Source organism: Anaerovirgula multivorans, from assembly GCF_900188145.1.
GTDB classification, from domain to species: Bacteria; Bacillota; Clostridia; order Peptostreptococcales; family Natronincolaceae; genus Anaerovirgula; species Anaerovirgula multivorans.
This window is the reverse complement of sequence record NZ_FZOJ01000002.1, coordinates 230,686-322,669: the sequence shown is the minus strand read 5'-3', so window position 1 is coordinate 322,669 and position 91,984 is coordinate 230,686. Positions and strand designations below refer to the sequence as shown.

90 protein-coding genes, 2 pseudogenes and 2 other annotated features (1 of these 94 cut by a window edge) are annotated in these 91,984 nt (G+C 35.8%); of the genes and pseudogenes, 82 read left to right on the top strand and 10 right to left on the bottom strand.

Going from position 1 to position 91,984, the window contains the following annotated elements; genetic code table 11:
* The 14 genes from CHB72_RS03640 to CHB72_RS03575 all read left to right on the top strand — a co-directional run.
* Positions 1 to 594 (top strand): transposase (locus CHB72_RS03640; protein ID WP_207652483.1); only part of this gene is annotated, 594 nt, incomplete at its 5' end.
* A 133-nt stretch (positions 595 to 727) separates the two neighbouring features.
* The gene (locus CHB72_RS03635) at positions 728 to 2,170 is read left to right on the top strand and encodes a sigma-54 interaction domain-containing protein (protein WP_089281505.1); all 1,443 of its coding nucleotides are present in this window, start codon (positions 728 to 730) and stop codon (positions 2,168 to 2,170) included.
* Between the two features lie 289 nt (positions 2,171 to 2,459).
* A complete protein-coding gene (locus CHB72_RS03630; RefSeq protein ID WP_089281504.1) occupies positions 2,460 to 3,944 on the top strand; it encodes a sodium-dependent transporter in 1,485 nt (494 codons plus the stop codon).
* A gap of 263 nt (positions 3,945 to 4,207) precedes the next feature.
* A complete protein-coding gene (locus tag CHB72_RS03625; protein WP_089281503.1) occupies positions 4,208 to 5,110 on the top strand; it encodes a glycyl-radical enzyme activating protein in 903 nt (300 codons plus the stop codon).
* A 6-nt stretch (positions 5,111 to 5,116) separates the two neighbouring features.
* Positions 5,117 to 7,498 carry a trans-4-hydroxy-L-proline dehydratase gene (hypD, locus tag CHB72_RS03620; protein WP_242975020.1) on the top strand — a complete coding sequence of 794 codons (2,382 nt, stop codon included), beginning with the start codon at positions 5,117 to 5,119 and terminating at the stop codon, positions 7,496 to 7,498.
* 526 nt (positions 7,499 to 8,024) lie between these two features.
* Entirely contained in the window at positions 8,025 to 8,840 is an 816-nt protein-coding gene (gene proC, locus CHB72_RS03615) for a pyrroline-5-carboxylate reductase (protein ID WP_408606537.1), read from the top strand.
* Between the two features lie 478 nt (positions 8,841 to 9,318).
* Positions 9,319 to 10,332: a sialidase family protein gene (locus tag CHB72_RS03610; RefSeq protein ID WP_089281502.1), complete on the top strand. Its 1,014-nt coding sequence runs from the start codon at positions 9,319 to 9,321 to the stop codon at positions 10,330 to 10,332.
* A 67-nt stretch (positions 10,333 to 10,399) separates the two neighbouring features.
* Positions 10,400 to 11,335 (top strand): dihydrodipicolinate synthase family protein, encoded by a 936-nt coding sequence (locus CHB72_RS03605; RefSeq protein ID WP_089281501.1) that lies wholly within the window; start codon positions 10,400 to 10,402, stop codon positions 11,333 to 11,335.
* A 50-nt stretch (positions 11,336 to 11,385) separates the two neighbouring features.
* The gene (locus CHB72_RS03600; protein WP_089281500.1) at positions 11,386 to 12,351 is read left to right on the top strand and encodes a tripartite tricarboxylate transporter substrate binding protein; all 966 of its coding nucleotides are present in this window, start codon (positions 11,386 to 11,388) and stop codon (positions 12,349 to 12,351) included.
* A gap of 88 nt (positions 12,352 to 12,439) precedes the next feature.
* Positions 12,440 to 12,898, top strand: coding sequence for a tripartite tricarboxylate transporter TctB family protein (locus tag CHB72_RS03595; protein WP_176431174.1), 459 nt, complete (start codon positions 12,440 to 12,442; stop codon positions 12,896 to 12,898).
* A 14-nt stretch (positions 12,899 to 12,912) separates the two neighbouring features.
* On the top strand, positions 12,913 to 14,421 hold the full coding sequence (locus CHB72_RS03590) for a tripartite tricarboxylate transporter permease (RefSeq protein WP_089281498.1): 1,509 nt from the start codon (positions 12,913 to 12,915) through the stop codon (positions 14,419 to 14,421).
* A gap of 49 nt (positions 14,422 to 14,470) precedes the next feature.
* Entirely contained in the window at positions 14,471 to 15,229 is a 759-nt protein-coding gene (locus CHB72_RS03585) for an IclR family transcriptional regulator (RefSeq protein ID WP_089281497.1), read from the top strand.
* A 57-nt stretch (positions 15,230 to 15,286) separates the two neighbouring features.
* Complete coding sequence (locus CHB72_RS03580) at positions 15,287 to 17,080, top strand: L-fucose isomerase (RefSeq protein WP_089281496.1); 1,794 nt, start codon at positions 15,287 to 15,289, stop codon at positions 17,078 to 17,080.
* Positions 17,081 to 17,094: 14 nt separating this feature from the next.
* The gene (locus CHB72_RS03575) at positions 17,095 to 18,765 is read left to right on the top strand and encodes a ribulokinase (RefSeq protein ID WP_089281495.1); all 1,671 of its coding nucleotides are present in this window, start codon (positions 17,095 to 17,097) and stop codon (positions 18,763 to 18,765) included.
* Between the two features lie 37 nt (positions 18,766 to 18,802).
* Here the strand turns inward: CHB72_RS03575 and CHB72_RS03570 are convergent, their stop codons facing one another.
* A complete protein-coding gene (locus CHB72_RS03570) occupies positions 18,803 to 19,231 on the bottom strand; it encodes an aspartate carbamoyltransferase regulatory subunit (protein ID WP_089281494.1) in 429 nt (142 codons plus the stop codon).
* A complete protein-coding gene (pyrB, locus tag CHB72_RS03565; RefSeq protein ID WP_089281493.1) occupies positions 19,225 to 20,160 on the bottom strand; it encodes an aspartate carbamoyltransferase in 936 nt (311 codons plus the stop codon). Before pyrB ends, CHB72_RS03570 begins: the two co-directional genes overlap by 7 nt.
* A gap of 309 nt (positions 20,161 to 20,469) precedes the next feature.
* Between pyrB and CHB72_RS03560 the strand changes: the two genes are divergently transcribed.
* Complete coding sequence (locus CHB72_RS03560) at positions 20,470 to 21,990, top strand: ADP-ribosylglycohydrolase family protein (RefSeq protein ID WP_089281492.1); 1,521 nt, start codon at positions 20,470 to 20,472, stop codon at positions 21,988 to 21,990.
* A 52-nt stretch (positions 21,991 to 22,042) separates the two neighbouring features.
* Here the strand turns inward: CHB72_RS03560 and CHB72_RS03555 are convergent, their stop codons facing one another.
* Together CHB72_RS03555 and CHB72_RS03550 are read right to left on the bottom strand one after the other, a co-directional pair.
* Positions 22,043 to 22,534, bottom strand: coding sequence for a chemotaxis protein CheW (locus CHB72_RS03555; RefSeq protein WP_089281491.1), 492 nt, complete (start codon positions 22,532 to 22,534; stop codon positions 22,043 to 22,045).
* 51 nt (positions 22,535 to 22,585) lie between these two features.
* Entirely contained in the window at positions 22,586 to 23,620 is a 1,035-nt protein-coding gene (locus tag CHB72_RS03550) for a PocR ligand-binding domain-containing protein (RefSeq protein WP_089281490.1), read from the bottom strand.
* Between the two features lie 293 nt (positions 23,621 to 23,913).
* Between CHB72_RS03550 and CHB72_RS03545 the strand changes: the two genes are divergently transcribed.
* The 6 genes from CHB72_RS03545 (at position 23,914) to CHB72_RS03520 (ending at position 30,417) form a co-directional block, all read left to right on the top strand.
* The gene (locus tag CHB72_RS03545) at positions 23,914 to 24,534 is read left to right on the top strand and encodes a PLP-dependent aminotransferase family protein (protein ID WP_207652481.1); all 621 of its coding nucleotides are present in this window, start codon (positions 23,914 to 23,916) and stop codon (positions 24,532 to 24,534) included.
* A gap of 52 nt (positions 24,535 to 24,586) precedes the next feature.
* Positions 24,587 to 25,051 (top strand): ATP-NAD kinase family protein, encoded by a 465-nt coding sequence (locus CHB72_RS03540; protein ID WP_089281489.1) that lies wholly within the window; start codon positions 24,587 to 24,589, stop codon positions 25,049 to 25,051.
* A 308-nt stretch (positions 25,052 to 25,359) separates the two neighbouring features.
* Positions 25,360 to 26,931: a histidine kinase gene (locus CHB72_RS03535; RefSeq protein ID WP_089281488.1), complete on the top strand. Its 1,572-nt coding sequence runs from the start codon at positions 25,360 to 25,362 to the stop codon at positions 26,929 to 26,931.
* 35 nt (positions 26,932 to 26,966) lie between these two features.
* Entirely contained in the window at positions 26,967 to 27,671 is a 705-nt protein-coding gene (locus CHB72_RS03530) for a response regulator transcription factor (protein WP_330396972.1), read from the top strand.
* 213 nt (positions 27,672 to 27,884) lie between these two features.
* A complete protein-coding gene (locus CHB72_RS03525; protein ID WP_089281486.1) occupies positions 27,885 to 29,135 on the top strand; it encodes a serine hydroxymethyltransferase in 1,251 nt (416 codons plus the stop codon).
* A gap of 85 nt (positions 29,136 to 29,220) precedes the next feature.
* Complete coding sequence (locus tag CHB72_RS03520) at positions 29,221 to 30,417, top strand: M20 metallopeptidase family protein (RefSeq protein WP_089281485.1); 1,197 nt, start codon at positions 29,221 to 29,223, stop codon at positions 30,415 to 30,417.
* 156 nt (positions 30,418 to 30,573) lie between these two features.
* Here the strand turns inward: CHB72_RS03520 and CHB72_RS03515 are convergent.
* Positions 30,574 to 30,801 (bottom strand): annotated as a pseudogene (locus tag CHB72_RS03515) (IS1634 family transposase); the annotation flags it as partial.
* Between the two features lie 156 nt (positions 30,802 to 30,957).
* Positions 30,958 to 31,209: a binding site (T-box leader), on the top strand.
* 59 nt (positions 31,210 to 31,268) lie between these two features.
* Between CHB72_RS03515 and ilvA the strand changes: the two are divergent.
* Positions 31,269 to 32,513 carry a threonine ammonia-lyase gene (gene ilvA / locus CHB72_RS03510; RefSeq protein WP_089281484.1) on the top strand — a complete coding sequence of 415 codons (1,245 nt, stop codon included), beginning with the start codon at positions 31,269 to 31,271 and terminating at the stop codon, positions 32,511 to 32,513.
* Positions 32,514 to 32,790: 277 nt separating this feature from the next.
* On the opposite strand, the gene CHB72_RS03505 is transcribed toward ilvA, so the two are convergent.
* On the bottom strand, positions 32,791 to 33,978 hold the full coding sequence (locus tag CHB72_RS03505) for an MFS transporter (RefSeq protein WP_089281483.1): 1,188 nt from the start codon (positions 33,976 to 33,978) through the stop codon (positions 32,791 to 32,793).
* Between the two features lie 141 nt (positions 33,979 to 34,119).
* Here CHB72_RS03505 and cls point away from each other — a divergent pair, with 141 nt between their 5' ends.
* The 9 genes from cls (at position 34,120) to CHB72_RS03465 (ending at position 42,919) form a co-directional block, all read left to right on the top strand.
* Positions 34,120 to 35,622 carry a cardiolipin synthase gene (gene cls / locus CHB72_RS03500; protein WP_176431172.1) on the top strand — a complete coding sequence of 501 codons (1,503 nt, stop codon included), beginning with the start codon at positions 34,120 to 34,122 and terminating at the stop codon, positions 35,620 to 35,622.
* Positions 35,623 to 35,681: 59 nt separating this feature from the next.
* Positions 35,682 to 36,662, top strand: a complete 981-nt coding sequence (locus tag CHB72_RS03495) for an acyl-CoA dehydratase activase-related protein (RefSeq protein ID WP_089281481.1) — start codon at positions 35,682 to 35,684, stop codon at positions 36,660 to 36,662.
* A complete protein-coding gene (locus tag CHB72_RS03490; protein WP_089281480.1) occupies positions 36,634 to 37,743 on the top strand; it encodes a 2-hydroxyacyl-CoA dehydratase in 1,110 nt (369 codons plus the stop codon). Before CHB72_RS03495 ends, CHB72_RS03490 begins: the two co-directional genes overlap by 29 nt.
* Positions 37,718 to 38,701, top strand: coding sequence for an acyl-CoA dehydratase activase (locus CHB72_RS03485; RefSeq protein WP_089281479.1), 984 nt, complete (start codon positions 37,718 to 37,720; stop codon positions 38,699 to 38,701). The genes CHB72_RS03490 and CHB72_RS03485 overlap by 26 nt, the downstream gene beginning before the upstream one ends.
* Before the next feature lie 466 nt (positions 38,702 to 39,167).
* On the top strand, positions 39,168 to 39,734 hold the full coding sequence (locus tag CHB72_RS03480) for a glycerol-3-phosphate responsive antiterminator (RefSeq protein WP_089281478.1): 567 nt from the start codon (positions 39,168 to 39,170) through the stop codon (positions 39,732 to 39,734).
* Between the two features lie 488 nt (positions 39,735 to 40,222).
* Positions 40,223 to 40,501: an NAD(P)/FAD-dependent oxidoreductase gene (locus CHB72_RS27945; RefSeq protein WP_330396969.1), complete on the top strand. Its 279-nt coding sequence runs from the start codon at positions 40,223 to 40,225 to the stop codon at positions 40,499 to 40,501.
* On the top strand, positions 40,498 to 41,040 hold the full coding sequence (locus CHB72_RS03475) for a (2Fe-2S)-binding protein (protein ID WP_330396968.1): 543 nt from the start codon (positions 40,498 to 40,500) through the stop codon (positions 41,038 to 41,040). The genes CHB72_RS27945 and CHB72_RS03475 overlap by 4 nt, the downstream gene beginning before the upstream one ends.
* A gap of 179 nt (positions 41,041 to 41,219) precedes the next feature.
* Positions 41,220 to 42,485, top strand: coding sequence for an NAD(P)/FAD-dependent oxidoreductase (locus CHB72_RS03470; protein ID WP_089281477.1), 1,266 nt, complete (start codon positions 41,220 to 41,222; stop codon positions 42,483 to 42,485).
* Positions 42,482 to 42,919 (top strand): DUF1667 domain-containing protein, encoded by a 438-nt coding sequence (locus CHB72_RS03465; RefSeq protein WP_089281476.1) that lies wholly within the window; start codon positions 42,482 to 42,484, stop codon positions 42,917 to 42,919. Before CHB72_RS03470 ends, CHB72_RS03465 begins: the two co-directional genes overlap by 4 nt.
* A gap of 434 nt (positions 42,920 to 43,353) precedes the next feature.
* Here the strand turns inward: CHB72_RS03465 and trpB are convergent, their stop codons facing one another.
* Positions 43,354 to 44,547 (bottom strand): tryptophan synthase subunit beta, encoded by a 1,194-nt coding sequence (trpB, locus tag CHB72_RS03460; RefSeq protein WP_089281475.1) that lies wholly within the window; start codon positions 44,545 to 44,547, stop codon positions 43,354 to 43,356.
* Between the two features lie 91 nt (positions 44,548 to 44,638).
* Positions 44,639 to 44,874 (bottom strand) — a binding site (T-box leader).
* Between the two features lie 295 nt (positions 44,875 to 45,169).
* Between trpB and CHB72_RS03455 the strand changes: the two genes are divergently transcribed.
* The 8 genes from CHB72_RS03455 (at position 45,170) to CHB72_RS03420 (ending at position 53,752) form a co-directional block, all read left to right on the top strand.
* Positions 45,170 to 45,736: a glycerol-3-phosphate responsive antiterminator gene (locus CHB72_RS03455; RefSeq protein ID WP_089281474.1), complete on the top strand. Its 567-nt coding sequence runs from the start codon at positions 45,170 to 45,172 to the stop codon at positions 45,734 to 45,736.
* Between the two features lie 138 nt (positions 45,737 to 45,874).
* Positions 45,875 to 46,696 (top strand): MIP/aquaporin family protein, encoded by an 822-nt coding sequence (locus CHB72_RS03450; RefSeq protein WP_089281473.1) that lies wholly within the window; start codon positions 45,875 to 45,877, stop codon positions 46,694 to 46,696.
* 92 nt (positions 46,697 to 46,788) lie between these two features.
* Complete coding sequence (gene glpK, locus CHB72_RS03445; RefSeq protein WP_089281472.1) at positions 46,789 to 48,312, top strand: glycerol kinase GlpK; 1,524 nt, start codon at positions 46,789 to 46,791, stop codon at positions 48,310 to 48,312.
* 404 nt (positions 48,313 to 48,716) lie between these two features.
* Complete coding sequence (locus tag CHB72_RS03440; RefSeq protein ID WP_089281471.1) at positions 48,717 to 50,174, top strand: NAD(P)/FAD-dependent oxidoreductase; 1,458 nt, start codon at positions 48,717 to 48,719, stop codon at positions 50,172 to 50,174.
* A 36-nt stretch (positions 50,175 to 50,210) separates the two neighbouring features.
* Entirely contained in the window at positions 50,211 to 51,491 is a 1,281-nt protein-coding gene (locus CHB72_RS03435; RefSeq protein WP_089281470.1) for an NAD(P)/FAD-dependent oxidoreductase, read from the top strand.
* A complete protein-coding gene (locus CHB72_RS03430; protein WP_089281469.1) occupies positions 51,481 to 51,843 on the top strand; it encodes a DUF1667 domain-containing protein in 363 nt (120 codons plus the stop codon). Before CHB72_RS03435 ends, CHB72_RS03430 begins: the two co-directional genes overlap by 11 nt.
* Positions 51,844 to 51,861: 18 nt before the next feature.
* Positions 51,862 to 53,274 carry a sigma-54 interaction domain-containing protein gene (locus tag CHB72_RS03425; protein ID WP_089281468.1) on the top strand — a complete coding sequence of 471 codons (1,413 nt, stop codon included), beginning with the start codon at positions 51,862 to 51,864 and terminating at the stop codon, positions 53,272 to 53,274.
* Between the two features lie 211 nt (positions 53,275 to 53,485).
* Positions 53,486 to 53,752 carry a hypothetical protein gene (locus tag CHB72_RS03420; RefSeq protein ID WP_089281467.1) on the top strand — a complete coding sequence of 89 codons (267 nt, stop codon included), beginning with the start codon at positions 53,486 to 53,488 and terminating at the stop codon, positions 53,750 to 53,752.
* Between the two features lie 33 nt (positions 53,753 to 53,785).
* Here the strand turns inward: CHB72_RS03420 and CHB72_RS03415 are convergent, their stop codons facing one another.
* Both CHB72_RS03415 and CHB72_RS03410 read right to left on the bottom strand, forming a co-directional pair.
* The gene (locus CHB72_RS03415; protein ID WP_242975018.1) at positions 53,786 to 55,519 is read right to left on the bottom strand and encodes an ABC transporter ATP-binding protein; all 1,734 of its coding nucleotides are present in this window, start codon (positions 55,517 to 55,519) and stop codon (positions 53,786 to 53,788) included.
* Positions 55,519 to 57,270: an ABC transporter ATP-binding protein gene (locus CHB72_RS03410; RefSeq protein ID WP_089281466.1), complete on the bottom strand. Its 1,752-nt coding sequence runs from the start codon at positions 57,268 to 57,270 to the stop codon at positions 55,519 to 55,521. Before CHB72_RS03410 ends, CHB72_RS03415 begins: the two co-directional genes overlap by 1 nt.
* A 203-nt stretch (positions 57,271 to 57,473) precedes the next feature.
* Between CHB72_RS03410 and CHB72_RS03405 the strand changes: the two genes are divergently transcribed.
* The 26 genes from CHB72_RS03405 (at position 57,474) to CHB72_RS03280 (ending at position 81,556) form a co-directional block, all read left to right on the top strand.
* Complete coding sequence (locus tag CHB72_RS03405; protein ID WP_176431170.1) at positions 57,474 to 58,097, top strand: TetR/AcrR family transcriptional regulator; 624 nt, start codon at positions 57,474 to 57,476, stop codon at positions 58,095 to 58,097.
* A gap of 413 nt (positions 58,098 to 58,510) precedes the next feature.
* Positions 58,511 to 59,134, top strand: a complete 624-nt coding sequence (locus CHB72_RS03400) for a hypothetical protein (RefSeq protein ID WP_242975017.1) — start codon at positions 58,511 to 58,513, stop codon at positions 59,132 to 59,134.
* A 13-nt stretch (positions 59,135 to 59,147) separates the two neighbouring features.
* A complete protein-coding gene (locus CHB72_RS03395; protein ID WP_089281464.1) occupies positions 59,148 to 60,617 on the top strand; it encodes a flotillin family protein in 1,470 nt (489 codons plus the stop codon).
* Between the two features lie 341 nt (positions 60,618 to 60,958).
* Positions 60,959 to 62,173, top strand: a complete 1,215-nt coding sequence (locus tag CHB72_RS03390) for a GGDEF domain-containing protein (protein ID WP_089281463.1) — start codon at positions 60,959 to 60,961, stop codon at positions 62,171 to 62,173.
* A gap of 152 nt (positions 62,174 to 62,325) precedes the next feature.
* Entirely contained in the window at positions 62,326 to 63,330 is a 1,005-nt protein-coding gene (locus tag CHB72_RS03385; RefSeq protein WP_089281462.1) for a metal ABC transporter solute-binding protein, Zn/Mn family, read from the top strand.
* A complete protein-coding gene (locus CHB72_RS03380) occupies positions 63,331 to 64,077 on the top strand; it encodes a metal ABC transporter ATP-binding protein (protein ID WP_089281461.1) in 747 nt (248 codons plus the stop codon).
* A 20-nt stretch (positions 64,078 to 64,097) separates the two neighbouring features.
* Positions 64,098 to 64,949, top strand: coding sequence for a metal ABC transporter permease (locus CHB72_RS03375; protein WP_089281460.1), 852 nt, complete (start codon positions 64,098 to 64,100; stop codon positions 64,947 to 64,949).
* Positions 64,950 to 65,096: 147 nt separating this feature from the next.
* The gene (locus CHB72_RS03370) at positions 65,097 to 65,459 is read left to right on the top strand and encodes an ArsR/SmtB family transcription factor (RefSeq protein ID WP_089281459.1); all 363 of its coding nucleotides are present in this window, start codon (positions 65,097 to 65,099) and stop codon (positions 65,457 to 65,459) included.
* Between the two features lie 133 nt (positions 65,460 to 65,592).
* Positions 65,593 to 65,895 carry an arsenite efflux transporter metallochaperone ArsD gene (arsD, locus tag CHB72_RS03365; RefSeq protein WP_089281458.1) on the top strand — a complete coding sequence of 101 codons (303 nt, stop codon included), beginning with the start codon at positions 65,593 to 65,595 and terminating at the stop codon, positions 65,893 to 65,895.
* A gap of 1 nt (position 65,896) precedes the next feature.
* Positions 65,897 to 66,784 carry an ArsA family ATPase gene (locus tag CHB72_RS03360; RefSeq protein WP_089281457.1) on the top strand — a complete coding sequence of 296 codons (888 nt, stop codon included), beginning with the start codon at positions 65,897 to 65,899 and terminating at the stop codon, positions 66,782 to 66,784.
* Positions 66,777 to 67,688: an ArsA family ATPase gene (locus CHB72_RS03355; protein ID WP_089281456.1), complete on the top strand. Its 912-nt coding sequence runs from the start codon at positions 66,777 to 66,779 to the stop codon at positions 67,686 to 67,688. Before CHB72_RS03360 ends, CHB72_RS03355 begins: the two co-directional genes overlap by 8 nt.
* Positions 67,689 to 67,788: 100 nt before the next feature.
* Complete coding sequence (locus CHB72_RS03350) at positions 67,789 to 68,022, top strand: hypothetical protein (protein ID WP_089281455.1); 234 nt, start codon at positions 67,789 to 67,791, stop codon at positions 68,020 to 68,022.
* A 262-nt stretch (positions 68,023 to 68,284) separates the two neighbouring features.
* A complete protein-coding gene (locus CHB72_RS03345; protein WP_089281454.1) occupies positions 68,285 to 69,004 on the top strand; it encodes a metallophosphoesterase family protein in 720 nt (239 codons plus the stop codon).
* Positions 69,005 to 69,143: 139 nt separating this feature from the next.
* Positions 69,144 to 69,545, top strand: a complete 402-nt coding sequence (locus CHB72_RS03340; RefSeq protein ID WP_089281518.1) for an arsenate reductase ArsC — start codon at positions 69,144 to 69,146, stop codon at positions 69,543 to 69,545.
* A 352-nt stretch (positions 69,546 to 69,897) separates the two neighbouring features.
* A complete protein-coding gene (locus tag CHB72_RS03335; RefSeq protein WP_089281453.1) occupies positions 69,898 to 70,233 on the top strand; it encodes an ArsR/SmtB family transcription factor in 336 nt (111 codons plus the stop codon).
* Between the two features lie 395 nt (positions 70,234 to 70,628).
* Entirely contained in the window at positions 70,629 to 71,651 is a 1,023-nt protein-coding gene (locus CHB72_RS03330) for a molybdopterin-binding protein (protein WP_089281452.1), read from the top strand.
* Positions 71,652 to 71,662: 11 nt separating this feature from the next.
* Positions 71,663 to 72,898 carry a molybdopterin molybdotransferase MoeA gene (locus CHB72_RS03325; protein ID WP_089281451.1) on the top strand — a complete coding sequence of 412 codons (1,236 nt, stop codon included), beginning with the start codon at positions 71,663 to 71,665 and terminating at the stop codon, positions 72,896 to 72,898.
* On the top strand, positions 72,895 to 73,383 hold the full coding sequence (gene mobB, locus CHB72_RS03320; protein ID WP_089281450.1) for a molybdopterin-guanine dinucleotide biosynthesis protein B: 489 nt from the start codon (positions 72,895 to 72,897) through the stop codon (positions 73,381 to 73,383). Before CHB72_RS03325 ends, mobB begins: the two co-directional genes overlap by 4 nt.
* A 47-nt stretch (positions 73,384 to 73,430) precedes the next feature.
* Positions 73,431 to 73,610, top strand: coding sequence for a twin-arginine translocase TatA/TatE family subunit (locus CHB72_RS03315; RefSeq protein WP_089281449.1), 180 nt, complete (start codon positions 73,431 to 73,433; stop codon positions 73,608 to 73,610).
* 33 nt (positions 73,611 to 73,643) lie between these two features.
* On the top strand, positions 73,644 to 74,372 hold the full coding sequence (gene tatC, locus CHB72_RS03310) for a twin-arginine translocase subunit TatC (RefSeq protein ID WP_242975016.1): 729 nt from the start codon (positions 73,644 to 73,646) through the stop codon (positions 74,370 to 74,372).
* Between the two features lie 54 nt (positions 74,373 to 74,426).
* Positions 74,427 to 76,994 (top strand): molybdopterin-dependent oxidoreductase, encoded by a 2,568-nt coding sequence (locus CHB72_RS03305; RefSeq protein WP_089281448.1) that lies wholly within the window; start codon positions 74,427 to 74,429, stop codon positions 76,992 to 76,994.
* Between the two features lie 31 nt (positions 76,995 to 77,025).
* Positions 77,026 to 77,712 carry a 4Fe-4S dicluster domain-containing protein gene (locus CHB72_RS03300; RefSeq protein ID WP_089281447.1) on the top strand — a complete coding sequence of 229 codons (687 nt, stop codon included), beginning with the start codon at positions 77,026 to 77,028 and terminating at the stop codon, positions 77,710 to 77,712.
* 92 nt (positions 77,713 to 77,804) lie between these two features.
* Positions 77,805 to 78,476, top strand: a complete 672-nt coding sequence (locus CHB72_RS03295) for a TorD/DmsD family molecular chaperone (protein WP_089281446.1) — start codon at positions 77,805 to 77,807, stop codon at positions 78,474 to 78,476.
* A 27-nt stretch (positions 78,477 to 78,503) separates the two neighbouring features.
* Positions 78,504 to 79,589, top strand: a complete 1,086-nt coding sequence (locus tag CHB72_RS03290) for a 4Fe-4S binding protein (RefSeq protein ID WP_141131307.1) — start codon at positions 78,504 to 78,506, stop codon at positions 79,587 to 79,589.
* Positions 79,590 to 79,857: 268 nt separating this feature from the next.
* Positions 79,858 to 81,000: a cysteine desulfurase gene (locus CHB72_RS03285; RefSeq protein ID WP_089281444.1), complete on the top strand. Its 1,143-nt coding sequence runs from the start codon at positions 79,858 to 79,860 to the stop codon at positions 80,998 to 81,000.
* A 28-nt stretch (positions 81,001 to 81,028) separates the two neighbouring features.
* Positions 81,029 to 81,556: a (Fe-S)-binding protein gene (locus CHB72_RS03280; protein ID WP_089281443.1), complete on the top strand. Its 528-nt coding sequence runs from the start codon at positions 81,029 to 81,031 to the stop codon at positions 81,554 to 81,556.
* Positions 81,557 to 81,729: 173 nt separating this feature from the next.
* Here the strand turns inward: CHB72_RS03280 and CHB72_RS03275 are convergent, their stop codons facing one another.
* Positions 81,730 to 81,915 carry a DUF1858 domain-containing protein gene (locus CHB72_RS03275; protein ID WP_089281442.1) on the bottom strand — a complete coding sequence of 62 codons (186 nt, stop codon included), beginning with the start codon at positions 81,913 to 81,915 and terminating at the stop codon, positions 81,730 to 81,732.
* A gap of 368 nt (positions 81,916 to 82,283) precedes the next feature.
* Here CHB72_RS03275 and CHB72_RS27205 point away from each other — a divergent pair, with 368 nt between their 5' ends.
* The 17 genes and pseudogenes from CHB72_RS27205 to CHB72_RS03195 form a co-directional block, all read left to right on the top strand.
* Positions 82,284 to 82,382, top strand: a complete 99-nt coding sequence (locus CHB72_RS27205) for a putative holin-like toxin (protein WP_278277806.1) — start codon at positions 82,284 to 82,286, stop codon at positions 82,380 to 82,382.
* Positions 82,383 to 82,566: 184 nt separating this feature from the next.
* Positions 82,567 to 82,860 carry a hypothetical protein gene (locus tag CHB72_RS03265; protein ID WP_089281440.1) on the top strand — a complete coding sequence of 98 codons (294 nt, stop codon included), beginning with the start codon at positions 82,567 to 82,569 and terminating at the stop codon, positions 82,858 to 82,860.
* Entirely contained in the window at positions 82,784 to 83,155 is a 372-nt protein-coding gene (locus CHB72_RS25825) for a hypothetical protein (RefSeq protein ID WP_176431168.1), read from the top strand. The genes CHB72_RS03265 and CHB72_RS25825 overlap by 77 nt, the downstream gene beginning before the upstream one ends.
* Positions 83,156 to 83,561: 406 nt before the next feature.
* Entirely contained in the window at positions 83,562 to 84,029 is a 468-nt protein-coding gene (locus CHB72_RS03255) for a hypothetical protein (RefSeq protein WP_089281439.1), read from the top strand.
* A gap of 494 nt (positions 84,030 to 84,523) precedes the next feature.
* Entirely contained in the window at positions 84,524 to 85,264 is a 741-nt protein-coding gene (locus tag CHB72_RS03250; RefSeq protein WP_089281438.1) for a class I SAM-dependent methyltransferase, read from the top strand.
* A 26-nt stretch (positions 85,265 to 85,290) separates the two neighbouring features.
* A complete protein-coding gene (locus CHB72_RS03245; protein ID WP_089281437.1) occupies positions 85,291 to 85,974 on the top strand; it encodes a Crp/Fnr family transcriptional regulator in 684 nt (227 codons plus the stop codon).
* Positions 85,975 to 86,058: 84 nt separating this feature from the next.
* Entirely contained in the window at positions 86,059 to 86,538 is a 480-nt protein-coding gene (locus CHB72_RS03240; protein ID WP_089281436.1) for a 4Fe-4S binding protein, read from the top strand.
* A 60-nt stretch (positions 86,539 to 86,598) separates the two neighbouring features.
* Entirely contained in the window at positions 86,599 to 86,859 is a 261-nt protein-coding gene (locus CHB72_RS03235) for a metal-sensitive transcriptional regulator (protein ID WP_089281435.1), read from the top strand.
* A 140-nt stretch (positions 86,860 to 86,999) separates the two neighbouring features.
* Positions 87,000 to 87,353 (top strand): ArsR/SmtB family transcription factor, encoded by a 354-nt coding sequence (locus CHB72_RS03230; protein WP_089281434.1) that lies wholly within the window; start codon positions 87,000 to 87,002, stop codon positions 87,351 to 87,353.
* 103 nt (positions 87,354 to 87,456) lie between these two features.
* Positions 87,457 to 87,648 (top strand): annotated as a pseudogene (locus CHB72_RS27685) (hypothetical protein); the annotation flags it as partial.
* 91 nt (positions 87,649 to 87,739) lie between these two features.
* Positions 87,740 to 88,810, top strand: a complete 1,071-nt coding sequence (gene arsB, locus CHB72_RS03225) for an ACR3 family arsenite efflux transporter (protein ID WP_089281433.1) — start codon at positions 87,740 to 87,742, stop codon at positions 88,808 to 88,810.
* Positions 88,811 to 89,033: 223 nt separating this feature from the next.
* Positions 89,034 to 90,182, top strand: coding sequence for a cysteine desulfurase (locus tag CHB72_RS03220; RefSeq protein WP_089281432.1), 1,149 nt, complete (start codon positions 89,034 to 89,036; stop codon positions 90,180 to 90,182).
* A 28-nt stretch (positions 90,183 to 90,210) separates the two neighbouring features.
* On the top strand, positions 90,211 to 90,744 hold the full coding sequence (locus CHB72_RS03215; RefSeq protein ID WP_089281431.1) for a (Fe-S)-binding protein: 534 nt from the start codon (positions 90,211 to 90,213) through the stop codon (positions 90,742 to 90,744).
* A 15-nt stretch (positions 90,745 to 90,759) separates the two neighbouring features.
* On the top strand, positions 90,760 to 91,029 hold the full coding sequence (locus CHB72_RS03210; RefSeq protein ID WP_141131303.1) for an ATP-binding protein: 270 nt from the start codon (positions 90,760 to 90,762) through the stop codon (positions 91,027 to 91,029).
* The gene (locus CHB72_RS03205; protein WP_089281430.1) at positions 91,029 to 91,232 is read left to right on the top strand and encodes a hypothetical protein; all 204 of its coding nucleotides are present in this window, start codon (positions 91,029 to 91,031) and stop codon (positions 91,230 to 91,232) included. Before CHB72_RS03210 ends, CHB72_RS03205 begins: the two co-directional genes overlap by 1 nt.
* 88 nt (positions 91,233 to 91,320) lie before the next feature.
* Entirely contained in the window at positions 91,321 to 91,635 is a 315-nt protein-coding gene (locus CHB72_RS03200) for an ArsR/SmtB family transcription factor (protein ID WP_089281429.1), read from the top strand.
* Positions 91,636 to 91,656: 21 nt separating this feature from the next.
* A protein-coding gene (locus tag CHB72_RS03195; RefSeq protein ID WP_089281428.1) for a permease crosses the window boundary here: on the top strand, positions 91,657 to 91,984 show its beginning. 656 nt of this gene lie beyond the right edge of the window; 328 of the gene's 984 nt are visible here — the first part of the coding sequence; it begins with the start codon at positions 91,657 to 91,659; its stop codon lies off the right edge, out of view.

The following is a 91,984-nucleotide window of genomic DNA, read 5'->3' as shown; positions in this document are numbered from 1 at the left end:
TCCAAATTTGTAGTAAAAGGTTTTTCAACTCAGCAATCCAAAAACCTTTCAAAATCAGTGAAGAAACATCAGTGGCAAAAAATCAATATCCAAGTACATGTTGCAGAAATTCCTAGCTCTACGGATTTAAGAATCATTGTTTGTGAATTTGTTGGTAAGGATGGAAAAATTAAATACTCTCATTTACTCACCAACATAAAAGCTGAAGAAATGGATGCAATCCAGCTATTTCACTTTTACAATGAGCGACAAACCATAGAAGCCTTCTTTAGGAGCTGTAAAGAAGTGTATGGCATTAAAAATTTAAGAACATCTAAATTCTATGGCATCTACGGATTTCTGTGGTTAGTGTTCATCAGTCATAACCTGATTACCTTGATGAAAAATACAGCATTTAACACATCTAAGCTTAAGGATATGGGTGTTAATTCACTGATAAAAAAACTAGGGACAATTTCTGCTAAGGTAATAGAACTAAAAGATCATGTTGAGATTGTTGTGCCTAGCTTATCAGAACTGGCAAAACTATTTGTTGAAGCATTACAACCTAAGTATGTTCAATTAAGCTTCCATGATTTTCTAAATACAGTTTAGTTATTTGTACAAAACTTAGGTAATTAAGCTCTATTAAAAGGAATTGATACAGAATCATGAACCTTGCGTATCTACTTATGAAATATATCATTTTTTATGTGACATAAAAAACCTATTAGGGGGGTGAATTCACATGGAATATAAATATATCTTAGAAACAATGTTAGTTCATTTGGATGAAGGCATCATTTTAGTAGACAGTGAGGCAAATGTGACTTTTTTTAATGAACCAGCCACTAATATAGCAGGAATCACTGATGAAGAGGCTATAGGTAAAAATATATTAGATATTTTTCCGGACTTAACGCCAGAGACCAGTACCTTTTATAGAGTTCTAAAAAATAGAGAAGCAATCATAGATTATGTGCAAACCTATGAAAACCATAAAGGAAAAAGGGTTTCAACCCTAACCTCCACCATTCCTTTAATTAAGAATGGAGTGATTATAGGGGCATTAGAAAAGTATAGGGATTTAAGCCAAGTCAAGTATTTATCAGAGCAGGTGGCTAGTTTACAAAAACAGCTTTTTCATAAAAATAAGGCGGATAGACAATATAGGGGAAATGGGACAATCTATACCTTTCAAGATATTATTGGGGAAAGTAACGTTATTAGAGAATTAGAAAAAAAGGCTAGTAAAATTGTTAATAGCGATTCCCCTGTTCTAGTTTATGGAGAAACGGGAACTGGAAAAGAGCTGTTGGTACAGGCGATACATAATGGTGGAAAAAGGAGAAATAAGCCATTTATTGCTCAAAACTGTGCTGCATTACCTAAAACACTTCTAGAGGGAATATTATTTGGTACTTCTTCCGGAAGCTTTACTGGAGCCAAGGAAAAATTAGGACTTTTTGAGTTAGCAGATGGTGGAACATTATTCTTAGATGAAATTAATTCTATGGACATAGAGTTACAAGGGAAGCTATTAAGGGTATTACAGGATGGTGCTATTAGAAGGATTGGAGATAACAAAACCACTGTAGTTGATGTAAGAATTATGGCATCAACTAATGAAGATCCAATAAAGGTAATGGAAAGAGGGGCTTTAAGAGAAGATTTATATTATAGATTACATGTTATATTCCTAACGATTCCTCCTCTAAGAGCGAGAAAGGAGGATATACAACCATTGGTTAACCATTTTATCAACAGCTATAATAAAAAACTTTTCAAAAATGTAAAGAAGGTTTCACCTGAAACAATGGAAATACTAAAACAATATCCTTGGTATGGCAACATTCGAGAATTAAAATATACACTGGAAAGTATCATGAATTTTATAGAAACAGATAGAATTACAACCCAAGATTTACCATATAATCTTTTAAAACACTCACAATCCAATCATTCCCTTACTACTCTAGATTCAAAGGAAGAAAAAGCATTAGATTCAGAAGCGGTTATAGCACCTTTGGAGGGTGCTTTAAAATGTTATGAAAAATTATTGATATGTAGAGCCATTGAAAAGTCTAATGGAAACTGTGCTGAAGCTGCAAGATTATTAAAAATCCCTAGACAAACCCTCCATAATAAAATACGAAAATATAAAATAGAGTGGAAAATTAACACAAAATAATTGTCCCAAAATATAGACAAAAGCAAAAAAAAGATATAAAAATGTTCCGATTTTGGGACGTTTTTTTTGTTGCTATATAAATATAATTTTAAAAATAAATATGACACAGTAAAGAATAGATAAAATCAAGATGTTATTAAAAAAGGAGTATTTTTCTAGTATCACAAAAAAATGGCATAAAAGTTGCAATATTTAGAATATACGGAGAAGTTCAAATTTAAGAAGGGAGGAAAAAACATAAAATAGCAGGAAACATATAAAAAAGTATATAAAGTTTGGGGGTAGTTAAATGAGTAAAAAGCAAGATGAACAATGGGGGAGTAGGTTGGGTTTTATTTTAGCTGCTATGGGTATGGCTGTAGGCACAGGAAATATATGGAGATTCCCTAGGATTGTTGGAAGTAATGATGGCGGGTCATTTTTAATAGCTTATACAATAGCCAATTTAATATGGGTTGTTCCTCTTTTAATGACAGAGATGGGGATTGGTAAGACCACAAGATTAGGAGCAATAGGTTCATTCAGAGACTTCTATGGTGAAAAGAAGACCTGGCTAGGTGGTTGGATTACATTAGTATGTGCAGCCATTACCTTTTACTATGCAGTAGTGTTTGCCTACGCACTACGTTATTTTGTATTTGCATTACAAGGAGCAATTAAACCTGGATTTGATTCCGTGGAGCTATGGGAAGGATTTGTGGGTAATCCTGCTCAAACCATATTTTTTCAAGCAATTGCAGTTATATTAACAGGTTCTGTGATTTATCGAGGAGTCAAAGGTGGGTTAGAGGCAGTAGCTAAAATTGCTATTCCTACACTATTTGCCTGTCTAATTGGCTCATCTATATGGGCACTTATGCAACCAGGTGCAGCCGTAGGTCTCAAATTTCTATTTGTGCCAAATTGGCAAGCTTTTGGAACCTCTAAGCTTTGGCTCAATGCATTTACCCAAGCCGCATGGTCCTCGGGTGCAGGTTGGGCAATGATGCTAACGTATGCAAACTATTTTAAGAAAAATGAAGATATAGCAGTAAACAGTTTTATGATTACCTTTGGAGATGCAGTTGGTGCAATTATAGCAGCTATGGCTGTATTACCTACAGTTTTTGTCCTAGCCGCTACACAAGCAGAAGCGGTTGAGGCTCTATCTGCTGGTAATATTGGACTTACATTTATTTACCTAGCTCAGTTGTTCCCCACGATACCAGGGGGAAATATTATTGCAATTGTTTTCTTTTTAGCATTATCCCTTTCAGCTTTAACATCTATTGTTCCACAAACAGAGGTTATTGTTCGAAACTTTATTAATGCTGGGTTTGATAGAAAAAAAGCCACTATTATCGTCTGCCTAGGGGTTTTTATATTAGGAATTCCATCCGCCTATAGTGTGGATATTTTAAATAACCAAGACTGGGTATGGGGTATAGGTTTATTGGCAAGTGGCTTGTTATTTGCCCTAGCTGTTTATAAATATGGGGTAGATCGTTTCCGTACAGAAATCATTAATAAATCTAGTGATATATATGTAGGAAAATGGTACAACTATTGCATTATTATGTTCCCAATGATGTTAGCTATTGTTGTGGGATGGTGGTTGTGGCAATCAATCACGTGGCATCCAACGAATTGGTGGAATCCATTGCTGGTAGATAGTTTTGGAACAGTAATATTCCAGCTTATAATAACAGGCATTGTTTTTTATATGATGAACAATTGGTTTATTAAATGGATTAAAAGGCCCAATGAAAAATTCAAAAATGAACTGAAGGTTTAAATAAAGGAGGATGAATAAATGGAAGGACAAACAATATTTTGGATGATTTTTATGCTAATCATTACTTTTGGTCCATTTTTCTATTTTGCAAGCTTAGCAGCTTCTAAAGAAAAAATAAAAGCCCAGAAGGAAGAATAGTTACGATAATATGAACTTTGCAGGATGAAGTTGTCAATCAATTAGATAAAATACGATATAATAGAATACACAACTTCATTTTGCAAAGCATATTTAAATTTTTTTAAATCATTTGAGGTGATGTCTTGGAAAAAGGGATTGTTTTCAATATACAAAAATATTCTTTACATGATGGACCAGGAATTAGAACCACTATTTTTCTAAAGGGTTGTCCTTTAAACTGTTGGTGGTGTCATAATCCTGAGAGCAAAAGATTAGAAAAACAAGTCATATTTACAAAAAAACGATGTATTGGATGTGCAACCTGTGTTAGTAAATGTCAGGAATATGCCATAGACTTAATAAAAGAAAATAATATTATTGATAAGGAGAAGTGTAATGACTGTGGAATTTGTACTGAAGTATGTCCTACAAATGCCATTGAGTTGATTGGAAAAGAAATGACGGTTTCAGAAGTAATGAAAGAAATAGAGAAGGATAGGGTTTTCTACGAAGAATCAAAGGGAGGCGTAACCTTTTCAGGTGGTGAGCCTTTAATGCAGGATAAGTTTTTATATGAGCTTTTGAAGGAATGTAAGGAAAAAAAGATTCATACAACAGTAGACACTTCAGGATTTGCAAGCTGGAGCACTCTAGAAAAAATAAGCAAATTAACTGATTTATTCTTATATGATATAAAGCATATGGAAGAAGAAAAACATCTAAGATTTACTGGTGTATCTAATATTCCTATATTTAAAAATCTAGAGAAACTTGTGTCAGCACATCCAAATATTCATATTCGTATGCCAATAATACCTAGAATGAATGATGATGAAAATAATATTCTAGCTACTGGAGAGTTTATTTCATCTCTAGGTTTAAATAAAGTAAATATACTTCCATATCATTGCGTTGGTGTAGATAAATATAAAAGGATAGGAGAAATATATAAAATTCCAGAAATACTGGAGCCCGCTCATGAAGAGATGGAGGCAATTAAGAAAAATTTGAATTTATTGAAATTAAATGTAATCATAGGAGGGTGAAGATGAATGGAGATAAAATTAAGAGGAATGAATAAAAGGGTTCAGAAATTAAGGCAGCAAAGCGAAATAACCTATCCCAGTATTTCTATCGAGAGAGCAGTGCTGGTTACAGAGGCTTATGAGAAATATAGAGATAAGGTTTCTATACCAGTTCTTAGAGCTTTGACGTTTAAACATTTAATGGAGAATAAAACAATATGCATAAATGATGAGGAGCTAATTGTTGGAGAAAGGGGTGAAGGACCCCAGTCAGCTCCTACCTACCCAGAATTATGCTGTCATACCTTAGAAGACTTAAAAATAATGAATGATAGGAAGAAGATATCCTTTTTTGTTAGTGAGGAGGTGCGAGAGACTCAAGAGGAAAAAATAATTTCCTATTGGCAAGGAAAATCTATGCGGAACTTAATATTTAATGCAATGGAACAGGAATGGAAGGATTGCTATGAGGCTGGAATATTTACAGAATTTATGGAACAAAGAGCTCCTGGACATACAGTGGGAGACAATAAGATTTTTGAAAAAGGTTTTTTTGATTTTAAAAGAGAAATAGAGGAACAGCTACAAAGTCTTGATTATTATAATGACCCTGAAGCCTATGAAAAGCAAGAGGAGCTAAAGGCTATGAATATCTGTGCAGATGCTATTGTGATTTTTGCTAAGCGGCATGCTGAAGAAGCAAAGAGCTTGGTCGAAAAAGAGGAAAATCCTCAACGAAAGAAGGAATTGGAAAAAATAGCAGAGACATGTTATCATATCCCGGAAAATCCCCCAAGAAATTTTGCAGAAGCATTACAAAGCTACTGGTTTGTTCATCTGGGGGTGATTACAGAACTAAACACTTGGGATGCTTTTTGTCCTGGAAGACTTGATCAGCATCTATACCCTTTTTATAAAAAGGATATAGAAGAAGGAACCTTAACCTATGAAGAAGCAAAGGAACTTTTACAGTGTTTTTGGGTGAAATTCAACAACCAGCCAGCACCTCCAAAAGTAGGAATTACCTTAAAGGAAAGTGGGACCTATACAGATTTTGCCAACATTAATATTGGAGGCTTAAGAATAGATGGTTCTGATGGGGTTAATGAAGTATCCTATATGTTACTAGAGGTCATTGATGAAATGAAACTATTACAACCTAGCTCCAATATACAAGTCAGCAAGAAAAGCCCAGACTACTTTATTAAAAAAGCTGAGGAGGTTATTAGAAAGGGATGGGGTCAGCCTTCTGTGTTTAATGCAGATGCTGTTATAGAAGAACTACTACGCCAGGGAAAATCTATTGAAGATGCTAGGTGTGGTGGTACCAGTGGTTGTGTAGAAGCAGGAGCATTTGGAAAGGAAAGCTTTATTTTAACAGGATATTTCAACTTAACGAAGGTATTGGAAATTACATTAAACAATGGAGTCGATCCTATAAGTGGTAAAAAAATAGGCCTTGAAACAGGTGCTGCAGAAAATTTTCAGTCCTTTAATGAACTGATGGAGGCATTTAGAAGACAGCTACATTATTTTATCGATATAAAAATTAGAGGAAATAATATTATTGAGAAGCTATATGCTAATTATATGCCATCACCCTTCCTGTCTATTATAATAAGTGACTGCATCAAAAATGCAAGAGATTACAATGCTGGAGGTACTAGATATAACACCAATTATATACAAGGAGTGGGAATCGGCAGTATTACTGACAGTTTATCGGCTATTCAATATCATGTTTTTGACAAGCAAACCTTATCTATGAAGGATTTGTTAGAAATTCTAAAGGAAAACTTTCAAGGAAAAGAAAACATAAGGCAACTGCTTTTGAACAAAACACCTCGGTATGGCAACGATGATGATTATGCCGATGATATTATGGTAAGGATATTCAACAGCTTCTATGAAGCTGTTAATGGAAGAAGGTCTATGAGGGGAGGAACCTATCGAATCAATATGTTGCCCACCACCTGTCATGTATATTTTGGTTCTGTTATAGGTGCAACTCCTGATGGTAGAAGAGCAGGCTTGCCCTTATCAGAAGGAATTTCTCCAGTTCAAGGAACCGATAGAAAAGGACCAACCGCTGTCATCAAGTCAGCGGCAAAAATGGATCATTTAAAAACTGGGGGTACATTGTTAAATCAAAAATTTACTCCTCAGTTGTTAGAAGACGAAAAGGGATTGGATAATTTAATGTATTTAATCCGTGCTTATTTTAAATTGGATGGTCATCATATACAGTTTAATATAGCTGATGCAAATACCTTAAAAAAGGCACAAAAAAATCCTGAAGCCTATGAGGGTTTAATTGTACGAGTTGCAGGCTATAGTGATTATTTCAATAACCTAGATAAGGGATTGCAGGACGAAATTATAGCTAGGACAGAGCATGAAAGCTTTTAAACTGAAGTGATACAAGATAGAAGGATATAAAAAAAAATGAACTATAGCTAGTAAAAAATAAAAGCAGGGCAAGTCCTGTAATTGTTGAAAAGTAAATCTGTTTATAAAAAAGGAACTCTACAAAAAGGGAGTTTCTTTTTTATATACTAGGAAAGTTCTACTTTCCTTAATTTACCTCTTTTAAACCAATGCTTGAGCCTATTGAATTTTCTGATCTGAAGCATAGATCCAAATTAAAATATAAAAGCAATCATGGAATTTTTATTGGAAATTTTATCTTTTGTCCTTAAGGTATTGATTTTTTCTCCAGGATGGTATATCTTAGGGAAGTAAACATTTAACTTAAATAGCTTCCGTTAGTTTTATCAGCATCCTTTTATATGTGTTTGTCGCAAAACTAATTATAAAAGGATGTTTTTATTATGGAACTTTGTTCTGATTTTTAATAGAGAAAGGGAACCATTTTATTAGAATTACTAGAGAGAACAGAAGAGGTTACAGTTTTTGGAAAATAATGAATGAGGTGATGAATTTGCAAAAGAAAATAGGTTTTATCGGAACAGGAAACATGGCGGATGCTATGATAAAGGGTTTAGTCAATAATTTTCAAGATATTTATAAAAAAATGTATGTAAGTGATAAAGCTTTAGATAAAGCTGAAGAAATGGCTAAATTATATGATCTCAATCTATGCCAAAGTAATGTAGAGGTAGTGAAAAACACTGATATTATTATCTTAGCTGTTAAGCCCAATATCTATAGATATGTGTTAGAAGAAATCAAGGGTTATGTTACAAATAATCACATTCTTATTTCAATCGCTGCTGGCATATCTATTGATTTCATACAAGGTTATTTTGATTATCCAATAAAAATAGTAAGAACTATGCCAAATACTCCGGCTTTTGTAGGTGAAGGCATGACAGCTGTTACTGCAAATAGCGAAGTGAAACATGAGGAATTGGAAACAGTATTAAATATATTTAATAGTATTGGAAAAGCAGATATTATCGATGAAAAGCTTATGGATATGATTCCTGCCGTCAGCGGCAGCAGTCCAGCCTACGTCTATATGTTTATTGAAGCTTTAGCAGACGGGGCAGTTCTGCAGGGAATGACAAGAGATAAGGCATACCAATACGCTGCTCAAGCAGTAATGGGGGCGGCGAAAATGGTTTTAGAATCAGGAAAACATCCAGGTGAACTAAAGGATCAAGTTTGTTCTCCAGGTGGCACGACGATTGAAGCGGTTTATACTCTAGAAAAGAATCATTTTAGAGGAATCATTATAGAGGCTATGGAGGATTGTACTACTAAGACCAAGAAATTGACCGGGAAATAATCTTAATCTTAAAATATAAAAAAACAGAAAAGCCACTAATAGGCGTCTATAGAGTTCTAGGTGAGGGAATTGTTCAACAGTTCCCTGTTATGTAAACTATAAAAAAGAGAAAAATCTTTTTAGGATTTTTCTCTTTTTTATAGTTAGTTGTAGAAAATAAATTGCAATTAAATCAATATATTTTCAAAAGCGAATTTCCAATGTTGGATATCAATATAATAGTAAGCTAAGCAATGTAGATAGTAAACTAAATATAAATAATAGTATTATTAATCAGTAATATTGTTGACAGAGAAACAGAATTGTTATATAATTCAGTATATAATCAATAATGAACGATGTTCATTATTGATGAAAATATTAATATGTTGATTACACCTAGAAAATTATGTTACTTAAATAAAGATAATAGAAAATACCCTAAAGGATTCAAATTTCGATTTGTTATCTAGATATTGCTTAGTCAGGAGGCGTTTTAATGCATGAAATTATTGAGCATAGCCATGTAATCAATGGTGATTTGCCATTTGAAATGTGCCATGCATCAACTTTATTAAGATTAGAAGATGGCAGCATTTATCTAGCCTGGTTTGCAGGCACAAAGGAGGGAGAGGCTGATGTAGATATTTGGATTTCTAAAAAGGAAGGTGATAAATGGAAAAATCCCTTCAAAATATCTGACGAGAAGGAGGTACCCCATTGGAATCCAGTTTTATTACAACGTGGTAATGGAGATATTCTTTTGTTTTATAAGGTTGGCAAATTACTAAAGGAATGGTATACCAAAGTAAAGATATCAAAAGATGATGGTGAAAGTTGGGGTAAAAGCTTCGAAATGGTTCCTAAGGATAGAGGTGGAAGAGGGCCTGTAAGAAACAAAGTAATTTTACTTTCCAATGGCTGGTTAGCTGCACCTGGCTCTACTGAAAATGGCATATGGAAAGCTTTTGTAGATATATCAAAAGATGATGGAGAATCTTGGGTAAAAAGTGCTGACATAATGATCAACAACATTAATGATCAGCAAGTGGAAAAGGTTTTCAGTGATATACCTGTAACAGAACAGTCCTTTAAGGGAAGAGGTGTGATACAACCAAGCTTGTGGGAGTCCAAGCCGGGGCAGATACATATGCTGCTACGCAGCACAGAAGGCTGTATTTATCGCAGTGATTCTTTAGATTATGGCATTACTTGGACAGAGGCATATCCCACAAATTTACCAAACAATAATAGTGGTATTGATGTAGTAAAAATGCAAGATGGTACATTGGTATTAGCTTACAATCCTGTTGGTATTAATTGGGGACCGCGTACTCCTATGGTCTTATCGGTTTCTAAAGATAATGGATTGACTTGGCATGAAGAAATTAAATTTGAAAGTGATGCTGGTGAATACTCTTATCCGGCAATTATAGCAGTGAAAGATGAAGTGTTTGTTAGTTACACATGGAATCGTAAAAATATTGCATTTTGGCAGATTAGAATTAAGTAACAATAGTTTAAATAAAAAAACAAAAAATATATTTTAAAATTATAGTGACGAAAGGTGTTAGTAGTAGATGAAAAATTATATACCAAATGGAGTATGGCCCACAATGATTACACCTTTTTCAGATGGAAAAGTAGATTATAATGCATTAGAAAATCTTATAGCTTGGTACATAAAAAATGGTGTCGCTGGTCTTTTTGCAGTTTGTCAATCAAGTGAGATGTTTAAATTATCTCTTGAAGAAAGAATTGAAATAGCAAAATTTGTAAAAAAGATTACGAATGGGCAGGTGCCTGTGATTGCATCAGGTCATATATCAGAGGATTTGTATAGTCAATTGGAAGAAGTCAATCGTATGGCTGAGACCGGGATAGAAGCAGTTGTTCTAATTACAAACAGATTTGCTGCAAGGCATGAATCAGATGATATATGGAAAGCAAATTTAGAAGAATTCCTAAAAGATATTCCGCAAGAGATTACCCTTGGATTTTATGAATGTCCTTACCCATATAAAAGAGTATTATCTTCTGAATTAATGAAATGGTGTGCTGAAACAGGTAGGTTTACCTTTTTAAAAGACACTAGCTGTGATTTAGAGAACATAAAGGAGAAGTTAATAAAAACAAAGGGAACTGGATTAAAGCTATTTAATGCAAATACAGCAACACTGTTAGCGTCTTTAAAAATAGGAGCCAACGGGTACAGTGGTGTCATGGCAAATTTTCATCCTGATTTATATGTGTGGTTATGTAATAACTGGGATAAAAGTCCAGAGAAGGCTTCTGAATTACAAAATATTCTTAGTATGTGTGCATTAATTGAAAAACAATTGTATCCAGTGAATGCAAAGTACTATATGAAGTTGGAGGGCCAAAAGATTTCCTGTGAAAGTCGTACGAAAAATGCAAATGAATTGACCGAAACCTATAAATTAGAGGTTCAGCAGTTGAGAAATATTTCAAAGAAATTATCTAAGGAATATCCAATATCTAGCTTGGTGAAGTAATTAAAATATTATTAATTGATATGAAATTAAAGATAAAAGGGAGGATGAACATGAAAAGAAAAAGTATCATTTTAATTGCTGTAATTATGATGTTTTCACTAATTATGACGGGATGTGGAAGTAAAGAGTATCCTCAAGGGGGGCAAATAACAGTCATTATTCCAAAATCTCCAGGAGGAGGAACAGATATAACTGCCAGAGGATTAATTCAGTATATGAAGGAGCATGCTGAAGGAGCTACTTTTGTACCAACCAACAAGCCCGATGGAAATGGTGTCACTGGTATGGTAGAGACAGCAAATGCAAAGAAAGATGGTTACACGCTTGGGATGGTAACTGTAGAGCTAGCTATGTTTCCACACTTAGACCGAAGTCCTGTTACTTATGAAGATTTTATTCCAATCGCCGCGCCAATCGCTGACCCTGCGGCGGTGATTGTACCTGTAGATGCACCCTATCAAACATTGCAAGAATTTATTGATTATGCTAAAGCACACCCTGGAGAACTACAGGTTGGTAACTCCGGCACAGGAGCAATCTGGCATCTTGCAGCAGTTGCAATGGAAGATCAATTTGGTATTGAATTAACTCATGTACCTTATTCAGAAGGAACCGCTCCTTCAATTGCAGCAGTAGTAGGTGGGCATATTGATGCAGTTATGTCCTCCCCTTCAGCAGCAAAGGCACAGGTAGATGCAGGTGCTCTTAAGATATTGGCTGTGATGGCAGATGAGAGAACGGATATTTTCCCAGAAGTACCAACCTTTAAGGAATTAGGTTTTGACTTTAGTATTCGTGCATGGGCAGCCCTTGTTGCACCAAAAGATACACCTGAGGAAATTGTAGACTATTTAGTTACTGCAGCACAAGCAACTGTCAATGATCCAGCCTTTAAAGAATATTTAAGCAAGCAAGGGATTTCACCGGTGGATATCACGGGAGATGAAGTCTATAAAATGATGGAAGCAGATCACAAGTATTATGGTGAGTTATTAAAAATGGTAGATGTTCAATAAGTAAGGATATTTTAACCCTGATAAGATAAAAAATCTTATCAGGGTTATACAAACCATCCCATCTACTCAACGAAGGAGGGACAGTTCATTGAAAAAATGGAGTTATATTATTGCCTGTGTAACCACCATTATTGGGGGAACCTTTATTTATTTGTCTAAAGACTTTCCCCAAAAGGCTGGTAATGCCCCAGGTCCCGGTTTATGGCCAGGTTTATTAGGAGCAGTACTAATAGGTCTTTCTTTAATTCTTGTGATTAGCACTTTAACTACAAAAAAAACATCTATGATGGAAAATATGGTACTTTTAACGGTGCCCATAAAAAGAGTATATAAATTGATGGGTATAACCATAGCCTTTACTGTTATTTTATACTTTTTTGGTTTTGTTATAGCAACTTTATTATTTATTCCTGCCGTTATGTATTTGCTGGAGGTCAGAAGCTTGAAATATATGGTGACCACAAGTTTATTGGTTACAACATTTATTTATGTTGTTTTTGTTTTGATTCTAAATATACCATTGCCAAAACCAATATTTTTTAGATAAGGGAAGGTTAACATATGGAGAATATAATACTAGCTTTTCAAAATGTAGTGACAATAGAAAATGTAAGCTTAATCCTTTTTGGCACATTGGTTGGCATTATTGTTGGAGCATTGCCAGGGTTATCTGTTAACATGGGGATCGCCTTGTTATTTCCTATAACCTTTGCCTTTCAAGGAATGAGCGGTATTTTAATGTTAATTGGTATTTACTGTGGAGCCATTTATGGTGGATCTGTTTCTGCTATTTTATTAAATACTCCTGGAACGCCAGCATCAGCTGCCACCACATTAGATGGCTACCCAATGGCAATAAAAAATGGCGAACCAGGGAGGGCACTTGGAATATCCACCTTCAGCTCTGTTTTCGGAGGCCTGTTTAGTGCAGCTTGTCTAATGATTGTTTCTCCATTACTAGCTAAGGTTGCTTTACAATTTTCTGCTCCTGAATATTTTGCTTTAGCCATATTTGGTATCAGCATTATCACCAGTGTTTCCTCAAAGTCTATTATAAAAGGTATGATGGGGGGCATATTTGGCTTACTGATTTCCACCATAGGAATTGATTCCATGACGAGTCATTTACGGTTTACATTTGGTTCCATATATTTAATGGGGGGAATTTCCTTTGTACCCGTCCTGATAGGTTTATTTGCATTTTCTCAAGCACTATTAACCGTGGAAGATGCTTATGGAGAAGAAGCTGTTAAATATAATGTCAAATTAGACAGAGTATTTCCCTCTATAGCTGACTTGAAACGTATTTTTTTTACTGTACTAAGATCCTCCTTCATTGGTACATTTATAGGGGCAGTACCCGGTACCGGAGGCGATATTGCTTCTTATATTTCCTACAACGAAGCCAAACGTTGGTCAAAGCATAAGAATGAGTTTGGAAAAGGAGCGGTTGAAGGGGTTGCAGCACCAGAAGCCGGTAACAATGCCGTAAGTGGTGGGGCATTTGTGCCAATGCTGACACTGGGAATACCAGGAGACGGTGCAACAGCTATCATACTTGGAGCTTTGATGGTGCAAGGGATACAGCCAGGACCTCTATTGTTTACGGAACATACCTCTAAAGTGTATGCTATATTCCTAGGATTATTTGTTGCCAATGCTATTATGGGTATTTTAGGGTTTTCTAGTATTAGGCTTTTTGTGAAGGTAGTCAATGTTCCTAAGAAGATTTTAATTCCCATTATTTTTACTTTAACTTTTGTAGGTGCTTTTGCTATTAATAATAGCTTGATAGATGTTTTTGTGATGGTGTTTTTTGGGATTGCAGGCTACTTTTTAATCAAATTTGATTTTTCTATGTCTGCAATTGTTATTGGTATCATTTTAGGACCACTGGCAGAAAGCAATCTGAGGAGAGCATTGGTTATGTCATCGGGAAACATCTCTATATTTTTTACGAGACCAATTAGTTTGTTTTTCATATGTGTGTCAGTGCTGTCTCTTGTTGCCCCGATTATATCAGCTTTTATAAGAGAGAGAAGATTGGAGGTTGACAATTTTAAAGCATAAGTATACGATAAATGAAAAAAGTTCATTAATAATGAAAAGAGGTTAACTTATGCAAAATGAAATAGAACCAAAGGTAAAATCCCTTTATAAAGCTTTAAAATTATTAGATTACTTTGATGCAGAGCATGCTGAGCGAGGTATTACGGAAATTGCAGAATTGAGTGGGTATCTTAAGAGTACAGTCCATAATATTATGCAAACCTTTGAGCAATGTGGATTTGTACGTAAAAGCAGCTCTAGTGGCAAATATAAGCTTGGGGCAAAAGTTTTGGAGTTAAGTCATGTATATTATTTAAGTAACAACATGATCAAGGTAATTAAGGGCTTTATGAAGGAAATTAGTGGAGAAACAGGAGAAACCGTTTTTCTTGGGACGCTGTCTGGAAATGAAGTAGTTTATGTAGAGGCCGAATATCCAGCAAATTCCATGAGAACAGGGCAGGCTTTAGGTTTTAAAGCCTCCCTGTATTGTACTGGCATAGGGAAGGCTATACTTGCCTTTTTACCAAAAGAAGAGATTGAAGCTGTACTTAAAGGAGAACTCAAACAATTTACGCCTAATACAATAAAGGATAAGCAATTATTGCTGAAAGAGCTTGAAATGACATTAAATAGAGGGTATGCCATTGATAATATGGAGCATGAGTATGGAATTCGATGTGTTGCAGTTCCAATTAAAAGCAGGAATGAAGAAGTAAGGTATGCTATGAGTATAACTGGACCTTCTTTAAGGATGACAGACGAAATTATTGAAAAATACAGTAAATTGTTATTAAAGAAAAGTGAAGAGATATATAGATTATTATAGTCTTTAAAGCATATCAAAGGTGTAAAATATACGCTTGAATGAAAAGGGGGAATCCTAATGCAGGAAGGATTTAGACTTAATGGTAGATTGCCAAAGGTTGGTATCAGACCAACGATTGATGGCAGAAGACGGGGAGTAAGAGAATCATTGGAAGAACAAACTATGAATTTGGCTAAAAGAGCAGCAAAATTGATTGAAGAAAACCTGAGGCATCCAAGTGGTGAGAAAATAGAGTGTGTCATTGCAGATACAGGGATTGGTGGGGTTGCAGAAGCAGCTCGTTGTGAGGATAAATTTCAAAAAGAGGGGGTTGGTGTTTCTCTAACAGTTACCTCCTGTTGGTGTTATGGTACAGAAACTATAGATATGGATCCTACAAGACCTAAGGCAATTTGGGGATTTAATGGAACAGAAAGACCTGGTGCAGTTTACCTGGCAGCAGCGGCAGCTGGACATGATCAAATGGGATTACCGGTGTTTAGTATTTATGGGAGAGATGTTCAGGATATAGGGGATGAGGAAATTCCAGAGGACGTACAGGAAAAGATTTTGAGATTTGTTAAGGCTGGTTTAGCAGCAGCTGCCATGAAAGATAAATCCTACTTAGCCATAGGAAGTGTGTCAATGGGTATTGCTGGATCTATTGTGAATCCCGATTTTTTCAATGATTATTTAGGAATGCGAAATGAATATGTAGATATGAGTGAGATTGCCAGACGTATTGAAGAAGGTATCTATGATCATGAAGAATACGAAGAAGCTTTAGTATGGGTAAAAAAGCATTGTATTGAAGGAGAAGATAGAAATCCTGAGGGTTCTAAATTTTCAAGAGAAAAATTAGATAGGGACTGGGAATATGTTGTTAAAATGGCCATAATTTGCCGAGATTTAATGGTGGGAAACAAAAAACTGAAAGCTATGGGGTTTGCTGAGGAAGCGGAAGGGCATAATGCTATTGCTGCTGGATTCCAAGGACAACGTCAATGGACAGATTTTAGACCCAATGGAGATTTTATGGAAACTATTTTAAATTCCTCTTTTGATTGGAATGGAGTACGTCAGGCGTATATTATGGCTACAGAAAATGACACTTTAAATGCAATACCCATGTTATTTGGACATCTGTTGACTGGAACAGCTCAAATCTTTTCAGATGTTAGAACCTACTGGAGTCCAGAAGCTGTAGAAAGAGTAACAGGGTTCAAGCTAAAAGGGTTAGCAGCTAATGGAATGATTCATTTAATCAACTCTGGATCTACCTGCTTAGACGGTACAGGCCAGCAGGTGGATGCAAAGGGTCAGCCTGTTATGAAGCCTTATTGGGATATTACAGAAAAAGATGTAACAAACTGTTTAGCAGCAACTAAATTCAGTCCAGCAAATGCCGGGTATTTTAGGGGTGGTGGTTTTTCATCTACCTTTTTAACCAAAGGTGGTATGCCTATTACCATGTCAAGAATTAATCTGGTGAAAGGATTGGGTCCAGTACTTCAAATTGCAGAAGGATTTACCATAGATTTGCCTAAAGATGTTCATGATATATTAGACCAGAGGACAGATCCAACCTGGCCAACTACTTGGTTCTCACCTAGACTAACAGGGCAAGGCGCCTTCAAAGATGTATATACGGTGATGAATAATTGGGGAGCCAATCACGGAGCTATTAGCTATGGCCACATCGGGGGAGAATTGATTACCTTAGCTTCCATGCTTAGAATTCCTGTGTCAATGCATAATGTTGATGAAGAAAATATTTTTCGACCTAAATCATGGGCTGCCTATGGCACAGTTGATTTAGAAGCTGCCGATTACAGAGCTTGTCAAACCTATGGGCCATTATACAAAAAATGATATGAGGTGAAAAAATGGGTTTATATACAATTGGTGTTGATTTTGGAACGCTTTCTGGAAGAGCAGTAGTGGTTGATGTAAACACAGGTGAAATTATGGGCAGTACTGTTACTACCTATCCCCATGGTGTGATAGAGAATAGACTTCCTGATTCCCATCGTACACTTGGTACAGATTGGGCATTGCAGGACCCCACAGATTATTTAAAGGTTCTGGAGGAAGGGATTCCTGAAGCCATTAGATTATCGAAAGTGGATCCCCAACAAGTTATTGGGATAGGTATTGATTTTACGGCTTGTACAATGATGCCTATTAAAGCCGATGGCACTGTGCTTTGTCAGCTAGATGAATTCAGAGACAATCCACATGCTTGGGTTAAGCTATGGAAACATCATGCAGCTCAAAAACATGCAGATCTTATTAATGAAGTGGCTCAATATAAAGAGAAAGCGTTATTGGAAAGATATGGAGGCAAAATTTCGTCGGAATGGCTGCTGCCTAAAGTGTGGCAAATACTAGAAGAAGCACCAGAAATATATGAGGCGTGTGATTTATTTGTTGAAGCTGGCGACTGGGCAGTGATGCAACTAACCGGTGAATTGGTTCGCAGCAGTTGTAATGCGGGATATAAAGGCTTATGGCATAAACACAAAGGTTATCCATCAAAATCCTTTTTAAAGGAACTAGATTCCAGACTGGAGAATTTAGTAGAAGAAAAATTATCAGGATTAATTTTGCCAATAGGATCAGCAGCAGGCACCTTAACCTTTGAGATGGCCAGCAAATTAGGGGTGACAGAAGGCATAGCGGTTGCTGTTGGAGTGATTGATGCCCATGTAGCGGCACCAGCCTGTGGTGTTGTAAAACCCGGTCAAATGCTTATGATTATGGGAACATCCGCCTGTGATATTGTATTGAGTGAAGAAGAAAAAATTGTAGAAGGTGTAAGCGGTGTTGTAGAAGATGGAGCAGTAGCTGGTTATTTTGCCTATGAAGCAGGTCAAGCGGCGGTTGGAGATATCTTTGATTGGTTTGTAACAAATTGTGTACCAGAAACTTATTATCTGGAAGCAAAGGCAAGAGGTGTGAATATACATCAACTGTTAGAAGAAAAAGCATCTAGATTGAAACCAGGTCAGCATGGATTATTAGCTCTTGATTGGTGGAACGGCAACCGTTCCGTACTTGTGGATGCAGATTTAACTGGTTTTATTGTTGGATTAAATTTGGCAACAAAGCCTGAAGAGATTTACAGAGCATTAGTTGAAGCAACGGCTTTTGGAAAACGTATGATTATTGATGCTTTTAAAAGCCAAGGGGTTGATATTGACGAATTAGTAGCTTGTGGAGGATTATCCCATAAAAATAAGATGCTGATGCAAATATATGCAGATATTACAGGGATGACTATAAAAATTGCAGACTCAGATCAAGCTCCTGCTTTAGGCGCAGCTATTTTTGCAGCTTTAGCTGCAGGGAAAGAGCAGGGGGGATATGATGGTATGTTGGAGGCTTCTAATAAAATGGCTAAATTAAAAGATGAGACCTATCAACCTATTGAGAAAAATGTGAAGATTTATAATCAATTGTTTGAAGAATATCGAAAATTACATGATTATTTTGGCAAAGGTCAAAACAATATTATGAAACGATTAAAAAGCATAAAAATGAATAGTAGTCTATAAACAGAAAAACAACAAAGGGACCTATGTCCCTTTGTTGTTATAGCTTATACTCCGTCAATTCCTCACAATAGCTACAACGATATTGGATTTTACCGTTCGGTACCAATGTAAACTCTGGTTCCACATAATCGTCAATGGAGGTAATGCAACGAGGGTTTTTGCATTTAATCATTCCAGTTACTTTTTTGGGAATTACTATATCCTTCTTATTAACAATTCTATCATCTTCAATAATATTTATTGTGATATTTGGATCAATTAATCCTAATATAGTAAAATCTATGTCTACATAATCTTGTATTTTTATAATATCTTTTTTCCCTAGCTTTTGACTTGGAACATTCATTAACAATACAACGGGTGTATCCATTTTATCTAAGTTCAGCTTTTGAAAGATTTTCAAGCCTTTTCCAGATGTAATATGATCAATTACAATACCTTTTTGGATACTTGTTACTTTTAACATGATTCAACCACCCCCAAAAGTAGTGCCATTAAGGCCATTCTTACATAAACACCCAGCTTCGCTTGATCAAAATATTTACCTCGAGGATCTTGATCAACATCATAGCTAATTTCATTTACCCTGGGAAGCGGATGCAGAACCAACATATCCTCTTTAGCACTTTGAAGCTTTTCACGATTGAGAATATAGCTATCCTTCAACTTTACATAATCTTCTTCATTAAAGAATCTTTCTTTCTGAATTCTGGTCATGTAAAGTATATCGATTTCTGGCATATAAGTTTCAAGGCAATGGGTCTCAATAATTTCCACATTATGGTTTTGAAGGATTTCGTCTCTTAAATGATAGGGAATTTTTAATTCTGGAGGAGAAATCAATATAAAGCTCATATTTGGATATCTACTTAAGGTTTTTAAAAGAGAATGGACAGTACGACCAAACAATAGATCGCCGCAAAAGGCAACTTTAAGATTATTTATTTCGTTTTTGTAGTATTGTATGGTAATAAGATCTGTTAAGGTTTGAGTAGGATGCTGATGACCACCATCACCACCATTAATGATAGGTACAGTAGAAAATTGAGAAGCCAGCTTAGGAGCGCCTTCGCGAGGATGCCTCATGACTAAAATGTCAGCATAATCATCCATAACTCGAATGGTATCAGCAACGGTTTCTCCTTTTTTTACAGAGCTGGTGCTGGCATCGGAAAAGCCTAAAATACTTCCCCCCATTCTCAGCATTGCGGATTCAAAGCTTAATCGAGTACGGGTACTAGGTTCATAAAATAGCGTACCTAAAATTTTTCCTTTACATAGTTCTGCATAATTAGTTGGATTGTTATAGATTTTCAAGCCAAGATCTATAATTGTTTGAATTTCCTCTAGCGTTAAATCGTTAGGATCAATAAGATGTCTTCCTTGTAACTCCATTTTTATTCCTCCCTGTTTTGTATTTGGGAGTTTTTCACTCCCTTTTTAGTCTCGCTGGACTAAATTAAAGGTGCCGAGATAAATAAAACCCTTCGGTTCAAGACTGAAGGGTATAAGTAACATAGCTATAGTTCTACTTAGCTTTATCCTTCTCTGTCTCTCGGACCGAATTAAAGGCTCTATTCATTTTCTCTAATATATCACTTGAAAAATAAAAAGTCAAGAGATATACTTGAAGGAGAATAGCAGAGAAATCTCATCTTAATATAGAATAATTGAAAAGAAATCTTTTAAAAGAGGGATACGATTATGTATGGATTATCATTAGATGAACTTTATAATTTTTTAATAGAAGAAGCAGAGATGCCGGGTTTTATGGATTACAATGAAGTGATTAATTTGATTCCATTATCTAATGTAGAATATAGGGACAAGATTCAAGGAGCCATGGTAAGTCTTGCCTTAGGGGACGCTTATGGAAGTCATTTAGAGGGGCAGCTTCAAGGTGAGATTGAGTATATCAATAATTTCCTGAAGGGTGATAAATATTCTGTTTCTCTCAACATCACCGATGATACGGAAATGACCATTATGCTAGCGGAATCCCTTATTATTCATCAGAGGTTTCATCCTGAGGACATGGCAAATCGATTTATTCGGCAGCCTATTACTCAAATGGGTAATACGACTAGAGAATTTGTTGCAAATTATCGTGACCGTAAAATCGAATGGTATAAAAGTGGAGGAGAATCTGCTGGCAATGGTGCAGCTATGCGTTGTGCTCCTATAGCCTTGATTAATTACGGGGATTTTACTTCTTTAAAATTGATGGCAGGGATTCAGGCAGCAATCACCCATATGGATCAGATGGCTATTGCATCTAGTGTTCTCCACAGCACTGCTATAGCCTATTTAACAAATATTCCTCCCTTTAGCTTAAAAAGTAAAGAGGATCTATACAAATTTATTAGTGTTTGTGGAAGGAGCATAAAGGGGATAGAAACTAAGGTTTATCGTACTAGAGAAAATAATCAAATTGCTAACCTTTATACAAGAATAAGCATAGAGCTAATGGAAGCTATAGAAAAGGATTTAGATGTAATGGAAATTAGAGAAAAATGGGGAAGTGGAGCCTATGTACTGGAGTCTTTACCCTATGCTTTCTTGGTATTCCTAAAAAGCCCCAACGATTATGAAAAAATTTTAAAGCAGTGTTTGATGGCCAATGACACCGACACAGTGGCCAGTTTAGCCTTGTCCTTAGCTGGTGCATATTTGGGATATAACAATATTCCAAAGGGTTATATTAATAAACTAAAAAATCTAGAGGAAATGTTGGCATTATCCAATAGATTATTTGAGCTATCTTTAAAAAATAAAAGTAACAACCCGTATAGGAGAATGAGAGATACCATTACCGAAACGAAGTCCCAGGATGAAATAGACCAGTTAATGTGGCAAGGGATAAAATACAATAAACAAGAAGAATATCAGCATTCCGTTAAATACTTCGAGGATTTAATTTTAAAATACCCTGAAGCTAAGAAAAATGAGAAAATAAAGCTTCATATTATTGAAGCCTATGAAGGATTAGGGACGAGACTATTGGGAGAGGAAAGTTACGATGAGGCTCTAAGATTCTTTAAAAAAGCTTTGGCCTATGACCTAAATCATCCCGTTATCTTGTGTGACTTAGCTGTCACCCATTTAAATCTAGATGATTTAGAGAAGGCAGAAAGATACGCCCGACGTTCAGTGGAGATTGCACCAGAATATGAAGTTGGCAGAGAAGTACTGGAAGCTATTGCAAGTATAAAAAAGAAAAGCTAGGTAAAAACATGACAGGGGACGGTTTGGAAGAGCCGTCCCTCACTATTGTTCACTAAGTATTGACTGCTTCTGTTTCTTTGTTTTGAATTAATGGAGCAATGAGATCTTGTTCTTTCACAGTTAAGATTTTTTCCACATTTAAAATAATAATCATTTGAGCATCCTTTTTAGCAATACTTGAAATGAAGTTATTAACAATATTAGTAGAAAACAGAGCACTTGTAGGTTCAATATCAGTATCCTCAATCCTAACAATGTCAATTACTTCATCTAGGATGAGTCCAATCATAATATCATTTACAATAGCGATAAGTATTTCATCATCTTTACGAATCGTGCTATCTTGGAATTTGAAACGTTTTCTTAAATTATATAGGGGAATGACTTTACCTCTTAGATTAATGATCCCTTCGATAAAATCAGGACAATTGGGAATGCTGGAAATTTTGAAATCCTTTAATTTATTTATACCATTTACGAAATCTATTTCAATACCATATTGTTGTTGTTCTAATTCAAATATAATAAATTGAACACTTGACATGTGAGCACCTCCGATCCTTTAGTCATTCAATAGTTTAAACAATAAAATAGACTAACTACTATGAGCAAGTTCATTTAAGCTTTCTGCTAAAGAGGTTATTTCTTCTATACTTGCAGTTACTTCCTGTACCGCAGCAGCTTGTTCCTCTGTTACTGTAGCAGTGGTATTTCCGATTTGCACTGTATTTTTGACAGAAGTTTGGATATTATCAATATAGGATTTGATTTTAATAACGGTTTGTTTTGATTCACTAGATAACTTTCGTATTTCTTCTGCAACAACTCCAAATCCAAGACCAGCGGTTCCTGCTCTTGCTGCTTCAATAGCTGCATTCAAACCAAGCATTCGAGTTTCATCTGCAATTTCTCTAATAAATTCAAGAACTTCACTGATTTGCTCAGACATTGTATTGACATTCTCAATTTCCCTATTGAGTTTATTCTGTGTGCTATTTACTTCTTGTGACGATGCTGCAAGTTGTTCCATGGTAGCAGCAATTTGATTTAGATTTTCAGTTAATATGTAAGTAGCATCTTTCAATTTAAGTTCATGATACCAATTTTTTGCCATACTGTTAGCGACAAAATACAATACTTCTGCGGCAGCAAGAATTTCCGTATTTGACATTTTTTTTATTTGTTTAGCAGCTGCTACAAAATCTGTCTCTCCTACACCGATTTCAGAAGCAATTTGTTTATATTTTTCTTCGCTTTGGAAGCTTTCTAGCACTTGGCCCCCTAAAATCGTACCAATTAACTTTCCTTCAAGCATGATGGGTGCTGCAAAGTCGATTAATCCAGCATGACACTCATAAGTGACTGGCTTACCTAAACGAACAGCTTCTTCTCCACCTTTACGATGAGATTCTGCACATCGGTTGTCTCCTGTTTCGGTAGAATGCACAAAGTTACAAAATTGAGTATATCTGCTAGGCTCCGTTAGAGGGTTTCCTTCTGTGTCAACAGTGACACTTGCTAAACCTATAGCGGTAGCAAAGTCATCTTGAAACTTTTGCAAGAATTCAATATCAATTACATCCTGCAATTTAATATTATTTAGATTGACCAATGCTTTTTCCTTATTCATCTAAACTCCCTCCTAAGTTTTAATGTCGATAATTGTCAAAAAAGATCGTATTTTGACTAATTATAGCATGGAGTGGGTCTTATGTAAATAATTAACTTAAATTGTGAAATTTTGAAATGGGGAAAAATTGTGGAGGCAATAGCTTCCAACTGTTAACATATTATCTGTGATGAAATCAACTCAAGAGGAGAATTTTTAACCGGTTATGCAGGAGAACCCTACAATATAAAACCTTCGGGACGCCTCATGGATGTGGTGGACCAGGTTCGGGTGATCTCGGAGTAGTAAAAGAATTGGAACAATTTATGCCGGCGCCATTGATCGACTATGACGGAGAAAAATACTATCTAAATTATGATGTACCAAAGAGTATTGGGCGGGTTAAAATATTTAATGGTGTGGCACCGGTTATACTAAAGGCTTATGCATGGATAAGAAGCATGGGAGCAGAAGGACTATATGAGGCTGCAAAGGTAGCTGTTTTAAATAACAACTATTTATATAAAAAGCTTCTAGAGATTTCTGGAATAGATGCCCCCTATAGTAAAGACAAGCAAAGGATAGAACAAGTAAGATATACACTAGAAAAATTAACAAAAGAAACAGGGGTTACTTCAGGAGACATTCAGAGAAGGATGCTAGATTTCGGCTTGCATTATTGGACCAGTCACCATCCTTACTATGTACCAGAGCCAGCAACCTTAGAACCAACAGAAACACCGTCTAAGGAAGATTTAGACGAGTATATTGCAACCTTGGCTCATATTGTAAAAGAAGCTTATGAAAATCCTGAAATTGTAAAAACAGCACCTCATAATAGTGTAATTCATCTGGTAGATGAATCGGGGCTAGACGATCCAAAAGAGGGGGCTATTACCTGGAGAAGTTATTTAAAAAAGACTGTAGCAGAATAAAGAGTAAATTCTTTTATAGAAAAATTATTGCTAGACATAAAGTCAGGGGTTTATGTTGAAAAAACTAGGATTAATCGTAAATCCCATAGCGGGAATGGGTGGAAGAGTAGGATTAAAAGGTGCAGATGGAGTTGTAGAAAAGGCTAGGGCATTAGGTGCCCTTCCCCAATCTCCTTTAAGAGCATTAAGGGCGTTGAAAATCTTAGAGGATATCAAGGATGAATTTGTAATTTTTACTGCAGTTGGTGATATGGGAGAAAATATAGCATTGAAATATGGGTTTGAAACAAAGGTTATAGGAAAGTGTAAAGATGGCAGTACGACCTCAGAAGATACAATTGCTATAGCTAAAAAACTTTTGTCACAAAATATAGATTTATTATTGTTTGCAGGAGGTGATGGAACAGCTAGAAATATTTATGAAGCTATTGGCGGTGCTATGCCAGTAGTAGGTATACCGGATAAAATAAAAGGCTATAACAAAAACCTCCTGAAAATCCAGGAGGTTTTGTCATGATATAGAGAAAAAGGAGGATAAATAAGGGGTATAAATATTCATACCCCTCATTTATCAACAATTTTGTCAGATTTGCCAGAATAGTATATTTATTAATGGCAGGGATTTTTCCTTATGCTATAATGATAGTAATAGATTTTTGTGTAAAACTATTTAATATATATGAAGCAGATAGAGGATCTATGACATAGAAACCTAACCTAATGGAGTAGGAGGCAAAGAAGTGCTGGAAATTCAGGTTTCATCTTCAGTCTAGGGAATGATGAGCGTTTAAAATAATTGCAGAAATACAATCAGGAGTGATATCTTTGAATAGAAAAAATCTTCAATTGTTTGATTGGGGGGAAATTGAATGGATATACGAGCCAGAGTCTATGAATTCCTCAAATGTCATGCATATTGGCGTAGCAACGATTCTTCCAAGAAGAAGGCAAAATAAGCATATCCACTATGGCAATGAACAATTTTTATATGTCTTATCTGGAGAGGGAGAGCATTTATTAGAGAAGGAAGTCATTAGGATAAAACCTGGAGCCCTTTTCCACATTGAAGCAGGGTCAGTTCATGAGACTATGAACATTGGCGAGGAGCCTATAAAACAATTAGTTATATCTATACCAGCTGGTCAAGAAAACAATAGTTTTATAGAAGCTAGGATTAAAAAACTCCTTAACCTTAAGAATAAGCAGAAGGTACCTATTATAATCAATGATGAAATAAAATATTTATATGATGAAGCTGTTGATATGATTCATATACCTATCACCATCCTAGATAAAAAAGGAGAGGCCGTTATTGTAGGCAAGGATTTTCCATATTTTTGCATAAAAACATGTGGTGTAAATACCAATATAAAAAATTGCTGTTTATATAAAGTTCAAGATAAATGGGGACCTCGTCAATATAAAGAACTGTCAGCCAATGTTTGTGCCTATGGAATTACTGTTTTTTATCTACCGATTCTATGTAATGATGAATCCATTGGTACAATCATAGGGGGACATATAAGGACATCTAAAGACAAATTACCGAGCCTTCATAAAAGCCACAAAGAAGATAATTTGCAGGATTCCTCTTATGACGCCATACAAGTGGTACCTAAAGGAACAATGATTGCTATATTACAGCAAATGAAAAAGCTAAGCAAAAACATTGCCTACTACTATATCTTTAAAGAAGCTGAAATGGCATTAAACAAAAAAGAAGAAATCATCCAAGATATTATTAAAAATGAACTTATGCTTGAAGAATCCTTAAAATCTACTGAGGGAAAGATATTAAACATGCAAATTAATAACCACTTTCTCTTTAATACCCTTAATGCTATTGCTGGAATGGCAGTAAAGGAAGATGCCTTTAAAACCTATGAATCTATCATACATCTTGCTCAAATGTTTCGATATACACTTAAGACAGGTAATAATTTTGTAAAATTGAAGGAGGAAATAGATCAGTTACACATCTTCCTACAGTTGCAAAAATTGAGGCATGGTGATAAATTAAGGGTAGATTTTGATATTTCAAGTGAAGTAGATAAGGTTCATGTTCCATTTAACTGTCTACAGCCAATTGTTGAAAATACTTTTATTCACGGATTTCAGCATAAAAAGGATGAAATGCATATCCATATCATAGCAAAAGGCCACAAAGATAGAATATGGATAGAAATCCGAGATAATGGTTGTGGAATAGAGGATAAAAATATAGAAGAACTGAATAGAAAACTAAGTAGGGAAGATAAAGAAAAGCCCCTTAGTGGATTAGTGATGATCTATTCTAAACTTCAACTATTGTATCAAGAAAATTTCACATTTGAAGTCCAAAGTATATATAACAAAGGAACTACTGTTAAGATTGTTTTGCCAACTAAGTGGGTTTAAAAATTTTGAGAATCATAAGCCTTTCGTAGGGGGGGATTATTATCAAAACTGCACTTATTGTAGATGATGAAGAACTATCCTGTGAGTTATTAAAGCATTTGATTAATAAATATAGTTTCCCAATTGAGGTAATAGGAAAGGCTACTGCAGGAGATGAGGCTGTAAAGTTGATTTTCCATTTAAAGCCAGATATTGTTTTCTTGGACATTGAAATGCCAGGATACAATGGTATGGAAGTAATGGAAAAAATAAATAGAGATTATATAAGAGTCATCAAGTTTATTGTCATTACTGCCTATAATTACTTTGAATACGCCCAGGCTGCTTTAAGATTAGGGGCCAAGGATATTCTTTTAAAACCCATTGAGCCAATGCAATTTAAGAAAACAATAGAACGGGTTTTACATTACAATTATACAGACAATCAGTTTTTTAACGAAATATTGACCTATATTAATAATAATTATTATAAAACCATTCAGTTAAATGAAACTGCAAAGAGGTTTCATACCAGCCCCAACTATATTGCTAGAATGTTTAAAAAGTACTTTGGTGTTAGTTTTATCTTTTACTTAAATAGAATGAAAATTGAAAAGGCAAAAGAACTTTTAACAGATACTGAATTATCTATAAAAGAAGTTGCTGATAGGGTTGGCTACAACAATCTCAATTATTTCTACAAAAACTTCAAAATGATTATGGGGGTTACACCTAAAGGATTTAAGACCAATGGAGGATAATTCCTGTTGTGTTAAAAAAACATCATGTAGGCCATGGGGATTTAATAGGTTAAATTTCTATGGTCTCTTAATTGTTTTACGAAGAATATAAAATAAATAAAGGCAAATTTGTTCAATAAATAGTCAATATAGTTAATTTAAAAGAGGGAGATTATTTGAGATAATGAATTTAAAATATTTACAATATTCAAAATATAATATGGAGGGATAAATATGCTACATACTGTTAAAGAAAAAGACATGGATTTATACAACATCGTGGAGGAGGAACTTCAACGTCAAAGAACGGGCATTGAAATGATAGCATCTGAAAGCTATGTACCAACCCAGGTTTTAGAATTACAGGGTAGTATACTGACCAATAAAACAATGGAGGGCTTCCCAGGCAAAAGATACCATGCAGGAAGCAAAGTCATTGACAAAGCAGAGGTATTAGGCATTGAAAGGGCAAAGGAATTGTATGAGGCGGAGCACGCCAATATCCAGCCCCATTCCGGCTCCAACGCTAACCACTGTGTCTATACAGCTATATTAAATCCAGGAGACACAGTATTGGGAATGAGATTAGACCAGGGGGGACATCTCACCCATGGTAGCAGTGCCAACTTTTCTGGCAAAGTATATAATTTTGTTTCCTACGGTTTAAATAGAGAAACAGAGGAAATTGACTATGAAGAAATTGCAAAGTTAGCCCAGCAACATAGACCTAAGCTTATCGTTGCAGGGGCCAGTGCTTACCCTAGGGTGATAGACTATGAAAAGATCAGCAACATTGCAAAAGAAATAGATGCATATTTTATGGTGGATATGGCCCATGTGGCAGGTCTAGTGGCGGCAGGGGTTAACCCAAGTCCAGTAGCCTATGCAGATTTTGTAACCTCTACTACTACTAAAACCCTAGCAGGAGCAAGAGGTGGATTTATCCTTTGCAAAGAAAAATATGCTAAAACACTGGATAAAGCTACATTTCCAGGGGCCCAGGGGTCAATGCATCTTCATGTCATGGCAGCCAAAGCCTATACCTTTAAACATGCCATGAGTCAAGAGTTTAAAGATTGTATGGCACAAGTAGTAAAAAATGCCCAAAAACTAGCTGAGGTTCTAAAAGAAAATGGCTTTAGAATTGTAACCGGAGGTACAGACAATCATATATTATTGGTGGATTTACGACCTAAAAACTTAACTGGAGCTGAATTTGAAAAGGCGTTAGAAGCTGTTGGAATAACCGTTAATAAGAACATGATTCCTTTTGATCCTGAAAAACCATTGATAACCAGTGGTGTGAGAATAGGCACAACCGCTATGACCATAAGGGGTATGAAGGAAAAGGAAATGGAAGAGATAGGTCATATGATGAATAAGGTAGCCGAAGGCATTAAAGGACATGAAGCTTTGGAGGAAATTCAATCTCAAGTACTGGAGTTAAGCTCAAGGTTTCCTCTTTATCCTGGCTACTTTAAGTAAGAAGAGGATCTGATAATCTATTTGATAGAAAGGCTATTCTCACTAAGAAATATTCATTAAAATCAATGGAATGGAGGTATGCCTTATGAAGTCTGTAAGATCTCTTATGGAAAAATACAAAGAAGAACTTGTAGAAATTAGGCGGGATTTACATATGAATCCGGAATTAAGCTTTAAAGAATATCGAACAACAGAAAAAATAAAGGAAATCCTTGAAAAATTCAATATAGAAATAGTTAATATAGATATAGAAACAGGCGTTATAGGTTTGTTGAGAGGAAAAGAAGAGGGACCAACTATTGCCCTAAGAGGAGATATTGATGGTTTGCCAATTTCTGAAGAAAATGATGTATCCTATAAATCAAAGGTAAAAGGTGTTATGCACGCCTGCGGCCATGACGTTCATACTACCTCACTCTTAGGAGCAGCCATGATTTTGTCAGAACTAAGAGATGAAATAAAGGGGAATGTAAAATTCATTTTTCAACCAGCAGAAGAAGTCAATAAGGGTGCTAAACTATTAGTAGAAAAGGGAGTTATGGAAAACCCTAAGGTAGATGCAGTGTTTGGTTTACATAACCATCCAGATATTCCAGGGGGTAAAGTAGGTGTAAAGCTAGGGGGATTAATGGCAGCTGTAGACACCATTAGAATTCAAGTAAAGGGTGTTGGAGGTCATGGTGCTATTCCCAATAGAACCATTGACCCTATATTGGCATCCAGTGCCATTGTTATGGGACTACAAAGTGTTGTCAGCAGAAATGTCAATCCTCTAGAAGCAGCAGTCGTATCTATAGGTACCATCAATGCAGGAATTGCCAACAATGTCATACCTGAGGAAGTAAAAATGACGGGTACTGTAAGAAGTTTTAGTAAAGAGTTACGAAAGGAGCTTCCTAGTTTGCTAGCAAGAAATATAGAGAATAGTGCAAGGGCCTATGGGGCTGAGGCCACATTAGAATATATATTTGATTTACCAGCAGTAATCAATGAAGAAGAAATGTATAAGCTGGGGACTGCTGTTGTATCAGAAATATGCACCCTAGAGGGCATTGTAGATCCTACCCCTTCAATGGGGGGTGAAGACTTCTCTATCTATATGGAAAAAGCCCCAGGATGTTTTTATTGGCTAGGAGTAGGCAACAAAGAAAAGGGATGTGTTTATCAGTGGCATAATCCTAAATTTAATATTGATGAAGATGCTTTAGCAATAGGAAGTGGTATATTAGCTGAGTCTGTTATGAAGGCTATAGATCATTTTATAGCTAAAAATAAAAAGTAAAGGGGTGTATATGATGGATAAGAAATCACAGGGACGGTTCTATTGATTAATAAATCACATTCCTGTTTTTGACAGTTGAAGAAAATAAAAAGCTTGAAATCCCTTATAAATAGGGGGGCAAGCTTTTTTATATGTTGTTAAAAGTGAGTAATTTTTTTATTTTTTTGTGTCTTTAAAAATTTTTTTCATTTGTTTGGTACTTACTATCTGATAGTCTGTTCTAAAACCAAATGCCTCATGTAGAGCATCTGTGAAATCAGTGCGCGTATAGGTAGGTATATATCCGTCTCCGATGATTTCATAAAAGTTCATACCCCGTAACCCATGAATAATCTCACTACTTGTGAAGTTACCACCTAGCTTCTTCTCCAAAAACTGATACAGGAATTTCTAGATCTTTTTTGATAAAGGAGTTTTTTACTAGATATCGAATTGATTTTTAATAGAAAAACCGTGAAGAGATGGCAACTACTTATATTCTAAATTTTCTTTACAATTGCTGGTGATTATGCTATTATATTAGAAAATTCATAAAAATTAATAAAGGCGAAGATGGAGAATGGTATTTATTGAAAACAGTTGTAGAGAGTCGGTGTTTGCTGAAAACCGATACTGTACATAAATACAAATCACTCCTGAGCTGTATCTTCCAACATAAAAAGATAAATTTGAAATTAGTAGAAGATACTGATTAGTCTCGTTAAAGACTTAGGTTTGATTGAACTGAAAAAGAGGTGTTTATTTTATATGAATACAACCAAGGTGGTACCGCGGGTAATGCTCGTCCTTGAAAGAATGATCTTTCATGGAGGAGCTTTTTTTATTATCAAATTTCGGGGAGGAACAAGTTTATGTCTAACTTAAATAATCATACATTGGTAAAAGGTGATGAGTTTATAGATTGTTTGCAATTTCAAGATGCTAGAGAACGTCTAAAAGGTATTATAAAAGAAACTCAGTTAATATACAGTTCTGTTTTTAGTAACGAATCAGGCAATGAGGTTTATATAAAGCCAGAAAACCTGCAAATTACTGGTGCCTTTAAAATTCGTGGGGCCTATAATAAAATATCGAAATTATCTATAAAGGAAAGGGAACAAGGACTTATTGCTTCATCTGCTGGTAATCATGCGCAGGGTGTAGCCTATGGGGCTGCAAAATTAGGTGTTAAGGCGACTATTGTAATGCCTAAAACAACACCTCTTATCAAAGTGGAAGCAACCAAAAGTTATGGTGCAAATGTTGTGTTATTTGGAAACTGCTATGATGAAGCGTATGGAGAAGCCCGTAGGTTGCAAGTAGAAAACAATTATCTTTTTATTCATCCTTTTGACGATCTGGATGTAATTGAGGGACAAGGTACAATTGCTCTTGAAATTTTAGAGGAGTTACAGGCGGTAGACTGTATATTGGTTCCTATTGGTGGCGGAGGTCTTATTAGTGGTATCGCTATAGCTGCAAAAACTATAAACCCTGCTATCAAAATTATCGGTGTAGAGCCTGAAGGTGCACAGGCCATGAAGATATCTATGGATTATGGCAAACTTACTTGTCTAGATACAGTAAATACAATTGCCGATGGTGCTGCAGTTAAAGCTCCTGGAGATATTAACTTTTCTATTATACAAAAATATGTAGACGAAATAGTTACAGTTTCTGATTTTGATATTATGGAATCCTTTCTAGTACTTTTACAAAATCAAAAATTAATTGGAGAAAATGCAGGTGTATTATCTCTTGCAGGATTGAAAAAAATCAAAGAAAAAAATAAAAAGATCATCTGTTTAGTTAGTGGTGGTAATATAGATGTTTTAACTGTATCATCCATGATTAATCAAGGACTTGTGTCCCGCGGACGGATTTTCTGCTTTTCTGTTAATTTGCCTGATAAACCTGGAGAACTTTTAAAAATTTCTGAGGTTTTGGCAAACTTAGGTGCCAACGTGATCAAACTTGATCATAATCAATTTAAAGCGTCCAACCGATTTATGGAGGCCCAGCTTGAAGTAACGGTTGAAACAAATGGACACAGACATGTTAATGAAATTATTAGTGCTTTGCAAAATATAGGTTATAACATTGTGAAGGTTTATTAGAATACGACAATATATGTGTCTTTATATTTTGATTTTAATATACGGGTCTACAGTTTCCCCTTGGCTATAAAATGAGACTTAATTCAGAAGGGCGGGTTTTCCCTTTGAATTGTAGCCGGATTTACTTTGAGGATGTAGTGCTTGATTCCTGCTGGTTAAAGCGGGAGTCTAGCAATACACCGAAGGATAAGACGTAGCTAAGGATTGCCAATGTAGCCCTTTAGTATATTAAAATATATAAGCACATGTCTACATATAGTTTTTATCTATATTGATTCTATGTGATTTTAGTGATCTTCTGCATGATAGGTAATTTCAACAACAATACAGTAACAACACTTAGTACTCCATAGGTAATCCAAGGGACAGGAGAATCTACAATACCATAAACATCCACCAATCTCCCACTTGCAAAGGCCCCTAAGGCTCCTCCAACGCCAGATGCAAAATTGGCTACTGCAAAGTAAGCTCCTAATAGGTTAGGATCTGCAATCAATTTTGTGACATTGTCGAAGGTAGGCATCATGAACATTTGACCTAAAATAAAGATAATGGAATAAATCACTAAAAAGGTAAAGGTGGTAGCCCAGCCGATTAAAGTAATCCCAATGCCTAACAAAATCGTTCCAATCGTTAATGAAACAATGGGAGAATACCTCTCTAAAAAACTTCTAGAAATAAGTGGCTGTAGTATAATTACAATAATGCTGGTTATTGTCCAGATTATTCCTATTCTATTTACACTTCCTAGTATTGCTTCTCCCCTTAGAGGCAGCAGCAAACCCAATTGTGTATAAATTCCCCACATTAAAGCAGATATAAGGCTAAAAATGATGAAGGTTCTATCCTTGAATATATTGATGTAATTCTTCAGAGGTAGCGATGGACAGGGCTGATCTCCACAGCCTGCTGGTAGGAAAATCCAAGATATAATCATTAGAAGAGCATAAACGATTCCTCCTGCATAAAAGTTGAAATTTGTTGCAAAAAACAAAACAAAAATTCCTGCAATGCTGGTCCCTATGTTAGCAGCCACTGCTCTTAGCGAAAAGGCAGTAGTTGCTTCTTCCTGTGTGGCAAGATAAGAAATAGCAGCCTTTGTTGTAGGGATATAGATACCTGTTCCGACACCATTTAGACTAGAGAAGATAATTAAAGGAATAGTGGAAGTAGATAACCCTAAGCCAAAAAGAGCTGTGAATTGTAAGGCATTTCCTATGACAATCGTAAGCTTGTTTCCTAGACGATCTGCTATGATTCCGGCAATAATGCTGCCCAACTGAATAAATAGAGAACCAGCACCAATAACTAAGCCTACTTCAGAGGGGTTTAGTTTTTTTGCTGTTTTTAATAGAATAGGAAAAATGGGTACGATTAAATAAGCGGCTACATGTATGATTAGTATAGAGGATAATAATATCCATATTTCTTTTTTTAATTTTATATGATAAGGAATACCGAACATAGCTACAACTCCAATATTTGATGTTTCATAGCATTAACATAAGTCTAGTATTAGCAAAAAACACGGTTTTTAAAAGCATATTAAAATCCATTTTAGGAGATGATGATAATATTGATAGAGGATTCTAAAGGATGTGGTGACATGATAAAATTTTTCATTGTAGTTACATGGATATTATTTTTAGCAGTTGTTTATTATAATTTGTTTGTCATTATACCAGAGCCTGTTATTCTTGGCGTATATCCTTATGTATTAGGAATTACTGCTATTTTAGCCATAGCCTTACTAATGTATAAATTTATAGAAAACCCGCTTCTGATAAAAATCATCAGTTACGGGTTACTTATTGTCTTTGTTATCATAGGATTTACCTTTATAAAAATTTGGAAAAATGCAAAACTACTAAATAATTACCAAGAAAACAGAAGCCATTACTTAGATGATTTAATGAAGATTACTAAAGAGAGAGAGTATGAGGATACAAACCTGCAATCTGAACAGGAGGGAGTAGCCACATTAATAGAAGCAAACACAGGAATACCTTTGACCTATTATAATCGAGCGGCTCTAATGAATGATATCGAGAAAATCTTTGATGAGATGATTGAAGCCATAAGTCAGGCAGAAAGCCATATTCATATTGAATTTTTCATTGTTAGAGATGATCATATAGGAAAAAAATTCAAAGAATTATTAATGAAAAAGGCTAATGAAGGTCTTGAAATACGACTAATTTATGATGGGCTAGGAAGTCGTGAATTAGGGCTTGACTTCATAAAGGATTTAAGGAGAGCTGGAGCAGAAATTTTCGCTTATGATAACGTAGTCGATTCAATTCTAAAGGGAAAATTGAACCATCGTAACCATAGGAAAATGGTGATCGTTGATGGCAAAACAGCCTTCACAGGCGGTATTAATCTAGGAGATGAATATTTAGGTAGAGATAAAGCTATCGGTAATTGGGAGGATATTGGTTTAAAGATTGAAGGAGAAGGCGCTCATTGGATGCAAAAAATATTTTTAGCTGATTGGTACTATGTCACTAAAGAAAAAATAATAGATGAAAAATACTTTTCACCCGTTAAGCTACAGGAAACACTACCGATACAGATGGTAACCAGTGGATACGATACCCATTGGAATGAAATAAGCCAAGTTTATTTTTCTATGATTATTGCCGCTAAAGAAAAAATTTATATTGCCACGCCTTACCTGATTTTAGGCGATAGTATGCTAAAGGCCTTAGAGACCGCCGCCTTAAGAGGTGTAGATGTAAATATTGTTGTTCCCAGAAAGCCAGATTACTTTATTGTAGGATGGGCAAATGCCTCTTTTTTTGAAAAATTGCTTAAAAGTAAGGTGAAGATCTATCAATACGATAACGGATTTTTACATGCTAAAGCTGTTTTAATAGATGATAAAATCTTATCTGTTGGTTCCGCAAATCTCAACACAAGAAGCCTATACCTTGATTATGAGCTGAATGCAATAATTTATGATGAAGTATTATGTAAGGAAATGTTAAAAGAGTTTCAAAACTACATAGATAAAAGCATAGAGGTTACTTTAGAGGACTATGAGAACCCTCCTATCTCACAAAGAATGAAGGAATTAGCTGGGCGATTCATTATCCCTCTAACTTAAGCAAGTATAGTATTAAATTGTTTTGTACATAATATACAGATGTTGAAGGGAGGAATACTATGGCGATTAAAATTGGCATACCAAGAGGATTGTGGTTTTATGATTATTATCCTCTATGGAAAAGCTTTTATGAAGAGCTGGGAGCAGAAGTGGTTTTGTCGAACCCTACTAATAAAAAAATATTAGATGAAGGTGTGAAAAACACAGTAGACGAAGCCTGTTTGCCAGTGAAAATATTTCATGGCCATGTATTAGACTTAAAGGATAAGGCAGATTTTATATTTTTGCCGAAAATCATGAGTGTTTATGAGAAGGAATATATTTGTCCTAAGTTTTGCGGACTGCCAGAAATGGTTACTCATTCTATCAAAGGATTGCCACCTATCATTGATACAGAAGTAAATTTCAACCGTTCCAGAAAAAGCTTAATGAGAACAGTCTATAGCTTCGGCAGCTATGTTACAAAGAATCCTATTACTATTCGAAGAGCTTATAAAAAAGCATTGGAGAGTTATCATGATTACAAATTGAAGATTAAAGCAGGAAACTATCCAATTAATGGAGACTTTTCTAGTAGGGATGAAAAAAAATCTTCCATAACAATTGCTGTTATGGGACATTCTTATAATATATATGACAATTACGGATCAATGGGCTTAATTAATAAATTGAAAGAACAGAATATACATGTAATAACACCAGAAATGGTGGACTATCGTAAGATTAATGAATATGCTGAAACCCTTGAGAAAAAAATGTTTTGGAGTTATGGAAGAAAACTTTTGGGGACAGCTATGTATTTTACAGATGCTAAAAATATTGATGGCATTGTTTACTTATCTTCCTTTGGCTGTGGTATTGATTCCATTATTGAGGAATTAGTAGAGAGAAAGACAAGGAAGCGTGGAGGGATGCCTTTTCTATTGATCACAGTAGATGAACATACTGGGGAAGCGGGGGTTAACACACGCTTAGAAGCATTTATTGACATGATTGAATGGAGGAAGAGAAATGAAAGCAACCTTTCCACACATGGGTAACCAATATGTTGCAGCAAAGGTATTGTTAGAGGAGTTAGGGGTAGACATCGTCATTCCTCCTCAATGCAGTCAAGATACTTTAGAAATAGGCACGAAATATTCTCCAGAGTCTATCTGCCTACCGCTCAAAGTGAATATAGGCAATCTTGTGGAAAGTGCTAAGGCGGGAGCTGATACGGTTGTTTTTTCTGGCAGCTGCGGTCCCTGTAGGTTCGGCTATTATTCTGTTTTAGAAAAGGAAATATTAAGGGAATTAGGGCATGAAATGGAGTTTATTTTATTTGATCCACCTCAAGGAGATTATAGAACCTTTATTAGCAGAATATTTAAGTTAGCTCAAACTTCAAATCCTTATAAAATAGGAAAAGCATTAAGGCGAGGTGTACAGATTTTATATCAGGTGGATGCACTTGATAAGGCAGCTCATTATAAAAGACCGAGACAGAGGGAAATAGGAAAAGTAGATTTTTACTATGATAAATTCCATAAAGAAGTAAGAAACACCTGTTGTTATAAAGAAACTTCTCGATTAATAGAAGAAATAAAACAACAGATTATGAATATAGAAGAAGATCCTACTAGAGAAGTATTGAAGGTAGGTATTGTTGGAGAAATCTATACGATTATAGAACCCTTTGTTAATTTGAACGTTGAGAGAAAGTTAGGTGAAATGGGAGTAGAAATAGAAAAATCTTTAGAAGTGAGCCGATGGCTTACAGAGCATCTATTTTTAAGTCCCCTTAAGTTAACCAGTGAAGGAAAAATTCATAAAGCAGCAAAGCCCTATTTAAAGACCATGATTGGTGGTCATGCTAGAGAAACCATAGGCTATACTGTTGAATATGCAGAGAGAGGATTTGATGGAGTAATACAAATCTATCCTTTAACCTGCATGCCAGAAATTGTTGCACAAAGTATATTGCCTACGGTAGAGCAGGATTATAATATACCTTACCTCTGCCTCATTGTTGATGAGATGACAGGAGAAGCAGGGTATACCACTAGGCTAGAAGCCTTTATAGATCTTCTAAGACGAAGAAAGGAGAGACAGGAAAGTGAAGAACTGTTATCTAGGCATTGATGTTGGTTCTGTTAGTACGAATATCGTACTAATGGATGAAAATAATGAAATTATTGACAAAATATATACAAAAACCCAAGGAAAACCTATTGATGCGATACAAAGAGGATTAAAGGAGATAAAATCTAACATAGAAGAAGAGATTAAAGTGAAGGGAGTAGGAACCACCGGGAGTGGTAGGCATTTAGCCTCCATGATTGTAGGGGGAGATGTTGTGAAAAATGAAATAACTGCCCATGGTGTTGCAGCTTTAAACTTTGTGGATGGGGTAAAAACCATTATAGAAATAGGTGGACAGGATTCAAAGATTATCTTATTAAGAGATAATATTATTAGTGATTTTGCCATGAATACCGTATGTGCAGCTGGAACAGGCTCCTTTCTAGACCGACAGGCAGCAAGGTTGGGGATAGAAATTGAAAATTTTGGTGAAATGGCACTACAATCTCAAAATCCTGTAAGAATTGCAGGCAGATGTGCTGTTTTCGCAGAATCTGATATGATTCATAAACAACAACTAGGACATAATCAAGAAGATATCATAAAAGGTCTTTGTGATGCTTTAGTGAGAAACTTTCTAAACAACCTTGCTAAAGGTAAAGAAATCGTCGGTCCCATTGTTTTTCAAGGGGGTGTGGCAGCTAATGTAGGGATTAAAAAATCCTTTGAAGAGGCTTTAGGATTAGAAGTATTTGTGCCACCTCACCATGAAGTGATGGGAGCTATAGGTTGCTGTTTATTGGCAAAGGAGAATGTTGTTAAAAATCCTCAGACGAAATTTAATGGATTTGAAATTATTAATTCAGGCTATAACGTAAAGGGAATCGAATGTCAGGACTGCTCGAATATGTGTGAAGTTCTAGAGATTGTTCAAGATGGCAGAATCATGGCCCGTTGGGGAGATAAATGTGGTAAGTGGAATAATGCATTGAAGAATGAAAGTGAGAAGCTAGCTTAATTCTATGGCCCTCATGTAACAGCAATGTTGTATGGGGGTATTATTATTGAGAGGCAGAAAATACTTTACAAAGGAAGGGACATATGTTAAGATGTAAACTATAAATGTTAGAATATTTAACTTATTCTACCTATTCTACCTAATAACTAGTGATTTAGAAGCAATCATTATTAAAAAGTTAATAATATTATTATTGACAGGAGAATTGGAGTGTCAACAAAAAGTAACGCGGTTATTAAAAGTGTTATTTTATTGTTGATTTTTTTGTACCCTTTTTAGATGATTGTCCATTTTTAAAGGGGAGGATTATAGTTTAAAATTGGTTATCTATAGTTCCTTTTAAAAAGTGAAATTTTGTGATATGATGTTTAATTAAAGAGACTCTTGCAGTAGTTCCTTCAATAATCTGGAATATTTTACTCAAACAACGTAGGAATTAAGAAATAACTTATAAAGGATTGATGTTATGAATCAAATAGTAATTGAGAGAGTAGAAACGAATCCAATTATTGCGGCTGTTCAAAACGAAGGAGATGTGGAGAATGCCATTATCTCTGATGTAACAACTATTTTTTTGCTATGTGCGGACATTTTTAATGTAAAAATGCTTGTTGATAAAATAAAGGATGCAAATAAAAGCGTTTTAATTCATATAGATTTTTTAGAAGGCATAGGAAAAGATGCCAAAGCCATTGATTATATCATCCAAGTGATCAAACCAGACGGTGTGATTAGCACCAAGAGTAGTCATATTAAGCTTGCAAAGGAAAAAGGAATGTTCACTATTCAAAGGTTTTTTTTGATAGATAATAAATCCTATGACATGACAATAAAAAGTGTAAAATCTATACAACCGGATATGATTGAAATTATGCCTGGAGTGATGCCTGGGGTGATTAGACGAATTACTAGACAGTTGTCTACTCCTGTGATTGCAGGAGGGTTGATAAGTAGTAAACAGGATATTGTAGAAGCATTAAAGGCAGGAGCTTTAGGAGCATCAACAGGAAAAAAGGAATTATGGGAGTTGTAGAGAAAGACCATTAAGTGAATATATTTGGCTGAGACTAGGAGAGCCGTGGAACTAAATCTATTGAATAAATAGGTTGTGGTTTACACGGCTCTTTTTTTCTGGAGATATAAATATGCGCTATTAGATTTTAATTTTAATATGCACGCCCGCGGCTAAAAGATGTAGCCACAGACTAGCAAATATAGGCCCTTAGTGTATTAAAATTAAGATTTATGAGCGTATGTCTATATAGATAACCAATTTTAAACCTTAATAAATAATACACGTTCCTGTGGTTTCGCCAGTGGATAACTCCTACAACTCACCCCGATGTCAAATCCTGAAATTTGCGAACTCGCTACGCTCAAACACACAAATTTCTTACGGATTTAACATCTCCGTTCGGTGGGAGTTATAGCCACTGTCTGCAAATACACTCACTTAGTATTATTTATTAAGATCTATGGTTGGTTATCTATAGATGTTTTTTCATAAAGGGAGGAATAGCAATGTTTGATATTGCAGTTATTGGAGCAGGTATAACAGGCACTTTTATTGCCAGAGAACTTTCAAAATATCAATTGAGGGTGGTAATAATTGAGAAGGATAATGATGTTGCCAATAGAACCACAAAGGCCAATAGTGCTATTGTTCACGCGGGGTATGATGCGGCAGAAGGAACATTAAAGGCTAAACTAAATGTAAGAGGAAATGAAATGTACGAAGTAGTCTGTAAGGAACTCCAGGTGCCCTTCAAAAGAATAGGATCTTTAGTAATAGCCAAATGAGTTTTGGTCATGTTGTTACCTCCTTTACAGGATTAAGGGCAAAGACTGAAGGCGAGGATTTTATTGTTGAGGAATCACAGGAATCTTCAGGGCTTTTGAATGTGGCGGCGATTGATTCTCCAGGCCTTACAGCAGCTCCAGCTATTGCGGAGTATGTAGTAGAGCTAATAAAAAACAAATTAGGTAATATGCAAAAAAGAGCAGACTTCAATCCTAACAGAAGACCTAATATACATTTTATGGAATTATCTGATACTGAAAAAGCAAAGCTTATTCAAGAAGATCCTAGGTATGGAAGAATTATTTGTCGCTGTGAACAAATTACTGAAGGAGAAATTATAGATGTAATTAAAAGAAAGGTTGGAGCAAGAACCTTAGACGGAGTAAAAAGAAGGGCGAGACCAGGTTCAGGAAGATGCCAAGGGGGGTTATGTGCTCCAAGAGTAATGGAGATTATTGCTAGAGAGTTGGGAATAGATATTACTGAGGTTGTGAAGGATAGTGAAGATTCTTATATATTAACAGGGAAAACGAAGTGATATAGATATATGTCTTTATACTTAAATTTTAATATACACGGTCTACGGTTTCGCCCTTGGCGCAAAAGCATAGCCAAGGACTGCAAATGTAGTCCTTACTATATTAAAATTTATAAGCGAATATCCATATACTTTCGTTAATTTAGATAATATTTTAGCAAAGGGTAGGAGGAAATATTGTGTTTAACTATGAGATCGTGGTGATCGGTGGAGGTCCAGCGGGGCTAGCGGCTGCCATTGAGGCACGGAAAAATGGAGCTAAAAATATATTAGTAATAGAACGTGATAGAGAATTAGGTGGAATTCTACAGCAATGTATTCATAATGGCTTTGGACTCCATGTCTTTAAAGAGGAGCTAACGGGTCCAGAATATGCAGAAAAATTTATTCAAGAGCTTATAACGATGGGAATTGAATATAAACTAGATACAATGGTACTTGAGGTTACTGACAATAGACAGATTACTGCTATGAATACAATCGATGGAATCATTCATATACAAGCTAAGGCAGTGATACTAGCAATGGGTTGCCGAGAAAGAACTAGAGGGGCTATTAGAATTCCTGGCACTCGACCAGCGGGAGTTTTAACAGCTGGAACGGCTCAGCGCTTTGTGAATATGGAAGGCTATATGATTGGAAAAAGAGTAGTAATACTTGGTTCAGGAGATATTGGTCTGATCATGGCGAGACGACTTACTTTAGAAGGAGCTGAAGTACTGGCTGTAGCAGAGCTAATGCCCTTTTCTGGCGGATTAACAAGAAACATCGTTCAATGCTTGGAGGATTTTAACATTCCCCTTCTTCTAAATCACACAGTGGTAGATATAGAAGGACATGATCGAGTAGAAGCTGTAACCATTGCCCAAGTAGATGAAGGATTTAAAGCAATACAGGGGACAGAAAAAAGGTTTGAATGTGATACCTTGTTGCTATCCGTTGGACTAATTCCAGAAAATGAGCTTTCGAAGTCTGCTGGTATAGCGTTGGATAAAGTTACTGGAGGACCAATCGTCAATGAATCTATGGAAACTTCCATAGAAGGAATTTTTGCCTGTGGTAATGTGGTTCATGTCCACGACTTAGTAGACTGGGTTACAGAAGAAAGTAAAAGGGCTGGTAGAAGTGCTGCCCAATATATAAAAGGAAAGTTAACTAGTAAAGGAAAAACTATAAAATTGAAGGGTACCAATGGAGTACGTTACGTGGTTCCACATCTACTAAAGATAGAAAATATAGCAGAATCAATTGAATTAATGATGCGAGTGGATAATATTTACAGAAATGTAAAATTAGTTGTAAGAGGTAATGGAGAAGTAATAAAAGAGATAAAGCGAAAGCATGCTACTCCTGGAGAAATGGAAACCATTAAGGTAACATTAAAGGAATTATCTTTAGGGGATTATGATGAAATATCAGTAGGAATTGTGAAGGGAGAGGAATGATGGTGGAAGCTAAAGATATGGTGTGTATCGTATGCCCTTTAGGATGCAAGCTAAAGGTAACTAAAGATAATGCTAGTGAAGCAGGGTTTGCAGTTGAAGGAAACAAATGCCCTAGAGGTTTAGATTATGGAATAAAGGAAATGACGAATCCTACTAGGGTATTGACCACAACAGTAAAAATAACCCATGCTGCTTTAAATAGGATTCCTGTACGAACTAAAGGAGCTATTCCTAAACCTCTAATATTTCAGGCAATGAAGTTGATGAATGAGGTAGAGGTTAAGGCACCAGTAAAAGTAGGGCAAGTGGTTATTAAAAACATCTTAGGCACAGGAATAGATGTTATCGCCTCTAGAAGTATATATAAAAAAGCAGAACTCAACCATTATTTTTGTCATTCCCAAAGGAAAGATTTCGCAGAACTTATCATATAGATAACCAATTTTAAACTTCAATTGCACTCTGTGAAAGTGACTGACAGCAAATCAAAGATTTGGGTCATCTACTTTTGATATACACGGTCTACAGTTTCGCTCAAAACCATGGGCTGCAAATGTAGCCCTTAGTATATCAAAATTTCACCTTGTATAAGTGACTGACATGAAATCATAGATTTCAGTCATCTGCTTAAGTTCTGTAGTTGGTTACCCATATAAATATGTGACTGAGAAACCTAATTTAGAAATGGTCGCATGCTATTCCCTACGCTACGCAATTAAATTTTGTGTAGGTTGGATCTGATGGTCTTATATGCGATATCATGCAAAAAGATTACAAATAAAAAAATGAAAAGGACTAGGCCTTAATACTTTCATTTTCTTTCGTTGAAAGTATGTAAAGCCTAGTTCTTATTTTAGTCTATAGGAATTTATAAACTCCTATATTTACCTTCGATCATTTCCTTCACCTGCTTAACATCCTTATCCCCTCTGCCAGAAAGATTCACGATAATAATTTTATCCTTTGGCAATGTTTTTGCCAGTTTAGCAGCATAAGCAATAGCATGAGCACTTTCAATGGCGGGAATAATGCCCTCAGTTTTAGATAGCTGAAAAAAAGCATTCATAGCTTCATCATCAGTAATAGCAACGTATTCACCTCTGCCTATTTTCTTGTAATAACTGTGCTCTGGGCCAACCCCTGGATAATCAAGACCGGCTGCTATAGAATGGACTGGTAGTGGTTCACCCTTTTCATCCTGCAAAGTATAGCACTTAAATCCATGAATGATACCAACTGTTCCTTTAGAAATAGAAGCCGCGTGTTCTGATGTATCAAGCCCTCTTCCGGCAGGCTCTACTCCTATGATTTTAACTTCTTTATCATTTACAAATGGATGAAATAAGCCAATGGCATTGCTTCCTCCACCTACACTGGCTATAAGATAGTCTGGAAGCCTTCCCTCCGCCTCTAAGATTTGTCTTCGTGCCTCTATGCCAATAATACTTTGGAATTCCCGTACCATAGTGGGATAAGGATGAGGGCCTACAGCTGATCCTAATAAATAAAAGGTATTTTCGGCGTTCATTACAAAATCCTCTAGTGCTGCATCAACTGCATCCTTCAAAGTAGCAGTACCACTTGTTACAGGTACAACCTTGGCACCCAGCATTTCCATTCGGAACACATTCAATTCTTGTCTTTTTGTATCAATTTCACCCATGTATATGATACAATCCATACCCATCAAAGCACATACCGTAGCTGTAGCTACTCCATGTTGTCCCGCTCCAGTTTCTGCAATTATTCTTTTTTTGTTCATTTTCTTAGCTAATAAAACCTGTCCAACGGCATTATTAATTTTGTGAGCACCTGTATGGTTTAGATCCTCTCGTTTTAAATATATTTTCCCTCCTCCGATCTGTTGTGTTAAGCTTTCAGCATAATAGAGGGGGTTTTCTCTGCCAATATATTGTTTTTGATAGTATTGCAGTTCACGAAGAAATTCCGGATCATCAATATACTGATAGAAGTTCTCTTCCACTTCTGCTAAAACTTTTTTCAATGCTTCAGGAACAAAAGCTCCTCCAAATTCTCCAAAATATCCATTATTTTTTTCCATTTTAAATCCCATCCCTTCATTCTTACTTATTTTCTTTCTTAACAAACAATATTATTGCAAATAAAAAACCTCTATACATTCAATAGAATGCATAGAGGACGAATTCTCGCGGTGCCACCTCAATAGGTAAATTTACCCACTTTTTCAGATACAGGCATCTATCTACCGATATCCTATCTCTATAACGGGAGAATCCCGGGTCACCTACTGATTGATTCAGTTTCCACTCATAAGCCCATTCATTATGCTTTCCAATATCGGACTCTCACCAATGCCGACTCTCTGGGACTTTCTAGCATAACTACTCCTCTTATTCAACGTTTTATTATTTGTTAATTATAATTATAATAATAAGAAAATCATAGACTGTCAAGGTTTTTTTGATAATATTCTGTATCTTTCTCTGGGCTACTAAATTCTATAAAATGGATATTAAGAACATTTTACTTAATTCTTGATACTTTTTATCAATCAACAGTATAAATTTCACAAAATGTTGATATATTTTATCAATAAAATAATTACAGAAAAGGAGTTGATCAAGAGAAGAATCAGAAAAGTTCCAATTCTAATTTTGGCACGAATTTTGCAAATAATAAAAAATAAATAGGGGGAGTAGCTAGTGAGAAAACGTTTCTTTGAAAAAATAGAAAAAAATCCTATTATAGCAGCAGTAAATGATTTAGATAAATTGGATATGACAATAAAATCTCCTGCGGAAATTATATTCTTGTTAAACGGCAATATTTTAAACTTAAAGGAAATTGTTCATAAGGTCAAAGCTGCTGAAAAGGATGTATATGTACATCTGGACTTAATGGGGGGATTCTCCAAAGATATGATGGCTTTGAAATATATTAATGAAAATATTCAACCAGATGGAATCATAACTACAAAAAGTAATCTGATTAAATTTGCCAAAGATATGAATATGTTTGCAATACAAAGGTTATTTATATTAGATTCTTTATCGTTGGAAACAGCTATAAAAACTATTCATTCTGTAAAGCCAGATGCAGTAGAGATACTTCCAGGAGTGATGCCTAAAATTATAAAAACTATTTATGAAAAAACAAATACTGCTGTTGTAGCTGGTGGATTAATTCAAGATAAAGATGATGTTATACAATCGGTGAAAGCTGGAGCAATGGCAATTTCAACCAGCAAAAAAGAGGTTTGGTATATGTAGAAAAAATTATAGAAAAACGTTCCTATGATTATAACAAAATCTTTTTTCAGTGGTATAAGAAAATTTGAAGGGAGGGAGAACGTAAAGAAATTTATAATCAAAAATGAAATTTTAAAAAAGTAAAGAGGAGGGTAATCAATGAACAAAAAAACTTTAAAAGGGGAACTAATATCTGAATTTATTGGGGCATTTATTTTACTATTCTTTGGAGCTGGCTGTGTAGCAACACTAGTGCTTAAAGGGAATCCCTATAATGGTTGGGATATCGCTTTAATTTGGGGTTTTGGAGTGACAATGGCAATTTATATTACTGGAGCGGTATCAGGGACACATATTAATCCAGCAGTAACAATTGCGTTAGCCACCTTTAGAGGATTTCCATGGAAAAAGGTGGTGCCCTATATCATTGCTCAAACGGCAGGTACTTTTACAGGAGCAGCGATGGTTTTTGCACTATACAGCAAATCCTTTACAGCTTTTGAAGCATCTACTGGAATGATAAGAGGCAGCATAGATAGTGTTGCTACGGCGGGTATTTTTTCAACCTATCCTCAAGCCTATTTATCAAATATGCATGCATTATTTGTTGAAATCGTTATCACGGCAGTGTTATTAATGGTGATTTTTGCTTTGGGAGATGCAAAGAACGTTAATGCTCCAAAAGGTAAATATGCTCCATTTGGAGCATTATTAATAGGTATTACAATCGCTATTATAGGAGGTTCATTTGGAGCCTTGACAGGATTTGCTATGAACCCTGCAAGGGATTTTGGACCTAAATTATTTACATCTTTAGCAGGATGGGGTAGGATTGGTTTACCAGCACCTAATAATTACTTCTGGGTGCCTATTGTAGGGCCAGTCATCGGGGGCTTGATTGGCGGATTTTTGTATGAAAATGCAGTGAGCAAATATATTGTCCCAGGTGAAGAAGTACAAGAAGCCAGTGAAGTAAACTAGTCATTGAAGGTAAGAAATTCATTGAAGGTAAAAATTTTTTTTAGAGCTTTTAATTATTTGAAAACATAGTCTAAATACGAGGAGGGTTTAATTTGAAGAAATATATATTAGCCTTAGATCAAGGTACAACTAGTTCAAGAGCAATATTATTTGATTATGAAGGAAAAATTGCTGGTGTAGCACAAAAGGAATTTACACAAATATATCCAAAGGCTGGATGGGTAGAGCATGACGCAATGGAAATATGGGGTTCACAAAGTGGTGTAGCTAGAGAAGTTTTGGAAAAAACTGGTGCTAACCCTCATGAAATAGCTGCTATTGGTATTACCAATCAGAGAGAGACAACTGTAGTTTGGGAAAAAGCGACTGGAAAGCCTATCTATAATGCCATTGTTTGGCAATGTAGAAGAACAGCAGGTATCTGTGACGAATTAAAGGCTAGAGGATTAGAAGGCTATATTAGAGACAATACAGGTCTTGTGGTAGATGCATATTTTTCAGGAACAAAAGTTAAATGGATCCTTGACAATGTAAAAGGAGCTAGAGAAAAAGCTGAAAAGGGTGAATTATTGTTCGGAAATATTGATACATGGCTAATTTGGAATCTAACAAGAGGGAAAGTATATGTAACTGATTATTCAAATGCTTCAAGAACAATGCTTTATAATATAAAAGAATTGAAATGGGATGAGAAAATTCTTGCTGAACTAAATATTCCAGCAGCTATGTTACCAGAAGTTAAACCTTCTAGCACCGTTTATGGATATACAGACCCTCAAACCTTTGGTGCAGCAGAAATACCAATTGCTGGTGCTGCTGGTGACCAACAGGCCGCTTTATTTGGGCAAGCATGTTTTGAGCCTGGTATGGCTAAAAATACATACGGTACAGGATGCTTTATGCTTATGAACACTGGAGAAAAATTTGTTCCATCTAATAACGGCTTATTAACTACTTTAGCATGGGGTGCTGATGGCAAAGTTGAATATGCTTTAGAAGGAAGCATATTTGTAGCTGGAGCTTCTGTTCAGTGGTTAAGAGACGAGTTGAAAATTATCCGTGATGCACAGGAGACAGAGTATCTTGCAACTAAAGTAGAAGATTCTAATGGTGTATACATGGTACCTGCTTTTGTAGGTATGGGAGCTCCCTATTGGGATATGTATGCTAGAGGAACCATTGTTGGTTTAACAAGAGGTGCCAAGGCAGAACACCTTATTAGAGCGACACTAGAGTCTATTGCATACCAAACAAGAGACGTTTTAGAGGCAATGCAAGAGGATTCAGGAATTGATCTACAAACATTAAAGGTAGATGGTGGAGCTGTTGCCAATAATTTCTTAATGCAATTCCAGTCAGACATTCTTGGTGTTGAGGTTGATAGACCAGAAGTAACAGAAACTACAGCCCTTGGTGCCGCGTACCTTGCAGGGTTAGCAGTTGGATTCTGGGAAAGCAAAGAAGAAATTGCTAAGAAGTGGAAGGTTGAGAGACAGTTTGCTCCAGCTATGGAAGAAGGAAATAAAGAAAAATTATATAAAGGCTGGAAGAAAGCAGTTAACCGTGCCCTTAAATGGGAATTAGACGAAGAAGAGGTAGCTGAAGCTACAGTTTAATTGAAAATTCTGGTAAATATTTCTTTACAATTGTTTCAAATAGCAATAAAATGAGACTTAATTCAGAGGGGGTTTTTACTCCCACTGAATTGTAGCCGAATTTACTTCGAGGATGTAGTGCTTGATCTCCCGCTTTAAGTAGACAACCGAAAGTTTGGTTTCTAACTTTCGTGTTGGTCACTTAGTTTGTTTATCTAGAAGAAGCGGGAGTCTTAGCAATACACCGAAGGATAAACTTATATTAAGAAAAGTAAATCATAATTAAATATCATGGGTGAGGGATGGAGAGCCATGCAAATTAACCTATTGGGAAATAGGTATGATTAGCATGGCTTTTGTTTTATTTTTGAAAATTAAGAAAAATTCAAACGATGCTTTCTTTGAGAGAAAAGGGAGGAATAAAAATGTATGATGTAGCTATTATTGGAGCTGGTATTATAGGGAGCAATATAGCTAGAGAATTATCCAAATATAATTTGAGGATTATTTTATTAGAAAAGGAAAACGATGTTGCCAATGGGACAACAAAGGCAAATAGTGCAATTGTCCATGCAGGGTATGATGCGAAACCAGGGACATTAAAAGGAAAATTAAATGCTTTGGGTAATAGGATGTATGAGAACTTATGCAAGGAACTAGAGGTTCCTTTTAAACGAATAGGTTCTTTAGTGATAGCTTTTAATGAAGAAGAAATGAAGATTATTAAAGATTTATACGAGAAAGGCAAAATTAATGGTGTTCCTGATATGGAAATCTTGAATAAAGAAAAACTGCAGCATTTGGAGCCCAATTTGAATGATGATGTAGTAGGTGGATTATATGCACCAACAGGGGGAATTGTTGGACCCTTTGAACTTGCCATTGCTTTAGCTGAAAATGCTGTTGATAATGGAGTGGAATTACAGATAAATAGTGAGGTGAAGGATATTCAGAAATTAGAGGAGGGATATCAGCTATTTACAGAAAAGGGAGAAATAAAGGCGAAGTATGTTATTAATGCAGCTGGATTATTTGCTGATAGTATTCATAATATGGTAAGCCCTCCTACCTTTGAAATTATACCAAATAGAGGCCAATATAACCTTTTAGATAAAAATTCAGGCAAACATGTAAATACTGTTATCTTTCAATGCCCAACATCCTATGGGAAAGGTGTAGTTGTCTTACCTACAGTTCATGGTAACCTTTTAGTGGGACCAAGTGCTGAAGCAGTAGATAGAAAAGATGCTCTTGAAAGCAGTATGGAAGGACTAAGTTTTATAAAAGAAAAGGCACAGAAAACAGTAGAAAGTATAAGGTTCAATGATGTTATTACTTCCTTTGCAGGCTTAAGGGCCAAAACATCCTCAGGAGATTTTATTATTGAAGAATCAAAAGAGGCAAAAGGGTTTATTAATGTAGCAGCCATTGACTCCCCGGGATTATCTTCAGCCCCAGCCATTGCTGAATATGTAGTGAATTTATTGAAAGGTATTGCTGGTGAATTTGAAAAGAATATTAATTTTAATCCAAAGCGTAGACCAGTTGTACACTTTATAGAACTACCGGATGAGGAAAAAGCAAAGTTAATAGAAAAAGATCCTCGATATGGAAGGATTATATGTAGATGTGAAAATATTACTGAAGGAGAGATTGTAGATATCATAAAAAGAAATGCTGGAGCCACCACAGTTGATGGGGTTAAAAGAAGGGCACGTCCTGGATCGGGAAGATGCCAAGGCGGCTTCTGCAGTCCAAGGGTTATGGAAATTCTTGCAAGAGAGTTAAATGTAGATATAACTGAAATAGTAAAGGATGGGAAAAATTCTTATATTTTAACAGGATCTACGAAAAAAACAAAAGTCCAATTGCAGGAAGCTTAACAATTGAAATCGAAAAGGAAACTGGAGGGGAATACTATGTTAGACTATGATGTTGTAGTAATAGGTGGAGGACCTGCAGGACTTGCAGCGGCTATAGAAGCAAAGAAAAATGGGATAGATCATATATTGGTGATTGAAAGGGAGAGAGAATTAGGCGGCATATTACAACAATGCATTCACAATGGCTTTGGTTTACACGTATTTAAAGAAGAATTAACAGGACCTGAATATGCTGAAAGGTTCATTATAGAATTACGCGAACTAGGTATTGAGTATAAGCTAGATACAATGGTGCTGAATATAACAAAAGACAAAGACTTAACAGCTATAAATGCAATAGATGGTCTTATGTATATCCGTGCAAAGGCAATTATTCTTTCAATGGGATGTAGAGAGAGAACGAGAGGAGCTATAAATATACCTGGTTCAAGATCTGCTGGCATATTCACTGCTGGAACTGCACAGCGTTTCGTTAATATGGAGGGATATATGGTAGGTAAGAAAGTTGTTATTCTAGGCTCAGGAGATATAGGCTTAATCATGGCAAGAAGAATGACTTTAGAAGGAGCAGAAGTAATAGCTGTTGTTGAATTGATGCCTTATTCAGGTGGTTTAACCCGCAACATTGTACAATGTCTAGATGATTTTAATATTCCATTATTATTAAGTCATACTGTTATCGATATAAAGGGGAAAGATAGATTGGAAGGTATTACCATTGCAAAGACAGCTGAAAATAGAAAGCCCATTGTTGGAACAGAGAGATATATTGAATGTGATACCTTATTGTTGTCGGTTGGATTGATTCCAGAAAATGAATTATCTAAAGGAGCTGAAGTAGAATTAAATGAAGTTACTGGGGGACCTGTAGTTAATGAATCTATGGAGACCTCTATTGGAGGTATATTTGCCTGTGGCAATGTTGTACATGTACATGATTTGGTAGACTGGGTTACAGAAGAAAGCAGAAGAGCTGGAAAAAGTGCAGCTAAGTATGTGAAAAATCAATTAAGTTCTGGGTGTGTTGGGTTGAATACCAAACCTGAAAGAGGTATTCGATATATAGTGCCCCAAAGAGTAAGATTGAATAATGTTGAAGATACATTAAACCTATATATGAGGGTAGACAACATCTATCATAATACTAACATAGTAGTTAAAGCTGATGGAAAGTTGATTAAGAAAATTAAAAAAATTCACTTAACTCCTGGGGAAATGGAAACGGTTACATTGCCTATCCATGACTTAAAAGAGCAACAAATTAGAGAAATTACAGTAGAAATTCAAAAAGAGGGGGGCATAAATTATGGAAACTAAGGAAATGGTATGTATTGTTTGTCCTTTAGGATGCAAGCTACAGATAGAGGTTATTAGTGAAGCAGAAGAGAAATACAAAGTAGAGGGTAATAAATGTTCAAGAGGTGAAGTGTATGGAATAAATGAACTTATAAATCCAACGAGAGTTTTGACATCTACAATAAAGATTAAAAATTCTCACTTAAGTAGATTACCAGTAAAAACTTGTGGAACCGTATCAAAACATTTAATTGGAGAATGTATGAAGGAGATTGATGCTGTAGAAATTGAAGCACCAGTTAAAGCAGGGGACATCATTATAGAGAATATAGTAGACACGGGGGTAGATATTGTAGCTTCTAGAAGTATGTAAGTAAAGGGGAGAAAAGTAATGGCTAAGGTTACTAGTATCCATAAAAAGAAGAAAGCAGAATCTATTGAAGCAATCAATGGGGATTTCAATTGTGTTTTTGATTGTATAGATGAAGGTGTAGTAATTGTTAATAACGAAGGAGAAATTGTATATGCTAATCCCGCTTATGAGGGAATGTTTCGCGTTAGTAGAACTACTATCATAGGTAAAAATATTTTTTGTGTTTTAAATGATGATGCTATGATTAAAGCTTTTAAGCAAAAGAAAAAAATAAAAGGAAAATTAAACTATTGTATTAACACGAATCAAATATATGTATCGGCTTCACCAATATATGAAGAAAATCATTTTAAAGGGGCTATTGGTATTTATACGGATAAACTTCCTAACAATGAGCAAAATCATTTAAGCAAAATTGTTCCTTTAAATCAATCCAATGAAATTTCAGAAATTAAGGTAAATAATTATTTCCAGAAAATAGTTACAAATAGCAGAAATATGAAAGAAGCTCTATTCGTTGCTGAAAGAGCTTCAAAGGTTCCTTCTACAGTACTGATAAGGGGTGAGAGTGGCACGGGTAAAGAGTTGGTGGCCAAGGCAATATATTATTCCAGCAATAGAAAGAACAAACCCTTTATAAGAGTTAATTGTGGAGCTATACCATCGGCTTTATTGGAATCAGAATTATTTGGACATGAACAGGGAGCATTTACTGGTGCAATTAAGAAAAAAATTGGCAAATTTGAAGAAGCAAATGGAGGCACTCTTTTCTTAGATGAAATTGGTGACATGCCTATAGACATGCAGGTGAAAATCTTAAGAGTTCTTCAAGAAAAAGAATTTGAACGGGTGGGAGGCAATGAAACGATAAAATGTGATGTTAGGTTTTTGGCAGCTACCCATCGCAATTTAGAAGAGTTAGTCAAAAAAGAAGAATTTAGAGAAGATTTATATTATAGATTGAATGTAATTTCTGTTCATATACCTTCTTTAAGAGAGCGTATTGAAGATATTAATGATCTTTGCATTTATTTTATTGATAAAATAAATGCAAAGACAGGGTGTGGAGTAAAAGGAATATCTAAAGAGGTGGAAGAAGCTTTTTACCAATATAACTGGCCTGGCAATGTTAGAGAGTTAGAAAATCTAATGGAATCTTTAATTGTTTTGGCTGAAGGTGATATAATACAATTGTCAGAAATCCCTCATTACATTTCAAATATATATCATATCAATAATTATGGTATTAAAGATAGCCCATTGATTAATACGGGAAAAAAAGGAGAACTGCCTACATTAGAAGAATATGAAAAAGAAATCATTAAATTAGCTTTAGACAAGTATGGCAGCTTTAACGCAGCGGGAAAAGCCTTAGGTGTTACCCACAGAACCATTGCTTTGAAGGCTAGAAAATATAATATTGTTGATTAAATAACTGAAGCTAATTAATTGATTAAAGAGAAGAAAGAGTTCAGGCTTTGACGAGTTAAGCCTGAATTCTTTCCACTTTTATTTAGTATTATACTATGATGCTAGCATAAATTTCTATTTTGTAAATGGTAAATGGACAAACAACATGTTTGTCCATTATCTATGAATCAGCAAATCAAGAGATATTAGATACAGTGAAAAAAAGATAAATATGTTAAACATAGTAGAACGTTTAAAGCATCTATTGGATATAGGAATGCAATCGGTTTTTTGTACATTTGTTTTAAGATTGCCAGGGGAAACAGAGAAGATATTAAAAGAGACGTTAGATTTGATGACAGAATTAAACAATATAGGTGTTAATGTATATACATCTCTTGCTACACCGTTCCCAGGTACCTATTCATGTAATCATGCCGAAGAATTAAATATATTAATTACTGAAACTTCGCACATGATTAATTTCTATGAACCTTGAAAATTCAATAACTGACAACATAATTCCTTTGATCTATACAGCCCATTGCTCGGCTTGGCGCTGCTGCTCTACCATCTGCGCGTACCAGCCTCCAGTCCGCATCAGTTCCTTATGGTTGCCGAATTCCATGATTTCGCCTTGGTTCAGCACCAAAATGTTGTCCGCGCCCATGATGGTGTTCAGCCGGTGGGCGATGACAAACACGGTCTTGTTTTGCATTAAGCGGTCAAAGGCAGCTTGAATCTCCCGCTCATTGTCGGCATCCAGGCTGGAGGTGGTTTCATCCAGCAGAACGATGGGTGCATCCTTTAGCAGCGCCCGTGCAATAGAGATGCGCTGGCGTTCACCGCCCGATATGGTGGACCCACCTTCGCCAATCATCGTGTCATAACCGTTCTCCATCGTCACAATAAAGTCGTGGCAGTTGGCGGACCGCGCCGCTGAAATTACTTCCGCATCGCTGGCATCCGGCTTGCCCACCTTGATGTTATTCATGATCGTATCGTTCAAAAGGTACACATCCTGAAAGACCACCGCCATGTTTGCCGTGAGCGCATCGGGGGAAATATCTCGGATATCCTGACCGCCTATGGTAATCCTGCCGCCCGTCACATCCCAAAAGCGGGAAAGCAGGCTAACAATGGTTGTTTTGCCCGAACCGGAGGGACCTATGAGTGCCGTGGTGGTGCCTTGCTTTGCGGCAAAGGAAATATCTTTCAGCACCTGTTCCTTGCCGGTATAGCTGAAGGAAACATGGTCAAAAGCGATGTCGGCATTGGACGCCTTCAAAGTTTCCTTCTCATAGGAAAACGGCTTTTCTCCCAGTACGGAGAGCATATTTTCACAGGCCCGGTTCAAAGAGCGCACCTGCGGGTACAGGGAACCGAGGGTGGACATCATGCTGGAAACTGAAACCGCAATGAGTAGCACCGCAATAAAGCTGACCGGCTCCATACTTTGGACGGTCAGGAGGTATGCGCCTAAAATCAGGGCGATGGGAATCAGGCAGGATGTCACCGTGGAAAAGCTGAGTATAAAAGGCAGCAGGGACAGCTCTGCCTTGGTCGATTCCTTTTTCAGCCCCAGCAGGGCGTCATCCAGCCGGGAGAAGCGTTCGCCTGTCAGGTTGTACAGCCGGAAGGTCTTGATGCCGCCGATGTACTCCAGCAGGTGGGAAACAACATTCTCTTTTGCGGAATGGGTACGCTTTCCACTCCGGGCGGAAAGCGTACCGGAGATATTCAGCAGCGGCAGCCCCAGCAGGGCGATGACTCCAATGGCAATGCCGAATTTCCAATCCAGCGCAAAGGCAATGAGCAGGGAAAAGACGCTGAAGGCGATTGCTTTAACCAAATCGCAGACGCAGTGGGTCAAGATGGTTTCAAAATCACTCACATCGGTGGTGAGAATGGCGTTAAGCCTGCCCTGGCTGTTCTGATTGAAAAAGCCAAGATTCAGGCTGCGGATATGGTTGCCCAGAGACAGCCGCAGCTTTTTGGAGATGACTGGGCCGTCGTGCTGTACCTTGCTTAAACTGATGGCCTGGGTGACACAGCGTAGCAGAAAGACGCCCAACAGAATGAGGGAATACAGCTTTAACTTTTCAAAGGTAAAGATGCTGTCGGCCAGATCGATCAGAATAAAGATCATCACGCCGTACATGCAGGAATTGAGCATGGAATCCAGCACGGAGAGCAGGATCACCGGAATCAACTTGCCGGAATCTTTCCCGGCGATTTTGCGGATGTTCAGTATCATATCTCGCATCAGGAAGCCACCTCCCTCATTGCTTCGCAGTATGTTTGCCACATGGACGCATACGCGCCGCCGCTTGCCACCAAGTCATGATGGGTGCCACATTCCATCAAATTGCCACTTTGGAACACGCAAATCTGATCCGCCCCCACAATAGTGTGCAGACGGTGGGCAATCATCACCGTGGTTTTGCTCTCCAGCAGGCTCTCCAAAGCAAGCTGTATCTTGCGCTCATTTTCAATGTCAGTGAAGCTGGTGGCCTCGTCGAAAATCAGGATGGGCGCGTCTTTGAGGATGGCTCTGGCGATGCAAACGCGCTGGCGCTCACCACCCGATAGCTTCACGCCCTCACTTCCAATCACAGTATCATACCCTTTGGGCAGGCTCATGATGAAATCATGGATCTGTGCGCTCTTGGCGGCGACCTCCACCTCCTGCCGGGTGCAGCCGTGCTTGCCCATAGCGATGTTCTCGTAAAGGGTATCATTCAGCATAAAGGCTTCTTGAAACACGAAGGACATATTGTCCATCAGGTTGTCGGCCTCCAGTTCCCGGATGTCAATGCCGTCGATGCGGATAGCGCCTTTGGACACATCCCAAAAACGGGGAACAAGCTGGGCCGCCGTGCTTTTGCCCGCGCCAGACGGCCCGACAAAAGCAGTCAGTGAGTCGATAGGCAAATCAAGAGAGAAGTTATGTAGAACCTCTTGCTGGTCGTAGGCAAAGGAGACGTTTTCGTAGGTCAGGCTGTGGCTCTCGGTGGGCAACAGAGTTTTGTTGCCATTTCCCATAGCCGGGATGTCCATGATTTCTTTGATACGCACAATCCCCGAAGAAATCTGGCTGAATATCTGCGCGAAATTCGCCAGGTTTATATAGGAGCTTAAAAACACGATACTCATGATGGCAAAAAAAATGTAGGAGGAAAGGGCGAGGCTTCCGGTCAGGTAGAGGTATCCCCCAAGTGGCAGGACGAAAAACAAGCCGGATTCTATGATAACCGTGATGATGGCGCTGGGCGGCGACAGGATTTTTGCCGCTCTCCACCATGCGTTGTTGTAGCTGGAGATGGTGTCGGCGTATTCCCGGTAGGAATCGGCGGTCAGGTTATAGGTTTTCATCACCGGCATCCCGTTTATATATTGCAGGATGACGGCGCTTTGCTTGCCGGCCAGCCAGTAAAATTCATCCATCGGATTTTTGCTGGTAACGAGCATGATGACCTGCGTCAGTGTGGTCAGCACGATGGGAAGCAGCAGAATAAGCGACATCCACACGTTGATCGTGAACAGGTAAACCAGCACCGCCACTGGCACCACGATGGCCACCACAATGTCGGGGATCTGATGGGCGAAGAACATTTCCAGCCGTTCCACATCCTCCATCATTATCTTTTTGATTTCACCTGTGCTGTTTCCGGTAAAAAAGCCAAGGTTCACCTTGCCCAAATGCCGACACAATTCCCTGCGCACATGGTACAGGATGTTGTAGGCGTTCACATGGGTCATAGCAGCGGAAATGGCTTGAAAGACAAAACGCAAGACAATTGCCACTATCGCGATGATGCCGTTTTGCATGGCGCTGCCTGCGCCTCCTTCTCCAAAGAGAAGCAGGATTGTCCTGAAAATCATCAGGAATGGCACGAAGGTGCAAAGACCGGACAGAACGCTGAAACCGATGGCAACCGCCAGAATAAGCTTCTTACTGTTTGCCAAGCCCAGCAGATAGCGGACTCCCGCTTTATTGTTGTTTTTTGTTTTCATTTTGTTCGCTCCTTTTCCAACACAGATTAGCTTCGGCTAACTCTTTATGCAAAAGAGCGCCGCACTCTCTGCGGCATTTTTTGAGAAAAACGAGACAACTGTCTCTTTTTATGATATTATTATAGCAAAGATATCGGCCGGCGCAATACTCCAGGCGAAAAAGAGACAGTATTCAAAAAATGTCGCAGAGCAGGAGAAATACGATGAAAAAGAATGAAGCCCAGCAGTGGATGATGGATGCGCTCCTTCGCCTGATGGAGAAGAAGCCTTACAAGGAAATCAAAATTATGGAGATCGTGAAAGAAGCGGGGCTGGCTCGCTGTACTTTTTACCGGCACTTTTCTGATAAGGAGCAGGTGCTGCTGCGCTGCTGTGAAAGTGTTGTCGGGCAGCTCCGGGATAGAATCTCACAAGATTTCGACAACACGCTTTACAAAACTGCGCTGGCCTATTTTGGCTTTTGGGTAAAGCACCGGGCGTTTTTTGAAATACTGAACAACAGCAAAATGCTGTATTTCTTTTTACAGAATTACGATGACCTGATGTTCAGTATTTCCAAGGAGATTAAGCCGGAGCATGCGGGAACGCAGGGAACTGACTTTTCACCCAAAATCCGCTACCACTTCTTTTTCGGAATGGAGGGCTTATGGGGCATGGCCTACCGCTGGATGCTAAACGGTTGTAAAGAGACGCCGGAGGAACTGGCGCAGTATTTGGTGGCCTACATTGTGGAAACTTACGAAGGAGAACCGGATTGCCAGTATTACGACCAGCACCAAACCTATCCGTATGACCCTTGCTTTATCAAGCCCGGGCATGAGATTTAGGAGTGGTTCATAGCTGGCTCCGCAGCGATATCACTATTATAAAGGGGAACAGGTGAAGGGATAACAACTCCATTCGCCTGTTTCCACACTCAGAGACCAAAAGATAAGCTCTTTATTAAGAACTTTTCAATTTTTTCTGAATTGACGCCTTCGCTTTATCTATGGAATACTTGACTATACGCATAAATGAATGAACATTGAAATAATGTCTTCTCACGATGTTCCTCCAATCATAAGATTATGCAAACATAATTTTGTGATTGGAGGAATATTCATATTATCTTTAAGTATTCTTACATAGGCATGTTTGAAGAACCCTCTACTTCATGTAATAGTAAAATGTTGCATAAAAAATTAACAGAAAAAATATATTTATTTTAAGAGGGATTTGTAAAAATATGGAGAAGTATATTATGTTAGAAACATTGTCAGAAAGGGGGAAAAACGAATTGATAGATAGGCTTACAGAATTGGTTGTTCTTGAACGTATTTACTGGTATTTAGCAATTCCTTTTACAGTTTTATTTATTATCCAGTTGGCAACTACCTTTATAGGTTTAGATAGTGCAGATGGGATGGAGGGTGTAGAAGAAGGACTAGATGTAGACGATGATTTCGAACCTGGATCAACCTTTAACTTATTTACAGTAAAAAATTTCATTACTTTTTTTACTGTTTTTGGATGGTCAGGAATAACCTTTTCAAATGCAGGAATGGGTAATTTTATTACTTTATTGCTATCTGCCATACTTGGAATCGTAGTGATGCTTATTGTGTCAGCTCTTTTTTATTTTGCAACTAAATTAACCTATAATGGAACAATGCAAATAGAACATGCGAAAGGAGCTACTGGGAAAGTATATATACCTATTCCCGCTAAAAGAAATGGTGTGGGAAAGGTAAGCATTACTTTTCAAGATTCTTTTAGAGAGTTAGAAGCAATGACAGATGATGAAAATTCTATTTCTACGGGAACCGTGGTTGAAGTAATGGATGTTGTAAGTAACAGAATTTTATTGGTTAAAAAAAATAACTAAGGGGGATTAACAAATGGGTGAAGCGTATGGTGTAATACTTGTAACTGTTATAGTGGTTATTATTTTTGGTACAATTGCAGCTTTATTTTCTAGGTACAAAAAGTGTCCATCAGATAAGATATTGGTTATATACGGTAAAGTTGGTAAAGGAGAATTTGGAAACAACTCTTCAAAATGTATCCATGGGGGAGCTGCTTTTATTTGGCCAGTAATACAGTATTCCGAATTTTTGGACCTCACACCTATATCAATAGAAGTAAATCTTCAAAAGGCACTTAGTAAGCAGAATATAAGGGTAGATGTTCCTTCAAGATTTACTGTGGGTATTTCTACAGAGCCAGGAGTAATGCAAAATGCCGCAGAAAGACTGTTGGGATTAAAGCTTGCTGAAATACAAGAACTAGCTAAGGATATCATATTTGGTCAGTTAAGGTTGGTTATAGCCACAATGGACATAGAAGAAATCAATACAGATAGAGATAAATTTTTAGAGGCAGTATCCAGTAATGTAGAAACTGAACTGAAAAAAATCGGTTTAAGACTGATCAATGTAAACGTAACAGATATTAATGACGAGTCAGGATATATAGATGCATTAGGTAAAGAAGCTGCTGCAAAGGCTGTTAATGATGCGAAGAAAAGTGTTGCTGAGAAGAATAAAGATGGTTCTATTGGTGAAGCCAATGCCTTTAGAGATCAAAGGGTACAGGTTGCTGAAGCAAATGCTACTGCAGTAGAGGGAGAAAACAGATCTAAAATTACGGTTGCAAATTCTGAGGCAGAAAGAAGAGAAAAAGCAGCGGAGGCAGAAAGAAAAGCCTCAGCGGCTGAAAAAATACAAGCTGCAAAAGCATTAGAAGAGTCCTACTCTGCAGAAGAAGAGGCGGAAAAAGCTAGGGCAAAAAGAGAAAAGGCTACAAAAGAGGCGGATGTTATCGTTCAAGCAGAAATTCAAAAGCAAAAGCTTGAAATTGAAGCAGAAGCACAGGCCGAAGAATTTAGAAGAAAAGCCAAAGGTGAAGCAGACGCTATTTTTGCCAAAATGGATGCTGAGGCTAGGGGTACCAAGGAAATGCTTGTAAAGCAAGCTGAAGGTTTTAACAAGATAGTAGAAGCTGCAGGAGGAGAAACTGAAAAAGCAGTAATGCTAATGATCGTAGATAAGCTGCCAGAGCTAGTGAAAATACAAGTAGAAGCTATAAAAGGAATAAATATCGACAAAGTAACTGTATGGGATAATACAGGAGGAAAAGAAGGTGGGAAAACAGCCACTGCAAACTTTTTATCTGGAATGATGCAATCACTTCCGCCATTACAAGACATATTTAATAGCGCTGGTCTTCAATTACCGGAATATTTATTGAAAAACAAAGAGACCAGTGATGATAAAACATCTCTTGAAAAAAATAATGAAGAAGAAGGATATATTGATGTTGAGGAAGATGATTTAAAGAAAGGTGAACTACAAGGAGCCGAAAATTAAAGTTATTTTAAGTATCTTATGCCAGGAAGAAGAAGCCAGAGGGGAAACTCTCTGGCTTCTAAACTAACCATATTTTATGAGTCCGCCATGCGATGAAATGATTGCATGGTTTTATGTTGTAGAGGTTTAACAAGCTAATTGACATCAGCTACTGATATTTGTTACTTTTAAAATTAGGCATCACTACCTAATTTGTTAGGTCAAAGAGAAATGTACAAATTTCGACAGGAAATAGAGATTTTTCGTTGAATTATATAAGAGATAATTTTGTTGCACTCTGTGAAAGTGACTGACACCAAATCAAAGATTTGTGTCACCTACTTTTAGAAAGGAACGTACAATTGAAAAAAGCTTTTAATTTACTCATATCATTCTTTATTCCTTTTGGGCTCTTATTTTTTGCTTATATCATTTATTTGAATATAGAAATGCTTCCACCTTTATGGATAGAGTCTTTGCGATATGCTCCCCATACATTATTTCTTATTAGTATGTTGTTAGGGAGTTGGTTTAATAAGAGCAAGGTGCTTTTTATTGCATTTACCTTAGCTGTGGCCTACTGGAGTTACTCCTATGTTCCTTTATCAATGACTTCTTTATATTATCCTAATGATGCATTTCAATTTTTGGTAACACTAGGGATTCCCATTAATTTATTATTATTTTCTTTTTTGAGAGAAAGAGGAATTTTAAGTCTGTGGGGCAAACTAAAGGTTCTAATGATCATGGTCCAAGGATGGAGTATAACCTATTTAATAAATAGAAAGCCTAACTATGTTGAAGACTATTTTAAAAAAAGTTTATTGATACAGCTGCCGGTAGGGTTTGATTGGGATGTCGATAAAATGATGCTATTGTTTATTATCACAGCGATAGCTTTATTCATAAAAGCTATTTTGAAGGATGATTTTATGGATAAAGCATTCCTTAGCATTCTAACAGCTATGCTAGTAGTAATCTATTCTGTCAAAGTGGAGATAGGTTATGCCATATTTTTCAGCGCAGCAGGTCTTATGCTTATTGTTGCTATCATTCAATCCTCCTATAAAATGGCTTATATTGATGAATTAACCCAAATTCCGTCACGACGGGCATTGGAAGAGGAATTATTGAAATTAGGAGGCCAGTATACCATTGCAATGATAGATATTGATTTTTTTAAGAAGTTTAATGATCGCTATGGTCATGACATAGGAGATGATGTATTAAGGATGGTGGCAGCTTGTTTAAAGAGGGTAGGGGGGAGCGGAAAGGCTTTTCGATATGGAGGAGAAGAATTTACTATTGTGTTTCATAATAGAGGTATGGAAGAAGTAACATCTTATCTTGAAGAGCTAAGAAAAAGGGTTTCTCAAAAAACCTATGATTATAAAGGAAAGAAAAAAGCAGGGAGCAGAAAGAAGAGCAAACCACAATCAAAGAAGTTACATGTGACAATCAGTATCGGAATAGCTGAAAAGAATGAAATTTATTCAATACCAGAAGAGGTAAGGAAATCAGCAGACAAAGCTCTCTATCGGGCAAAGAAAAAAGGTAGAAATTGCGTATGTAAATAAAGAAGCTAATCTATGGTTTTTGTGCCAAAGGTTAGCTTCTTTTAAATATTTCATAATAAGTTTAGGTTTACTTTTAGAGAAAAATGGATATAATAGATACTATAAATGCAAAAGGTTTGCATTTACTAAGAAGGATTTTAGGAGGTAAAAAGATGAAGAAAAAATATTGGAAATGTGGAGTTTTCATCCTAATCTTGGTTTATATTTTAATGGGATGCACTCCAAAAACTACAATAGAGGAAAGCAATTATGAGGAAATAGAGGTGCAAAGTGAAGAATCGATAATTGAGCCGGAAATTGAAGTGTATGCAAGCTTTTACCCTCTCTATGATTTTGCAAAGAAGGTGGGAGGGGAATTAGTAGATGCCCGTGTCATCGTACCTGATGGAGCAGATCCCCACAGCTTTGAACCATCTGCAAAACTGTTAACCCAACTAGAGGCTGCAGATGTATTTATATATAATGGGTTAGGGATGGAGCCATGGATTGAAGGTGTATTAGAGTTATTAGAGGGCAAGAATATCATTATTATAGAAGCCAGCAAAGATTTGGATTTGATAAAGTTTAGTAAAGGGGATGATCATGACCACGATCATGAAGAAGATGATCATGACCACGATCATGACCACGGGGAATACGATCCTCATATCTGGCTGGATCCTATTCATGTTATGGAAATATCGGAGAGAATAAAAGAGTCTTTTGTGGAGATAGACCCTAATAATATCGGTATTTATGAAGAAAATTTCATAGCATTTCGAAGACAATTAGAACAATTAGATGAAGACTTTAGAGAAGAACTGAAGGATTTAGTAAGAAGAAAAATTTTTGTATCCCACTCTGCCTTTGGATATTTAGCCCATAGATATGATATAGAACAAATCTCTGTAGCAGGAGTTTCTCCTCATGAAGAACCTAGCCCTGCAAGGCTAGCGGAATTGACGAAAAAGGCACAGCAGTATAATATCAAATATATTTTCTTTGAAGTATTAGCGAACCCTAGAACAGCAGAAGTGTTAGCTAATGAGATAAATTTAGAAACATTAATGCTATACAACATAGAGGGTCTAACAGCAGAGCAGAGACAGGCTGGAGAAGACTATATTTCTCTGATGTATAAGAATTTAGAAAATCTTAGGAAAGCCTTGGTGGAGTAAATGAATACGGTAGTAGAAGCGAAAAACTTATCCTTCCAATATGATACTGTACCTTTACTAAAGGATGTAAATTTTAGGATTTATGAAGGAGATTTTATGGGTATTGTTGGCCCAAATGGTTCTGCAAAAAGCACATTGGTGAAACTTCTGTTGGGGATACTAAAGCCCCAACAGGGGACAATTTTTTTGATGGGTCAACCTATAGAAGTTTTTCAACAATGGAATGAAATTGGATACATATCCCAAAGAGTGAGAAGTTTTAACGCTAGTTTTCCTGCTACGGTAGAAGAAATTATTGCCGCTAATTTATATCATGAAATGGGTTTTTTAAAGTTTTTACGAAAAAAGCATCATGAAGAAATAGAGAGGGTATTGGAAGTAGTAGACATGGGGGATTATAAAAAACGATTGATAGGAACTCTATCAGGAGGACAACAGCAAAGAATATTTATTGCTAGAACCTTAATTAGTAATCCTAAAATTATTTTTATGGATGAGCCTCTAGTGGGAGTAGACGTAGCATCTCAAGAAAAGTTTTATACCCTTATGGAGAAGCTCAATAAACAGTTGGGGATCACTCTAATTATGGTATCTCATGATTTAGGAGTGATTACAGAGCATACCAGCCGTGTGGCTTGTGTAGGCAATCAACAAGTATTTGTTCACTCTTCCAAAACATTTAATGAAGAGCAATATATCAAAAGCGTCTATGGTGAAAAGACAAAATTGCTTCTACATAGACATTAAGGAATAAAGGGGAAATGTATATGCCAGAGATCCTATCCTATGGATTTATGCAGCGAGCTTTCATCGCGGGTGTTATGGTGGCGTTAATATGTCCAACCATTGGAATATTTATTGTTTTACGAAGATTATCAATGATAGGAGATACCTTATCTCATGTAGCTTTAGCGGGAGTAGCAGCAGGAATGCTGGGAGGAATTTATCCAATTTATTCAGCGCTAGTATTTTCTATACTAGCTGCATTTGGGATAGAAAAGCTTCGAAAAGCCTATCAAGATTATGCCGAATTATCTATTGCAATTATTCTTTCTACTGGAATAGGCCTAGCAACGATCTTAATAAGTATGGGCAGTGGAAATGCCGCTATTTTTAGTTATTTATTTGGCAGCATCGCCTTGGTTTCCAGTAGGGATGTCTTATTCGTGATGATCTTAAGCATTTTCATATTGGTTTCTACCATACTGCTTTATCGAGGTTTATTTTATATTACCTTTGATGAGGAGGCAGCAGGTTTATCGGGAGTACCAGTAAAATGGCTTAATCACTATTTTATTGTATTAATAGCAGTAACAATTGCTGTTGCTATGAGAATTGTTGGTATCCTTTTGGTGTCCTCACTAATGGTAGTACCGGTAGCCACCAGTCTACAGCTGGCTAAAAGCTTTAAAAGTGCTTGGCTTTACTCTATGGTATTTGGACTACTAGCAGTACTAATTGGTCTTACACTATCCTTTTATGGAGACTTGGCTCCTGGGGGAACTATTGTGATTTCAGGAGTAGTTATTTTAATGGTTACTATTTTTCTAAAAAGTATTATAAAGAAAAAAGAGGTTTCAAGTAGTGGTATGTCAATAACGAATAGCTTATCTAAATAATAAGCTATTTTTATTTTTTTTGAAATGAATATATTTGTTAACATTAGGTTAAATCTATAAAAAAAGCCAAATCCAGGGTTGACAAAATCCACTTATTAAAATACTATATGATTATAAATGAATATAAGCATGTTTTGAGGTGATAAGATGGATTTAGTAGAGATTTTTAAGGCATTGGGAGATGAGACGAGAATTAGAATTGTTAACTTATTACGTAAAGGAGAACTTTGTGTATGTGAGCTGGAAAGCATATTAAACATCACTCAATCTAATGCCTCAAGACACTTAAATAAGTTGAAACAGACGGGGATTATTATTTATGAGAAAAAAGCCCAATGGGTATACTATAAGGTAGATGAGAAGTTTATTCATCAGAATACACTATTATATGAGTTTTTAAATGAAGCCTTAGAGAATCGATATGAAGAGGATATCAAAAAGCTAGCACATTATAAGGAAAATACATATACCTGTGAAGTGTTATCCTTAAAAAGAGATGATAGCCAATAATTTATAAGATGGTTATCTTTCTAATAAATATAATAAAATTTTAATCCTAAATACTCTGACAAACAACCAGAGGGATTAATAAGGTAGATTTCTGCCACAATCATCATAAACAATTACAAGGAGGATGTTATCTATGAAAGTAGAATTTTTTGACCCACCAATGTGCTGTTCTACAGGTATATGTGGACCAAGCGTGGATGAGAAATTAGTAAAGGTAAGTGAAAATATCGATGTCTTAAAGAAAAGAGGCATAGAGGTGGAAAGATATATGATTTCTCAGCAGCCTTTAAAGTTTAGAGATAACCAAGAGGTATATCAGCTGGTGAAGGAAAAAGGCAAAGAGGTACTGCCTGTAACAGTTGTAAATGAAAAAGTAATCAAATATGGTGAATATCCTACACTGGAAGAAATAGAAAAAGCATTAGGAGCTGAATAAAATGGAAACAAAATTCATACTTTTTTCTGGTAAAGGTGGAGTAGGAAAGACTTCTATGGCATCTACTACGGCGGTTCATTATGGGGACCAAGGGAAAAAAACTTTGATTGTAACAACAGATCCTGCCGCAAATTTATCGGATGTATTTGAACAGGAAATTGGTCATAAAATTACTAAAATCAATGGGGTAGAAAATTTACATGCTATGGAAATCAATCCTGATAAGGCGACTGAGGAATACAAGGAAAGATCTCTTGCTCCCATGAGAGAGCTATTTGATGAAGATCTTATTAAAGTAGCTGAAGAACAGTTAAGTGGTCCCTGTACAGAAGAAATGGCGGCCTTTGATAAATTTATCGATTTTATGGATACCGATGAATATGAAGTGGTAATTTTTGATACAGCTCCTACTGGTCATACTATTCGACTTTTAGAGCTGCCAGTGGATTGGAGTAAACATATTGAAGCCAGCAGCAAAGGCAGTGGTCAGACCTGTATGGGACCTGTAGCTTTAATACAAGATAGCAAGAAAAAATATGATGATGCTATTAATAAGTTAAGGGATTTTAGTAGAACAGATTTTGTATTTGTTATGCAGCCAGAACAAACCTCTTTAGAAGAAACCATAAGATCATCTGAGGATTTAGAGGATATTGGAATAAAAACCACAAGAGTAATTGTTAATGGTTTGATTCCTAACGAAGAAGCCATTAACCCCTTCTTTAAAAAGAAGATTGATAGACAACAAATGTATGTTGCAAAAGCAAAAGAGTCTTTTCCTCATATATCTATACAGACCATGGAGCTATTTGATTCAGAACTAAAGGGTGTTGAAATGTTTAGAAAAAGTGGCAGCAAATTATTCAAGGGAAGTGGTCAAGATGAGTAAACTACAAACGATTCTTTACCCTCAAAAGGGAGATAGAAAAAACATCTTTTTTTCCGGTAAAGGTGGGGTAGGAAAGACATCAATGGCTTGTATCACCGCTGTTGAAACTGCACAAAAAGGATATAAGACCCTATTGATGACAACAGATCCAGCTGCTCATATTGGTAGTGTTCTAGATAAGTCAGTCACTGACGAAATTACAAAAATTGAAGGCATGGATAATTTATATGCTGTACAAATCGATCAAAAAAAGGCGACAGAAGAGTATAAAGAAAATGTGTTAAAGGATGCAGAAAAAAAATTTGACACTAGCACTGTTATGGCTATGAGGGAGGAATTGGATTCTCCCTGTACAGAAGAAATGGCAGCCTTCCAAAAATTTATAGAATTTGCTAGTATGGAAGATTTTGAAGTGATTGTATTTGACACTGCTCCTACAGGACATACCTTAAGAATGTTAGAACTACCAATGGATTGGAGTAAGCAAATCCAATTGAAGGCTGGAATTTCTATGGGAATTAGCGAAGAGGATCAGAAGCAGAAGGCAAAATTTGATAAGGTAATTGATATGATGAAGGATGAAAAAGCAACCACTTTTTCCTTTGTTATGTATCCAGAAAAAACACCAATTGTGGAGGCTCATAGGGCATCTAAGGAGCTAGAAACCTTGGATATTAGAACCCAATTAGTAGTAGCAAACCTAATTATCCCAGAAGAGCAGACTATTTCATCTTTTTTTAAAAACCGTAGAGATATGCAATTAAAATATGTTGAAGAAATTGGAGAAACCTTTAAAGATGCCGAATTATTAAAGGTTCCTATGTTTGAGGACGAAATAAAAGGTTTAGATATGCTTAAGGAAATTAGCAAAATAATATTCGATGGAGGATTAAAAAATGAGTGACAAAGTTAAGATAACAGTATTTGGAGTAAAAGATGAAGCAGCCCCAGCTTCCTGTGGGTGAGGTCCTGCCGTAGATTGTGGTTCTGGTCAGGACCCAACAATGGGAGATTTATATAATGAACTGGTAAAATTCATGGAAGATACAACCCTTAAGGATTCGGTTGAAATGCAGTTTGTTGATTTGATGGAAGATGGTTTGACAGGACATGATTATGCAAAGGAGACGCTAGATAAAGGATACCAATTGCCAATAACCTTTATCAATGATCAACCAGTATACACTGGAGGTATAGACAATAGAAAAGTATTTCTAGCCCTTAAAAAGTTTTTATAGGAACTATGAGAAAAAACTTATCTTTTGCATGAAAGTATGAATAGCATAGAAAATTTCAAGAAAAAATATTTGTATAATAGAGATCAAGTCATTTTTTGCAGAGTATGCGGGAAATGACTTGCTTTTTATACAGCACTTTGGTGTTTCAGATAAAGTCAATCTATAGACATTTAGAAGGAAGATTTTGTTTTTAACTTTATAAAAATGGGGAATATATTCAATAATGAGAAGATAAAGTTTGATGAGAAGGGGGAAAATACCCATGAAGATAGCTGTTATATCTGATATCCATGGCAATATAGAGGCATTAAATACAGTGTTAGAGGATATAAAAGTCCATAATTGTGATAAAATTATATGTCTAGGTGATTTAGTGGGATACGGTCCTCATCCTAATGAAGTAATAGAAAAAATTATTGAATCGAAAATATCTACCATTATGGGAAATTATGATGAAGCGGTAGGCTTTTATTTACCCCATTGTGGCTGCAATATTGATACAGAAGCTCGGAAAAGGCAAAGTAAAAACTCTTTGAAATGGACATCGGAAAATACAACAGAGGAACACAAAGCCTTTTTAAGGCAGCTGCCAGAGGAACAGGAGTATGAATGCCAGGAGAAAATCATCTACGCTACCCATGGCAGTCCCTTTGCTATCAATGAATATATTTATGGTCATCAAGAGGAAAGACTACAAGAATTGGCAGAGGAAGTAGAGGCTGATATTATTCTTTTGGGTCATACCCATATGCCTTTTGTTAAGAGGATAGGAGGCAAAACCATTATGCATCCCGGAAGTGTGGGAAAGCCTAAGGATGGAGATAATAGGGCAGGCTATGGCTTAATTGAGATTAAAGAGTCGATAGAATGTAAACTTGTAAGGGTTAGCTATGATATAAATAAAGTAGTTGAGGATATTAATCAAACCTCATTATTAAAGGAATTTGGCCTTATGTTAAGTTTAGGTAAAATGATCGAGTAACCAATTGACATAACAGGATATATTAATATATCCTATGTATAGAAGAAACACAGAAGCATATAAAGCAACAATAATTATTGTGAAAAAACCCTTAAACTATAGGTTAAAAATTCTAAAAGAAAAACTAGGAGGAGTATTGATGAAGCTAAAAGTAGCTTTTGTTTGCGTACACAATTCATGTAGAAGTCAGATGGCAGAAGGATGGGCAAAGAAATTAGGGAGTGATGTATTAGAAGTATATTCAGCTGGAACAGAAGATTATCATGAAGTAAAGCCTAGAGCAGTTGAAGTAATGGAAGAAGCAGGAGTAGATATGAGTGAACACTATCCTAAATTATTAAGTGATATTCCTGAAGAAGTAGATATTCTTATCACCATGGGTTGTAATGTAGTATGTCCATTTGTACCATGTAAGCATAGTGAAGATTGGAGTTTAACTGATCCCTCTGGTGGATCAGTAGAAGAATTTAGAAAAATAAGAGATATAATAAAAGAAAAAGTAGAGGATTTAACTAAAAGGGTAAAAAATAAGGAAATTTAGCCATGCTGTAAAAGGAAGAGGTCATAATAGACATGGTCTCTTCCTTTTCTTATAACCAATAGGAAATTATATACTGTGTACAATTGTAGATAAATATAATTTCCGTTATTGGTTTCAAAAAAGTCATCCTTTAAATCTTCCAAAAGTAATAATTTTTAAATCTACATTTAAAAATGCAAATATTGAGTTTAGGAAAAAAGATTAAATAGAGAATTTACATAATATATAGCTTAATGTATAATGAATACTTAATATAGATTAAAAGTATAAATAATGTGATACACTTAAAATATAGTGAATTTATATATACTAGGTAAAGACATAAAAATTTACCATGGAAAGGAAGCTTATAATGACAGTTGAAGTGAATAAAGAAGAAATAACAAGAAGAAGATTAACAAGCAAACTATTTAAAGGATTTGCTGACTATACAAGACTGGCTATCTTTGAGGTGTTAATGGATGGGGAAAAAACTGTATCAGAGGTAATTGAAGCTACAGGTGTGAGCCAATCAGTAATCTCCAACCATCTTAAATGTTTAAGAGAATGTGAACTTGTGTATGATCGACATGAGGGCAAGTATGTATATTACAGTATTCGAGATGATAAAGTAAGAGAAATTATTAATCTAGGAAAAGCAATTATTAAAGATGTTTCTGAAGAAAGATATCGATGTATTAAATATTAAAAAATGTTTCAAAATCACATAGAATAATTTTAAAATTAAATATTTTTTCAGATGAATAAGTCATTTCTACTAAATAGATAGGAATGCTTTTTTAAAAAGAATTTTTATAATAAATAGGCAATATAATTTATTAATAAGCATAGGTATTTGTATTTTGGTATAAACATAGAACCAAAAACATATCATCAAATTTAAATATGTTGATAAAAAAATAAGTCTTTGATATAATAGTGTCAAATTAGGGTTAACAAAGTAATTATTAAAAAAACTATTTCTTATGTATCTATTAGAAAAGAATAGAAATTAATTTGATTGAACGCATTTCATGCAATTATATGTTAAAGTGTTAACAAAAAAATGGTAGGTCCAATAGTTTAAGAACTGGAGGAAAAATGATGAAAACTGTAAAGACAGAAGAAGCTATCGGAATGGTAATAGGTCACGACATAACAGAAATTGTCCCAGGAGAATTTAAAGGCGTAGCCTTTAAAAAGGGTCATGTCATTAGGGAAGAAGATGTGGAAAGATTACTAAGAATTGGAAAAGAAAATATTTATGTTATGGAATTAAAAGAGAATGAAATCCACGAAGATCAGGCAGCCATCGCTTTAGGTAGTTTAGTATGTGGAGATGGGGTTTACTACTCTGAGCCTAGTGAGGGAAAAATTAACATCATGGCTGAAGATAAAGGTTTGTTAAAAATAGATAAGGAGCTTTTATATGACATCAATGATTTAGGAGAACTATGCCTTGCTACCATCCATGGGGATAGAATAATTGAAAAGGATGAATTGATAGGTGGCTGTCGTGTTATTCCACTGACTATTTCTAAAGATAAATTAGACAAAGCAAAGGGAGTGTTGAAGCATCAAAAACCGTTTATTGAAGTAAAGCCTTTTAAGGCACTAAAAATAGGTTTAATTGTAACGGCAAGTGAAGTGTATAAAGGTAGGATTAAAGATAAATTTGGTCCTGTCATTGCAAAAAAAGTTAAAGCCTTTGGTTTACAGATTACCATGAAAACGATTACCCCGGATGAGCTAGAGATTATAAAGAAAACAATTCTTCAATATAAAGAAGAAGGAGCAGAATTAATCATTGTCACAGGGGGCATGTCGGTGGACCCCGATGATAAAACTCCAGGGGCTATTAAAGCTACAGGGGCACAAATCATTTCCTACGGCACACCGGTGCTGCCGGGGGCGATGCTATTGATGGCTTATCTAGGAGATGTACCTATATTAGGCTTACCAGGTTGTGTAATGTTTGCCCACAATACTGCTTTTGATTTATTATTACCAAGAATATTTGCAGGAGAAAAAATTGTGCGAAGAGATATTATTAAAATGGGATACGGTGGTCAATGTTTAAAGTGCAATGTATGTAACTTCCCCAACTGTCCTTTTGGTAAATGTTAAGGAGGAAAGCCATGAGAATCAATATTACCTTAGAAGAAGCATTAGAAGTGCTATTAAAGGAAAGTACCATAACGGAAGCAGTTCATGTTCCCCTACTTGATGCACAAGGCAGTGTATTGGCTGAAGATATTGTCTCAGATATGAATATGCCTCCATTTAAGAAATCTCCACTAGATGGCTATGCTGTTAGAGCAGAAGACACTAAAGGGGCATCTAAGGATAGGCCTATTATCTTAAAGGTTATAGATTTTGTACCTGCTGGCTATATATCGGATAAGCAGTTAGGTAAGGGAGAGGCAATACGTATTATGACAGGAGCCAAAATTCCAGAAGGGGCCGATGTTGTAGTAAGGTTTGAAGATACGGAATATACAGAAGAAACCGTGACAATCTATCAAGCGTATTCTGCTGGTACGAACATTGTCAGAATTGGTGAGGATATGGAAAAAGGAGATATCGTTTTGCAAAAGGGGACAGTAATCGATGCTCCTGAAATAGGGATATTAGCTACTTTAGGAAAGGGTTATGTAGAGGTTTGTAGAAAACCACGGGTGGCTATTTTATCTACTGGAGATGAGCTATTGGACATTCAACAGCCTTTAATAGATGGGAAAATAAGAAACAGTAACTCCTATACCATTGCAGCTCAAATCAAGAAGCTAGGGGCTAAACCTTTGATGTTAGGTATATGCAGTGATGATATAGAGGCCATTACAGGGAAGCTAAAATCTGCATTAACCTGGGCTGATATTGTTATTACCACTGGAGGTGTTTCAGTAGGAGATCATGATTTAGCTAAGGAAGCCTTCCAAGAGGTGGGGGGTGAAATGTTATTTTGGCGGGTAAGAATGAAGCCTGGTACACCAATAGCTGTTGCAAAGAAAGAAGATAAGTTAATTTTGGGGCTTTCTGGCAATCCAGCGGCTGCTTACATTACCTTTGAGCAGTTTGTTAGACCTATCATTCTAAAGAAAATGGGGAGAACAAAATATCAGCTAATGGAGGTAAAATCCATTTTGAAAAGTGATTTCACTAAAGTAAGCAACCAAAATAGGTTTGTGAGAGGAAATACTTACTATAGAGATGGGAAGTATTATACAAAGCTTCCTGGAAAGCATAGCTCTGGTGTTCTAACAAGCCTTTCGGGAATCAATTCTCTTTTTTATATTAAAGCTGCAACAGGCCCTTATAAAAAGGGAGATGAGATAACTGTCCAGCTATTAAATCATCCGGAGGTGTTGAAATGATACCAGTATTTTCTATCGTTGGAAAATCTTCTAATACCGGCAAAACTACTGTCTTATGTAATATCATTAAAGTACTAAAAGCTAGGGGTTACAGAGTAGCCACTATAAAACATGATGTTCATGGCTTTGATATAGATCATCCCGGAAAAGATACTTGGAAGCATGGTCAGGCGGGATCAGATATTGTAATGATTTCCTCTCCTATTAAATTTGCAAAGATTGAAAAGGTAGAGAGGGAATATACTTTAGATGAAATACTAGCTGATATTAAAAATGTAGACATTATTATTACAGAAGGATATAAACGGGCTGACAAACCAAAGCTTGAGGTTTACAGAAAAGAAGTTACTGAGAAATTTTTATGCTCTGATGAAGAGATGTTTGCAATTGTCACTGATGATGAACATGGAAAAGCTATTCCAACCTTTGGCTTTCATGAGATTGAAAAGCTAGTGGATTTTATTGTAAAACTGTTTTTAAAATAAAACTTTATATAACAGCATTTCATTCTTAATAGAAGGGAGGGCATAGGATGGGAAGCTTAGGAGCTAAAGAATTAATATTAATTTTAGCAATTGCACTTGTGATATTTGGACCTGCTAAATTACCTGAAATAGGTAAAGCCTTTGGTAAATCCATAAGAGAATTTAAAACACATGCCAGCAAAATTTCAGAAGATGTTGTAGTAGACGATAAAAATGAAGATAAGTAATAAAAAAATTGATATAAGGAAGGAGGGTTTAAATTGCAGGAAGATATGAAACAAACGATTGTAGAGCACTTGACGGAGTTGAGGAAACGAATCATAATCAGTGTTTTAGCTGTTATTATAACCAGTGTTCTAAGTTATATCTATATTGATACTTTATTAGATTTTATTGTTCAACCGGCAAGTGGATTAGAATTTATTTATTTAAGCCCTCCAGAGCTCTTTTTAGCTTATTTAGAAATATCCTTCATTACAGGAATGATACTGGCTTCACCTGTTATACTTCTGCAAATCTGGATTTTTATTAAACCAGGCTTAAAAAAGCATGAAAGAAAATATTTGTTGTTCGCACTATTTATGGGGATGATCTTTTTTCTTATAGGGGCTAGCTTTGCCTATTATATGGTTATTCCTTTAGCCATCAATTTTTTTGTTGCCATGTCGGTACAGCAAATAGAGCCATTATTTTCTTTTGCAAACTATATTAGATTTATAAGTTCTCTTTTGTTGTCCTTTGGTTTAGTGTTTCAATTGCCTCTATTTATTATATTGTTGTCGCAGTTAAACTTAATTACCCCAAAAACTTTAAAGAAATATAGAAAATTTGTTGTATTACTTATCTTTGTTGTGGCAGCGATTTTAACACCTCCGGATATTGTATCGCAAGTGTTAATGGCAGGGCCAATGCTGGTATTGTATGAATTTAGTGTTATTATATCGTCTATCATCTATAGAAGAAAAAGAAAGAAAGCAGTAGAGGGATAAATAGGATTTTTATGCCTTATATTGTTACTATTATATCAAAGGGAGGTTGGTTTTGTGAAAATAACCAGAAGAAGATTTATTGAAGGTTCTATCGTAGCAGGAATTGCAACTGCCATAGGACTAGAAGGTCGTAGAAGACGACTTGATACTTTAGAGGAGGGTGTGGAAACCTCTGTTGAGGTAAAGCCTCTAGTAAAAGGAGAATGGAAGCCTACTGGTTGTTTAGGTTGTACCTCTTGGTGTGCTCAAGAAGCTTATATCGTAGATGGTAGGGCTATTAAAATTAGGGGAAATAAAAATTCAAAGGTAAATCGTGGCTATACATGTCCCCGTTCTCATTTGTCTTTACAACAAATTTATGATCCAGATAGAATTAAGCAACCAATGAAGCGAACAAATTTTAAGAAGGGCATAAGTGAAGACCCAGGTTTTGTACCGATTTCATGGGATGAAGCAATGGATATGTTGGCAGATAAAATTATGGAGCTTAGAAAAAATGATGAAACCCATAAGTTTATGTTGTTCCGTGGACGATACACGAATGCAAGGGACTTGGTGTATAGCAGTGTACCTAAAATCATAGGTTCACCGAATAACATTTCTCACAGTTCTATTTGTGCTGAAGCAGAAAAATTTGGACCTTATTATACCCAAGGATACTGGAATTATAGGGATTATGATGTAGAAAACACAAAATATATGATTTGCTGGGGAGCAGATCCTCTGTGTTCAAATCGTCAAGTCTCCCATTACTTAAATGCATTTGGAGAAATGTTAAGGGATGGGGTTAAAATCGTCACTATTGATCCAAAATATTCTAATACAGCAGCTAAATCCCACGTTTGGATGCCCGTAAAACCAGGGGAGGATGGTGCCCTCGCTATGGCTATGGCCCATGTTATTTTAGCAGAAGGGTTGTGGTCTAGAGAATTTGCTGGTGATTTTAAAGATGGTAAAAATCACTTTGTAGCAGGAAAAACAGTAGACCAAGATACTTTTGAAGAAAATCATACCTACGGAGTGATAAAATGGTGGAATTTAGAACTAAAAGATAGAACCCCAGAATGGGCAGAGGCAGTTTGTGGTGTAGACGCAGCTACCATTAGAAAGGTGGCAGTAGAATTTGCTAAAGCTGCTCCCTATGCATTAGTATTTATGGGTGGTGGTTCCAACATGCAGGTTCGGGGTGGCTATAACTCCATGGCAGTACATGCTCTTAACGGTCTAGTAGGTTCTATTGACCATCAAGGAGGCGCTATTACAGGACGCAGTCCAAAATTAAATAGTATACCGGACCCTGATGATTATATGGATGAAATGGCACAAAAGAATAGCAAAATGAAAAAAATGGATCATAGGGGAACCAAAGAATTTCCTGCATTAAAGGATGGAAAATCCGGTGGTGGTGTGGTAACCAACCGTGTAGCTGATGGTATCTTAATGGAAGATCCTTATCTACCAAAGGTAGTTATAGGATACTTTAATAACTTCAATTATTCTTGTCCACAAACCGATAGATGGAATAAAGCGATGTCAAAAATAGAATTTTTTGCTCACTGTGTTACTAATTATTCGGAAATGAGCCATTTTGCTGATTTATTACTTCCATCAACGCATCATATGATGGAACAAATGTCCAGTGTTGCTCAAAAAGGTAATACTTATACTCATTTATGGGTATCAAATCGTGTAATTAATCCTGTATATGATGTAAAAAATCCTGAAACAGAGGTTGTATGGTTATTGGCAGAAAAACTAGCTGAAAAAGGATTTAAAAACATGATGGAGTATTTAAAAGATAACTTTAAAGATCCAGAGACTGGTAAAGAACCTACCAATGGAATTGAGTTAGAGTTGTACACCTATAAAATCTTAACAGAGCCAGTATGGAATCCAGCAAAATATGAAGAAAAAGGTAATAATGGAGATAAGTTTAAGGATTGGAATGACTTTATGGAAAAGGGTGGACTATGGAATTCTGATCCATATAAATACAAAAACTTATGGAGCAATATGCCAACAGAAACACAAAAGTTTGAGTTCTATAGTGAAACCTTGAAAAAAGCTCTTGAAGGACATGCTGAAAAGCATAATACTACTGTAGATGATATATTGGCTACTTGTAAATATACAGCTGAAGGAGAACATGCCTTTATTCCCCACTATGAAGAGCCTTATATGGAGGGAGATAAAGAACAGTTTCCACTTGCTTTCATAGAAGGAAAATCGCGATTAGCTCGTGAGGGAAGATCTGGTAACTGCTCTTGGTTCCAAGAGTTTAAAGATTCAGATCCAGGAGACATTAAATGGGGTGATGCCATTAAGATAAATCCAGAGGATGCTGCCAAGCTAGGATTAAAGGACGGAGATACAGTAAAAATTATTTCTCCTGTAGGAGAAGGAATTGCTACGTTAAAAACATGGGTTGGTTTAAGACCAGGGACGGTAGCAAAGACTTACGGACAGGGTCACTGGGCCTATGGTCATATAGCAGCAGAGGATTTTGAAAACAAAATTGCCCGTGGTTCTAATAATAATGATGTTATGCCAGCAGATTATGAACGTCTTAGCGGCTCAACTGCCTTCTATGGTAGTTTTAGAGTTCGAATTGAAAAGGCCTAAATAATAAATTGAATTCATGGAGGTGGATAAAGTGGCTAAGTTTGGAATGATAATCGATCTAGAAAAGTGTGCAGGCTGTACAGCTTGCTCTATCGCTTGTAAAAATGAAAATAATGTACCAGATGAATTTTATTGGTCCCACTATATAACGGAAACAAAAGGTGAATTTCCAAATGTAACTTATCAATATATTTCTACACTATGCAATCATTGTACCAATGCTCCCTGCGTAGAGGCGTGCCCAGTAGATCCTAAAGCAATGTATAAGGCAGAAAATGGAATGACACTGCATAATGCAGAAAGATGTATTGGTTGTAGAGCCTGTGAAAATGCTTGTCCCTACGGTGTGATTTATTATAATGAAAGGGGAAAGGAAGTCTTTGAAGAATGGCGTAGTGGAGAAGCTAAAGCATTGACAGAGAAGGTAGGAGGAGAGGTAATACCTTATTACAACCCTGACCGTGCATTGACCTATGATGGTATTCGAAGGGAAAATGTGGTGGAAAAATGTAATTTCTGTGATCACAGGGTTGCCAATGATGAAGAACCCTATTGTGTAGATGTGTGTCCTGCTAATGCAAGAATTTTTGGGGATTTAGATGATCCAAATAGTGAGATTAGTAAGGTATTAAAGGAAAAGCAACACTTTGTACTACAACCAAAAGCTGGAACAGAGCCAAATGTATTTTATATTAATAAATTTGATGAAAAAGAGTAAAAAGTAGTAAGGATACTTAAAGGTAAAGGCGAGGAGAACTCCCTGCTTTTCCTTCATGAGCTATAATTAATAATAAGAATGGAGGCTATAAGGTGAAGGAGTTTTTAGATAGAGAACAGGCTAGGGCTTTATCCTATCATTTGTTGGCACAATGCTATGGATTTCCTACTGAAGCTTTGAAAGAAGAAAAAATTGCAGATCATTTATTGCAGCTCTTACCTTTAATAGAGGAAAGCACTGAAGAATCTATTGAGAAAATGAAGAAATATTTAGAAGAAGTAAAGGACTTGCAAGAGCTACAACTGGATTTTTCTAAGCTGTTTATAGGGCCTCAAAACCTTCTAGCTCCTCCATATGGTTCTTTATATTTAGAAAACAAAGGACAGATTATGGGAGAGTCCACCTACGATGTGGTTCGTCTTTTTAATGAAGCAGGTGTAAAGAAATTGAAAGATGTGAAAGAGCCTCAGGATCATATTCGTATTGAATTAGAATTTATGTACTGCTTGATTGATGAGACAATCATTGCTTGCAAAGAGGGAAGCTGGGAAAAAGCAGAAAAATATATTCGGCTACAATTAGAATTTCTAAATCATCATCTAGGAAGATGGATAAAACCTTTTACAGATAATGTGTACAATCATGCAGAAACAGTTTTTTATAAAAATCTTGCACTAGCGACTGTAAATTATATTAAACAGGATTATTTAGAGGATAGTTTAGCTATGGCAAAGGAGTTTGAAAATATCAAGGGGCAAAAGTAAATCTAGATATGGAAGGAGTTGGGTGACTTGCTAGTACAATATTTTATAAAGCAGCTGACAAAAGTAAATATACCTACGATAGAAAGAAATCAGTGTATTCATTTTCGAAGTCGTAAGAAGGGCTGTAAAAAATGTAAGGAGGTTTGCCCAACAAAATCCATAGATATAGGAGAAAAAAACATAAGAATTGATGAAAATTTATGTGTTGGATGTGGTAGCTGCGAAGCCATTTGTCCCTCTCAAGCCATTAGTCAGCGAGAGGATAAAAAGCAAAAAGCTTTACAGATGGGAAAAGAAGTAGAAAGCTTAATCATAGGCTGTCAAGAAGGACATAATAAGGGAAATGCTTTGTTTTCCTGCCTTAATGGACTTCATCCTGAGTATATAGCAGCCTTTTTGTTGATGTTTAAAAAAAAGAAGGTTTATTTCAATATAAGTGGTTGCAACAAATGTAAAGTTCATAGGGATTGCAGTTTATTTACTGCTAATTTAGAAAGGGCAAAGCGTTTTATTAATGCTTTTGAAGATATAGATAATGCTGTGGTGATGGGGGAAGAGGAGAAGCTACCTATTGGTATAGAAAAAGAAATGTCTCGTAGAGATTTTATTACTATGCTGAAAAAAGAGTCTACTAACGCTACTGTGAAGTTTATACAGCAGCAAAACAATAGAAAGAAAAATACAGTTTCCTATCATAGATGGCTATTTCTGGAAATCATAGATAGATTAAGCTTTCCAGAAACTAAAATCATCCCAAAAGAAGTCTCACTGTTTACTGGATGGCAGGTAAATTCAGAGTGTGACGGCTGTGGATTCTGTCAAGCTATATGTCCAAGAGAAGCATGGAGCTGCACAAAAGATAAGGATCATATTTCCATAACAAATGATGTAACAAAATGTACTAGTTGTAATTTATGTTTCGATTTGTGCCCTCAACAAGCTATTATGAAAGAAGATTTTTCATTCATACAATTTAAAGGAGCTGTTGAAAAAAGGAAACTACCCCTAGCTTCCTGTAGACAATGTGAAAAATCCTTTGTAGAAAAAAAAGATAACAACGGCCTATGTAGTAGTTGTAATAAACGGGAAGCTATTAAAAATAACATCGGATAAAATATTATGTTTAGCCAAATAGAAACCATATAGTATATTAAAGCAGCGTCTTGTACGAATTATAAGACGCTGTTTTTCTACAGAGATTAGGAGAAATCAAAGAAACCTTTAAGGATGCATGCTGAGCTCTTGCGAGTACCTATGTTGAGGATGAAATTAATGGTGTTCTAGGTAATTGTCAGCATCGTTAAAATATTGACAATTGTCCTGAAAAAAAATAAAATTATATATGAATCGAAAAACATAGATTAAAGAGGGGAGATTCCAAATGACAGTTTATCTAGATAATGCCGCTACGTCTTTTCCTAAGCCCCCCCAAGTAGCCAAAGGAGTTTATGATTTTATGATAAATATTGGAGCTACAGCTGGGAGAGGAGCATATCAAAGGGCATTAGAATCAGACAGAAGTGTATATGAAGCCCGAAAAAGTATAACTAGATTATTTCATTATAACAATCCTAGCCGTGTTATTTTTACCTCTAATGTTACGGAGTCCATCAATCTTGTTATCAATGGCATGACCAAAGAAGGAGATCATATTGTTACCAGTAGTTTAGAACACAATGCTGTATGGCGATGTATAAAAACGCTAGAAAGAGATCGAGGAGTAAGTATTTCAACTGTTCCCTGTACTGTTGAAGGATATACAAATGCGGGGGATGTGGAAAAAGCTATTCAGAAAAATACTACGCTAATTGTTTTTAATCATGCTTCTAATGTGATTGGAACTTTACAGCCTATTAGAGAAATCGGAGCAATTGCCCGAAAATATAAAATTCCCTTTTTAGTAGATTCTGCACAAACTGCAGGTGTTTATCCAATAAGCATAAAGGAAGATAACATAGATTTCCTAGCTTTCACAGGGCACAAAAGTTTGTTGGGACCTATGGGAACTGGAGGGCTCATTGTCAACTGGGATGGAAAGATTTATCCTATGAAGTCTGGTGGTACTGGTGGAGATTCTGCCTATCCCTACCAGCCAGATTATTTTCCTAATTGTCTTGAGACAGGAACGCCTAATGTTGCTGGTATAGTGGGCTTACGGGAAGGAATTGAATTTATCCTGCAAGAGGGTATAGAGAAGATATTTAAAAAAGAAAAGGAATTAATAGCATATACTCTTGAAAAATTACAAGAAATAAAGGGTATAACAATATACGGTCCAAAGGATTGTGAAAAGATTATTGGAGTTATTTCCTTTAATTTAAAGAAAATACCAGCAGAAGAGGTTGCCTATGAACTAGATCAGAGGTATGGGATTATGGTAAGGGCAGGGCTCCATTGTGCACCTACAATACACAAGATAATAGGAAGTAACCTAATAGGAACAGTTAGAATTGGAATTGGCTATTTTAATGAGAAAAAGGATATCGACAGATTAATAAAAGCGCTTAAAGAGATAAATACCTAGATAATAATAAAAAAATAGGGGGATCGTTATGTATGTAAAAGATATTATTATTACACGTATACAACCTTGTACTGCAGATGCAGAACGAATAAGATTTCAAGCTGGTTTTTCAAGAAACATTTCTGAAGTTTTGCCTTATATGAATGCTGTTTTAATGGATGCTATCTATAATCACAAAATACCTAGCTTGACATTTAAGAAACAATTTAGAATAATAACCCTTTATGAAGATAAGCTGGCAGTATCAAAAGCCATCAATGAAACAGATGCCTATGAGATAACAGACTTAATAAAAGGACTAGTAAATGAAATTTATGAAAAAAGGAAGGACATTGAACCCATATATGAAATGAGACAAAAACCTTCAGCAATAGAAGTATATAAATATCTTCCCAAAATTAACTGTAGAAAATGTAAGGAAGCTACTTGCCTTGCCTTTGCATCAAAATTCTTAATGGGAGAACAAAAAATTCAAAATTGTAGGCCGCTATATGAGGAAGCTAATAAAGAAAAATTAGAAACTATGGAGGATTTTGCACAAATGTTGGGTTATTAATAATTTAGCTGCATCAATCCTATGAACTGATGCAGCTATCCACGGGCGAAATCGCAGGAACGTGTATTTTTGGTAAGGTTAAAAATTGCTTATCTTTGTTTATCAACACTAGGTGGGACCTTAAAAGTTTGCTAAATATAAATAATAACCACCCGTTTGTGGGTGGTTACTATTTATGCATTTAGTTTTTCTAATAAGCTATCTACATCAATGCCGTGAACTGCTGCAGCTTGACCTAAGGTTTCCATTTGAGAGGAAGGGCATCCTAAACAACCCATACCAAAGGACATTAGAATAGAAACGGCATTAGGATTTATTTTTAAAACCTCACTGATTTTTGTATCTTTTGTAATATTCATAAGTAAGTACCTCCTTTAATTGATTTAATAACTATATCTATATTATAGAGGTTATCTTTTCCATGTAATATTACAAAAATCACAGATGGAAGTGATATTTATCACAAATGAAGAAAGCATAACTGTATTCCCCACTGTTTTTTCAATAATGACAAAAAACTATGTATTAAGAAGCGTAATAGGTTATAATAAAGTTGAAATAAGACTTCTATTTTTAGGGAATAACAGAACTTTAAAAGACCACTATTTGATAGTGTTATTACATTGTACTGTAGTTTGTTTTATGGTATTATATGGATAAGGTAATCGGATAAAGCAGGGTGTCGGTTGACCACTTCTCTACTAAAAATGAAGGGAGGTAGTGTGATATGAGTACATATGAATCAATTTCTTTAATGATCTTGTTTTCAGTGTTTACAATATCACTTATCTCCTATTTAGATAGGAATAACAACCAAAAGAAATAACCACCCTGTTAGCGGCAGGATGGTTATTATGCATTAATTTAACCTGATTGTGGCAACCACACTTTGTGGTTCCGATTATCTTTATCTATATTATAACACAAAGAGCATAAAAGTAAACATTTTTGCACTCCATTAGGGGTGTTTTTATATTGCTATTTTTTATTGTAAGAAAGAGGATAATAACGTGGCAACAATTAGAACTTCTATACAAATGCATAATGGAATGACACCAGCACTACGAAGCATGACAGAAGCTTTGAACATAACACTTTCTTCTTTTGAAGCTTTGCAAACAGCATCGAGCAACGCAGTTAACACCTCTTCTATACAAGCTGCAAGGCAAGAACTTGCAAGAGCAGAAACAGCATTCAATGAAGTAGAAAGAGAAATTGGAGAAGCTGATGCAGTACAACGTGGCAAATGCTCAGCAGTTCCTGTCCTTCACAAAGAACACTGGTCAGCTAGATCAGTTAAATAACTTTGCAGAAATGATGGCAGCTGCTAATCCAGACCGTTCCATGCAGGAAGCAGGACTAGCTATCAGCCGAGCCATGAGCGGTCAAACAAGATCTCTTCAGGATCGAATGAATCAATCAGCATCAGTACAGCTAAACAGCATGACTTCAAAACCTAAAACAGTAACTACTCTACAACAAGCCAGACAACTCCTAGAAGGAACAGTAATCTACTACAAACTATCACCACAATACTCTGTTAATCCAGAAGAAGTCCCTACAACGTTAAATCCTTTACTACAATATCAATGGTTCTAGCTTCTCCATATAACAAAACAGAAATGGATTGAATAGATTCAGTTTTAAAAAGATTAATGATTTTAACCTTCTGTCCCTTTTTTCTTGGACGACCACGCTTCTTTTTTTCTGGTTTTTCAGGATCTAAAAAACCAACTGCATTCCTCATTTATTTTGTAAATTATTACGTCAATTTTTGGTAGCTATTTTAAAAGTGCAAAACTATAGTAAGTTACTGTAACTATTTAGTGGATACATTATGGTATAAAAAGAAGCAGGCTGGATTAATTATTGGCCTCTTTTTTCATTGTACAATTTTGGAGGATTTTCAAAAAAAATGTAGAAACAATAATTGATAAGATATAAAATGTAGAAATTTAAGTAAAAGTATTAAAATTAGAAAATAAGCATATGAAAGGAGAAGAATATGGAGCTAAATCCTTGGTTATCGTCTGTAATTAGTATAATTCCTTATATTATGGCTTTTATGATGATTTGCGGTTTATATTACATAGGTTACTTTTATATAAATAAAAGAAAACAAGCTGCAAGTAGCAGTATAGATCTAGAAACCAGTGAAATAATATATTTTTTTGGTGTCGGAATAAAAAAACGAACTATAAATAAATTATTTCTAGCCCTTAGTAGTCTACCATTACTGGTTTATCCATTGGTATTAATGGGAACGATTGTGTCCTTAGCAGCCTTGGGAGGAGCTAAGAATATATTTGTAATACTGCCTGGATTGTTATTTTTTCTTTATATAATTTCATATTTACCCATATACATAATTTGTGTGATAAGGTATTCTAAGAAACGAGATGAGAGTATTTTATTCTCGATTTTTCCATTAATATACATTACTCCAATATTAATTTTGATATTTTTCTTTTAGAGATTAACTACGTTTGAACACTTATATAAAATCATCTATGAAAGTGTTCAAATTAGCTAGACAGTGTAGGTCTCATTTTCCAGTAATCTCTCAAGGACAGGGAAAGCGGCGGCATTGTATAACAAGCCATTCGTGTGTCTTGCAAGTCATAGTTTGCTTACCAGTGAAAGTCTGGTCACGGCAACATAGAACCATGTAAAAATCTAGCAGGTCATGGAGAAGGCTAGATTAATTTCTAGCCATAATGGGTTGTGGTTTGATGATTTGGATTTATTTTGCATAAAAAAAACCAGCTAGATGCTGGGCTATTTTTTTCCGTCAAAAATTCGTCAAATTTTATATTCTATCCTTTTCTGATTTTTTCTTTTTTGTATTTTGAATAAGTGTTAAAATTTCAATTTATTGGGCATATTTTTACTAACGTTTACTTTGCATTACTTTTTGAAATAATTTTTTGTTAAAATAACAAGTAAAAATCGTTTGGAGGGAAATTAGTGGGTTTTTATGAAGAATTAAGTAAGTATTATGATATTGTTTTTCCAACAGGGGAAGCACAGCTTAAGTTTATTGAAAAGCGAACAACAGATACTACCAATAATATACTGGATATTGCCTGTGGAACCGGAAATTATTCCATAAGTATAGCAGAGAAAGGATTTCAAGTAACTTCCTTTGATTTAGATGAGGGAATGGTGAGTGAGGTAAAGAAAAAGGCAAAAGACAAAGAACTGCAATTGGCTGCATTTGTAGGGGATATGAAGATCCTAGGGAAATATTTCCAAGAGGAGAGCTTTCATATTGCTTTTTGTATCGGTAATTCTTTAGTACATCTAACTAAGCTGGAGGAAATACAGGAAGCGTTAAATCAAATGTATAAAGTTATAAAAAGAGGTGGGCATCTTATCCTGCAAATTATTAATTATGATAGAATAATTAAATACAGTATAGATGGGCTACCAACCATAGAAGACAAGGAGCAAGGGGTTAAATTTATTAGAAAATATCTATATGAGGAAGAAAAAAGATTAATTCACTTTAATACAGAGCTTATTGTTACACAGGGTGATCGTGTAGAAAGCTACACCAATTCCGTACCATTATACCCTTTGCAAAGTCAACAGCTAATAGGAATGCTTCAAAATGCTGGCTTTACTAAGATTCAACTTTATGGAAGCTTTATGGAAGAAGCGTATAAGGAAGAAAGCTATGCTGCAATTGTAGCTGCAGAAAAGTGAACATATGATTTAGGGGGGAGAGAAATATGAAGGTGGCTAATGTAGAGATTTTGAAGAGAATTCCTGCTTTTTCTCAGCTTAAAGAAGCGGATATACAAGAGATAAGTAAAATAACAATTGAAAGAAGCTTTAGAAAAGGTGCAATTATTTTTATGGAAGGAGATCCAGGAGAAGCTTTCTATTTTATAAAATCTGGTAAAGTAAAGGTTTATAAAACAACACCAGATGGAAGAGAGCATATATTTACTATATTATCAGAGGGGGGGGTTTTCGCCGAAGTAACCCTATTCAATGAGATACCTTATCCTGCATCGGCTGAGGTTTTAGAGGATGCAGAAATAGGTATGATAAAGAATAAGGAACTAGAGGATTTAATCCGTAGGAATGCTGAAATAGCGCTGCAAATCATTAAGGTATTTAGTAAAAAACTCTTTTCTTCTCAACAGAAGGTAAAGGAGTTGGCATTAGGAGATACTTATATGCGAATAGCAAAGACCTTGATTACCTTTGCGGAGGATCATGGAGTAAAAACCTCCAATGGGATTGAAATAAGATTAAACATTTCCAGACAAGAGCTAGCCAATATGATCGGAACTGCTAGAGAAACTGTAAGCCGAGCGCTAAGCCAGTTTAAGAAGGAAGGATCTATTGATATCGAAGGAAAAAAAATAATCATAAAGAATATGGAAAAATTGGAAAGCTGGGTATAATAGGTATTGACCTTATAGAAAAAGTAAGATATTATAGATACATACCACCCCTCTATATGGGGGGTAAAAATAGGAGGTATGTATATGAAAAAATCAATTATGTCATGGTCATGGACGCTTATGATGTTATTTTTCACATTAGCCATCGTAGATATTCGATTTGGTATCTTAGGATTATTGTGTATGGGAACACCACTATATTTAGCTATTCGTGGTGGTGGTAGAATTCATTGTGCAAAATATTGTCCAAGAGGTTCTATGTTTGGAACCTTTCTTCAAAAAATTAGCTTAAAAAATAACTTACCTAAGTCTTTAAAAACGAATGCCGTTAAAAATATTATGCTAGCTTGGATGATAGGAATGTTTAGTATATCTCTTATAAGAGCAGGGGGAGATTTTGCTAAGACAGCCTTTGCTATTTTTAGAATGATGAGTATTTCTACTATTGTAGGAATCATAATGGGAATCATCTTTCAACCAAGAAGCTGGTGCACCGTTTGCCCTATGGGGTATGCCACAGGGTTAATCGAAAAAAGCCAAAAGAAAAGTAAAAAAGCTGCCTAGACTATTATTACCGTATTTACTAATGATAAAGTGAATTAAGATGTAAAGGAAGTGAAATAAATGGATCAATTACAAACTAAAAAGGATATATTAAACCGGTTAAAAACAGTAAAGGGCCATATTCAAGGGATTGAGAAGATGGTAGAGGAGGAAAAATCCTGTGATGAGATTTTGTTGCAAATTGCAGCAGTGAAATCCTCTATCGAAAGAGTAGGCTTCATTATTGTAGAAGAGCATACTAAGGGTTGCTTACTGAAAGAAAATATTACTCCAGAAGAAGTAGATAGAATCTTAAAGACAATTATCAAATTTGCAAAATAGGACCTTACTCAAAAAGTAAGGTCTTATTTTGTTAAAAACCATAAATATATTGACATGTATCTATGTAATGTATTATGATAAAACTATAACATATAGATATATAAGTATGTATAATAAAATATTTTATAATGAGGTGAAAAATGAAGGCGTATGCAGATTTATTTAAAGCATTATCAGATGAAAATCGTCTAAAGATTTTGTTGATGTTAACTTACGGTGAAATGTGTGCCTGTGATATTCAAGATCAACTGGATTTAACACAGCCCACCATTTCACATCATATGAAGGTCTTGCAAAAGGCAGAACTAGTGAATATTGATAAAAGGGGTAAATGGATGTATTATTCTATTAATGATAAAAGAGCCCAAGAACTTTGCAAGATGGTAAAGGAAATCACTACAAGCTGCGAAGAAAGAGGCTGTAGTTTTAAAGAGCACAAGTGTAATGATGAATTCAACAAGGTAGGTAAGGACTATGAGAACAGATGCAAATAATCTTTTTCATATTAAGATATCAGAGGAGGCTATTGAGCATATAAATCTTAATGGGGGAAGCGCTATCATCCGATACAGTAAAAAAGGATGATGCCATAGTGGGGACCGATATGTTCCAGTAATTGAAATAGGCAGTCCCCTAAATAATCCGGTGGATTATTACTTGTTTGATAGAGAAGGAATTCAGCTTTATATAGATAAGCGTACGATTGCATCATCTGGCGAATTAATTATAGATTTGGCTAGGTTATGGCGTTGGAAAAAGCTGACTTTAGAAGGGGCAGAAATTATATAAATATATTCATTCAAAAAAGCGTATAAAGCTAAGAAATAGATGGAACTTCTAAAGAAGGCTTAATAATATAATGAGTAAAAGGAGTGTTAATATGTCACAAAATCAAGAACAAAAAGGAGCAGGTTTGGGTTTTTTTGAGACCTATCTTACTGTATGGGTGGCGTTATGCATTATTATTGGTGTGGCAATTGGTCAATTTCTACCAATTGTACCAGATGTATTAAGTCAGTTTGAGTATGCACAGGTGTCTATTCCTGTAGCAATATTAATCTGGCTGATGATTTATCCTATGATGCTAAAAATTGATTTTACCAGCATTGTAGAAGCTACTAAGAAACCTAAAGGATTAATTGTAACCTGTGTAATCAATTGGTTGATTAAACCCTTTACCATGTATTTAATTGCCGCATTCTTCCTAAAGGTTGTTTTCCAAAATTTTATTCCTGAAGCATTGGCAAATGATTATTTGGCAGGCGCTGTACTACTGGGAGCAGCCCCTTGTACAGCTATGGTATTTGTATGGAGTCATCTAACGAAAGGAGATCCAGCCTATACTTTAGTTCAAGTAGCTGTAAATGATTTGATTTTACTGGTTGCCTTTACCCCGATTGTTGCACTATTATTAGGAATTACTGATGTATTTGTTCCCTATGATACATTATTTCTATCAGTAGTACTATTTATTGTCATTCCTTTAGCCGGTGGATATTTGTCAAGAAAGTATATTGTGCAAAAGGAAGGGATAGAGTATTTCGAGAATGTATTTCTAAAGAAATTTGACAATGTTACAATCGTTGGACTACTATTAACATTAATTATCATCTTTACCTTCCAAGGAGATGTTATTTTAAGTAATCCATTACACATATTGTTGATTGCAATACCACTTACGATTCAAACCTTCTTTATCTTTGCATTAGCCTATGGTTGGGCAAGGGCATGGAAATTGCCCCATAATGTTGCTTCCCCTGCTGCCATGATTGGAGCAAGTAATTTTTTTGAACTGGCAGTAGCAGTGGCGATATCATTATTTGGTTTAACCTCTGGTGCAACACTGGCCACGGTAGTTGGAGTACTAGTAGAGGTACCGGTTATGTTGGCGTTAGTTAGAATCGCCAATAATACAAGACATTGGTTCCCTCAAGTGAGTAAGGGAAACTAGTATAGATTAGATATAAAATTGAATATTATGCTAAAAACATTTGTGAAATCTTAAAAATTTATAAAACTGTAATATAGAAAATAAGCCATCCTCATAAGATTAAGAGATGGCTTATTTCTATTTGTTGCTAATTCTATCACATTATAGTAAATTTATGGATGATGTGTTAATATTATAACATATATATAAATATATGCTTATTATTTTATAAGGGGGTATTTTGATGGGAATTTATTTAGATAATGCGGCTACGTCTTATCCAAAACCAAAGCAAGTATTAGATGCTGTATATGATTTTATGCTAAATAATGGTGCTACCGCAGGTAGGGGAGCTTATGAACGGGCAATGGAATCGGATGGTTTAGTGTACAATACAAGAAAAGCAATTGCTGATTTCTTTAATTTTCACGACCCTAAAAAGGTTATCTTTACATCTAATATTACTGAAGCACTGAATTTAGCGATAAATGGCATGGTGAAAAAAGGAGATCATGTAATAACCAGTAGTTTAGAGCATAATGCTGTATGGAGATGTTTAAAAACATTAGAAAGAGATAGGGGGATAAGCATATCTACAGTGAAGGCTTCTAAGGCAGGGTATACTGATCCTTTAGAAATAGAACCATTGATTCAAAAAAATACGGCATTGATTGTCTTTAATCATGCTTCAAATGTTTTGGGGACTATACAGCCCATTAGAGAGATCGGCGCTATTGCAAAAAAACATAAGATCCCTTTCCTAGTAGATACAGCGCAAACTGCAGGTGTTTATCCTATAGATATGCAAAAAGATTATATTAATTTATTGGCATTTACAGGGCACAAAAGTCTTTTCGGTCCTATGGGTACAGGAGGCCTTATCGTGAACTGGGATGGAGAGATAAATCCTTTGAAATCTGGAGGAACGGGAGGAGATTCCTCTTATGAATACCAACCGGACTATTTTCCAAACAAATTAGAAACAGGAACCTTAAATGTAAGTGGAATAGCAGGTTTAAGAGCGGCATTAAAATTTATACAAGATGAAGGAATAGAAAAAATATTACAAAAAGAGAAAAGCTTAGTGGCTTATGCACTTGAAAGGTTAGAAGAAGTGAAAGATATTTCTATCTATGGTCCGAAAAATCCTGACAAAATTGTAGGGGTTATAGCTTTTAACCTGAAAGATAAGACTGGGGAAGAAGTAGCTTATGAGTTGGACCAAGAATATGGGATTATGGTTAGAGTAGGTCTTCATTGTGCACCAAGTGCGCATAAACTTATTGAAAAGCATAAGGAAGGAACTGTAAGAATTGGAATAGGTTATTTTAATGAAAAAGAGGATATTGATTTATTTGTAAATGCATTAAAGAAAATTAATCAACAAATATAAAACATATGGTTAAGGGGGAGAAAGTTTTATGTTTTTAGAAGAAGTAAAAATGAATTTTATAAAGCCTTGTACAACAGATGCAGGTAAAATGCAATTTAAAGCTAAATTTTCAAGGAATATTTCACAAATATTTCCTTATATAAATGCTGTTTTGAAAAATTCTAGTTATAATCACAAAGCTGCAAGTTTGACATTTAAAAAGGAGTTTAAAATTATTACACTTTTTCCAGAAAAGCTAGCAGTGGCTAAGATTATTAATGAGTCAGAAGCCTATGAGATTATGGATCTAGTAAAGGATTTAGTGAATAATACTTATGAGAAAATAGATGAAATAGAGCCACTGTATGAAATTAGAGAAAGACCAAGTGCTATTGAAATTTACAAAAACCTACCGAAATTAAATTGTAGAAAGTGTGGAGTCCCAACATGTCTTGCTTTTGCCTCTAAGCTTTTAGAAGGGCAAATCAATGCAAAAAATTGTTTGCCACTGCATGAGGAAAGTAATAAAGAAAAATTAGAAGGAATAGAAAATATGATGCAGATGCTGGGATATGAAATATAAAGGAGGAGACAAGTTATGTCGAAAAATTGGTATCCTGTTATTGAGTATTTAAAATGTGATGAGTGTGGTGCTTGTGTAAAAAAATGTAGTCATGGTGTATACAATAAGAAAAAGGATATAACACCCCTAGTTGTTCATCCTGAAGGGTGTGTAGATGGTTGTCATGGATGCGGAAACATTTGCCCTAATGGTGCAATACAGTATGTTGGAGAAAATACCGATTGGACACCTCCTAATGGAAGTATAAGTGCTAAAAAGGGTTGTGGTTGTGGAGGCGGTTGCTGATGAATGGAAATCAGAAAGTAAAATCGCCTAAAAATCTTGTTATCAAAATAATGATGCCTGTACTTATAGTAGCGGTAATCATAACAATATGGTTTGTAAAAAACTCTGCCGAGATACCTATGGTGATGGAAGAATCAAAGTTTAGGGGACAATTATCCGATTGTAAGGCACAGCTTTTTTCAATAGGCTTTAAATATTTTTAAAAACCTATTGAAAAAAGATATTCATAGGAGTATAATATTACTATATTAGTAAAAACTAATTTAATGATATAGTAAAGAAGGTGAAAAAATGTCTAATCAAAACTATCGTCTGTGTGCAAGTTTATTAAAATCCTTATCCCATCCAACCAGACTTGAAATATTGGACCTTTTAAGGGATAAAAATGAACTTTGTGTCTGTGACATCTATGAAAATTTAGATTTGGAGCAGTCTAATGTTTCTCAACATTTAAAGGTATTAAAAGATCAAGGGATCTTAATCAGTAGGAAAGAAGGATTAATGGTGTTTTACAAGGTGAGTTATTTAGAAATATACGATATATTGGAGAAAGTAAAATTAATATTACAAAAACAGCTTCAAGAATCGTTATCTCATCTATTATAAACTGATAAGGGGGGCTTTAAAGTGTTTGAAAGATTTGGTCATTTAGTAGCACCTTATATAGTACGATTTGTCAACTGGGTGCTAGAACTTTTTGGATTTAATGTCCAAACGGGAGATACTTTTTATGATGCAGTTCACTTTTTCATCTATGATACTGTGAAAATCATATTTTTACTTAGCTTCATGATTTTCATCATTACCTATATACGTAGTTATTTTCCACCAGAAAAGGTAAAAGCATTATTAGCTAAGTTTCATGGAATCTGGGCCTATGTGATTGCTTCCATGTTAGGTGTTGTGTCACCTTTCTGTTCCTGTTCAACAGTACCTATATTTATTGGGTTTGTTG

Bases quoted from the DNA above. Each gene is read 5' to 3' on its own strand.
- CHB72_RS03420 (WP_089281467.1), top strand. From the start codon at position 53,486: ATGTTAAACATAGTAGAACGTTTAAAGCATCTATTGGATATAGGAATG.
- CHB72_RS27945 (WP_330396969.1), top strand. From the start codon at position 40,223: ATGTTTGATATTGCAGTTATTGGAGCAGGTATAACAGGCACTTTTATT.
- CHB72_RS03315 (WP_089281449.1), top strand. From the start codon at position 73,431: ATGGGAAGCTTAGGAGCTAAAGAATTAATATTAATTTTAGCAATTGCA.
- CHB72_RS03440 (WP_089281471.1), top strand. From the start codon at position 48,717: ATGTATGATGTAGCTATTATTGGAGCTGGTATTATAGGGAGCAATATA.
- CHB72_RS03275 (WP_089281442.1), bottom strand. From the start codon at position 81,915: ATGAATATTACAAAAGATACAAAAATCAGTGAGGTTTTAAAAATAAAT.
- CHB72_RS25825 (WP_176431168.1), top strand. From the start codon at position 82,784: ATGCAGTACAACGTGGCAAATGCTCAGCAGTTCCTGTCCTTCACAAAG.
- CHB72_RS03570 (WP_089281494.1), bottom strand. From the start codon at position 19,231: ATGTTAAAAGTAACAAGTATCCAAAAAGGTATTGTAATTGATCATATT.
- CHB72_RS03255 (WP_089281439.1), top strand. From the start codon at position 83,562: ATGGAGCTAAATCCTTGGTTATCGTCTGTAATTAGTATAATTCCTTAT.
- CHB72_RS03610 (WP_089281502.1), top strand. From the start codon at position 9,319: ATGCATGAAATTATTGAGCATAGCCATGTAATCAATGGTGATTTGCCA.
- CHB72_RS03590 (WP_089281498.1), top strand. From the start codon at position 12,913: ATGGAGAATATAATACTAGCTTTTCAAAATGTAGTGACAATAGAAAAT.
- arsB (WP_089281433.1), top strand. From the start codon at position 87,740: ATGTCACAAAATCAAGAACAAAAAGGAGCAGGTTTGGGTTTTTTTGAG.
- CHB72_RS03415 (WP_242975018.1), bottom strand. From the start codon at position 55,519: ATGCGAGATATGATACTGAACATCCGCAAAATCGCCGGGAAAGATTCC.
- CHB72_RS27205 (WP_278277806.1), top strand. From the start codon at position 82,284: ATGAGTACATATGAATCAATTTCTTTAATGATCTTGTTTTCAGTGTTT.
- CHB72_RS03505 (WP_089281483.1), bottom strand. From the start codon at position 33,978: ATGTTCGGTATTCCTTATCATATAAAATTAAAAAAAGAAATATGGATA.
- CHB72_RS03350 (WP_089281455.1), top strand. From the start codon at position 67,789: ATGGGAGATTTATATAATGAACTGGTAAAATTCATGGAAGATACAACC.
- pyrB (WP_089281493.1), bottom strand. From the start codon at position 20,160: ATGGAGTTACAAGGAAGACATCTTATTGATCCTAACGATTTAACGCTA.
- trpB (WP_089281475.1), bottom strand. From the start codon at position 44,547: ATGGAAAAAAATAATGGATATTTTGGAGAATTTGGAGGAGCTTTTGTT.
- CHB72_RS03560 (WP_089281492.1), top strand. From the start codon at position 20,470: ATGTATGGATTATCATTAGATGAACTTTATAATTTTTTAATAGAAGAA.
- CHB72_RS03450 (WP_089281473.1), top strand. From the start codon at position 45,875: ATGAACAAAAAAACTTTAAAAGGGGAACTAATATCTGAATTTATTGGG.
- CHB72_RS03285 (WP_089281444.1), top strand. From the start codon at position 79,858: ATGACAGTTTATCTAGATAATGCCGCTACGTCTTTTCCTAAGCCCCCC.
- CHB72_RS03605 (WP_089281501.1), top strand. From the start codon at position 10,400: ATGAAAAATTATATACCAAATGGAGTATGGCCCACAATGATTACACCT.
- CHB72_RS03495 (WP_089281481.1), top strand. From the start codon at position 35,682: ATGGCGATTAAAATTGGCATACCAAGAGGATTGTGGTTTTATGATTAT.
- CHB72_RS03205 (WP_089281430.1), top strand. From the start codon at position 91,029: ATGAATGGAAATCAGAAAGTAAAATCGCCTAAAAATCTTGTTATCAAA.
- CHB72_RS03585 (WP_089281497.1), top strand. From the start codon at position 14,471: ATGCAAAATGAAATAGAACCAAAGGTAAAATCCCTTTATAAAGCTTTA.
- CHB72_RS03480 (WP_089281478.1), top strand. From the start codon at position 39,168: ATGAATCAAATAGTAATTGAGAGAGTAGAAACGAATCCAATTATTGCG.
- CHB72_RS03280 (WP_089281443.1), top strand. From the start codon at position 81,029: ATGTATGTAAAAGATATTATTATTACACGTATACAACCTTGTACTGCA.
- CHB72_RS03245 (WP_089281437.1), top strand. From the start codon at position 85,291: ATGAAGGTGGCTAATGTAGAGATTTTGAAGAGAATTCCTGCTTTTTCT.
- cls (WP_176431172.1), top strand. From the start codon at position 34,120: ATGATAAAATTTTTCATTGTAGTTACATGGATATTATTTTTAGCAGTT.
- CHB72_RS03395 (WP_089281464.1), top strand. From the start codon at position 59,148: ATGGGTGAAGCGTATGGTGTAATACTTGTAACTGTTATAGTGGTTATT.
- CHB72_RS03375 (WP_089281460.1), top strand. From the start codon at position 64,098: ATGCCAGAGATCCTATCCTATGGATTTATGCAGCGAGCTTTCATCGCG.
- CHB72_RS03490 (WP_089281480.1), top strand. From the start codon at position 36,634: ATGAAAGCAACCTTTCCACACATGGGTAACCAATATGTTGCAGCAAAG.
- CHB72_RS03330 (WP_089281452.1), top strand. From the start codon at position 70,629: ATGAAAACTGTAAAGACAGAAGAAGCTATCGGAATGGTAATAGGTCAC.
- CHB72_RS03200 (WP_089281429.1), top strand. From the start codon at position 91,321: ATGTCTAATCAAAACTATCGTCTGTGTGCAAGTTTATTAAAATCCTTA.
- CHB72_RS03380 (WP_089281461.1), top strand. From the start codon at position 63,331: ATGAATACGGTAGTAGAAGCGAAAAACTTATCCTTCCAATATGATACT.
- ilvA (WP_089281484.1), top strand. From the start codon at position 31,269: ATGTCTAACTTAAATAATCATACATTGGTAAAAGGTGATGAGTTTATA.
- mobB (WP_089281450.1), top strand. From the start codon at position 72,895: ATGATACCAGTATTTTCTATCGTTGGAAAATCTTCTAATACCGGCAAA.
- CHB72_RS03600 (WP_089281500.1), top strand. From the start codon at position 11,386: ATGAAAAGAAAAAGTATCATTTTAATTGCTGTAATTATGATGTTTTCA.
- CHB72_RS03355 (WP_089281456.1), top strand. From the start codon at position 66,777: ATGAGTAAACTACAAACGATTCTTTACCCTCAAAAGGGAGATAGAAAA.
- CHB72_RS03335 (WP_089281453.1), top strand. From the start codon at position 69,898: ATGACAGTTGAAGTGAATAAAGAAGAAATAACAAGAAGAAGATTAACA.
- CHB72_RS03630 (WP_089281504.1), top strand. From the start codon at position 2,460: ATGAGTAAAAAGCAAGATGAACAATGGGGGAGTAGGTTGGGTTTTATT.
- arsD (WP_089281458.1), top strand. From the start codon at position 65,593: ATGAAAGTAGAATTTTTTGACCCACCAATGTGCTGTTCTACAGGTATA.
- CHB72_RS03410 (WP_089281466.1), bottom strand. From the start codon at position 57,270: ATGAAAACAAAAAACAACAATAAAGCGGGAGTCCGCTATCTGCTGGGC.
- CHB72_RS03430 (WP_089281469.1), top strand. From the start codon at position 51,481: ATGGAAACTAAGGAAATGGTATGTATTGTTTGTCCTTTAGGATGCAAG.
- CHB72_RS03525 (WP_089281486.1), top strand. From the start codon at position 27,885: ATGCTACATACTGTTAAAGAAAAAGACATGGATTTATACAACATCGTG.
- CHB72_RS03230 (WP_089281434.1), top strand. From the start codon at position 87,000: ATGAAGGCGTATGCAGATTTATTTAAAGCATTATCAGATGAAAATCGT.
- CHB72_RS03340 (WP_089281518.1), top strand. From the start codon at position 69,144: ATGAAGCTAAAAGTAGCTTTTGTTTGCGTACACAATTCATGTAGAAGT.
- CHB72_RS03240 (WP_089281436.1), top strand. From the start codon at position 86,059: ATGAAAAAATCAATTATGTCATGGTCATGGACGCTTATGATGTTATTT.
- CHB72_RS03635 (WP_089281505.1), top strand. From the start codon at position 728: ATGGAATATAAATATATCTTAGAAACAATGTTAGTTCATTTGGATGAA.
- CHB72_RS03400 (WP_242975017.1), top strand. From the start codon at position 58,511: ATGTTAGAAACATTGTCAGAAAGGGGGAAAAACGAATTGATAGATAGG.
- CHB72_RS03580 (WP_089281496.1), top strand. From the start codon at position 15,287: ATGCAGGAAGGATTTAGACTTAATGGTAGATTGCCAAAGGTTGGTATC.
- CHB72_RS03360 (WP_089281457.1), top strand. From the start codon at position 65,897: ATGGAAACAAAATTCATACTTTTTTCTGGTAAAGGTGGAGTAGGAAAG.
- hypD (WP_242975020.1), top strand. From the start codon at position 5,117: ATGGAGATAAAATTAAGAGGAATGAATAAAAGGGTTCAGAAATTAAGG.
- CHB72_RS03550 (WP_089281490.1), bottom strand. From the start codon at position 23,620: ATGAATAAGGAAAAAGCATTGGTCAATCTAAATAATATTAAATTGCAG.
- proC (WP_408606537.1), top strand. From the start codon at position 8,025: ATGAATTTGCAAAAGAAAATAGGTTTTATCGGAACAGGAAACATGGCG.
- CHB72_RS03405 (WP_176431170.1), top strand. From the start codon at position 57,474: ATGAAAAAGAATGAAGCCCAGCAGTGGATGATGGATGCGCTCCTTCGC.
- CHB72_RS03425 (WP_089281468.1), top strand. From the start codon at position 51,862: ATGGCTAAGGTTACTAGTATCCATAAAAAGAAGAAAGCAGAATCTATT.
- CHB72_RS03475 (WP_330396968.1), top strand. From the start codon at position 40,498: ATGAGTTTTGGTCATGTTGTTACCTCCTTTACAGGATTAAGGGCAAAG.
- CHB72_RS03345 (WP_089281454.1), top strand. From the start codon at position 68,285: ATGAAGATAGCTGTTATATCTGATATCCATGGCAATATAGAGGCATTA.
- CHB72_RS03555 (WP_089281491.1), bottom strand. From the start codon at position 22,534: ATGTCAAGTGTTCAATTTATTATATTTGAATTAGAACAACAACAATAT.
- CHB72_RS03435 (WP_089281470.1), top strand. From the start codon at position 50,211: ATGTTAGACTATGATGTTGTAGTAATAGGTGGAGGACCTGCAGGACTT.
- CHB72_RS03325 (WP_089281451.1), top strand. From the start codon at position 71,663: ATGAGAATCAATATTACCTTAGAAGAAGCATTAGAAGTGCTATTAAAG.
- CHB72_RS03215 (WP_089281431.1), top strand. From the start codon at position 90,211: ATGTTTTTAGAAGAAGTAAAAATGAATTTTATAAAGCCTTGTACAACA.
- CHB72_RS03575 (WP_089281495.1), top strand. From the start codon at position 17,095: ATGGGTTTATATACAATTGGTGTTGATTTTGGAACGCTTTCTGGAAGA.
- CHB72_RS03235 (WP_089281435.1), top strand. From the start codon at position 86,599: ATGGATCAATTACAAACTAAAAAGGATATATTAAACCGGTTAAAAACA.
- CHB72_RS03465 (WP_089281476.1), top strand. From the start codon at position 42,482: ATGATGGTGGAAGCTAAAGATATGGTGTGTATCGTATGCCCTTTAGGA.
- CHB72_RS03210 (WP_141131303.1), top strand. From the start codon at position 90,760: ATGTCGAAAAATTGGTATCCTGTTATTGAGTATTTAAAATGTGATGAG.
- CHB72_RS03540 (WP_089281489.1), top strand. From the start codon at position 24,587: ATGTTGAAAAAACTAGGATTAATCGTAAATCCCATAGCGGGAATGGGT.
- CHB72_RS03385 (WP_089281462.1), top strand. From the start codon at position 62,326: ATGAAGAAAAAATATTGGAAATGTGGAGTTTTCATCCTAATCTTGGTT.
- CHB72_RS03220 (WP_089281432.1), top strand. From the start codon at position 89,034: ATGGGAATTTATTTAGATAATGCGGCTACGTCTTATCCAAAACCAAAG.
- CHB72_RS03520 (WP_089281485.1), top strand. From the start codon at position 29,221: ATGAAGTCTGTAAGATCTCTTATGGAAAAATACAAAGAAGAACTTGTA.
- CHB72_RS03370 (WP_089281459.1), top strand. From the start codon at position 65,097: ATGGATTTAGTAGAGATTTTTAAGGCATTGGGAGATGAGACGAGAATT.